The organism is Curtobacterium sp. NPDC090217, from assembly GCF_044746705.1.
GTDB lineage: Bacteria > Actinomycetota > Actinomycetes > Actinomycetales > Microbacteriaceae > Curtobacterium.
The window spans coordinates 1-114,102 of sequence record NZ_JBIVCR010000004.1 but is presented as its reverse complement, the minus strand read 5'-3'; the positions used below and the strand labels follow the sequence as shown (position 1 = coordinate 114,102).

At 70.7% G+C, this 114,102-nt stretch carries 99 protein-coding genes (1 of these 99 only partly in view); 54 read left to right on the top strand and 45 right to left on the bottom strand.

Annotated elements, in window-relative coordinates; translation table 11 throughout:
- A protein-coding gene (locus ACIPJ2_RS14695) for a magnesium and cobalt transport protein CorA (RefSeq protein ID WP_281265292.1) crosses the window boundary here: on the bottom strand, positions 1-971 show its 5' portion. It extends 13 nt beyond the left edge of the window; the window shows 971 of its 984 coding nt (coding positions 1-971); the start codon lies at positions 969-971; its stop codon lies off the left edge, out of view.
- A 106-nt stretch (positions 972-1,077) separates the two neighbouring features.
- Here ACIPJ2_RS14695 and ACIPJ2_RS14690 point away from each other — a divergent pair, with 106 nt between their 5' ends.
- A complete protein-coding gene (locus ACIPJ2_RS14690; RefSeq protein ID WP_402729435.1) occupies positions 1,078-1,872 on the top strand; it encodes a TspO/MBR family protein in 795 nt (264 codons plus the stop codon).
- A 158-nt stretch (positions 1,873-2,030) separates the two neighbouring features.
- On the opposite strand, the gene ald is transcribed toward ACIPJ2_RS14690, so the two are convergent.
- The 4 genes from ald to ACIPJ2_RS14670 form a co-directional block, all read right to left on the bottom strand.
- The gene (ald, locus tag ACIPJ2_RS14685) at positions 2,031-3,131 is read right to left on the bottom strand and encodes an alanine dehydrogenase (RefSeq protein WP_402729434.1); all 1,101 of its coding nucleotides are present in this window, start codon (positions 3,129-3,131) and stop codon (positions 2,031-2,033) included.
- A gap of 122 nt (positions 3,132-3,253) precedes the next feature.
- Positions 3,254-4,642 (bottom strand): FAD-binding oxidoreductase, encoded by a 1,389-nt coding sequence (locus ACIPJ2_RS14680; RefSeq protein ID WP_402729433.1) that lies wholly within the window; start codon positions 4,640-4,642, stop codon positions 3,254-3,256.
- A gap of 34 nt (positions 4,643-4,676) precedes the next feature.
- Positions 4,677-5,630 carry a helix-turn-helix transcriptional regulator gene (locus tag ACIPJ2_RS14675; protein ID WP_402729432.1) on the bottom strand — a complete coding sequence of 318 codons (954 nt, stop codon included), beginning with the start codon at positions 5,628-5,630 and terminating at the stop codon, positions 4,677-4,679.
- 40 nt (positions 5,631-5,670) lie between these two features.
- Entirely contained in the window at positions 5,671-6,633 is a 963-nt protein-coding gene (locus ACIPJ2_RS14670) for a sugar-binding transcriptional regulator (RefSeq protein WP_281265297.1), read from the bottom strand.
- A gap of 182 nt (positions 6,634-6,815) precedes the next feature.
- Between ACIPJ2_RS14670 and ACIPJ2_RS14665 the strand changes: the two genes are divergently transcribed.
- Positions 6,816-8,558 carry an FAD-dependent oxidoreductase gene (locus ACIPJ2_RS14665; protein ID WP_402729431.1) on the top strand — a complete coding sequence of 581 codons (1,743 nt, stop codon included), beginning with the start codon at positions 6,816-6,818 and terminating at the stop codon, positions 8,556-8,558.
- 70 nt (positions 8,559-8,628) lie between these two features.
- On the opposite strand, the gene ACIPJ2_RS14660 is transcribed toward ACIPJ2_RS14665, so the two are convergent.
- Both ACIPJ2_RS14660 and ykgO read right to left on the bottom strand, forming a co-directional pair.
- Positions 8,629-9,285, bottom strand: coding sequence for a histidine phosphatase family protein (locus ACIPJ2_RS14660; RefSeq protein ID WP_402729430.1), 657 nt, complete (start codon positions 9,283-9,285; stop codon positions 8,629-8,631).
- 26 nt (positions 9,286-9,311) lie between these two features.
- On the bottom strand, positions 9,312-9,434 hold the full coding sequence (ykgO, locus tag ACIPJ2_RS14655) for a type B 50S ribosomal protein L36 (RefSeq protein ID WP_022905672.1): 123 nt from the start codon (positions 9,432-9,434) through the stop codon (positions 9,312-9,314).
- Positions 9,435-9,478: 44 nt separating this feature from the next.
- Between ykgO and ACIPJ2_RS14650 the strand changes: the two genes are divergently transcribed.
- Positions 9,479-10,528, top strand: coding sequence for a GTP-binding protein (locus tag ACIPJ2_RS14650; RefSeq protein WP_402729429.1), 1,050 nt, complete (start codon positions 9,479-9,481; stop codon positions 10,526-10,528).
- Positions 10,529-11,221: 693 nt separating this feature from the next.
- On the opposite strand, the gene ACIPJ2_RS14645 is transcribed toward ACIPJ2_RS14650, so the two are convergent.
- A complete protein-coding gene (locus ACIPJ2_RS14645) occupies positions 11,222-12,733 on the bottom strand; it encodes an MFS transporter (RefSeq protein ID WP_402729428.1) in 1,512 nt (503 codons plus the stop codon).
- Positions 12,734-12,944: 211 nt separating this feature from the next.
- On the opposite strand from ACIPJ2_RS14645, the gene ACIPJ2_RS14640 reads away from it, so the two are divergent.
- Positions 12,945-13,472, top strand: a complete 528-nt coding sequence (locus tag ACIPJ2_RS14640) for a DinB family protein (RefSeq protein ID WP_402729427.1) — start codon at positions 12,945-12,947, stop codon at positions 13,470-13,472.
- Positions 13,473-13,621: 149 nt separating this feature from the next.
- Here the strand turns inward: ACIPJ2_RS14640 and ACIPJ2_RS14635 are convergent, their stop codons facing one another.
- Positions 13,622-14,584 (bottom strand): sugar-binding transcriptional regulator, encoded by a 963-nt coding sequence (locus tag ACIPJ2_RS14635; protein ID WP_402729426.1) that lies wholly within the window; start codon positions 14,582-14,584, stop codon positions 13,622-13,624.
- Positions 14,585-14,667: 83 nt separating this feature from the next.
- On the bottom strand, positions 14,668-15,465 hold the full coding sequence (locus tag ACIPJ2_RS14630) for a GolD/DthD family dehydrogenase (protein ID WP_402729425.1): 798 nt from the start codon (positions 15,463-15,465) through the stop codon (positions 14,668-14,670).
- Positions 15,466-15,594: 129 nt separating this feature from the next.
- Here ACIPJ2_RS14630 and ACIPJ2_RS14625 point away from each other — a divergent pair, with 129 nt between their 5' ends.
- The 4 genes from ACIPJ2_RS14625 (at position 15,595) to ACIPJ2_RS14610 (ending at position 20,400) form a co-directional block, all read left to right on the top strand.
- The gene (locus ACIPJ2_RS14625; protein ID WP_402729424.1) at positions 15,595-16,728 is read left to right on the top strand and encodes a zinc-binding dehydrogenase; all 1,134 of its coding nucleotides are present in this window, start codon (positions 15,595-15,597) and stop codon (positions 16,726-16,728) included.
- Positions 16,729-16,757: 29 nt separating this feature from the next.
- Positions 16,758-18,107: an MFS transporter gene (locus tag ACIPJ2_RS14620; protein WP_281265306.1), complete on the top strand. Its 1,350-nt coding sequence runs from the start codon at positions 16,758-16,760 to the stop codon at positions 18,105-18,107.
- A 71-nt stretch (positions 18,108-18,178) separates the two neighbouring features.
- Positions 18,179-19,921: a dihydroxyacetone kinase family protein gene (locus ACIPJ2_RS14615; RefSeq protein ID WP_402729423.1), complete on the top strand. Its 1,743-nt coding sequence runs from the start codon at positions 18,179-18,181 to the stop codon at positions 19,919-19,921.
- On the top strand, positions 19,918-20,400 hold the full coding sequence (locus ACIPJ2_RS14610) for a ribose-5-phosphate isomerase (protein WP_402729422.1): 483 nt from the start codon (positions 19,918-19,920) through the stop codon (positions 20,398-20,400). The genes ACIPJ2_RS14615 and ACIPJ2_RS14610 overlap by 4 nt, the downstream gene beginning before the upstream one ends.
- 98 nt (positions 20,401-20,498) lie before the next feature.
- On the opposite strand, the gene ACIPJ2_RS14605 is transcribed toward ACIPJ2_RS14610, so the two are convergent.
- A complete protein-coding gene (locus ACIPJ2_RS14605; RefSeq protein ID WP_402729421.1) occupies positions 20,499-21,968 on the bottom strand; it encodes an FGGY-family carbohydrate kinase in 1,470 nt (489 codons plus the stop codon).
- Between the two features lie 148 nt (positions 21,969-22,116).
- On the opposite strand from ACIPJ2_RS14605, the gene ACIPJ2_RS14600 reads away from it, so the two are divergent.
- Genes ACIPJ2_RS14600 through ACIPJ2_RS14590 form a run of 3 tightly spaced genes read left to right on the top strand, consistent with a single transcriptional unit; the run spans position 22,117 to position 25,011 of the window.
- The gene (locus tag ACIPJ2_RS14600; RefSeq protein ID WP_402729420.1) at positions 22,117-23,187 is read left to right on the top strand and encodes an outer membrane lipoprotein carrier protein LolA; all 1,071 of its coding nucleotides are present in this window, start codon (positions 22,117-22,119) and stop codon (positions 23,185-23,187) included.
- Positions 23,184-24,170: an ABC transporter ATP-binding protein gene (locus ACIPJ2_RS14595; RefSeq protein ID WP_402729419.1), complete on the top strand. Its 987-nt coding sequence runs from the start codon at positions 23,184-23,186 to the stop codon at positions 24,168-24,170. The genes ACIPJ2_RS14600 and ACIPJ2_RS14595 overlap by 4 nt, the downstream gene beginning before the upstream one ends.
- Positions 24,157-25,011 (top strand): ABC transporter permease, encoded by an 855-nt coding sequence (locus tag ACIPJ2_RS14590; RefSeq protein WP_402729418.1) that lies wholly within the window; start codon positions 24,157-24,159, stop codon positions 25,009-25,011. The genes ACIPJ2_RS14595 and ACIPJ2_RS14590 overlap by 14 nt, the downstream gene beginning before the upstream one ends.
- On the opposite strand, the gene ACIPJ2_RS14585 is transcribed toward ACIPJ2_RS14590, so the two are convergent.
- The 5 genes from ACIPJ2_RS14585 to ACIPJ2_RS14565 all read right to left on the bottom strand — a co-directional run bounded on the left by ACIPJ2_RS14585 (position 25,012) and on the right by ACIPJ2_RS14565 (position 31,013).
- Positions 25,012-26,031 (bottom strand): NADP-dependent oxidoreductase, encoded by a 1,020-nt coding sequence (locus ACIPJ2_RS14585; RefSeq protein ID WP_402729417.1) that lies wholly within the window; start codon positions 26,029-26,031, stop codon positions 25,012-25,014.
- Positions 26,032-26,130: 99 nt separating this feature from the next.
- Positions 26,131-27,048 carry a metallophosphoesterase gene (locus ACIPJ2_RS14580; RefSeq protein ID WP_402729416.1) on the bottom strand — a complete coding sequence of 306 codons (918 nt, stop codon included), beginning with the start codon at positions 27,046-27,048 and terminating at the stop codon, positions 26,131-26,133.
- Positions 27,049-27,078: 30 nt separating this feature from the next.
- Complete coding sequence (locus ACIPJ2_RS14575; RefSeq protein WP_402729415.1) at positions 27,079-27,483, bottom strand: hypothetical protein; 405 nt, start codon at positions 27,481-27,483, stop codon at positions 27,079-27,081.
- A 97-nt stretch (positions 27,484-27,580) separates the two neighbouring features.
- Positions 27,581-30,091 (bottom strand): family 78 glycoside hydrolase catalytic domain, encoded by a 2,511-nt coding sequence (locus ACIPJ2_RS14570; RefSeq protein WP_402729414.1) that lies wholly within the window; start codon positions 30,089-30,091, stop codon positions 27,581-27,583.
- 76 nt (positions 30,092-30,167) lie between these two features.
- A complete protein-coding gene (locus tag ACIPJ2_RS14565) occupies positions 30,168-31,013 on the bottom strand; it encodes a helix-turn-helix transcriptional regulator (RefSeq protein ID WP_402729413.1) in 846 nt (281 codons plus the stop codon).
- Between the two features lie 135 nt (positions 31,014-31,148).
- On the opposite strand from ACIPJ2_RS14565, the gene ACIPJ2_RS14560 reads away from it, so the two are divergent.
- From ACIPJ2_RS14560 to ACIPJ2_RS14530, 7 genes are all read left to right on the top strand, one after another.
- The gene (locus ACIPJ2_RS14560; RefSeq protein ID WP_402729412.1) at positions 31,149-31,340 is read left to right on the top strand and encodes a ferredoxin; all 192 of its coding nucleotides are present in this window, start codon (positions 31,149-31,151) and stop codon (positions 31,338-31,340) included.
- Positions 31,337-32,476: an NAD(P)/FAD-dependent oxidoreductase gene (locus ACIPJ2_RS14555; protein WP_402729411.1), complete on the top strand. Its 1,140-nt coding sequence runs from the start codon at positions 31,337-31,339 to the stop codon at positions 32,474-32,476. The genes ACIPJ2_RS14560 and ACIPJ2_RS14555 overlap by 4 nt, the downstream gene beginning before the upstream one ends.
- A 15-nt stretch (positions 32,477-32,491) precedes the next feature.
- Positions 32,492-33,757: a cytochrome P450 gene (locus tag ACIPJ2_RS14550; RefSeq protein ID WP_402729410.1), complete on the top strand. Its 1,266-nt coding sequence runs from the start codon at positions 32,492-32,494 to the stop codon at positions 33,755-33,757.
- Positions 33,758-33,873: 116 nt separating this feature from the next.
- On the top strand, positions 33,874-35,289 hold the full coding sequence (locus tag ACIPJ2_RS14545; protein ID WP_402729409.1) for an ABC transporter substrate-binding protein: 1,416 nt from the start codon (positions 33,874-33,876) through the stop codon (positions 35,287-35,289).
- The gene (locus ACIPJ2_RS14540; protein WP_402729408.1) at positions 35,286-36,257 is read left to right on the top strand and encodes a carbohydrate ABC transporter permease; all 972 of its coding nucleotides are present in this window, start codon (positions 35,286-35,288) and stop codon (positions 36,255-36,257) included. Before ACIPJ2_RS14545 ends, ACIPJ2_RS14540 begins: the two co-directional genes overlap by 4 nt.
- A complete protein-coding gene (locus tag ACIPJ2_RS14535; protein ID WP_402729407.1) occupies positions 36,254-37,183 on the top strand; it encodes a carbohydrate ABC transporter permease in 930 nt (309 codons plus the stop codon). Before ACIPJ2_RS14540 ends, ACIPJ2_RS14535 begins: the two co-directional genes overlap by 4 nt.
- Before the next feature lie 16 nt (positions 37,184-37,199).
- The gene (locus ACIPJ2_RS14530) at positions 37,200-39,926 is read left to right on the top strand and encodes a family 78 glycoside hydrolase catalytic domain (protein ID WP_402729406.1); all 2,727 of its coding nucleotides are present in this window, start codon (positions 37,200-37,202) and stop codon (positions 39,924-39,926) included.
- A 196-nt stretch (positions 39,927-40,122) separates the two neighbouring features.
- Here the strand turns inward: ACIPJ2_RS14530 and ACIPJ2_RS14525 are convergent, their stop codons facing one another.
- Positions 40,123-40,554: a hypothetical protein gene (locus ACIPJ2_RS14525; RefSeq protein WP_402729405.1), complete on the bottom strand. Its 432-nt coding sequence runs from the start codon at positions 40,552-40,554 to the stop codon at positions 40,123-40,125.
- Positions 40,555-40,671: 117 nt separating this feature from the next.
- Here ACIPJ2_RS14525 and ACIPJ2_RS14520 point away from each other — a divergent pair, with 117 nt between their 5' ends.
- The gene (locus tag ACIPJ2_RS14520; protein WP_402729404.1) at positions 40,672-41,160 is read left to right on the top strand and encodes a hypothetical protein; all 489 of its coding nucleotides are present in this window, start codon (positions 40,672-40,674) and stop codon (positions 41,158-41,160) included.
- Positions 41,161-41,166: 6 nt separating this feature from the next.
- Here ACIPJ2_RS14520 and ACIPJ2_RS14515 read toward each other — a convergent pair whose 3' ends face one another.
- The gene (locus ACIPJ2_RS14515) at positions 41,167-41,580 is read right to left on the bottom strand and encodes an L-rhamnose mutarotase (RefSeq protein WP_402729403.1); all 414 of its coding nucleotides are present in this window, start codon (positions 41,578-41,580) and stop codon (positions 41,167-41,169) included.
- A complete protein-coding gene (locus ACIPJ2_RS14510) occupies positions 41,577-42,950 on the bottom strand; it encodes an MFS transporter (RefSeq protein WP_402729402.1) in 1,374 nt (457 codons plus the stop codon). The genes ACIPJ2_RS14515 and ACIPJ2_RS14510 overlap by 4 nt, the downstream gene beginning before the upstream one ends.
- Before the next feature lie 315 nt (positions 42,951-43,265).
- Between ACIPJ2_RS14510 and ACIPJ2_RS14505 the strand changes: the two genes are divergently transcribed.
- The 13 genes from ACIPJ2_RS14505 to ACIPJ2_RS14445 all read left to right on the top strand — a co-directional run bounded on the left by ACIPJ2_RS14505 (position 43,266) and on the right by ACIPJ2_RS14445 (position 60,229).
- Entirely contained in the window at positions 43,266-44,276 is a 1,011-nt protein-coding gene (locus ACIPJ2_RS14505; RefSeq protein WP_402729401.1) for a LacI family DNA-binding transcriptional regulator, read from the top strand.
- A 25-nt stretch (positions 44,277-44,301) separates the two neighbouring features.
- Positions 44,302-45,393 (top strand): LacI family DNA-binding transcriptional regulator, encoded by a 1,092-nt coding sequence (locus ACIPJ2_RS14500; protein WP_402729400.1) that lies wholly within the window; start codon positions 44,302-44,304, stop codon positions 45,391-45,393.
- A gap of 350 nt (positions 45,394-45,743) precedes the next feature.
- The gene (locus tag ACIPJ2_RS14495) at positions 45,744-47,069 is read left to right on the top strand and encodes an ABC transporter substrate-binding protein (protein WP_402729399.1); all 1,326 of its coding nucleotides are present in this window, start codon (positions 45,744-45,746) and stop codon (positions 47,067-47,069) included.
- 79 nt (positions 47,070-47,148) lie between these two features.
- Positions 47,149-48,003 (top strand): carbohydrate ABC transporter permease, encoded by an 855-nt coding sequence (locus ACIPJ2_RS14490; RefSeq protein ID WP_402729714.1) that lies wholly within the window; start codon positions 47,149-47,151, stop codon positions 48,001-48,003.
- Positions 48,000-48,863: a carbohydrate ABC transporter permease gene (locus ACIPJ2_RS14485; RefSeq protein WP_402729398.1), complete on the top strand. Its 864-nt coding sequence runs from the start codon at positions 48,000-48,002 to the stop codon at positions 48,861-48,863. Before ACIPJ2_RS14490 ends, ACIPJ2_RS14485 begins: the two co-directional genes overlap by 4 nt.
- A 111-nt stretch (positions 48,864-48,974) precedes the next feature.
- Positions 48,975-51,284, top strand: coding sequence for a family 78 glycoside hydrolase catalytic domain (locus tag ACIPJ2_RS14480; RefSeq protein WP_402729397.1), 2,310 nt, complete (start codon positions 48,975-48,977; stop codon positions 51,282-51,284).
- A gap of 189 nt (positions 51,285-51,473) precedes the next feature.
- The gene (gene rhaI, locus ACIPJ2_RS14475) at positions 51,474-52,643 is read left to right on the top strand and encodes an L-rhamnose isomerase (protein ID WP_402729396.1); all 1,170 of its coding nucleotides are present in this window, start codon (positions 51,474-51,476) and stop codon (positions 52,641-52,643) included.
- 4 nt (positions 52,644-52,647) lie between these two features.
- A complete protein-coding gene (locus tag ACIPJ2_RS14470) occupies positions 52,648-54,732 on the top strand; it encodes a bifunctional aldolase/short-chain dehydrogenase (protein ID WP_402729395.1) in 2,085 nt (694 codons plus the stop codon).
- A 16-nt stretch (positions 54,733-54,748) separates the two neighbouring features.
- Positions 54,749-56,224, top strand: coding sequence for a rhamnulokinase family protein (locus ACIPJ2_RS14465; protein WP_402729394.1), 1,476 nt, complete (start codon positions 54,749-54,751; stop codon positions 56,222-56,224).
- An 86-nt stretch (positions 56,225-56,310) separates the two neighbouring features.
- The gene (locus ACIPJ2_RS14460; protein WP_402729713.1) at positions 56,311-57,543 is read left to right on the top strand and encodes an alpha-hydroxy-acid oxidizing protein; all 1,233 of its coding nucleotides are present in this window, start codon (positions 56,311-56,313) and stop codon (positions 57,541-57,543) included.
- A 55-nt stretch (positions 57,544-57,598) separates the two neighbouring features.
- Positions 57,599-58,534: an ABC transporter ATP-binding protein gene (locus tag ACIPJ2_RS14455; RefSeq protein ID WP_402729393.1), complete on the top strand. Its 936-nt coding sequence runs from the start codon at positions 57,599-57,601 to the stop codon at positions 58,532-58,534.
- The gene (locus ACIPJ2_RS14450; protein ID WP_402729392.1) at positions 58,531-59,745 is read left to right on the top strand and encodes an ABC transporter permease; all 1,215 of its coding nucleotides are present in this window, start codon (positions 58,531-58,533) and stop codon (positions 59,743-59,745) included. Before ACIPJ2_RS14455 ends, ACIPJ2_RS14450 begins: the two co-directional genes overlap by 4 nt.
- 52 nt (positions 59,746-59,797) lie before the next feature.
- Complete coding sequence (locus ACIPJ2_RS14445) at positions 59,798-60,229, top strand: hypothetical protein (protein WP_402729391.1); 432 nt, start codon at positions 59,798-59,800, stop codon at positions 60,227-60,229.
- Here the strand turns inward: ACIPJ2_RS14445 and ACIPJ2_RS14440 are convergent.
- The gene (locus ACIPJ2_RS14440) at positions 60,216-61,427 is read right to left on the bottom strand and encodes an ROK family protein (protein ID WP_402729712.1); all 1,212 of its coding nucleotides are present in this window, start codon (positions 61,425-61,427) and stop codon (positions 60,216-60,218) included. The two genes, ACIPJ2_RS14445 and ACIPJ2_RS14440, sit on opposite strands and share 14 nt — an antisense overlap.
- 137 nt (positions 61,428-61,564) lie before the next feature.
- On the opposite strand from ACIPJ2_RS14440, the gene ACIPJ2_RS14435 reads away from it, so the two are divergent.
- Genes ACIPJ2_RS14435 through ACIPJ2_RS14420 form a run of 4 tightly spaced genes read left to right on the top strand, consistent with a single transcriptional unit; the run spans position 61,565 to position 66,472 of the window.
- The gene (locus ACIPJ2_RS14435; protein WP_402729390.1) at positions 61,565-62,860 is read left to right on the top strand and encodes an extracellular solute-binding protein; all 1,296 of its coding nucleotides are present in this window, start codon (positions 61,565-61,567) and stop codon (positions 62,858-62,860) included.
- 29 nt (positions 62,861-62,889) lie between these two features.
- The gene (locus ACIPJ2_RS14430) at positions 62,890-63,873 is read left to right on the top strand and encodes a carbohydrate ABC transporter permease (RefSeq protein ID WP_402729389.1); all 984 of its coding nucleotides are present in this window, start codon (positions 62,890-62,892) and stop codon (positions 63,871-63,873) included.
- Positions 63,874-63,917: 44 nt separating this feature from the next.
- Positions 63,918-64,778, top strand: a complete 861-nt coding sequence (locus ACIPJ2_RS14425; protein ID WP_402729711.1) for a carbohydrate ABC transporter permease — start codon at positions 63,918-63,920, stop codon at positions 64,776-64,778.
- Positions 64,779-64,813: 35 nt separating this feature from the next.
- Positions 64,814-66,472 carry a glycoside hydrolase family 13 protein gene (locus ACIPJ2_RS14420; protein ID WP_402729388.1) on the top strand — a complete coding sequence of 553 codons (1,659 nt, stop codon included), beginning with the start codon at positions 64,814-64,816 and terminating at the stop codon, positions 66,470-66,472.
- A 144-nt stretch (positions 66,473-66,616) separates the two neighbouring features.
- Here ACIPJ2_RS14420 and ACIPJ2_RS14415 read toward each other — a convergent pair whose 3' ends face one another.
- From ACIPJ2_RS14415 to pnuC, 3 genes are read right to left on the bottom strand one after another with little or no spacing between them, the layout of a single operon-like run.
- Positions 66,617-67,264 (bottom strand): TetR/AcrR family transcriptional regulator, encoded by a 648-nt coding sequence (locus ACIPJ2_RS14415; RefSeq protein ID WP_402729387.1) that lies wholly within the window; start codon positions 67,262-67,264, stop codon positions 66,617-66,619.
- 58 nt (positions 67,265-67,322) lie between these two features.
- A complete protein-coding gene (locus tag ACIPJ2_RS14410; protein ID WP_402729386.1) occupies positions 67,323-68,012 on the bottom strand; it encodes a hypothetical protein in 690 nt (229 codons plus the stop codon).
- Between the two features lie 33 nt (positions 68,013-68,045).
- Positions 68,046-68,711 carry a nicotinamide riboside transporter PnuC gene (gene pnuC, locus ACIPJ2_RS14405; protein ID WP_402729385.1) on the bottom strand — a complete coding sequence of 222 codons (666 nt, stop codon included), beginning with the start codon at positions 68,709-68,711 and terminating at the stop codon, positions 68,046-68,048.
- 373 nt (positions 68,712-69,084) lie between these two features.
- Here pnuC and ACIPJ2_RS14400 point away from each other — a divergent pair, with 373 nt between their 5' ends.
- The 6 genes from ACIPJ2_RS14400 to ACIPJ2_RS14375 all read left to right on the top strand — a co-directional run bounded on the left by ACIPJ2_RS14400 (position 69,085) and on the right by ACIPJ2_RS14375 (position 73,666).
- Positions 69,085-69,639, top strand: coding sequence for an alternate-type signal peptide domain-containing protein (locus ACIPJ2_RS14400; protein ID WP_281265346.1), 555 nt, complete (start codon positions 69,085-69,087; stop codon positions 69,637-69,639).
- Between the two features lie 67 nt (positions 69,640-69,706).
- Positions 69,707-70,306, top strand: a complete 600-nt coding sequence (locus tag ACIPJ2_RS14395; protein ID WP_402729384.1) for a TasA family protein — start codon at positions 69,707-69,709, stop codon at positions 70,304-70,306.
- Positions 70,303-71,196 carry a hypothetical protein gene (locus ACIPJ2_RS14390; RefSeq protein WP_402729383.1) on the top strand — a complete coding sequence of 298 codons (894 nt, stop codon included), beginning with the start codon at positions 70,303-70,305 and terminating at the stop codon, positions 71,194-71,196. Before ACIPJ2_RS14395 ends, ACIPJ2_RS14390 begins: the two co-directional genes overlap by 4 nt.
- A 5-nt stretch (positions 71,197-71,201) precedes the next feature.
- Positions 71,202-71,774: a signal peptidase I gene (locus ACIPJ2_RS14385; protein ID WP_402729382.1), complete on the top strand. Its 573-nt coding sequence runs from the start codon at positions 71,202-71,204 to the stop codon at positions 71,772-71,774.
- Between the two features lie 11 nt (positions 71,775-71,785).
- Entirely contained in the window at positions 71,786-72,313 is a 528-nt protein-coding gene (locus ACIPJ2_RS14380) for a hypothetical protein (protein ID WP_281265350.1), read from the top strand.
- A 36-nt stretch (positions 72,314-72,349) separates the two neighbouring features.
- A complete protein-coding gene (locus ACIPJ2_RS14375; protein WP_402729381.1) occupies positions 72,350-73,666 on the top strand; it encodes a GNAT family N-acetyltransferase in 1,317 nt (438 codons plus the stop codon).
- A 202-nt stretch (positions 73,667-73,868) separates the two neighbouring features.
- Here ACIPJ2_RS14375 and ACIPJ2_RS14370 read toward each other — a convergent pair whose 3' ends face one another.
- The 5 genes from ACIPJ2_RS14370 to ACIPJ2_RS14350 all read right to left on the bottom strand — a co-directional run bounded on the left by ACIPJ2_RS14370 (position 73,869) and on the right by ACIPJ2_RS14350 (position 80,659).
- On the bottom strand, positions 73,869-74,867 hold the full coding sequence (locus ACIPJ2_RS14370) for an ABC transporter permease (protein ID WP_281265353.1): 999 nt from the start codon (positions 74,865-74,867) through the stop codon (positions 73,869-73,871).
- Positions 74,864-75,802 carry an ABC transporter permease gene (locus ACIPJ2_RS14365; RefSeq protein ID WP_281265354.1) on the bottom strand — a complete coding sequence of 313 codons (939 nt, stop codon included), beginning with the start codon at positions 75,800-75,802 and terminating at the stop codon, positions 74,864-74,866. Before ACIPJ2_RS14365 ends, ACIPJ2_RS14370 begins: the two co-directional genes overlap by 4 nt.
- Positions 75,799-77,460 carry a dipeptide ABC transporter ATP-binding protein gene (locus ACIPJ2_RS14360; RefSeq protein WP_402729380.1) on the bottom strand — a complete coding sequence of 554 codons (1,662 nt, stop codon included), beginning with the start codon at positions 77,458-77,460 and terminating at the stop codon, positions 75,799-75,801. Before ACIPJ2_RS14360 ends, ACIPJ2_RS14365 begins: the two co-directional genes overlap by 4 nt.
- Positions 77,457-79,124, bottom strand: a complete 1,668-nt coding sequence (locus ACIPJ2_RS14355) for an ABC transporter substrate-binding protein (protein ID WP_402729379.1) — start codon at positions 79,122-79,124, stop codon at positions 77,457-77,459. Before ACIPJ2_RS14355 ends, ACIPJ2_RS14360 begins: the two co-directional genes overlap by 4 nt.
- Positions 79,125-79,378: 254 nt before the next feature.
- Complete coding sequence (locus ACIPJ2_RS14350; protein WP_402729378.1) at positions 79,379-80,659, bottom strand: MFS transporter; 1,281 nt, start codon at positions 80,657-80,659, stop codon at positions 79,379-79,381.
- A gap of 55 nt (positions 80,660-80,714) precedes the next feature.
- Here ACIPJ2_RS14350 and ACIPJ2_RS14345 point away from each other — a divergent pair, with 55 nt between their 5' ends.
- The gene (locus ACIPJ2_RS14345; RefSeq protein ID WP_402729377.1) at positions 80,715-81,671 is read left to right on the top strand and encodes a helix-turn-helix domain-containing protein; all 957 of its coding nucleotides are present in this window, start codon (positions 80,715-80,717) and stop codon (positions 81,669-81,671) included.
- A 21-nt stretch (positions 81,672-81,692) separates the two neighbouring features.
- On the opposite strand, the gene ACIPJ2_RS14340 is transcribed toward ACIPJ2_RS14345, so the two are convergent.
- From ACIPJ2_RS14340 to ACIPJ2_RS14305, 8 genes are all read right to left on the bottom strand, one after another.
- Positions 81,693-82,169: a DUF2510 domain-containing protein gene (locus ACIPJ2_RS14340; protein WP_402729376.1), complete on the bottom strand. Its 477-nt coding sequence runs from the start codon at positions 82,167-82,169 to the stop codon at positions 81,693-81,695.
- 145 nt (positions 82,170-82,314) lie between these two features.
- Positions 82,315-83,010 (bottom strand): SDR family oxidoreductase, encoded by a 696-nt coding sequence (locus tag ACIPJ2_RS14335; RefSeq protein WP_402729375.1) that lies wholly within the window; start codon positions 83,008-83,010, stop codon positions 82,315-82,317.
- Positions 83,007-84,215 (bottom strand): N-methyl-L-tryptophan oxidase, encoded by a 1,209-nt coding sequence (gene solA / locus ACIPJ2_RS14330; protein WP_402729374.1) that lies wholly within the window; start codon positions 84,213-84,215, stop codon positions 83,007-83,009. The genes ACIPJ2_RS14335 and solA (ACIPJ2_RS14330) overlap by 4 nt, the downstream gene beginning before the upstream one ends.
- 26 nt (positions 84,216-84,241) lie before the next feature.
- Positions 84,242-85,426, bottom strand: coding sequence for an N-methyl-L-tryptophan oxidase (gene solA, locus ACIPJ2_RS14325; protein WP_402729373.1), 1,185 nt, complete (start codon positions 85,424-85,426; stop codon positions 84,242-84,244).
- The gene (gene solA, locus ACIPJ2_RS14320) at positions 85,423-86,568 is read right to left on the bottom strand and encodes an N-methyl-L-tryptophan oxidase (protein ID WP_402729372.1); all 1,146 of its coding nucleotides are present in this window, start codon (positions 86,566-86,568) and stop codon (positions 85,423-85,425) included. The genes solA (ACIPJ2_RS14325) and solA (ACIPJ2_RS14320) overlap by 4 nt, the downstream gene beginning before the upstream one ends.
- Positions 86,568-87,371 carry an amino acid ABC transporter ATP-binding protein gene (locus ACIPJ2_RS14315; protein ID WP_402729371.1) on the bottom strand — a complete coding sequence of 268 codons (804 nt, stop codon included), beginning with the start codon at positions 87,369-87,371 and terminating at the stop codon, positions 86,568-86,570. The genes solA (ACIPJ2_RS14320) and ACIPJ2_RS14315 overlap by 1 nt, the downstream gene beginning before the upstream one ends.
- On the bottom strand, positions 87,368-88,168 hold the full coding sequence (locus ACIPJ2_RS14310; RefSeq protein ID WP_281265365.1) for an amino acid ABC transporter permease: 801 nt from the start codon (positions 88,166-88,168) through the stop codon (positions 87,368-87,370). The genes ACIPJ2_RS14315 and ACIPJ2_RS14310 overlap by 4 nt, the downstream gene beginning before the upstream one ends.
- Before the next feature lie 9 nt (positions 88,169-88,177).
- Complete coding sequence (locus ACIPJ2_RS14305) at positions 88,178-89,008, bottom strand: ABC transporter substrate-binding protein (RefSeq protein ID WP_402729370.1); 831 nt, start codon at positions 89,006-89,008, stop codon at positions 88,178-88,180.
- Between the two features lie 150 nt (positions 89,009-89,158).
- On the opposite strand from ACIPJ2_RS14305, the gene ACIPJ2_RS14300 reads away from it, so the two are divergent.
- A complete protein-coding gene (locus ACIPJ2_RS14300) occupies positions 89,159-90,091 on the top strand; it encodes a LysR family transcriptional regulator (protein WP_402729369.1) in 933 nt (310 codons plus the stop codon).
- Positions 90,092-90,134: 43 nt separating this feature from the next.
- Here ACIPJ2_RS14300 and ACIPJ2_RS14295 read toward each other — a convergent pair whose 3' ends face one another.
- The 5 genes from ACIPJ2_RS14295 to ACIPJ2_RS14275 all read right to left on the bottom strand — a co-directional run bounded on the left by ACIPJ2_RS14295 (position 90,135) and on the right by ACIPJ2_RS14275 (position 96,922).
- On the bottom strand, positions 90,135-91,394 hold the full coding sequence (locus ACIPJ2_RS14295) for a D-arabinono-1,4-lactone oxidase (protein ID WP_402729368.1): 1,260 nt from the start codon (positions 91,392-91,394) through the stop codon (positions 90,135-90,137).
- A gap of 17 nt (positions 91,395-91,411) precedes the next feature.
- On the bottom strand, positions 91,412-92,929 hold the full coding sequence (gene araA / locus ACIPJ2_RS14290; protein WP_402729367.1) for an L-arabinose isomerase: 1,518 nt from the start codon (positions 92,927-92,929) through the stop codon (positions 91,412-91,414).
- A complete protein-coding gene (locus ACIPJ2_RS14285; protein WP_402729366.1) occupies positions 92,926-93,642 on the bottom strand; it encodes an L-ribulose-5-phosphate 4-epimerase in 717 nt (238 codons plus the stop codon). The genes araA and ACIPJ2_RS14285 overlap by 4 nt, the downstream gene beginning before the upstream one ends.
- The gene (locus tag ACIPJ2_RS14280) at positions 93,639-95,441 is read right to left on the bottom strand and encodes an FGGY-family carbohydrate kinase (RefSeq protein ID WP_402729365.1); all 1,803 of its coding nucleotides are present in this window, start codon (positions 95,439-95,441) and stop codon (positions 93,639-93,641) included. The genes ACIPJ2_RS14285 and ACIPJ2_RS14280 overlap by 4 nt, the downstream gene beginning before the upstream one ends.
- 491 nt (positions 95,442-95,932) lie before the next feature.
- Complete coding sequence (locus tag ACIPJ2_RS14275; protein WP_402729364.1) at positions 95,933-96,922, bottom strand: LacI family DNA-binding transcriptional regulator; 990 nt, start codon at positions 96,920-96,922, stop codon at positions 95,933-95,935.
- Positions 96,923-97,069: 147 nt separating this feature from the next.
- Between ACIPJ2_RS14275 and ACIPJ2_RS14270 the strand changes: the two genes are divergently transcribed.
- The 4 genes from ACIPJ2_RS14270 to ACIPJ2_RS14255 all read left to right on the top strand — a co-directional run bounded on the left by ACIPJ2_RS14270 (position 97,070) and on the right by ACIPJ2_RS14255 (position 102,356).
- Complete coding sequence (locus ACIPJ2_RS14270) at positions 97,070-99,085, top strand: glycoside hydrolase family 127 protein (RefSeq protein ID WP_402729363.1); 2,016 nt, start codon at positions 97,070-97,072, stop codon at positions 99,083-99,085.
- A 4-nt stretch (positions 99,086-99,089) separates the two neighbouring features.
- Positions 99,090-100,397: an ABC transporter substrate-binding protein gene (locus ACIPJ2_RS14265; RefSeq protein ID WP_402729362.1), complete on the top strand. Its 1,308-nt coding sequence runs from the start codon at positions 99,090-99,092 to the stop codon at positions 100,395-100,397.
- A gap of 62 nt (positions 100,398-100,459) precedes the next feature.
- Positions 100,460-101,401, top strand: coding sequence for a carbohydrate ABC transporter permease (locus tag ACIPJ2_RS14260; protein ID WP_402729361.1), 942 nt, complete (start codon positions 100,460-100,462; stop codon positions 101,399-101,401).
- 4 nt (positions 101,402-101,405) lie between these two features.
- A complete protein-coding gene (locus ACIPJ2_RS14255) occupies positions 101,406-102,356 on the top strand; it encodes a carbohydrate ABC transporter permease (RefSeq protein WP_402729360.1) in 951 nt (316 codons plus the stop codon).
- Between the two features lie 44 nt (positions 102,357-102,400).
- Here ACIPJ2_RS14255 and ACIPJ2_RS14250 read toward each other — a convergent pair whose 3' ends face one another.
- Positions 102,401-103,444 (bottom strand): substrate-binding domain-containing protein, encoded by a 1,044-nt coding sequence (locus ACIPJ2_RS14250; protein ID WP_402729359.1) that lies wholly within the window; start codon positions 103,442-103,444, stop codon positions 102,401-102,403.
- A gap of 181 nt (positions 103,445-103,625) precedes the next feature.
- Here ACIPJ2_RS14250 and chvE point away from each other — a divergent pair, with 181 nt between their 5' ends.
- From chvE to mmsB, 3 genes are all read left to right on the top strand, one after another.
- Positions 103,626-104,756, top strand: a complete 1,131-nt coding sequence (gene chvE, locus ACIPJ2_RS14245; RefSeq protein ID WP_281265378.1) for a multiple monosaccharide ABC transporter substrate-binding protein — start codon at positions 103,626-103,628, stop codon at positions 104,754-104,756.
- Between the two features lie 123 nt (positions 104,757-104,879).
- Positions 104,880-106,409: a multiple monosaccharide ABC transporter ATP-binding protein gene (mmsA, locus tag ACIPJ2_RS14240; protein WP_402729710.1), complete on the top strand. Its 1,530-nt coding sequence runs from the start codon at positions 104,880-104,882 to the stop codon at positions 106,407-106,409.
- Positions 106,396-107,577, top strand: a complete 1,182-nt coding sequence (mmsB, locus tag ACIPJ2_RS14235) for a multiple monosaccharide ABC transporter permease (RefSeq protein WP_402729358.1) — start codon at positions 106,396-106,398, stop codon at positions 107,575-107,577. The genes mmsA and mmsB overlap by 14 nt, the downstream gene beginning before the upstream one ends.
- Positions 107,578-107,661: 84 nt before the next feature.
- On the opposite strand, the gene ACIPJ2_RS14230 is transcribed toward mmsB, so the two are convergent.
- Positions 107,662-109,002: an alpha-amylase family glycosyl hydrolase gene (locus ACIPJ2_RS14230; protein ID WP_402729357.1), complete on the bottom strand. Its 1,341-nt coding sequence runs from the start codon at positions 109,000-109,002 to the stop codon at positions 107,662-107,664.
- A gap of 67 nt (positions 109,003-109,069) precedes the next feature.
- On the opposite strand from ACIPJ2_RS14230, the gene ACIPJ2_RS14225 reads away from it, so the two are divergent.
- Both ACIPJ2_RS14225 and ACIPJ2_RS14220 read left to right on the top strand, forming a co-directional pair.
- Complete coding sequence (locus tag ACIPJ2_RS14225; protein WP_402729356.1) at positions 109,070-109,468, top strand: DUF3253 domain-containing protein; 399 nt, start codon at positions 109,070-109,072, stop codon at positions 109,466-109,468.
- A gap of 37 nt (positions 109,469-109,505) precedes the next feature.
- Entirely contained in the window at positions 109,506-110,603 is a 1,098-nt protein-coding gene (locus tag ACIPJ2_RS14220) for an SDR family oxidoreductase (RefSeq protein ID WP_402729355.1), read from the top strand.
- Between the two features lie 25 nt (positions 110,604-110,628).
- On the opposite strand, the gene ACIPJ2_RS14215 is transcribed toward ACIPJ2_RS14220, so the two are convergent.
- Complete coding sequence (locus ACIPJ2_RS14215) at positions 110,629-111,702, bottom strand: spore photoproduct lyase family protein (protein ID WP_402729354.1); 1,074 nt, start codon at positions 111,700-111,702, stop codon at positions 110,629-110,631.
- Between the two features lie 44 nt (positions 111,703-111,746).
- Here ACIPJ2_RS14215 and ACIPJ2_RS14210 point away from each other — a divergent pair, with 44 nt between their 5' ends.
- Positions 111,747-112,046: a biopolymer transporter Tol gene (locus ACIPJ2_RS14210; protein ID WP_402729353.1), complete on the top strand. Its 300-nt coding sequence runs from the start codon at positions 111,747-111,749 to the stop codon at positions 112,044-112,046.
- Positions 112,047-112,153: 107 nt separating this feature from the next.
- Here ACIPJ2_RS14210 and ACIPJ2_RS14205 read toward each other — a convergent pair whose 3' ends face one another.
- On the bottom strand, positions 112,154-113,953 hold the full coding sequence (locus tag ACIPJ2_RS14205; protein ID WP_402729352.1) for a beta-galactosidase family protein: 1,800 nt from the start codon (positions 113,951-113,953) through the stop codon (positions 112,154-112,156).
- Positions 113,954-114,102 lie beyond the last annotated feature (149 nt).

The window sequence follows — 114,102 nt, the reverse complement described above, 5'->3', positions numbered from 1 at the left end:
TTCACCTTGAAGACGACGAAGAGGATCGCGGCGAAGGCCACCATCGCGATGATCGACAGCGGGTACCCCCACGTCCACGAGAGCTCGGGCATGTGCGTGAAGTTCATGCCGTAGATGGCTGCGATGAGGGTCGGCGCGAAGAGGATGGCCGCCCAGCCGGAGATCTTCTTCGTGTCGTCGTTCTGCTTCTGCGCCGCCAGGGTCGCGTCGACCGTCAGCGCGTTCTGCAGGAGCTGCCGGAAGGTGTCGATGCGCTCGATGGTCCGGATGGCGTGGTCGAGGACGTCGCGGAAGCGCCGCTGCATCTCGACCGGCAGGTGGTACTTCTCGGCGCCGCGGTGGATGTTCTCGATCATGTGGACCAGCGGACGCGCTGCCCGCTGGAAGTCGACCACCTCGCCGAAGAGCTCGTAGATGCGTCGGGAGACCCCGGGGACACCGGCGAACAGCTGGTCCTCGATCTGGTTGATGTCCTCCTCGAGCCCTTCGATCACCGGGATGTAGTCGTCCACGATCGAGTCCATCAGCGCCCAGAGCTGTGCCTGCGGTCCCGCCGTGACGAGTCCGGGCTTGCCGCTCATCCGCTGCAGCGCCCGCGGCACGACGTTCCGGCCACGCGGATCGGCCTTCACGACGGCCAGGAAGAACTGCTCGCCGACGAACGCGTGCACCTCGCCGAACTCGACCTCCTCCAGCTGGTCGTTGTAGAGCGCTGGCTTCAGCACCGCGAACAGGGTCGAGCCGTACCGCTCGAGCTTCGGCCGCTGGTGCCCCTCGGCGGAGTCCTCAACCGCGAGCTCGTGCAGACCGAGCGCCACCGCGACGTCCCCGAGCTCCTCGGCGTCGGGTTGGTACAGGACGATGCAGGCGCTGGCGTCCTGGTCCTCCATCATGCGGAAGGAGTCGTCGAGCGTCGGACTCGCGATCGGTGCGATGCGGTCGATGTAGGCGGTGTTGAGCTCGACGGTCACGTGCCCAACCTACGCACGTCCCCCATCCGCTGAACGGCGCCTGCGCACCGCGGCGTGGCGACCGCCTACCGTGAAGGTCATCAGCATGCTGACGAAGGGATGAGTCATGCGGTGGTTCCGGAAGATCGTGATCGCGGCGAGCGCCGTCGTCGCCGTGGTCGGCTCGTTCATCGGGTCGGGCGCGGCAGGCGGCACGCCGATCCAGGACGCCGCGGGCGGGGCGTTGTCGGCCTCGTCGACGGCCATCGCGCCGGCCGGGCCCGCGTTCGGTATCTGGAGCGTCATCTACGTGGGGCTCATCGCCTTCGCGGTCTGGCAGTTCCTGCCCCGCCGTGGCGACGAGGTCCGGCACGACCGGCTCGCCGTGCCCGCGACGCTGTCCCTGCTGCTCAACGCCGCCTGGATCCTGTCCGTGCAGTTCGGGCTGCTCTGGCTGAGCGAGCCGATCATCGTCGCCCTGCTCGCGGTGCTCGCGTGGACGTTCGTGATCCTGCGGCGCACGCGGCCGTCCGGCACGGTCGAGGCGATCGTCACCGACGGCACGTTCGGGCTCTATCTCGGCTGGGTGTGCGTCGCGACCGCGGCGAACACGGCAGCGGTGCTGACGGCCGCCGGCTTCCAGGGCTTCGGGCTGTCGCAGGACGTCTGGGGTGTCGTCGTGGCACTCGTCGCCGGGGCGGTCGGGGTCCTGCTGGCCGTGAGCGGCCACGGGCGCCTCGCTCCGTCGGTCTCGCTGGGGTGGGGCCTGGCGTGGGTCGCGGTCGCACGACTCGACGGCCCGCTGGTGTCGGTGCCCACGGCGGTCGCTGCGCTCGTCGCCGTCGTCGTCGCCGTGGTGGTCACCCTCGCGGTGCGGACCCGCGCGGGCTGGTCCGCCGCCCGGTCCGCGCGCGCCGCGTAGCCCGCGACATCGTGCCGCTGGCGACATCGTGCCGTCAGGCCGCACGCTCCCTACCACGAAAGCGACAGTTCCCCGTCGGAGTTCGGCGGGGAACTGTCGCTTTCGCGGAAGGGGCGGAGAGCGCCCGCGCACCCGACACCGGGCGCGCCGCAGTCGCGTCAGGCGGCGGACGCGACCAGGCCGTGGGCAGCGGCCACGGCCTCGTTCGTGACGCGGCCGGCGTGCACGTTGAGGCCCTTCGCCAGGGCGGCGTCGGACTCGAGCGCCGCTTCCCAGCCCTGGTTCGCGATCGCCAGGGCGTAGGGCAGCGTCGCGTTCGTCAGCGCGATCGTCGACGTGCGCGGGACGGCACCCGGCATGTTCGCCACGCAGTAGTAGACCGCGTCGTGCACGCGGAACGTCGGGTCGTCGTGCGTCGTCGGGAGCGAGCCCTCAAAGCAGCCGCCCTGGTCGATCGCGATGTCGACGAGCACCGATCCCGGGCGCATGTCCGCGACCATGGCGTCGGTCACGAGCTTCGGCGCCGAGGCCCCGGGGATGAGCACCGACCCGATGACGAGGTCCGCGTCCTGCAGCGCCGTCGCGATCGCGTGGGTCGACGAGCGGAGCGTCGTGATGCGTCCGTCGAACCGGGCGTCGAGCGCACGGAGTCGCGGCAGGCTGATGTCGAACACGGTGACGTCTGCACCCATCCCGAGGGCGATCGTCGCCGCGTGCTCACCTGCGACACCGCCGCCGATCACCACGACGCGGCCCTTCGGTGTGCCGGGGACGCCGCCGAGGAGCAGCCCACGGCCGCCGTTCGCCGCCATCAGGTGGTTCGCGCCGACCTGGGCGGACAGGCGTCCGGCGATCTCCGACATCGGGGACAGCAGCGGCAGCGACCGGTCGGGCAGCTGCACGGTCTCGTACGCGATGGCCGTCGCACCGGAAGCCACGAGGGCATCGGTGAGCGGCCGGTCAGCGGCGAGGTGCAGGTAGGTGAAGAGCACCTGGCCGGGTCGGATCGACGGGTACTCGGACGCGACGGGCTCCTTGACCTTCAGCACCAGCTCGGCCCGCGCCCACACGTCGTCGGCGGTGGGGACGATCGTCGCACCGGCGGCGGCGTACTCGTCGTCCGGGAACGACGACCCGGTTCCGGCTCCGGCCTGCACGAGGACCTCGTGCCCGTGCATCGTGAGTTCGGCGACGCCGGCCGGGGTGGCGGCGACACGGAACTCGTTGTTCTTGATCTCGGTGGGGACGCCGATCAGCATGGCGGACTCCTTCGTGGGCGACGTGGCTCGGTCACCCACCATCCAGCCACTCGCGCGTGTCCGTCGTGTTACAGCCGAACATCCGAAAGGTCAGCACCGGATCCGTGTCACGGAATTCGGCGTCAGAGCACCTTGCCCGGGTTGAGGATCCCGTTCGGATCGAACACGCGTCGGATCCCCCGCTGCAGCGTCACCATGTCGTCGCCGAGCTCGTCCCCGATCCACCGTCGCTTCAGGACGCCGACCCCGTGTTCGCCGGTCAACGTGCCGCCGAGCTCGATCGCCGCTCGGAACAGCGCATCGGCAGCGTCCCAGACGTGCTGCGGGACCTCGTCCCCGTCGAACACGAAGTTCGGGTGCAGGTTGCCGTCCCCGGCGTGGGCGACGGTCGGGATCGCGACGCCGTGCTCGTGGCCGATCACCGCCACCCGGTCGAACATGTCCGCGAGTCGGCTGCGCGGGACCGCGACGTCCTCGATGAGCACCTGGCCGCGCGCCTCCATGGCCGGGTGGAACGACCGGCGGATGGTCAGCAGGCGCTCGCGTTCGTCGCCGTCGACCGCCCGGCGGACGGTTCCGCCGGCGGCCTGGAGGACCGGCTCGGCTCCGCGCGCCGCTTCCGCTCCGCCCACGCCGTCGAACTCGACGAGCAGGAACGCCCCGCCGGCGGGAACCGCTCCCACAGACTCGGCGATCACGTCCGGTCCCAGGTAGGCCGCGATCCCGGCGAGCGCTGCGGCGTCGAGCAGTTCGACGGTCGACGGCCGTTCCGGCCCGTGCACGACGTCGGCTGCTGCGGCGGCCGCTGCTCGGACGTCCGGGAAGACCGCACCGAGCGTCGCGGGCTCCCCCGACGGCACCGGGACGAGCCGGACGGTTGCCCCGACGATCACCCCGAGGGTGCCCTCGGAGCCGACCATGAGCGCGGTGAGGTCGAGGCCGGTGACGCCCTTCACGGTGCGGTGTCCGGTGGAGACCAGGCGCCCGTCCGCGAGCACGACATCGAGGCCGAGGACGGCCTCGCGCGTCACCCCGTACTTCACGCATCGGAGGCCCCCGGCGTTCGTGGCGATGTTCCCGCCGACGCTCGAGATCGCCGCGCTTGCGGGGTCGGGCGCGAACCGGAGCCCGAGCGGCAGGACCGCGGCGTTCAGGGCACCGTTCAGCACGCCCGGTTCCACGACCGCGAGCTCGTCCTCTTCCGAGACCTCGACGATGCGGTCCATCAGCGCGGTGCTCAGCACCACCGACCCGTCCGTGCCGTTCGCCCCACCGGCGAGCCCGGTGCCCGCGCCACGAGGAACGACGCCCACCCCGAGGTCGTTGCACGTGCGGAGCGTCGCCTGCACGTGGGCGACGGTGCGCGCCTCGACGAGTGCTGCCGGGCGTCCGGTCGCGACCCAGCCGGACTTGTCGGTCCGCGTGGCGTCGAGTGCGTCGGCGTCGTCCCGCACGATCAGCCCGTCCGGGTCGTCGAGGGCGGAACGGAGTCGGGCGACGACGGTGTCCATGCGGGCAACGCTACCGAGTCGAGCCGCGGCGCCGTCAGCCGCGACTGCGGAGCGACTCGCTCGGGAGCTCCCCGAAGCGCGCCCGGTACGCGGCGGAGAACCGGCCGAGGTGGCCGAAGCCCCACGACCTGGCGATCTCGGCGACCGAGAGCTCGTCGCGGTCGGCGCGACGCAGGTCGTTGTGCGCGCCTTCGAGTCGGACTTCCCGGAGGAGCTCCCCCGGGGTCTGGTCGAGGTGACGACGGAGGGACTGCTGCAGCCCGCGCGGGCTGAGCCCGGCCGCGTCGGCGATCTCCGAGGTACCGATCGGTTCGTTGGCGTGCGCGTGCACGTACTCGAGCGCACGACGGAGTCGCTCGTGCTCCGGACCGTTGCCGGCGACCGTCGCCCGCCAGCTCGCCCGCTGTGGGAACGCCCGCAGCGCCGCGACCGAGAACGCCTCGGCGATGTCCCGCCGGGCGACGTCGTCGAGGTCCTGCTCCATGTCGAGCCAGGTCGACGAGTGCTGTTGCACGGTCGACCGCCACAGCCGCATGCCCTCTGCGGTCGGCGCACGGAGCGGCTCGAACGTGAACGCCGGGTCGCCGGTCAGTGCGGTCACGAAGGCACGGTCGAGGTGCACCATGCTCAGTGCGATGTCCCGCTGGTGGAGTTCGTACGCGGTCTCCACGGGCAGGACCACCGGGACCCCAGGTTCGAGGTCGAGGCTCTCGCCGCCGGTCGTCATCGTGCTCGTGCCCCCGCGGACCCACGCGACGATGAACTCGTCCGCGACGAAGCTCTCGCACCGCAGGTCGACGCCGAACCGTGTCGTCCGCAGGGACATCCGGTCGTCCCCCACGCCGGCGAAGTCCCACTTGGTCTTCGGCGACGTGCGACGGACCGTCGGCGTGCGGAGGTCGTAGTCGACCGAGAAGAACGCGATCGCGTCGTCGACGTCGGTGCCGGCGAGCCGCCGGAACCACCGAGAATCCTGGCGATCATCCATGGCGGCGACGATACGCACGACCACCGACACTCGTGGATCGTCAGGGCTGCAGGATGGCCTGTCCGATGCTCTCGTCGAGGATCAGGTCCGTGATGAGCCCCGCCGCGAGCGCACCCTTGAGCGACGCCGCCTTGCCGCGCCCCGCCACCACGCAGATGCGTCGGGGAGCCCGTTTGATGGTGTCGAGGTCCGGGCCGCCGGCGCGGGCGTTCACCCCGATGTCCCGCCACGACCCGTCCGCGCGGTAGAACACGGTGGAGACGTCCCCGACGACCTTCGCCTTCGCCAGTTCCTCGCGGTCGGCCGGGTCGAGGTACCCGCCGGAGTACACGTGCGAGGGAACCGGGGCCTGCGGAGCACCGACACCGAACACGACGACGTCCATCCGCTCGTGCAGGTCGAGCACGCGCCGGATCGAGCGCTCGCGGAACAGGGCCTCCTTCGTCGCCGGGTCGTCGAAGAACGCCGGGACGGGGAACTGCTGCACGAGCGCACCGTAGGCCTCGCCGAAGCGCCGGAGGATCTCGGACGCGTAGACGATGCCGGTGGTGCGGGTGTTCGCCGCGCCGTTCACCTGCACGACGGTGGAGCCGTGCGTGGTCTTCGGCACGAGGTACCGGCTGACGGCGCTCACCGTCGAGCCCCACGACAGCCCGATCACCATGTTCGACTCGATGTACTGCGTCAGGATCCGCGCGGCGGACAGCGCCACCCGCTCGAGCCGGTCCACGTCGCTCGTGTGGTCGGGCACCGGGACCACGTGCGCGTGCACCCCGAACCGCGCACGGATGTTCCGGCTGAGCGCGGCGGCCTGGTCGAGCGGCGACCGGATCTGGATGTCGACGAGCCCGGTGTCCCTGGCGTGCTTCAGCAACCGGGACACCGACGAGCGGGACGTGCCGAGCTCGTCGGCGATGGCGTCCATCGTCAGGTCCTGCAGGTAGTACAGGTGTGCGGCGCGCAGCGCCTGCTGGGTGCGCATCGGTTGGGCGGCATCGCTCATGGAGCCAACCATGCACGGACGTGCACGGCGTCTGCAAGCCCGGTCGAGCCTCCCGTCCCCCGTTCCGGGCCGGACCACAGGTGTTCTGCACGTTCGTGCACGTAAGTTGCCCGACCGTTCACGAAGGCGCACGATCGATCTCGAACCCAGCGAACCGACCCCAGAAAGCGACGCGTACGCACATGTCGAAGACGACGCAGCCCCGACGCACGGTGACATCGCTCACCGAGCGCCCGAACGCACAGGTCCTCATCGTCGGTGGCGGCATCAACGGCATCGCCACCTTCCGCGACCTCGCCCTGCAGGGCGTCGACGTCGCGCTCGTCGAGCGCGGCGACTACGCCTCCGGCGCCTCAGCGGCGTCGAGCCACATGATCCACGGTGGCATCCGCTACCTCGAGAACGGCGAGTTCCGCCTGGTGCGCGAGAGCGTGCAGGAGCGAAACGGCCTGATCCGCATCGCCCCGCACTACGTCAAGCCGCTCCAGACGACGATGCCGATCTTCTCGACGTTCTCCGGCATCATGAACGCCCCGCTGCGCATGCTGACGCACAAGCAGCGCTCCACCAGGGAGCGCGGCGCGATGCTCATCAAGATCGGCATGACGATCTACGACTCCTTCTCGCGTGACGGCGGCTCGGTCCCGAAGCACGTCTTCCGCACCAAGAAGGCGGCACTCGAGGACATGCCGGCCCTCAACAAGGACCTGAAGTACACCGGGACGTACTACGACGCCTCCGTGCACGAGCCGGAGCGTCTGGCGCTCGACGTGCTCAAGGACGGCCTGGCCGCAGGCACCGGGACCGGGTCCGCCGCGACCGCCCGCGCGACCAACTACGTCGAGGCAGCCGGTACTCGCGACGGCGGCGTCCTGCTCCGCGACCGCGAGACCGGCGAGGAGTTCGTGTTCACGGCCGACGTCGTGATCAACGCGTCCGGCCCCTGGACCGACCTGACGAACGGCGCGTTCGGCGGCGAGACGAAGTTCATGGGCGGCACGAAGGGCTCCCACATCGTCGTGCACAACGACGAGCTGCTCGAGGCCACGAAGGGTCGTGAGCTGTTCTTCGAGAACGACGACGGCCGCATCGTCCTGATCTACCCACTCAAGGGCCGGGTGCTCATCGGCACGACGGACATCGACGCCGACCCCTCGAAGCCGGTCACGACGACGGACGAGGAGATCGACTACTTCTTCGGGCTCGTCAAGCACGTGTTCCCGCAGATCGAGGTCACGCGCGACCACATCGTCTACAGCTACTCCGGCATCCGCCCGCTCCCCCGCCACGAGGACACCGCCCCCGGCTTCGTCTCCCGTGACTACCGGATCGTGGACACCCCGATCGCCGGACTCCCGAAGAGCACCGTGCTGTCGCTCGTCGGCGGCAAGTGGACGACCTTCCGCGCCCTCGCAGCGCACCTGTCGACCGAGGCCACCACGAAGCTCGGTGTCGCCCGCAAGGTCGACACGACCGGCATGGCGATCGGCGGCGGCAAGGAGTTCCCGACCACCGACGCCCAGCGTGCGCTGTGGATCAAGTCGCACCGCGACGGGCTCGACGCCGGGCTGGTCGAAGGACTGCTCGAGCGCTACGGCACCCGCGCGGCCGAGGTCGTCGACGTCCTCACCGACGGGCCGGTCGAGCCGCTCGAGTCCGACCCGGCGCTCACCCGGGCAGAGGTCGCGTACTTCGCCGAGCACGAGCACGCCGTGCACCTGGTCGACGTGGTGCTCCGCCGCACGAACCTCGCGTTCGTCGGTGGCGTCACGATCGACCTGCTCGACGAGCTCGCCGACGTGCTCGCCGGGGTGCTCGGCTGGACGACGGAGGAGCGTGCGGACGAGGTCCAGCGCACCCTCGACGTGCTGCGTGAGTCGCACGGTGTGATCGTGCCGCTGACGGCGGCGGCGGCGCGCGCGTAGACGCGCTGACAGACGGACGGGAGGCTCGGTGCCAGCTGGCACCGAGCCTCCCGTCTATCCGTGGCCGGGTTCAGAACCGCTCGCCGGTCGGGTCCTGCGCGGTCCGGTCGATGAGGTCGTCGCCGCCCATCGGCTCGCCCGCCCAGTCGACCAGGCGCCAGCCGTCGGCGGTGGACCCCTCGAGCTCGACGACCCCGGTGTTCTCCAGGTGTCGGCTCGCACCGAGGTCGTTCGGCGTGTTCTGTGCCGTCACGGCCGACCAGATCCGGATCGCCGCACCGTGGCTGAACGCCGCGGCGACGGCGACGCCGGTGTCCTCGATCTGCCGGATCGCGTCGTCGTAGCGGTCGAAGAAGTCCTCGCCGGTCTCGGCTCCCGGCATCCTGGCCTCGCGCTCCCCCGACGCCCACGCGTAGCAGGCGGCGAGGTATCGCTGCACGGAGGTCTCGTCGCGCGCACCCTGCAGGTCGCCGGCTTCGATCTCGCGGAGACCGGGGAGCACCACGGGGTCGATCCCGAGCGACGCGGCCAGGGGCGCGGCGGTGACGTGGGTCCGGATCATGCTCGACACGAAGAGCTTCTCGATACCACGGTCCGCCAGGGCCTCCGGCAGCGCGGCGGCCTGCTGCTGCCCGAGCTCCGTCAGCCCGGGCCCGGGGACCTCGGCGTCGAGGACGCCGTTCACGTTCGCGGGGGTCTGGCCGTGTCGGATGAGCAGCAATCGCATGCTGCCACCCTACGGAACCCGGACGATCAGCCCTGTCGCGTGTTCCACCGCGGGTTCTGCTTGTTGATGACGTAGACCCGGCCGCGACGTCGGACGACCTGCGAGCCGGGGATCTTCTTGAGCGCCTTGAGCGAGTTGCGGACCTTCACGGTCGCCTCCTTGTTGATAACGGTTTTCATGTACATTAGCCGACATGCGACCAGCCGTCATCACGCTCGTGTCCGCCCTCCACGAGGTCGACGCCGACCGCGTCGCCGCCCGACTGACGACACCGTCCGGTGCACCGGGCAGGCAGCGGGGGCACCGGATGCACGTCACCGGGAGCGCCTTCGCGGCGGCACGGGCGATCGCCGCGAGGACCGACCAGCTCGACCGGGTGTGCGGCCCCGATGCCGATCACGACCTCGTCGTGACCCTTGCTCCTGGAGCAGACACCCGCGCGGTGGGGATGCTCCTCGCGAACGCGGCCAGGAGCGAGCACGGCGACGACCGGGTCCTCCGGCACGCCGTGGCCGTGCTCCGCGCCGACGACGTCGCACACCTGCTCTGGTCCGACGTGGACGACGCGTTCGTGGCGGCCGACCGCGTCGCCGCACTCGTGGAGTACTCGACCGTGATCGCCCTGGACCGGTTCGCGGGACTGACCGGGCGTCGACGTCGTGCACTGGTGGCGCTGCTGCACCGGATGGCACCGCACGCCGTGATCGTGGCACTCGACCGGGTGCGTTCCGCCGCTGACCTGCCGGCGTCGAACGGGGGTGCTGCGCGGCTCCTCGCGACGGGGGCCGGGTGGATGCGGGCGCTGTCGAGCGGGGCGGACCTCGGTCGGGGCACGCGGGACGACCTCGTCACGCTGCGCTACCGGGAGCCCCTGCCGTTCCACCCCGGGCGGCTGGCGTCCGTGATCGAGGACGACCTCGCCGCCGGGGTGAACGGCCGGGTGCTGCGTTCCCGGGGGTTCTTCCGCCTGGCGTCTCGTCCCGATCACGTCGGGTCGTGGGCGAGCTTCGGCGCGATGCTCGCGCTCGACCCCACCGCGAACCCGTCGTGGGACGAGGACGCCCCGATCGGGCAGGCGATCTGGTTCGTCGGGGAGCGGCTCGACGTCCCGGGCATCGAGCGCGCACTCGACGGGGCGCTGCTCACGCCGGACGAGCTGCTCGCGGGGCCGGACCTCTGGCGGACGTGGGCGGACCCGTTCCCCGCGTGGCCGGCGCTCGACCACGAGCACGGGCGCGACTGACGGGGCGCCGCGCTTGCGCGTGCGCCCGCGCCGTGCTGCCCTCGTCGCCGCGCTCGTTCCCCGCCCCCGCCGGCTGGCACCGACTCGGAACGACAAGAGCGCTGTCGTACGACGACGACCCTGTCGCTCCCACACGCCCGCAACAGTCCGCGCACGCAAGGGACGACAGCACCGTTGTCTTACGACAACGGTTCTGTCGCTCCCACGCGAGTGCAACAGTCCGCGCACGCAAGCGACGACAAGGCCGCTGTCGTACGACCACCACCCTGTCGCTCACACGCGCCCGCAACAGTCCGCGCCCGCAACAGTCCGCGCACGCAAGCGACGACAACCTCGCTGTCGTACGACAGCGATTCTGTCGCTCCCCCGCGCCCGCAACAGTCCGCGCACGCAAGCGACGACAAGACCGCCGTCGTACGACAGCGGTGCTGTCGTTCCGAGTCGGGGCGCACGGCCCGGCCATGAACGACGCGCGCACCGACGGGAGGCGCGGTGCGAGTCGGACTCGCACCGCGCCTCCCGTTGGTGGTCGCGCTGGGATCGCGCCCCGCTTCGGACATCGCGCCCCGTCACCACGGGGCGCGATGTTCACCACGGGGCGCGGTCGGCCAAGCCGACGCGCACGGCGCGCACAGCGCGCCGACGCGCACAGCGCGCCGACGCGCACGGCGCGCCGGCGCGCACAGCGCGCCCTCAGCGCGCGGCGGCCAGCCTGCGCGCCTCGCGCGCGGCGTCCTCGGCCGCGAACGGCAGGTCGCCGAGGTCGAGGTTCGGGTTCGTGTCCTGGGTGAGCACGAGCTCGCGGGCTTCGTCGTCGGACTCCACCGCCGGCATCGACCCGGGCAGCGGGCGCCGCGAGGACTCCTTCATGCAGAACACCCCGACCGCTCCGATGACGCTCATCGCCATGAGGAAGTACGCCGGTGCCAGCTCGTCGCCGGTCCACGTCAGGAGCGCCTGCACGATGAGCGGCGTCGTCCCACCGAACACGGCGATCGCGATGTTGTACGCGAAGCCCATGCCGCCGTAGCGCGTGTTCGTCGGGAAGAGCGCCGGCAGCGACGCGGCCTGGTTCGACACCCACAGCGCGGTCATCAGCGCGAGCAGCCCGAGACCGAGCAGCGTCGACCACTGCGCACCGTGTCCGATGAGCATGAACGCCGGGATGACGAGCACGACGGTCGTCGCCGCACCGATCCACATCACGACGCGACGGCCGAGCTTGTCGGACAGCTTGCCGGTCAGCGGCAGCATCACGGCGAGGAGCACGAGCACGGGGATCGTGAGCAGCGTGCCGTCGAGCGCGGAGTACCCGAGCGAGTCGGTGAGGTAGGTCGGCATGTACGAGGTCAGCGCGTAGCCGACGGTGTTCGACGCCGCGACGAGCATCACGGCGATGACGATCGGACGCCAGTGCTCCTTGACCATCACGAAGACGTTGCGCGGGCGGCCCTGGGCCTCCGCGATCGCGTCGGTCGCAGCGGCCTGTGCGGCCTGGGTCGCCTGGAACACCGGCGACTCCTCGATGCGCAGGCGGAAGTAGATCGCGACGGTGCCGATCACGCCGGCGAGGAGGAACGGCAGACGCCACCCCCACGCGGTCATGGTCTCCTCGCCCAGCGAGACCTGGAGCACGGAGACGACCGCCGCACCGAGGGCGAAGCCCATGTAGCTCCCGAAGTCGAGGAAGCTCGCGAAGAACCCGCGACGACGATCGGGCGCGTACTCGGTGATGAAGGTCGTGGCACCGGCGTACTCACCACCGGTCGAGAAGCCCTGCAGCAGCTTGAGCACGACGAGCAGCACGGGCGCGGCGGCACCGATCAGCGCGTAGTCCGGCAGCGCTCCGATGAGGAACGTCGACGCCGCCATCATGATCAGCGTGGTCGCGAGGACCTTCTGGCGCCCGACCTTGTCGCCGAGGCGCCCGAAGACGATCCCCCCGAGCGGCCGGGCGATGTACGTCGCGGCGAAGACACCGAGACTGAACAGGATCTGGACCGCTGGTTCGGCGGTCGGCAGGAAGACCCGCCCCATCGTGACGGCGAGGTAGCCGTAGACGCCGACGTCGTACCACTCCATCGTGTTGCCGACGACCATGCCGCCGACGGCCTTGCGCATCATGCTCTTGTCGACCACCGTGACGTCGCTCTGGCGGAGCCGGCGACGCGGTCGGGTGGGGGTACTACTGGGGTCGGAACCCATGTACTTCTCCTCGGGTCATCGCCCGGCCGGTTCGCCGGGCTCGACCGGTTCGGGCAACCGGTCGTGAACGGCGTCGAACGTTACCGAGCAACCGAAATGTCATTGGCCGGTGATTCACAGGCACCGGCGTGTCACCCGGACGGGGGTCACCACGCTTCCCCGTGTCCATGGGAAACCACAGACCTGAGTAACGAGGTCATAACATCGCGTCATGGCGATCGAACCGGACACGAAGAACTGGACCTGGGTCATCGAGGCTGCGTGCCCGGAGTGCGGCTACGACGGCAGCACGGTGACGATCCGCGACGTGCCGGGGATCATCGAGGCGAACGCCACCGGCTGGCCAGCGGAACTCGCGCGGAACGGCGTCCGTGACCGCCCGGACGACCACACGTGGTCGCCCCTCGAGTACGGCGCCCACGTCCGCGACGTGCACCGGAAGATGACCGAACGGCTGGAGCTCATGCTCGCCGAGGACGCCCCGACCTTCCCGAACTGGGACCAGGACGCCACCGCCGAGGCCGATCGCTACGACGAGCAGGACCCGGCGGTCGTGGCACGGGAGCTCGGCGAGGCCGCACACCGTGCGGCACGGGCGTTCGACGAGGTCCGGGACGACCAGCTCTCCCGCACGGGGCTGCGGTCCGACGGCAGTGCGTTCACGGTCGCGAGCCTCGCGACGTACTACGCGCACGACCCGGTGCACCACCTCTGGGACGTGCGGCGCAATCGCGCGTAGGAGGTCGAATCGCGCGTCGGAGGTCGGTTTTTCTGACCGCCCACGCGCGTTTCCGCCTACCAGGGCGGGTGCGATGGGTGCGAACGTGCGTCCAGGGCGGACGGGAGGCTCGTGGCGGGGCCGCCACGAGCCTCCCGTCCGGTGGGTGCTCAGGCCAGCGCGTCGAGCAGGGCGCGCGCCGTCGCGGCGTCCGTCACCAGCTCGTTGACCAGGCCGCCGCGGACGGCTCCGATGATGCTCGGCACCTTCGACTCCCCGACCGCCATGCCCACGGCGTGCGGGACCGCAGCGAGCACCTCGCGCGAGGTCCGCACCATCCGGTCGCTGCCGGGGAACTCGATCGCCGACCCGTCCGGCGCGTAGAAGTTCAGGCAGACGTCACCGGCCGCCCGGTCGAAGGCCTGGTCCTCGACCGGGACGCCCCGCGCGAGTGCGTCGCGGGTCGGGGTCGGTGCGCCGATGCCGAGGATCGCGCCCTTCGCCCGGCTCCACAGCCCGATGACGTGCTGGAACGCCGGGTCCTCGTCGAGGGAGGCGCGCATCGCCTCGGACGGCAGCGCCTGCGCGAACAGGAACGCCGGGATCGCACCGGAGCGCTCGGCCGCGGTCCGGGTGATCTCGTTCGTCTGGAACCACGGCATCGGGTCCGCCTGACCGCCCACCGTCGGGACGAGCTGCACACCGGCGAGCGGGGGCATGCCGGCGTGGGCGACGTCGTAGACGGTGCGGCCGGACGACATCAGGACCGCGTCACCAGGGACGAGCGCCATGCCGTCGACGGCTGCCGCGAGCGGGGCGGCGAGGTCGGCACCGAGCGTCGCCGTGTGCGTCACCGCGGCGAGGTGGACGGCGCGGAGCCCGAGGACCACCTGGAGCCGTTCGGCGAGCGCGACGGTCTCGTCCTGGAACGGGTCGACGACCTCGATGCGGACGAGTCCCGCGCGCCTGGCCTCGGCGACCAGTCGGGAGACCGTCGGCCGGGAGACGCCGAGGCGCGAGGCGATCTCGACCTGCGTGGCGTCCTCGAGGTAGTACATCCGCGCGGCCTGGTACACCGTGTCGAGCGGGAAGCGGCTGCGCCCGGCGTCCGTGGGAGATGACTCGGCGGACATGGAGCGGGACCTTCCCTCGGGGTGGACGCGGACCACGTGTCCGGCGTCGCGGATGGACACCGTGATCGTAGTCCCGGCGCGGGTCACCGGATCGTGAACCCGCCGTCCACCCGGAGGTCCGCACCGTTCACCATCGCGCTCGACTCCCCGGCGAGGAACACCACGGCCGCGGCGATCTCGTCCGGGGTCGCGAAGCGTCCGGTCGGGATCTCGTCCTGGTGTCTGATGCCGTTCTCGTTCGCCCAGGCGGCCCTGCCGAGGTCCGTCAGCACGACGGTCGGCGACACGGTGTTCACGGTGACACCGCGTCCGCCCCACTCGAGGGCGAGGACTCGGGTCATGCCGATGACGCCGGCCTTCGACGCGCAGTACGCGGCGTGCCCGTCGATGCCGACGTGTGCCGCCTGCGACGCGATGTTCACGATGCGGCCGTACCCGGCGGCGAGCATGTGACGCCCAGCAGCCTGGGCGACGCGGTAGGTGCCGGTGAGGTTGACGTCGATGGTCTTCGCCCATGCGCCCGGCTCGAGGTCCTCGGCCGGGGCGAGCGCGACGATGCCGGCGCAGTTCACGAGCACGTCGATGCGCCCGAAGCCGTCGACGACGTCGGCGATCGTGCGTGCGACGGAGGTCTCGTCGGTGACGTCGCACCCGAATCCGGCGTGGTGGTCTCCGGTCAGTGCAGCGGCGGCATCCGATGCACCGTCGGACCGGACGTCGACGATCGCGACGCGGGCACCTCGTTCGGCGAGGGCCCTGGCGATGGCGTTGCCGATCCCCGATGCACCACCAGTGACGATCGCGGTGCGACCGGTGAAGTCGTTCGTCAGGTCGACGGTGTCCGGACCGGGACGGAGTGCCGCGGCGAAGTCGGTGGTCATGGTGCGCTCCCTTGCGATCACGATGCGGCTGCGGTGCCGCTGCGCCGAACCTAGCAGAAATTGTGTTCTGGACAAACGTTCCAAGGGGTGTACAGTCGACGCCGAAGCGACCCAACGAAGGAGCAGCTGATGTCGACGACGACGCAGACCACGGCCAGCACCACGGCCGACACGACCATCCCGACGACGATGCGTGCCGTCGTCGTCCACGGCCCTGGCGACTACCGCCTCGAGACCCGCCCCGTACCGACACCCGGCCCCGGAGAGCTCCTGCTCCGCACGGACGCAGTCGGCATCTGCGCGAGCGACCTGAAGTGCTACCACGGCGCCGCGAAGTTCTGGGGCGACGAGAACCGCCCGGCGTGGGCCGAGAAGGACCGCATCCCGGGGCACGAGTTCGTCGGCACGATCGTCGCCGGGGACGACGAGACGCTCGCGGGGCGCAAGGTCGCGATCGGCGACCGCATCGCCTGCGAGCAGATCGTGCCGTGCTGGGAGTGCAAGTACTGCCTCGAGGGCGCGTACTGGATGTGCAACGTCCACGACATGTTCGGTTTCAAGGGCTACGACGGCGCGATGGCCGAGTACGTCCTCGTCCCGGCCAAGGCACTGACGCACCCGGTGTCGCACACCCTGCCCGGCCAGGTCGCCGCCTTCGCCGAGCCCCTCTCGTGCGCCTTCCACGCCGTCGAGCGCGGCGACATCAAGTTCGGCGACACCGTCGTGATCGCCGGCGCCGGCCCGATCGGCCTGTCCGCCATCGCCGGTGCCCGTCAGAAGAACCCGCTGCGCATCATCGCGCTCGACGTCGTCGACGCCAAGCTGGAGCTCGCCCGCAAGGTCGGCGCCGACCTGACGATCAACATCGCGAACGAGGACGCCGTCGCCCGCGTCAAGGAACTCACCGACGGCTACGGCGCCGACGTCTACATCGAGGCCACCGGCCACCCGTCCGCGGTGCCGCAGGGTCTCAACCTGCTCCGCAAGCTCGGCACGTTCGTCGAGTACTCGGTCTTCAAGGACAACGTCTCCGTCGACTGGTCGATCATCTCCGACGACAAGGAGCTCGACATCCGCGGTGCCCACCTCGGCCCGCACACCTGGCCGGCGGCGATCAAGCTGCTCGAGACCGAGACGTTGCCGATGTCGGAGATCTGCACGCACCAGTTCCCGCTCGAGCGCTTCCAGGAGGCCCTCGACCTGGTCGGCGACTCCGCCGGCGCCAGCGTCAAGGTGTCGATCATCCCGTCCCTGCAGGCCTGAGCCCCGCGCGACCACAGGAGTCAACCCAGATGTCAACGACGACACAGCGTGCCACCGGCGCGCCCACCGCACCCCGGGTCGAGGGCCGCCTCGACAAGATGGGCATCCCGCGCCCGCTCGCCCTCGGCTTCCTCGCCGTCCTGGTCTTCATGACCGGGAACGGCGTCGAGTCGAACTTCATCACGCCGCACATGGTCGCGGTCCTCGGTTCCCCCGAGGCCACCGTCGCGACCATCGTGACGTTCTACAGCCTCGCCGCGCTGGTCGGCAGCTACATCTCCGGCGCCCTCGCCGACCTGATCGGGCCGCGCAAGGTGATGATCATCGGGTTCGCGGTCTGGGTGGTGTTCGAGGTCCTGTTCCTCATCGCGCTCGGCCTCGGCAGCGTGCCCTTCGCCGCGGTCACCTACGCGATCCGCGGCTTCGGGTACCCGCTCTTCGCCTTCGCCTTCCTGGTGTGGGTGAACATCACCACGCCGGTGGAGCGCAACGGCTCGGCCGTCGGCTGGTTCTACGTCGCCTTCACCGGCGGCCTGCCCACGCTCGGGTCGCTCTTCGCGATCGGCGCCATCCCGGTCTTCGGCGGCGGCACGGTCGGCGAGACCGGCGCGATGGTCGCCTCGATCGGCCTGGTCGTGATCGGGTTCCTGATCCTGCTGTTCGGCGTCCGGCTGCCGAACGGGTTCTCGCGGATCGCACCGGAGGGCGAGAGCGCCTGGCGCGTGCTGACGAGCGGCATCCGGCTGACCGCCACCCGCCCGAAGATCCTGATGGGCTTCCTCGTCCGCCTGATCAACACCGCGCCCGAGTTCGGCATGTTCGTCGTCCTGCCCGCCGTCATCGCGAACGAGCGCGGCTGGGGACAGAGCCGGTGGCTGCTCATGACGGTGTGCGTCTACGCGACGAACATCCTCGTGAACGCCCTGTTCGGCTGGGTCGGCGACAAGATCGGCTGGCAGCGCACCGTCAAGTGGTTCGGCATCATGGGCTCCGCGATCGGCCTCGTCGCCTGGTGGTACGTCCCGCAGCTCGTCCCCGCCGGGTCGACCTGGGGCTACGTGCTCTCCGTGATCGCCGGGTGCGTGTTCGGCTGCCTGCTCGCCGGCTTCGTCCCGATGGGCGCGATCATGCCGGCGCTCGCCCCGGAGCACAAGGGCGCAGCGATGGCGATGTACACCACGGCTGCCGGCGGCGCGGCGTTCCTCGGCACCGGTGTCGTGGCCGCGGTGCTCGCCCTCGGCGGTGGCGGCCAGGCCGTCACGTGGACGTTCGTCGGCCTCTACGCCTGCGCGTTCGTGATGATCCACTTCCTGAAGGTCCCGCAGGGCGAGACGGGCGCGCACGGTCGAACGTCGTCCCAGGCCACGAGCGCACACTGAGTTCCGGGCGACGGCGGCCGTCCCGTCGTCGCCCGGTGCACCATCCACCTCCACACGAAGGACAGCACCACATGACCACGATCCACGACGACCCGGACGAGTTCGCGGAGGACCAGCTCGCCGGCTGGCTCGCGCTGTACGCCGACCGGGTGCGCGGTGTCCACGGCGGCGTCGTCGCCCTGCCGACCGAGGGGGCGGATCCGCAGGTCGCGGTCGTCGTCGGCGGCGGATCCGGTCACTACCCCGCGTTCTGCGGCGTGGTCGGCCCCGGCTTCGCCACCGGCGCCGTCGTCGGCAACATCTTCACCTCGCCGTCGACCGCCCAGGTCTACGCGGTCGCCAAGGCCGCCGACCAGGGCAAGGGCGTCGTGCTGTCGTTCGGCAACTACGCCGGCGACACGATGAACTTCGGGCTCGCCGCCGAGCGGTTGAACGCCGAGGGCATCGACACGCGGATCGTGATCGTCACCGACGACATCGCGAGCGCCGACGAGGAGTCGAAGCGCCGCGGGATCGCCGGGGACTTCTCGGTGTTCAAGGCGATGGGCGCGGCCGCCGCCTCCGGCGCCACCCTCGACGAAGTCGAGCGCATCGGGAACGCGTCCAACGCGGCGACCCGCACGATCGGCGTCGCGTTCTCCGGCTGCACCATGCCCGGCGCGACCGAGCCGCTGTTCACCGTGCCGAACGGTCACCTCGGCCTCGGACTCGGCATCCACGGCGAACCCGGCATCGAGGACGTCCCGCTCCTCCGCGCGACCGAGCTCGCGTCCCTGCTGGTGTCGCGGCTGCTCGACGACCGCCCCGCCGGAGCCGGCACGCGCGTCGCGCCGATCCTGAACGGCCTCGGCGACACGAAGTACGAAGAACTGTTCCTGCTCTGGGGTCGCGTGCTCCCGCTGCTCCGGGACGCCGGAATCGAGGTCGTCGAACCCGAGGTCGGCGAACTCGTGACGAGCCTCGACATGGGCGGCTGCTCGCTCACGCTGCAGTGGCTCGACGACGAGCTCGAAGCGCTGTGGCGCGCCGACGCGTACACGCCCGCGTACCGCAAGGTGGCGGCGCCGGTCAGCGCGCTCGTGCCGGCCGAGGCGGTGGCCGACGCCGAGGAGGCGGCGACCGTCGTGCCGGAGGCGACCGATGCCTCCAGGCAGGCGGCGCAGACGGTCCGCAGCGCGGTCGAGGCGATCGACGCACTCCTCCGTGAGCACGAGGAGGAACTCGGCCGGATCGACGCGGTCGCCGGTGACGGCGACCACGGTCGCGGCATGGTCAAGGGGATCGGTGCCGCCCGCAAGGCGGTCGACCGGGTCGGACAGGAGGCAGGGGTCGCCTTCGTCCTCGGACGCGCCGGTGACGCGTGGGCCGAGTTCGCAGGCGGCACCTCCGGGGTCCTGTGGGGTGCGGCGCTCGAGGCCTTCGGCCGCTCGCTCGGCGACGACCGGGACGCGTACGAGGCGTCGGACGTCGTGGCCGCCGCGCAGGCCTTCGCGGACTCGATCGTGCACCTCGGCGGGGCGTCGCGAGGGGACAAGACGCTCCTCGACGCACTGTTGCCGTTCGTGGATGCGCTGCGGTCCTCGGTCGATGCCGGGGACTCGCTCACCGAGGCGTGGCAGGCTGCCGCCCAGGTCGCGGTGTCGGAAGCCGCGGCGACCGCCGACCTCACGCCGAAGGTCGGGCGTGCCCGACCGCTGGCGGAGAAGAGCCTGGGGACACCCGACGCGGGTGCCACCTCGATGGGGATGATCCTGACGCGTGTCGGCGAGGTCCTCGCTACGCGGAGTGCAGACAAGGAAGGAACGAACGCATGACGTACCGTCTCGTGATCGGCTCGGACGACGCCGGATTCGACTACAAGGAGATCATCAAGCAGGACCTGCTGGCCGACGACCGGGTCTCTGACGTCACCGACGTCGGAGTGGACGCGGACGGGCACACCGCCTACCCGCACGTCGCCGTGGACGCTGCCCGGATGGTGGCGAACGGTGAGGCCGACCGCGCCATCCTGATCTGCGGCACCGGGCTCGGCGTCGCGATCAGCGCGAACAAGGTCCCCGGGATCCGGGCCGTCACCGCGCACGACTCGTTCAGCGTCGAGCGTTCGGTCCTGTCGAACGACGCCCAGGTCCTCTGCATGGGGCAGCGGGTCATCGGCGTGGAGCTCGCGCGGCGTCTCGCTCGTGAGTGGCTCGGCTACGAGTTCGACACGTCGAGCGCCAGCGCCGCGAAGGTCCAGGCGATCTGCGAGTACGACGGCTCGGCGCCCGCGGGGGTCGACGCGACCGCGTAACCGCCCGATCGAGCCGATCGCGCCCCGTCGCGGACATCGCGCCCCGTCACACGCGGGCGCGGTGTTCGCAACGGGGCGCGATCATTGTGCGGGCCGCCTCAGCCGCGCGCGGCCAGGCGGTGCACGACCGACTTCGTCGCCTCGTAGAGCTCGCGGTAGTCCTCGTACCCGGGCCCGTACGCCGCGTGCGCGTCGGGGTTCGGCTCGATGACCGTCACCGGCGGGTTCCACCGCGGGATGTCGACGTCCGCCACGAGCGCCGCCGCCAGGAACGCCGACCCGTAGGACGCCCCCACGGTCACCGACGGGATCGTCTGCGGCAGGCCCGTCACGTCGCTGACGATCGTCGGCCAGAGCCGTCCGAGCAGTCCACCGCCCGCCCCGACCAGCTCGCGCACCGGCACTCCCGCCGCCCGCAGCACCTCGACGTTGTGCCGCACCGCGTACGCCGTCGCCTCGAGCGTCGCCCGGTACAGGTCGCCACGGGTGTGCCGCACGGTCAACCCCGCGATCACACCCCGCGCGTCCGGGTCCGCGATCGGCGTCCGCTCCCCCGCGAAGTACGGCAGCATGAGCAACCCGTTCGCGCCGATCCCGGCTGCGTCGGCCTCGCGCAGCATGGACGGCCAGTCGCCGTCCACGAGCTTGCGGAGCCACTCCGTGATCGCGCCGGAGGTCGCCATCCCCCCGGACACCGACGGCTGGCCGGGGTGCGTCCCGACCGTCGTCCACATCCCCGGCACCGACGTGGGCGCGTCGGTCGGCACGATCATGAACATCGTGGTGCCGTACTGCAGGAACATCCGTCCAGGGACGGACTCACCGACGCTCACGCCCTCGGCCCATGCGTCGATGGTCCCCGCGGTCACGGGGATCCCGGCCGGGAGGCCCGTGGCCGCGGCCGCCTCGTCGGTCACCGTCCCGGCGGCGTCACCGGACCAGAGCAGTCGGGGCATGGGCAGGTCGGGTGCGATCCGCGCGCACCACTCGGGGATCCACTCGTTCGTGTGGACGTCGTAGAGCGGGGTCGTCTGGCTCGCCGAGTGGTGGTCGAGGACGTACTCCCCCGTGAGCAGTTCGACGATCCGGGACGAGGGCATCGTGAAGCGCGCGGACCTCGCCCACACCTCGGGTTCGTTCCGTGCGACCCAGGCGAGCTTCGCGCCGGCCGCCTGGGTGCTGAGCGCCGATCCGCAGCGTGCACGGACGACGTCCTCGCCGCCGAGCTCCGCCGTCAGGTCGTCGAGCATGCCGGACGTCCGGGTGTCGACGCCGTAGAGGATCGCCGGCCGGAGCGGGTCGCCGGCGCCATCGGTGAGGAGCACGCACGGGCCGATGCCGCTGACCCCGACGGACTCGACGACTGCGTCGGGTGCCAGCGCGAGGAGCTCCCGCGTCAGGTCGCGGAACTCGTCCCACCAGACGGCGGGGTCCATCTCGACGATTCCCTGCTCGGGTCGGTCGACGTCGTGGTGGCGGCCGACCTCGGCGATCACGGTGCCGTCGACCCGCACGAGCAGTGCCTTCGTGCTCGACGTCCCGATGTCCAGACCGAGCACCGCCCGCATGCCGCCTCCTTCGCCGCCATCGACCGTCGCCCGGTCAGCTCCGAGTCTACGAACGATCCGAGGAGCGCCAGGTGCACAGCGGACTGTCGGTTGCCGGACCTAGTGTGCTGACGACTCGAACGCGCCATCCGAGGAGAGGGAACCACCGATGAAGAAGTCCGCCTGGCTGCCAGCCGTCATCGCTCCGGTGGTCGTCGCCGGCGCCATCGCCGCTCCCGCCCTCGCCAACGCCACGAGCACCCCGCTCGCCGGATCGAACCCGACCGCCGCCGAGGTGATCGCCAGCGTCGCGAAGTCGTCGGACGCGCAGTACTCCGGCAAGCTCTCGCAGACGAGCGACCTCGGACTCCCTGAACTCCCCACCGGCTCCGGCGGGTCGTCGCTCGAAGGCAACGCCTCCGACGCGATCAGCATGCTGACGTCATCGCACACCGCCCGCGTGTACGCCGACGGTGCGACGAAGCAGCGCGTGCAAGTCACCGAGCAGCTCGCCGAGCAGGACCTGATCCGCAACGGCAGCGACGTGTGGACCTGGGACTCGAAGCAGCGCGAAGCCACGCACGTGACCCTGCCGTCCGACGCGCAGAAGTCGTTCGAGGACGGCACGGCGACCCCGTCGGACATCGCGACGAAGGCCATCGACGCGATCAGCCCGAGCACGAAGGTCGCGAAGCCGACCTCGACGACGGTCGCCGGGCACGACGCCTGGCAGCTCGTCCTCTCCCCGAAGTCGTCCGACACCCTCGTCGGGAGCGTGCAGCTCGCCGTGGACAAGCAGACCGGCCTGCCGCTCCGCGCGACGGTGCAGGCGAAGGGGCAGTCCGACCCGGCGTTCCAGGTGCGCTTCACGAGCCTGCAGTACGGCGCCCCGGCCGCCCGGCTCTTCGACTTCACCCCGCCGTCGAACGCGAAGGTCACCACGAAGGACCTCTCCGACGTGCCGACGGACCACGCGGGGACGGGCGAGCACGCGTTCGACCGCGCGGACGCACCGACCTTCTCTGGTTCGGGCTGGGACACCATCGCCGAACTCCCGGCGGGCACTGCGGACACCTCGTCCGCCGGCGCTGACGCGACCGCGCTCCTCGACCAGCTGACCAAGGCGGTCGACGGTGGCCGGGCGATCCAGACCTCGCTCGTGTCGGTCTACCTCACGGATGACGGCCGCGTCCTCGCGGGCGCCGTGCCGGTGTCCTCCCTGGTCGCCGCCGCGAAGTGAGCACGACCGAGCCCACGGCGGTGGACCCGGTCGACCAGGCGACCGCAGCGGACCTCGCGATCCGCACCACGGGCCTCCAGAAGGTCTTCCGCAAGCAGCGTGCGGTCGACGGCATCGACCTCGCCGTCCCCCGTGGATCCGTGTTCGGGTTCCTCGGGCCGAACGGATCCGGCAAGACGACCACCATCCGGATGCTCCTCGGGCTGTCGTCCGCGACCGCGGGGAGCATCGAGGTGCTCGGCGAGCCGATGCCCCGGGCGTTGCACACGGTGCTGCCGCGCGTCGGCGCGCTCGTCGAGGGACCGGCGTTCTACCCGTACCTGTCCGGCCGGGCGAACCTCAGCCGCTTCGACGCCGCCGACCCGACGTCCGACCCGCGCACCCGCAAGGCCCGCGTCGCCGGCGCACTCGACCGCGTCGGGTTGTCGCACGCCGCGGACAAGAAGGCGCACGCGTACTCGCTCGGCATGAAGCAGCGGCTGGGGCTGGCGAACGCGCTGCTCTCGCCCCGTGAACTCCTGGTGCTCGACGAACCGACGAACGGCCTCGACCCGCAGGGCACGCGAGAGGTCCGGAACCTCATCCGTTCCCTGGCGGACGACGGCACGACGGTGTTCGTGTCGAGTCACCTGCTGGCCGAGATCGAGCAGGTCTGCACGCACGCCGGGGTGATGCGCACCGGCAAGCTCGTCGCGCAGGGCACCCTCGACGAGCTCCGCTCCGCCGGCGCCCGCACGGTGACCGTCCGCACGCCGGACCTGGGTCAGGCGGGGTCGGTGCTCACCCGGCTCGGGCTCACCCCGCGGCACGAGGGCGGAGCAGACGTCCTCGTCGCCGACCTGCCGCACGAGGTCCTGCCGGAGACGATCGCGGCCGAACTCGTCCGTGCCGACGTCCGGATCCGCGGCCTCGCGGTCGGTGGCGGCACGCTCGAGGACCTCTTCGTCGCGCTCACCGGGGAGGGCTTCGATGTCGCAGCCTGAGACCGTCGCGACCGCACCTGCCCGGACGTCTCGTCCGTTCGCGTTGCTCGGCTCCGAACTGGCACTCGTGTTCCGGCGCCGCCGCACCTGGGCGATGCTCGGCGCACTGGCGTTGGTCCCGATCCTCATCGCCGTCGCCGTGCGGCTGACGACCGGCGACGACTCCGGCGGTCCGGCGTTCCTCGGTGACATCACGAACAACGGCCTGTTCGTGTCGTTCACGGCGCTCACGGTGTCGATCCCGCTGTTCCTGCCGCTGACCGTGGGCGTCGTCGCCGGCGACACCGTCGCGGGCGAGGCGAGCCACGGCACGATCCGGTACCTGCTCGTCGCCCCCACCGGACGCCTGCGGTTCATCCTCGTGAAGTACGCCGGAGCGGTCGCGTTCTGCCTCGCGGCGACGCTGCTGATCGTCATCGTCGGCGCGGCGATCGGTGCCGTGCTGTTCCCGATCGGACCGGTGACGCTGCTGTCCGGCACGCAGGTCGACGGATGGTCGTACGCAGGTCGGGCGCTGCTGCTCGCGCTCTACGTCACCCTGTCGATGCTCGGGCTGTCGGCGATCGGGCTCTTCGCGTCCACGCTGACGAACGTCCCGGTCGGCGCGATGGCCTCGACCGTCGTCCTCGCCGGCGTCTCCCAGGTCCTCGACCAGCTCCCGCAGCTCGACTGGCTGCACCCGTACCTGTTCTCACATCAGTGGCTCGGGTTCGGCGATCTGCTCCGCGACCCGATCGCCTTCGACTCGTTCGGCAGCAACGCCCTGCTGCAGCTCGGCTACGTCGCGGTGTTCGGCACGCTGGCGTACGGCCGGTTCGCCACGAAGGACGTCCTCAGCTGATCAGCTGGCCTCCGACCGCGGGACGGGGTCCCGCAGGTCGCGGGACTTCTCGGACTTGTACCAGTGCAGCCGCGACCCGGTCTCCACGGGCTGCATGCCGACGACGACCTTGCCGCGGGAGTGCATCTCGGCGAGGTCCTCGTACGCGTCGACGATGTACTCGAACGGGTAGTACCCGGAGATGATGAACTGCACCTTGTGTCGTTCGACCAGGTCGCCGAGCGTCGTGAGCATCTCGGCCGCCTCGGAGTCGTCGCCCGGTGCACGGAGGAACCGGATCTCGAGGTCTCGCCGGTCCTCGCTGGACACGAACCGGTTCTCCGCGACACCGAGTCGCTCCGCGAGCCCGGCGTTGTCCCCTCCGTCGAGGTTGTCGATGAAGGCGGTGATCGGCCGCCCCTCGGCGATCTCGGTGATGCGGCCTTCCTCACCGTCGCCGTAGGCCACCGGCAGCACGCCGATCTGCCGCAGGGCGTCGTGGTTGCGCGGGCTGCCGAGCCCGATGACGGTCGCACCGGCGTCGCGCGCGAGCTGGCACTCGATGTGACCGACGCCACCGGCAGCCGCACTGATCACGACGGTGTCGTCGGGCCCGAGCCGCAGGCCCCGCACGACGGACAGCGCCGTACAGCCGGCGAGGTACAGGCTCCCGGCCACCTCGAACGTCATCGTCGCGGGCTTCTTGACCACCGCGCCGCGGGGCACGTTGACCCACGTCGCGTGCGCTCCGCCGTGCGGCGCGTGGCCCATCACCTCGTCGCCGACGTGCAGGTCGCGGACCTCGGCACCGCGGGCTCGGACCACGCCGGCGAAGTCGACGCCCTGGTGTGCCGGGAACTCGAGGTCGATGAACTCCTGCAGGCGGCCCTCACGGAGGAACCGCTCGATGTGGTTCAGGCCCGCGACCGAGACCTCGACGACCACGTCGCCGGGGCCCGGCTCCGGCCGTTCCTGGTCGACGAGCTCGACGACGTCGAAGCCGCCGTAACGGTCGTACTGCACTGCACTGCCGGTTCGCATGACGCGCTCCTTCGGACGTTGTCGCACCGGCATACTCCGGCTGACGCGGAGGTTCCCGAACGTCCGGGGTACTGCCGCAGTGCTGCGCCCGGTAGCGCGTCAGCGCTTGCCGGCAGCGGCCACGATGCGCGCGACCGCGTCGGCGTCGTGGTGCACCGCGACCTGGTCGGCCCCGGCGACGGGCACACGTACGGGCGTCGACCACAGCGACCCGTCCTCGGCGATGTCCACGACGAGCGCACCGGTGCCGACGTACGCCGACTCCTCGCCGTACGCCCCGATGACGTCGGTGTCGTTCGCGACACCCGGCGCGACGAGCACCGGCACGCCGCCGACGCTCCCCGCGAAGTGGTGGTGGTAGTGCCCGGCGAGCACGACGCGCACGTCGGTGCCGCGGATGACGTCCGCGAGCGCCTCGGGGTTCTGCAGCCGGAGTGCCTCGTGCAGCGCGGTCGGGGCCGGGAGCGGCGGGTGGTGCAGCACGACGACCGAGCCGTACGGCGCACCGGACTCCTCGGCGAGCGCCGACCGGAGTCGGGTGCGTGACTCCTCGCTGACCTCGCCGTACCCGGCACCGGGGACGCTCGTGTCCACCGTGACGATCCGCCGGCCGGCCACGAGCGACTGCCCGAACACCGGGACCGTCGGCGGGTGGTACTCCATCGTGTGCATGAGCGGGCGGCCGCCCTCGCCGAGGACGTGCCCGTTGGCGAGGACCTGCCGGAACCCCTCGCGCTGGTCGTGGTTGCCGGGCACCGTGACGAGCGCGGCACCGTGACGCTCCGCCCAGCCGCCCGCGCGTTCGAGCAGGGCCGCGTAGGACTCGGGGGTCCCATCCTCGGAGACGTCTCCGGAGACGACCACGAGGCCGACGCCCTCGACGACGTCGAGCCGTTCGAGCAGGGCGTCGAGCGCGGCCGTCGTGTCGACGGTGCCCTGGTGCAGCGCTCCGTCCCCGGTGAGGTGTGTGTCGGACAGGTGCAGGACGCGGAGCGTGCCGGGAACGGGTGTCTGCATGTACCCGACCCTATTCGCGCCGCCGGCGCATCACCCGTCGATCGTGGCGAGGATCGCCGGGCGCTCCTGGGTGTCACCCTGGTCGACCCACGAGAGCACCTGTGCGCTGATCATGTCGGTCGACGGCGTGGTGTCGATCGCGAACGAGAGCGCCGAGCTCCATCGCTCCCCTGCTCCCACGCGCTTCGACACCGTCTGTCCGTCGACGCGCTCGTGGTCGTCCGCGGACCCGTGCCATGCCGTCGCGTCGACGACGACGTCGCGCGGCTCGGAACACGTCAGGTCGAACACGACGAGGCCGTGCACGTGGTCGGCTGTGGCGTCGAGCACCGTGCAGCCCGGTGCGTCCGGATCCGCGTGCGCCGGGGCCGCGGTGAGCAGCGCACCCGCGAGCACGGTCAGCAGGGCACCGGCGGTCAGGGTCTTCGGAAACATCGTCGTCCTCCTCGGATCAGTGATGTTCCACATGTTGCACGCCGAAGCACGAGCCCGTCAACGCCTGCACGGGACGCGCACGCTCAGAGCGTGCTCGTCAGTGCTTGCTCGTCAGTGCGTGCGTCCCCACCCCGAGCACCTCGGTCCGACCATCAGGCAGCCGGACCTCGGCCTCCGTCCCAGGGGGCACCGTGACCGACAACGACACGAATCCACCGGCCACCGCCCACCGGACAGCAGCCCCGCCGTACGGCGTCCGCACCGAGCACGACGCCGACCCCACCGGCCCGCACACCGTCGGCGCGACGAGGAACCGCCGCCACCCCGGCTCGAGCGGCCGGATCCCGGCGACGTACCCGGTCAGCCAGTCGTCGACCGTCCCGAGGAAGTAGTGCCCGTGCGATCGTGCCGCCAGGTCCCAGTGCTCGAATGTCGACGTCGCACCCGCCTCCCGCCACGCACCCCACGACGGCACGGTCGTCTGTCGCGCCACGGCGAGCGCCAGGGACGCGTACCCGGCGTCGGTGAGCACGGGCAGCAGCCACTTCGTGCCGATCGCCCCGGTGTCGAGGTGGTCGCCGCGCGCGCGGACGTCAGCGGCGAGTGCCGCCGCGACCGCCGGACGAGCGGACGAGGGCACCAGGTCGAACGCCAGCGCCAGCACCTGGTGCGATTGCCGGAAGCCCTCGTCGCCCGAACCCCGGACGGCACCGTCGACCAGGAACCGGGCAACGAACGCGTCCCGCACACGCGCGGCAGCAGCACGCGCCCAGGACGCGTCCCGCCCGAGCACCTCGTCCACCCGCGTGACGGTGTCGAGGATCCGGACGAGGAACGCCGTCGCCGGTACCCGGGAGTCCTCCGGCGGGTTGCCGCCACCGGGGTCCGTGCCCGGGGCGACCCAGTCACCGAGGATCGTGTCCGCGATGCCGTCCGGCGACCGGTCGACCTCGAACCGCGCGTAGGACTCCATCGCCTCGACGTGGCGCTCGAGCACCGAGACGTCGCCGGTGTGCCGGTACACGTCCCACGGCACGGTCACCAGCGCCGAGTGCCACACCGGAGCCCGCTCGTCCACGCCGAACACCCCGGCGTTCGGGGCGATGAGCGCCGGCGGATGCCCGGGCGAGGTCGTCTCCGCGAGGTCGCCGACCCACTTCGTGAGCACGTCGGCGGCGTCGAGGTTCGTCAGGAACATGTCCGCGCCGACCGCGGCGTCGCCGGTCCAGCCGTTCTTCTCGTACTTGGGGGTGTCGGTCGGGTACCCGTGCAGGTTGTTCTCCATGGTCCGCAGGGTCGCGTCGTGGATCCACTGCAGCAGGCCGTCGTCGACGGAGAAGGTGCTCGTGACCTCGGCGTCGGTGCGGACCACCCGCGCGGTGACGTCCGCCACGGTCGGCCCGAGCGGCTCCGGCCATCCGGACAGCTGCACGTACCGGAACCCCTTGTAGGAGAACCGCGGCTCCCACGAGGCCGCGTCCTCGTCGAGCGTCACCTCGTCGGTCTGGAAGCCGTCGGCGAAGTAGTGCTTCTCGTCGTCGGCGTTCGGCAGGCCGTCCGGACGCAGCCGTTCGCCGTACCGGATCCGCACCGTTGCGCCAGCGGCTCCGGCGGGCAGCCGCAGCTGCACCCAGCCGGCGACGACCCGGGGGAACGTGACGACCCACTCCCCCGGAGCCGCCTGGGTGATCGCGGTCGGCCGGAGCTCCTGGACGACCCGGATCGGTTGCTCGGCTCGTGCCTCGAGCGCGCCGGCCGGACCGGTCACGACGACGGCGGGCAACGCCGGCGCGGCGAGCGGTCGGCCGGGGCGTCGGCGCAGGTCGTGCACCTCACCTCCGTACAGGTCGTCCAGGAGGATCGTCCCGCGCCGCGCGGTCCAGTCCGGACCGGTGCGGATCACGTCCACCGCCCCGTCCTCGCGTTCCAGCCGCAGGACCGCGCGGACGCGCGGCTCCGCATGCCACGGCGCGCGCTCCCACGCCCAGACGTTCGCGTTGGTCATCCCGTAGAACCCGCGGCCGAGTTCGAGGCCGAGCAGGTGTTCCGCCCCGTCGGCGAGCTCGGCGGTGACGTCGTGCACGACGACCTGCACGCGGCGGTCCCAGTGCGTCGTGGTGGGCGACAGGACCTCGTCCGAGGCCAGGCGTCCGTCGATCCGGACGTCGACGTGTCCGCCGGCAGCCACCGCCAGGAGCGCTCGGCGGACCGGGGCAGCCGCGTGCACCTGGGCCTCGAGCACCGGGGCGGCGAGAGCCCCGTCGTGGCATCGCTCGCGGGGCGCCGGGCCGGCGTCCTCGACGCCGGGCGCCGTGACCCACTCGGCACCCCGCCACGCGTCGTCGTCGACGGGAGTGGGGGTGAACCGGCCGTGCTCGGAGGTGACCGTCGCGCCCGACTCGATCCGAGCCTCCCAATCGTGTTCCCGCCACGGTGCGAACCGGAGACCGGTCGGCGACGTGCCCCACGGTTCGACGCTCCGGATGCGGCCGGAGTCCCAGACGACCGCGTCGCCGTCCCGGACCACGAGACGGAACGCCGTCTGCGGGCTGGTGACGGGCCAGGTGAACCGGACACGGCCGTCGACCTCGGTCGCCAGGGGCTCCATCGCTCCTCCATCCGCCGACACCGCCGTGCGCTCAGCGTCTGAAACGATTCACGGAAGGCGACTGCATTGTCAAGCGTCATGGACGGATCTGTTCGAGCCCGTACCGGCTGGGCGGTGTTCCGAAGGTGGCACGGAACACCCGTGAGAAGTAGAGCTGGTCCTCGAACCCGACGGCACGGGCGACCTCGCCGACCCGGAGTCCGCTCGACCGCAGCATCTCGGCCGCCTCCCGCATCCGCACCGAGCGGACCCAGGCGCTCGCGGATGTCCCGAGGTGCGCGGCGAACAGCCGACCGGCGGTGGACACGCTGCACCCGCCGGCCGCCGCGATCTCGGCGACGGGGAGCGGCCGGTCGAGGTTCCGACGGACGTGGGCGGTCATCAGCTCGAGCGCTGCCGGTACCGCCGCGTCCCCGGCTGCGTCGAGCCCGTCCTCGGCGACGAAGAGCGCGCCGAGTGCACGTGACACCCCCTCGTCGAAGGGACCGTCACCGAACCGCTCGACCGTGTACCCGCCGAGCGAGGCGATCCGTCGTGCCGTGGACGTGGTCGCCGCGGACTGCCGCGGTCGACCGGGGTCGCCGCGACGATCGCCGGCGTCGTGGAGCGGGTCACCCGGTTGGTGCGCGACCGCCGGCAGCACCGGGGTCGACCGGTCGTGCCGTGGGACGACGTGCACGGTCCCCAGGCGGAACGGCGCTCGGTCGTCGGCGAGGTACTCGACGTCGTGGCCCCACGGCAGCCGCAGGACGGACCCCGACGTCAGCGTGAACCGGTCACCGCAGGAGCGCACCGTGCCCGTCCCGGCGAGCGCCCAGAGGAAGCAGACGCTCAGGACGCGCTCGTGCCTGATCCGCTCACCCGCGCGGAAGCGGTACCAGTTGGCGGCGACCACCGCGGGACCCTCGGTCATTGTGTCCATACGGTGAGCGTATTGCGCGCCATCCCTGACCGAGATGTCCATGTTCTGCGGATCACGCCCATGCCGCGTACCACCCGGCGAGCCCTAGCGTCGGGTGCACCGGTCGACGCGGACCGGACGACGACAGGAGACACGATGCGCATCATCGCCGACACCAGTGCATGCGTCGGAGCGGGGCAGTGTGCCCTCGTCGCCGGCGAGCTCTTCGACCAGGACGACGACGGCATCGTCGAGCTCCTCGTCGACGTGCCGGACGCCGCGGACGAGCCGGCAGCACGTCGGGCAGCTGCGCTCTGCCCGGCGCGTGCCATCACGATCAAGGAATGAGGGTGCACGTCGTCGTGGTCGGTGCCGGTGTCGCCGGGGTGACCTGCGCCGAGGCACTCCGTGCGGCGGGACACGACGGCCCGATCACCCTCGTCGGCGCCGAACCGCACGCCCCGTACGCCCGGCCGCCGCTCTCGAAGCAGGTCCTCGACGGCTCGTGGGACCCCTCGCGCTCCGTGCTCCGGACGGTCGCGGAACTCGACGGCCTCGACGTCACGCTCCGCTCCGGCGCCACCGCGACCGCACTCGATCCGGAGGCGCACGTCGTGACCGTCGACGGAGCCCGACTGCACTACGACGCCCTCGTCATCGCGACCGGTGTCGAGCCCGTCCGGCCCGAGCTGCCGGGGATCGAGCACGCGTTCGTCCTGCGGACCCTCGACGACGCCGTCGCGCTGCGGTCCGCATGGGCGCGCGCCGAGCGTGTCGTCGTCATGGGGACGGGCGTGCTCGGATCCGAGATCGCGTCCGCAGCCCGACACCATGGCCACGAGGTCGCCCTCGTCGGTCGGAGCGGCCGGCTGTCGTTCGGCACCGTCGGCACGCTGCTGTCCGAACGGCTCGCCGAGCTGCACCGCGACAACGGTGTGGACTTGCGCGCCGACGCCGGTGCACGCAGGGTCGCGACCGACGGCCTGGTCCTCGGCGGCGGTTCCGTCCTCCGAGCGGATCTCGTCGTGGCGGCCACCGGCGGACACCCCAGGACATCGTGGCTCGCCGCATCGGGGCTCACCGTGCGGGACGGGGTGTGCTGCGACGACCACGGCAGGGCCGCACCCGACGTGTACGCGATCGGCGACGTCGCACGCTGGACGGACCCCGTGACCGGCCGATCGACGCGCATCGAGCACCAGACGAACGCCATCGAGCAAGCACTGTCGGTCGCCGCGACGATCACCGCGGCCGAACCGCTCCCCGCGCCGATCCCGTTCTTCTGGTCGGAGGTGCACGGCGTCCGCATCCAGGCCGTCGGCACGTTCGACCCCGCACGCCCACTGGACCCGTGGCAGGAGGACAGCGACGTGCTCGTCCAACGCGACGGGGCGGTCGCCACCGGCGTCGTCGGCTGGGGCGCACCCCGTGCCTTCCGCCGAGCCCGGGCCGAACTCGTCCGACCCGTCCCCGCCCACGCCTGACTCCTGGAGACCTCCATGTCCGGATGCCCCTTCCACGCCGTCACCCTCCCCGGCGACGGCACGCCGCTCACCCCGTCGCCCGACTTCGCCGAGTGGCGCGACCAGGCACCAGCCGTGCCACTCGCGTACGACGACGGGCACGTCGGGCTCATCGTCACCCGCTACGACGCCGCCCGGGCGATCCTGGCCGACCCGCGGTTCAGTCAGGTGCCGCACCGGATGCCGCGCGGACCGGCACGCCCGCACGACGCCGTCGACGGGGCCGCCGCCGACGCCGCCGGGGCCGCCGTCCCGGCCACACGGACCCCGGATCCGCTCGACGACGCCGCCCGCCGGTCGATCGACGCCGCGAACCTGCTCGCACTCGACGGCGCCGTGCACCAGCGCATGCGCCGCGGCGTCACCGCGCGCTTCTCGGTCAAGCAGGTGCGCCAGCGCGGCCCCGAGGTGCACGATCGCGTCGCGAGGCACCTGCACCGGCTGCTCGCCCACGACGGGCCCGTCGACCTCTTCTCGGAGTACGCGCAGCCGATCGCCGCCGAGACCCACTGCAGCGTGATCGGCGTGCACGAGGACCGCGTGCCCGAGTTCGTCGAGCACTTCGTCCGGGGTTCGAGCACGCAGGCCAGGTTCGAATTCATCCGCTCCGTGGTCGACGCCCGCGCGGCGGACCCGGGCGAGGACGTCATCACCGACCTGCTCGCCTCGGACTTCTCTCGCGTCGAGGTCGAGGGGCTCGTCTTCCAGCTGATGAGCGCCGGGCACGACTCCGTGGCGTACCTCATCGCCACCGCGACGGTGGCACTGCTGACGAACCCGGAGCAGCTCGCGCGGCTCCGAGCCGACCCGGAGCGGGTGGGTCCGGCGATCGAGGAGTTCATGCGGACCGGTGCGATGTTCCTCACGCTGTTCCCGCGCACCGCGACCGAGGACGTCGAGATCGAGGGGGTGGCCGTCGCCGCCGGGCAGACGGTCTCCGTGTCACCGGTCGGGGCGAACCGGGACCCTCGGCGATTCGAGGACCCCGAGCGCTTCGACGTCGAGCGGGACGCCTTCGGGCACCTCGGGTTCGGGCACGGGCCCCACGGCTGCATCGGCCAGCAGCTCGCGCGCGCCGAGATCCGGGAGGCGATCACGCAGCTGGTCACCGGCGCCCCCGACCTGCAGCTCGTCGACGCCGAACAGCTCCGGCCGATGCCGTTCGCAAACCCCGTAGCGACGTACGAGGCGGGCGCCGTGCTCGTGAAAACCAACCGCACTTCAATTTCTCCATCATTCTGATGTAACCCTGGCGCTCACGACGACGAATGGCGTACATTCATCGCCAACCACCTGTTCTGAAACGATTCAGTACTCGGTGGTTCCCGATCTTCAACGACGACGACCGGAGGTACTCGATGACGAGCCGACCACCACACCCGCCCACCAGGCCCGCGGCACGCGACGTGTCGAGACGGGCGTTCCTCGCAGCCATCGCGGCCGGCACCGCGACGATCGGCCTCGCCGGCTGCACCGTGATCTCCGGCGGCGCCGTCGCGGACGACCAGCAGGGCCTCAGGCTCAGCAAGGACCCGGCACCGGGCCGCGCGCACGTCGTCGAGATGTACAACATCTGGGGCGGCACGCTCGGCAACGCCTGGGTCGAGCTCGCCGACCTCTACGAGCAGTCGCAGTCGCACACCGGCGTCCGGGTCACCTACGCGCCGCTGTCCGGCAACACGCAGATCCGTCTGCAGACCGCCATCGCCGCGGGCACCCCGCCGGACCTGGCATTCTGCACCCCAGAGGAGTACCCGCAGTTCGCGGGCTACGGCGTCGTCGAGCCACTCGGTGCCCGGATCGCGGCCGCCGGCCTCGGTGCGGCCGACTTCGCACCGGCGGTGTGGAAGCAGATGACGGCCACGGACGACATCTACGCGATGCCGGTGCTCGTCGACGTGAACTTCCCGATGTTCTGGAACAAGAAGGTCTTCGCGTCGGCCGGCCTCGACCCCGAGACCCCGCCGAAGACCATCGACGAGCTCGAGGCGTTCTCGGACAAGATCCTGCAGAAGCGCGGCAACCAGGTCACCCGGATCGGGACCGTGCCGTGGGACTACTACGGCTTCAGCAACTCGATGTTCACGTTCGGCTTCGCGTTCGGCGGGAAGTTCATGAGCGACGACAACATGGAGGCCACCCCCGACGACCCGAACATCGTCCAGGCGCTCCAGTGGATGGTCGACTACGCGAAGAAGGTCGGCGGCGCGAGCCACCTGTCCGTCACCAGCCCGTCGCAGACCCTGCCGACGATCGCGAGCGGCAACGTCGGCATGGCGCCGATGACGACGACGGACGCGCAGAACGTCTACCGGAGCGGGGACAAGGCGAAGGTCGAACTCGGCGCGACGCTCTTCCCCTACGCGGAGGGGCTCGGCTCTCCTGGGAGCGCGACCTGGCTCGGCGGCTACGACCTCTTCATCCCGAAGGGCTCCAAGGAGCACGACTCCGCGTGGGACTTCCTGCAGTTCGCGACCATCTCGGACGCGGGTACGCAGTCGAACTTCGAGTACGGCACCCTGCTCCCCGGCTGGTCCGACTCCCCCGTCCTGGCGGAGTTCCAGAAGGACCCGAACATCGCCGTCTACCGCGAGGGCCTCCTCACCGCGAAGAACATCCGCCCGACGATCCCCGTCGCGAGCACCTACGCGACCGCGCTCGACATCCAGGTGAGCTCGGCCATCTACGGCCAGATCACCCCGGAGCGCGCCCTGGCCAAGGTCAAGGCCTCGGTCAACGCCGCGTTCGACGAATTCCGGAAGGAGAACTCGTGAGCGTCACACGGAGCATCACGACACGGGGTCCGAAGCCCCGCGGGACATCATGGCTCACCCACTGGATCCCCCGGACGAAGCGGCAGCGCGCCACCTTCGGGTGGGGGCTGTTCTTCACCGCACCGGCGATCATCGGCCTCGTCGTCTTCACCGGCGGTCCGATCATCACGAGCGCCGTCAACAGCTTCACGAACGCGAACCTGCTCGGCGGCACGAAGCAGTGGATCGGGTGGCAGAACTACACGCAGCTCTTCGCCGACGACCAGTGGTGGTTGTCCCTCGGGAACACCCTGTTCCTCACGGTGATCTCGGTGCCCCTCAGCATCGCGGTCGCCCTCGGCCTCGCGCTGCTGCTCAACCTCCGGGTGAAGGGCCTCGGCATCTACCGGGTGATCTTCTTCATCCCGTCCATCGTCCCGATCGTCGCCAGCGCGGTCATCTGGGCGTACGTCCTCAACCCGCAGTACGGCGTGATCAACAACGTCCTGAGCATCTTCGGCATCCAGGGGCCCGGCTGGCTCTCCGACCCCGCGTGGTCGAAGCCGGCGCTCATCCTGTTCGGCCTGTGGGGCGTCGGGAACCTCATGGTGATCCTGCTCGCCGGGCTGCAGGGCGTCCCGCAGGACCTCCTCGAACAGGCGTCCCTCGACGGTGCCGGGGCCTGGCAGAAGTTCCGGAACGTGACCGTGCCGTTCATCAGCCCGCAGCTGCTGTTCGCGACGATCACCGGCCTGATCGCCGGGTTCCAGTACTTCACCCAGGCGTTCGTGATGACCGGCGGCTACGGCGACCCGGCCGGCTCCACACTCGTGTCCGGCGTGTACCTGTACCAGTCGGCGTTCTACCACTACCAACTCGGCTACTCGAGCGCGGTCGGATGGGTGCTCTTCGTGATCATCGCCATCGTCTCGATCCTGGCGTACCGCATCATGGGCCGCCGCGTGTACTACGGAGGCGAAGCACGATGACCGCGATCGAGAACCCCACGGCGGCCGCCGCCGTCGCCGGCGAACCGCGCGGGTCGGTCAACCCGACCCGCCCCGTCCCGAAGCACCGCAAGCTCACGTGGCCCCGCATCGCCGAGGCCATCGCGAAGCACGCCGTCCTCATCGTCCTCAGCGTCGTGTTCCTGATGCCGCTGATCTGGATGGTCACCGGGTCGTTCAAGACCCAGGCGGACATCGGCGCGTTCCCGGTGAAGTGGTTCCCGGACACCATCACGACGGGCAACTACACGTACGGCCTGCAGGCGTTCCCGCTGCTGCAGTACTTCTGGAACACCCTCGTGATCTGCGTGCCGTCGATGATCGGCGCCGCGCTGTCGAGCGCGATGGTCGGCTACGGCGTCTCCCGCATCCGGTGGCCGTGGCGGAACGGGATCTTCACGATCCTCATCGCGACGATGATGGTGCCGTTCTACGTGACGATGGTCCCGCTGTTCGTGGCCTACCGCGACGTCGGCTGGACGGGCACGTACCTGCCGCTCATCGTCCCGACGTTCTTCGGCATCCCGTTCTTCATCTTCCTGATGCGACAGTTCTTCCTCGGCATCCCTGATGCCCTCACCGACGCCGCGAGGATCGACGGCGCCGGGGAGCTCCGCATCTTCGTCCAGGTGATCCTGCCGCTCTGCAAGCCGGCACTCGCCGCGGTGATGCTCTTCCAGTTCCTCGCCTCGTGGAGCGACCTGCTCGGGCCGCTGCTGTACCTCACGAAGTCGAGCCAGTACACGCTGTCGCTCGGCCTGACGTTCTTCCAGGGAGCGCAGGGCGACACCGCCACCGGCCCGCTGATGGCCGTCTCGACCATCATCCTCATCCCCATCGTGGTCCTGTTCTTCTTCGCCCAGAAGACGTTCATCCAGGGCATCACGATGTCCGGGATCAAGGACTGACCGAAAGGACCCCCGCATGACCGACACGACGACAGCATCCGCCCGACGCGTGGCTGGTTCCGAGACTGACGGGCGCGTCCCGCTCGACGGCGACGCGAAGCGTCGCGCGGGACGCGCCGACCGAGCCTGCGAGGGAGGCGGCTCGGCTCCCACGGGACCGCTCGCCCCGACCGGGCTCCGCGTCGAACACCTCCGCGACCCGCTCGGGATCGGCACGGCCGAGCCGCGGCTCTCGTGGTACCTCCCCGAGGCCGGACCCGGTTGGGAACCAGGGCTCGCCGAGGTCGAACTCGTCGAACGCTCGGCCGGCACCGACGCCGGCGCCGTCGCCGAGGTGGACGCCTCCGGGGTCCTCGTCCCGTGGCCGTTCGCCCCGCTCGCGTCCCGCGAACGCGCCGTGTGGCGGGTCCGCACCACGGCGGTGGACGGCTCCGTGACGGACTGGAGCGAGCCCCTGGAGGTCGAGGCGGGCCTCCTGTCCGACACCGACTGGACCGCCTCGTTCGTCGCCGCGCCGTGGCGGGAGAACACCCGCGTCGACCAGGCGCCGCCGATCCTGCGGCGCGAGGTGACGCTGCGCGGCGACGTCGTCCGCGCCCGGCTCGCGGTGGCGAGCCTCGGTCTCCACGAGGTCACCGTCGACGGCGTCCGCGTCGGTGACGCGGAGCTCGCACCTGGATGGACCTCCTTCGGACACCGGGTCCGCTACCTGGTGCACGACGCGACCGAGCACCTGGCCGGCGGTCCGCGGACGGTCGCACTCGGCGCTCGTCTCGCCGACGGCTGGTACCGCGGCCGGATCACCTGGGACGACCGTGTCCGCAACGTGTACGGCGACCGATTGGCGCTCATCGCCCAGCTCGAGGTCGAGTACGCCGACGGCTCCACGGAGACCTTCGGCACCGATGACTCCTGGCGCGCCGCGCGCGGCGGGATCCTGCTCTCCGGACTCTACGACGGAGAGAAGTGGGACGGCAGGGTCGAACCCGACGGTTGGCAGACCGTCGGGTTCGACGACGCCGCATGGGACGCGGTCGAGGTGCTCGACGCTCCCGCCGCGGCACTCGTCCCCTTCGACGGCCCCGTGGTGCGCGTGGTCGAGGAGATCGAACCGGTGTGGTCGCGCCGCTGGGACGCCGGGGCGATCCAGCTCGACTTCGGGCAGAACCTCCCCGGTCGGTTGAAGATCCGCAACCACCCCGTCGGGCCGTTCGGCGTCACGCTGCGGCACGCCGAGGTGATGCAGGACGACGAACTCGCGACCCGCCCACTGCGCACCGCGAAGGCCACCGACGTGTTCTACTCGGGGCCGGGAGACGACGGCGAGGGGTCGTGGGAGCCGCGCTTCACGGTGCACGGGTTCCGCTACGCCGAGGTCGAGGGCTGGCCCGTGTCCTCCTTCGAGCCCGGGGACGTCGTCGCGCAGGTGGTGCACACCGACATGCGGCGCACCGGGTGGTTCCGCTGCTCGGACCCGCGGCTCGAGCAGCTGCACGAGAACGTCGTCTGGTCGATGCGCGGCAACTTCGTCGACGTCCCGACCGACTGCCCGCAGCGTGACGAGCGACTCGGGTGGACCGGGGACCTGCAGGTGTTCACGCCGACGGCCGCGTTCCTCTACGACTGCGCCGGGGTGCTCCGGTCGTGGCTCAGGGACCTGGCGCTCGAGCAGCGCGAGGACGGCGGCGTGCCGTTCTTCGTGCCGACACTCCCCGACTCCGACCCGGCCGGGCACCACGCGGCGGTCTGGGGCGACGCGGCGACGCTCACTCCGTGGGGACTGTTCCAGGCGTTCGGCGACCGCGGGCTCCTCGAGGACCAGTGGGCTTCGGCGAAGGCCTGGGTCGACGGCGTGCTCGCTTCCGGGGACGAGGACCTCGTCCGGGTCGACGGCTTCGAGTTCGGCGACTGGCTCGACCCGCTCGCGCCGCCGGAGGACGCGGCAGCAGCCAAGGCCGACAAGTACTGCCTGGCGACGGCGTACTCGTACCGGTCGACGTCGGTGCTGGCGGCGTGGGCGGCCGAGCTCGGGAACACCTCCGATGCCGCGTCGTACGCGGAGACCGCGGCGCGGATCAAGGCGTCGTGGCAGGCGCGGTTCCTGACGCCCTCCGGCACCGTCATCGACGACTCGCAGGCGTCGTCGGCGATCGCGATCGTGTTCGGGCTGGTCGACGCGGACGGCCCGGTCGGGGCCCGGCTGTCGGAGCTCGTGCGGTCGAACGGGCACCGCATCGGCACCGGGTTCGCCGGGACGCCGGTGGTCTGCGACGCGCTGCTCCTCGCCGGGCACCTCGACGACGCGTACGCGATGCTCCTGCAGGACGAGTGCCCGTCGTGGCTCTACCCGCTCACGCAGGGCGCGACGACGATCTGGGAGCGCTGGGACTCGCTGCTGCCTGATGGCCGGGTGAACTCGGGCGGGATGACGTCGTTCAACCACTACGCGCTCGGGTCCGTCGCGGACTTCATGCACCGCGTCGTCGCCGGCATCGCCCCCGCTGCCCCCGGGTACGCGGCGATCCGCTTCGCGCCGAGACCAGGCGGCGGTCTGACGAGCGCAGGGGCGACGCTCGACACCCCACGGGGCCAGGCCGCGATCGACTGGTCGGTGTCCGACGGCACGCTGTCGGTCACCGTCACGGTGCCGGTCGGGGCGACGGCCGTGCTCGACCTCCCCGGTGCGGAGCCCGTCGAGCTCTCGCACGGCACGTGGGAGTCGACGGTGCCGTTCGACGCGTGACCCGGGCGGCGGGCTGGTCCAGCGGGCACGTCCCACGAGAGCGCCCGCGAGAGCGCCCGCGAGAGCGCCCGCGAAAGCGACAGTTCACCGCGAGGTCCCCGCGGGAAACTGTCGCTTTCGCGGTGCGGTCCGCGTGATGAGCCGCGGACGTGTCGCTCTCGCGTATCAGTCGGGCGCGCGACGGCCGCGACGCGCCTCAGTCGGGCAGGACCGCGTCGGGGACGTCCCGCAGGAAGATCTCGATCGTCTTCGGGCCGACGCCGTGCAGCGCTCCGAGCCGGTCACGCAGCTCCTGCCGAGACGACGCGGTCTTCACGAGGTGCGACACCGAGCCCTCGTCGGCGTCGAGCGTGTGCATCGTCTCGTGCAGCGCGTCGGTCATCTGGTAGTCGAACCGTCCGTAGCCGCCCTCGTCGAGGACCTTGCGGAGCTGCTCCCGTCCGGCCCCGGCGAACTTGCCCGGGCTCGTGAACCCGTGGTCGATCAGCACGCGGTACGTCTCGGCCGCCTGCTCCTGCCGGATCGGCCGACCGAACAGCATGCTCGCGAGGAACCACCGGTACAGCTGCTGGGGTCCGCCGTCCGACAGGTCGATGCCGAGGTCGGAGGCGTGGGTCACGTCGGCCATGCCGGGCACCGTACCCGCACCGGCACCACGCCCGGTCCAGGTCCGGGGGTTACCCCCACCCCGGATCCGGAGGACCGCCGGATCGTCCCGCCGACCGCGCGGAACGACGATGGATCCATGAACACGTCACGCTCCGAACGATCCGCCGTCACCTCCGCCTTCGCCGTCGTCGGCATGGGTCTCGTCGTCGCCACCTTGACCGGCTGCAGCATGATCGAGCAGTCGCTCCCGCAGCAGCACCGCCACTACGACACCTACCGCGATGCCCCGTCGTCGGCGAACTCGGAGGACGTGGCCTGGTTCATGCCGAAGTGGGTGCCGGAGGACGCGAAGGACATCGACGTGCGCCTGGACACGAGCAACCCCGGGTACGTCATCGCCTTCGACTCCGCGACCGGAGTCGACACGGCGGCGTGCGAGCCCGTCGACGGCACCCACGGCGGCCCGGCGATGACGGCCGACTTCCTGCCGAAGTCGCTGCCCACGAGCGACCTGGTCACGTGCGGCGACGGACGGATCACGGCCGAGATCGACGGCCGTTGGTACGGCTGGACGTCGAAGGAGCCGGTGTCGTCCGACTCGGACGACACCCTGCGCAGTTCCTGACCGGACCTACTCCCCCGCCGCGGCGAGCTGGTCCTCGAGGTTGAACACCTCCGGCAGGATCCGCGCCGTCTGGTCTGCCCGACCGGTGGTCCCGTCGAAGAGATCCTGCATGTGGGCCTCCCACGCGGACGCGACCTCGCTGGCCGCGAGGGCCGCGTCCGCATCGGCGACCGACTCGGTCTCGTAGTAGCCGATCAGCAGGCCGTCGTCGTCGAGGAAGAGGGAGTAGTTCCGTCGACCGGCCCCCGCGATGGCCCGGAGCATCGCCGGCCAGACCGCGGCGTGCCGCTCGCGGTACGCGTCCATGTGCTCCGCAGCCACCTGCAGTCGGAAGCAGACGCGCGTGACGCGATCTGAGCCTCCAGTCCGGTGCGGCTGGGCGGACGGGAGGCCCGGTGCCGGTCCGGTGGGCCCGCTCACCTGGGTGTCCGCTCGTCTCGCGAGCGGCGCGCCGGTTCGCGCGCCGCTCGCGCTCGCTCCTCGTGCTCGTCGACCGTTCGGACGGTGCCGGTGACGCTCGTCACCGTGCCGTACCGCTCGGCCTCGATCTCCTCGAGGGACTTCCCACGGGTCTCCGGCGCCCAGATCGTGCCGACCAGGAACGAGACGGCGAGGAGCCCGATGATGAGCCCGCCGAGGGGGCGGAGGCCGATGTCGGTGAGGAGCACGGGGAACCACATGCTGAGGAGTCCGACCGTGACGCGGGCGGCGAGGAACAGCACGCCCTGCGCGCTCGCACGGTACCTGGTCGCGAAGAGCTCGCTCGTCCAGAGGCCGTAGAACGCCTGCGCGCCGATGCCGGACGAGATGCCCCAGCCGATCGCGAAGAACAGCAGTGTGCCGGTGTTCGCCGGGCCGTAGATGAGCACGGCCCAGACGACGATCGCCAGCGCGGCACCGATCGCGAAGAGCACCCGTCTGCTGATCCGGTCCCCGTACCGCATGAACACGAAGTACGTCGTGAGCACGGTGCAGAACCAGACGAGGACCTGCAGGGCGTCCTGCTCGATGACGCTCGTCACCCCGGTCGCGGCGTAGATGCGCGGTTGGAAGATGCCGGCCTGGCCGGCGACGGTGTTCCACATCGCGTAGACGCCGAACAGGAAGAGCATCGCGACGAGGTTGATCTTCTTCGAGAACAGCTGGCCGACGCCGTGGAAGAAGCTGACCGTGCCGGTGGCCGCTCGCTCGTCCTTCCAGATGTTCGACTCCGGCAGCCCACGGCGGAGCCACCACACCACCGCGGCGACGACGAAGAGGTGCGCGAAGATGAGCCGGCTGCCGAGGAGTCCGAGCGGGGCAGCGGCGATCGCCAGCGCGAAGCCGACCATCGGGCCGATCGACCATGCGAGCTGCGCGGTGCCGACGTGTGCCGCACGCCTGCCAGCCGGCGCCTGTTCGGCGATGTAGGTCCAGCTGGCGGGGACACCGGCACCGACCGCGATGCCGCACAGGATGAAGCCCGTCAGGAGCATGCCGTAGTTGCCGGCGAACACCGCGAGGACGACCCCGAGCATGTACAGCAGCAGGTCGTACGTGTAGATGAACTTCCGGCCGTAGCGGTCGCACAGGGGGCCACCGATCGCGGCGCCGATCGCAGCGCCGAACGCGTTCGAGGAGAGGCTCGCGAGCAGGCCGACGCCGAGGTCGCCGATGTGGAACTGGGCCTGCCAGAACGCCAGGCTCGTCGCGATCGCGATGATCGAGCCCGACTCGATGTAGTTCGACATGGCCACCGAGATGGTGGCCTTCCAGCCGGTCGTGTTGCTGGCTCCGATACGGACCGCCATTGGTCCTCCGTTCGTGCGTGTTCGTCGGTGAATCGTTTCAACGGTGCAGCGAAGAAGATACGCCCGGTGGTCGGGTCCTGCAAGTGGGGCGTTTCACGCGTGGGGGGCCGTTTCGCGCGTTCGGTGTCGTTTCGCGCGTAGGGGGTCGAATCGCGCGTAGGAGGTCGAATCGCGCGTAGGAGGCCGTTCGTTCCAGCCTCCAACGCGCGAACCCGCTTCCCATCGCGGGCGTTCTGGGTGCTTTCATGCGGCGCGCGACCGCGACACCACGCCCCACACGACAGCGAACGACGATCGGGATGCCAGGATGACCGCATGACGGTGAGCGTTCGGGAGGTCGCGGCTCTCGCGGGCGTGTCCCTCGGCACGGTCTCGAACGTGTTGAACCGACCCGAGAAGGTGGCCCCCTCGACGGTCGAGCGCGTGCAGAGCGCCATCGCCGAGCTCGGGTTCGTGCGGAACGACTCGGCACGCCAGCTCCGTGCCGGTCGCAGCTCCACCGTCGGGCTCGTCGTGCTGGACGGCGGCAACCCGTTCTTCACCGACGTCGCCCGAGGTGCGGAGGACGCCGCGATGTCGAAGGGCCTTGCGGTCCTCATCGGCAACTCGGACGAGTCGACCGAGCGCGAGCGCACCTACATCGACCTGTTCGAGGAGCGCCGCGTCGCCGGCCTGCTCATCTCCCCCGCCGGCGACGACCTCGAACGGCTGGTCAGACTGCGCGACCAGGGCACCGCCGTCGTGCTCGTGGACCGTCGCGCGGACGACGAGCACTTCGCATCCGTGTCCGTCGACGACGTGGCAGGCGGCCGGATCGCCGTCGAACACCTCGTGGACATCGGCCGACGGCGCATCGCCTTCGTCGGCGGCCCGTTCGGCATCCGGCAGGTCGCCGATCGACACGCGGGAGCACTCGGTGCCGTCACGGCCGCCGGCGCCTCGCTCGAGGTCCTGCAGACGTCGTCGCTGTCCGTGCTCGAGGGCCGGCGCATCGGCGAGGAGATCCAGCGTCGCCCGGCGTCGGAGCGGCCGGACGCGGTGTTCGCGGCGAACGACCTCATCGCCGTCGGGCTCGAGCAGGCGTTCATCATGCGCGGCTCGGTGTCCGTCCCCGACGAGATCGCGATCGTGGGCTACGACGACATCGCGTTCGCCGAGGCCGCCGTCGTGCCGCTCACGAGTGTCCGGCAGCCGGCGCAGGACCTCGGGCGGCAGGCGATCGAGCTCCTGGTGCACCAGGTCGAGCACGGCCAGGACATCGAGCTCGAACGGGTCGAGTTCACCCCGGAGCTGGTCGTCCGCCAGTCCACCGTCCGCGATCGGTGACGCATCGCCGGTCTACGATCGAGGGATGGTGCAGCCCCCTCGACGCGACGGGCCGCCGAGCGTGCACCACGTCGCCGCGCGGGCGGGTGTGTCACTCGCGACGGTGTCGAACGTCCTGAACCACCCGGAGCGCGTCCGAGCGGCAACAGCGGCCCGAGTCCACGCCGCCATCGCGGATCTCGGGTACACGCCGAACCGGAACGCCCGTGCACTCGCGTCCGGCAGGAGCCGGTCGATCGGGCTCGTCGTGTCGTCGCTGCAGAACTCCCTGTTCAGCGACATGCTCAACGGCGCCCAGCTCGCCGCCCGGGAACGGGAGTTCGCCCTGCTCATCGCCAGCAGCGAGAACGACCCGCGCGCGCAGGCCGACCACCTGGCCTTCCTCGAGAGCACCCGGGTGTCCGGCATCCTCCTCGCGACGATGGAGGAGTCCCGTGACCAGGTCGAGCTCACCCGCCGGCACGGTCACCCGGTCGTCTACGTGAACTACGAGCCGACCGAGGTCGACGCCTGCTCGGTCGTGGTGGACAACGAGCGGGCCGGGTACATCGCGACGACGCACCTCATCGAACGGGGGTGCCGACGCATCGGCTTCGTGAGTGCACGACAGGAACTCCAGCCCGTGCACCGCCGTCGTGCCGGCGTGCTCCGCGCGATCGCCGAACATCCAGGGGTGCGCCTCGTCGACGTGGACGCCGGCGACATCGACCCGCCAGGGGGCACCGACGCCGGGGTCCGCATCGCCGGCATGCCTGTGTCCGAGCGACCAGACGGGGTCCTTGGCGTGACGGACTTGCTCGCGATGGCCGTCGTCACCGAGCTGCGCGCCGCCGGGATCCGCGTGCCGGAGGACATCCCCGTCTCGGGCTGCGACCACAACTCGGTCGCGTGGGGCGGTGCGGTCCCCCTGACCTCGGTGACCATGCACGGCGCTGAGATGGGTGCGCGGGCGGTCGACCTGCTGCTCGCGGAGCTGCTGGACCCGCCGGACGAGCACGTGCACCGGACGGTCATGCTCGACACCGAGCTCGTGCCGCGCGAGAGCACGCTCGGCCGCGAGGGTGCGGCCGCCGCGCGACGTGGCACCCCCGAGGACCCCCGCCGCACCGAGGCCTGACCCGGCGCACGGCGGTCGCAACCCGCCGAAGCACCCCCAGAAGCCCGAGACACCGCCGGAATCCGGGGCGTTTCGACGACATCGTGGTGCCTCGACGAGTCGCAGGCGCGGCGCACGCGCGGCGCACGCGCGGCACAGGCACGGCACGTGCGCACCACCGAACCGCACCCGCCGGAACTTGGAGCGCGCCAGCACGTAACGAATCAGAATCGGTGATTGACACGCTTCAATCCGCATGGTTCCATTCCGATTGAAACGTTCTAAACAGCACGACCGGCCACCACGACGACGCGGTGTCCGGGTCCGTTTCACCCGGGTCTCCCCAACCCGGGCCTTACGAGGAGGTAAGGATGTCAGCACGTTCCCTGACCACCCGGCTGCTCGCCATCGGCGGCGCCACGGTCCTCATCGGCGGCCTCGCCGCCTGTTCGTCCGGCGGCTCCGCCGACACGGGCAGCGGCGGCGGCAAGGTCCAGATCAGCTACCTGGTCGACAACTCCACGGCGACCGCCGTCACGACGAAGGCACTCGTCGCGGCGTTCGAGAAGGCCAACCCCGACATCACGGTGAAGGTCGACACGAAGCCGCAGGGCACCGACGGCGACAACCTGGTCAAGACGCGGTTGTCCACCGGTGAGATGGACGACGTCTTCAACTACAACTCCGGGTCGCTCATGCAGGCGCTCAACCCGGACAACACGCTCGTCGACCTGTCCGACCAGAGCTGGGCGAAGGACGTCGACAAGCAGTTCACGAAGGTCGTCAGCACCGACAAGGGCATGTACGGCGCACCCTTCGGCACGAGCTTCGGCGGCGGCGTCATGTACAACAAGAAGGTCTACGCCGACCTCGGCCTGAAGGTCCCCACCACCTGGGACGAGTTCATCAGCAACAGCGAGAAGATCAAGGACGCCGGCAAGGTCGCGCCGATCATCCAGACGTACGGCGACACCTGGACCAGCCAGCTCTTCGTGCTCGGCGACTTCGCCAACATCACGGCGCAGCAGGCCGACTGGGCGACGAAGTACACCGCGCACAAGGAGTCCTACGCGAAGGACCCGGCGTTCGCCGGCTTCGAGCACCTCGCCGAGGTCAAGGACAAGGGCCTCCTGAACGAGGACTTCGCATCGGCGACGCAGGCGAACGGCCTGAAGATGCTCGCCGACGGCACCGGAGCCCAGTACCCGATGCTCACGAACGCGATCTCGACCCTGCAGCAGGACAGCCCGGACGCGGTGAACGACATCGGTGCCTTCGCCCTGCCGGCACAGAACGCGGACGACACGAACCTGACGATCTGGGAGCCGAACGGCCTCTACATCCCGAAGACGACCACGGGCGACAAGCTCGCGGCGGCGAAGAAGTTCATCGCGTTCGCCAACTCGTCCGACGGCTGCAAGGTGCAGAACGACACCGGGACACCCGGCGGCCCGTACGTCATCTCGACGTGCAAGCTCCCGGACTCCGTGCCGACGATGCTCGGCGACCTGCAGAAGTACATCGACGACGGCAAGGCGACGCCGGCGCTCGAGTTCCTCTCCCCCATCAAGGGCCCGAACCTCGAGAAGATCTGCGTGCAGGTCGGCTCCGGGATCTCCACCGCAGCGGTCGGCGCCAAGCAGTACGACCAGGACGTCGTGCAGCAGGCGCAGCAGCTCGGCCTGAAGGGCTGGTGAGTCGGTGACCGCGACGCTCACGACGGCGGTCGCCCCGCCGCAGACCACGAAGGCCGGACCGGGTCCTGCCCGCAAGCGGATGCGTTCGTTCTACCCCGCGTGGTTCTTCATCCCCGCGATCGCACTCTACGTCGTGTTCTTCGCGGTCCCGACCTTCGCCGGGTTCTACTTCTCGCTCACCCGCTGGACGCTGTTCGACCAGACCTTCATCGGCTTCGACAACTTCGTCCGGTTCTTCCAGGACCCGCAGCTCGTCTCGGGCTTCATCCACACGTTCGAGTACGGGTTCGTGACGAGCGCGGCGAAGGTGGTCCTCGGACTCGCCCTCGCCCTGCTCCTCACGTCCCCCGTGCTCGGACGCGGGTACCTCCGGGCGGTCGTGTTCTTCCCGGTGCTCGTGTCGACGATCGGCATCGGCATCACGTTCAAGGCGCTGATGGACCCCTTCCACGGGATCATCAACTCCGTGTTGGGAGGACTCGGCCTCCCGACACCGGGGTGGCTGACCGACCCGGCCCTCGCGCTCTGGAGCGTGGCGGCTGTGGACATCTGGAAGGGCGTCGGCATCGCGACGCTCATCTTCATCGCCGGCATCGTGGCGATCCCGCAGGAGTACTTCGAGGCCGCCCGCGTCGACGGCGCAAGCGCCTGGACGATCTTCCGGAACATCACGCTGCCGTTGTCCCGCCCCGCGATGGGCACGGTCATCATCCTGTCGCTCATCGGCGGTCTGCGGTCGTTCGACCTCATCTGGGCGATGACCGGCGGTGGACCGGGGTTCACCAGCGACGTCATCGCGAGCGTGATCTACAAGCAGTACCAGGCGGGCTTCTACGGCCTGTCGACAGCCGGCAACGTCGTGTTGTTCGTCGTCGTCACGGCGATCATGGTGCCGGTCTCCTGGCTCATCAACCGGAAGGAGCCGGAACTGTGACCGCCATCAGCACCACCCCGCGCCGCCGCCGCCCGGGCACCACCCGTAGGTGGATCATCGGCATCGTCGCCATCGTGGTGTCGTTCGTGGTCTTCCTCGTGCCGTTCGTGTTCGTCCTGCTCCAGGCAGCGAAGTCGCCGGCCGAGGCGAACCAGCTCGGCTTCACCCTGCCGACCCAGTGGCAGCTGTGGCAGAACCTGCAGGCGGTGTTCCAGACCGGCGAGTCCGGCATCGTCCGGGCGTTCGTCAACAGCGCCGTGCTGACGGTGGGCAGCGTGGTCATCATGGTCGTGTTCTCCGCCATGGTCGGCTACGTCCTGCAGCGTCGACCCGGCCGGTGGAACGGGGTCATCAACTTCTTCGTCCTCGCCGGCCTGATCGTCCCGCCGGCGATCGTCCCGACGATCTGGGTGCTGCAGGGCCTCAACCTGTTCAAGACCATGGGCGGGATGATCCTCATCGAGGCCACCTTCGGCCTGTCGTTCTGCATCCTGCTGTTCCGGGCGTTCGTCGCGACGATCCCCAAGGAGCTGGACGAAGCCGCCGTGCTCGACGGTGCCGGGCCGATCCGCCTGTTCTTCGGGGTCGTCCTGCCGCTGCTGAAGCCGGTCATCATCACCGTCGTGCTCGTCCAGTCGGTCGCCGTGTTCAACGACTTCGCGAACCCGCTGTACTTCCTCCCGGGGTCCGAGAACGCCACCGTGCAGCAGACGCTGTACGCGTTCCAGAGCCAGTCGGTCAGCCAGCTGAACCTGCTGTTCACGGACGTCCTGCTCATCACGATCCCCCCGCTCATCCTCTACATCTTCTTCAACCGTCAGATCGTCGCCGGCATGACCAGCGGCGCCGTCAAGGGCTGACGCCCGACCCGGACTGGAGGCCCGACCCGCCACCGGCAGGTCGGCCTCCGTCCGGCAGTCCCACCGACCAACGACGCGGCCGTCGACGACGACGGCCGCCGGAAGGACACCATGACCACCTGGACCGCATCGTTCATCGCGAGCGACACCGACCTCGGCAGCGCGCCGATCCTGCGCCGGGAGTTCACCATCGACGACGGCCACGGTGCCGTCCGCCGAGCCACCCTCGACGTCAGCGCCCTCGGGGTGGTCGAGGCGTGGCTCGGAGGCTCTCGTGTCTCGGACAGCCTGCTCGAACCGGGGTGGACGAGCTACGAGTGGCGCATCCGCGTCGCGTCGCACGACGTCCTGTCGCACCTGAGCTCGACCGCTCCCGGGGACGCCGCCGTGCTCGCCCTGGTCATCGGCAACGGCTGGGCAGCCGGACGCCTGGCGTGGGGCGGAGGCGGCGGCTGGTACACGGACGAACGTGCCGGGTTCGCCGAGCTCCGCATCGAGTTCGAGGACGGGCACGTCCAGACCGTCGCCACCGACACCGACTGGCAGGCGTTGTCCAGTGCGATCACCGCCGACCAGCTCTACGACGGCGAGGACATCGACGCCCGACTCCGCGACGGGTCGTTCCTGCAGCCGGGCACGCCGACGATCCCGAGTACCGACGGACACCCCGGTCGGTCGGTCGGCGTCCACACCGTCGACGTCGGCGACCGCGAGCTCGTCGCCGACACCGTCCCGCCGGTCCGGCCCCTCGCCGAGATCGCGCCGGTCGACGTCTGGACGAGCCCGTCCGGCGCAACACTGGTCGACTTCGGCGTGAACCTGGTCGGCTGGCTCCGCGTCGTCGCCTCCGGCCCGGCCGGCACGGTCCTGACGATCCGGCACGCCGAGGTCCTCGAGCACGACGAGCTCGGCACCCGTCCACTCCGGACCGCGAAGGCGACGGACCACTTCACCCTGAGCGGCGACGGCGCGGACACGTTCGAGCCGCGCTTCACCTTCCACGGCTTCCGGTACGCGGCCGTCGAGGGGTGGCCCGGCACGCTGGACGAACTCCGGGCGGCGCTCACCGCGGTGCAGGTCGGCAGCGACCTGACCCGCACGGGCACGTTCGAGTCGAGCCACGAGCTGCTCAACACCTTCCACGACAACGTGGTCCGGGGCATGCAGGGCAACTTCCTCAGCGTCCCGACGGACTGCCCGCAGCGCGACGAGCGGCTCGGGTGGACGGGCGACATCGCGGCGTTCGCCCCGACGGCCTCGTACCTGTTCGACACCAGGGCGTTCCTCGGCGACTGGCTCCGCGACGTGTGGCTCGAGCAGCAGCACGCCGACGGGGTGATCCCGTTCGTGGTGCCCGACGTGCTGAAGTACTCCCCCGCCGAGGACTTCGGGAAGCCCGACGCCACCGCGATCTGGTCGGACGCCGGGGTCTGGGTACCGTGGACGCTGTACCAGGCCTACGGCGACACCGCGGTGCTCGAGGAACAACTGCCGTCGATGGTCGCGCACCTCCGTCGGATCCGCGACCACCTGTCGCCCCAGGGCCTCTGGGACACGGTGTTCCAGTTCGGCGACTGGCTCGACCCCGATGCCCCGCCGGAGGACGCCGCGAAGGCGAAGGCCGACCCGGGCGTCGTCGCCACGGCGTGCGCGTACCGGTCGGCGACGCTCGTCGCCGAGGCGGCGCGCTTGACCGGCCACGAGGCGGAGGCGAGCGAGGCCGAGGAACTGGCCACGAGCCTCCAGGCCGCGTTCCGGGAGCACTACGTGACGGACGGACGGATCCTCAGCGACTGCACCACCGTCTACGCGCTCGCCATCGTGTTCGGGATCCTGTCCGACGAGGACTCCGCGAAGGCCGGCGACCGGCTCGCCGAGCTCGCTGCTGCGTCCGGGTACCGGATCTCGACGGGCTTCGCCGGCACGCCCTTCATCACGGACGCGCTGACGCAGACGGGGCACCTCGACGACGCGTACCGGCTGCTGCTGCAGACGGAGTGCCCGTCGTGGCTGTACCCGGTGACGATGGGGGCGACGACGGTCTGGGAGCGCTGGGACTCGATGCTGCCGGACGGCACCATCAACCCGGGCGAGATGACCTCGTTCAACCACTACGCGCTCGGTGCCGTGGCGGACTGGATGCACCGGGTCGTGGGTGGTCTCGCGCCGCTGACGCCCGGGTACGAGTCCGTGCTCATCGCGCCGCAGCCCGGCGGAGGCCTGACGTGGGCGTCCACCTCGCTCGACACCGTGCACGGGCACGTCGCCGTGCGGTGGGAGCTCGTCGACGGGGAGCTGCTCGTCCGGGCGACCGTGCCGGACGGGGTCAGCGCGGTGGTGCGCTTGCCGGGCCTCCCGGAGCAGCGCGTCGGCGCCGGCACGCACGAGCTGCGCGCGCCGGCCGCGGTGCCCGCGGCGTAGCCGCCCGGCGGCTGTCGTGGCCGGGGCTGGCGTCGGATTCGCGCCCCCGAACGGACATCGCGCCCCGACGCACCGGGGCGCGATGTCCACAACGGGGCGCGAACCAATCGGCGGTGCGCACCGGTTGCGCGACGCGCCGCCGCCGAGTAGCGTATGAAACGATTCAATCGACCACGAGGAAGTGACACGATGACATCAGCAAGCTTCAGTTCGATCGGCGACCAGCTGGCACGGCAGGCGATCGAGCTCCCGTCCTGGGCGTTCGGCAACTCCGGCACGCGTTTCAAGGTGTTCAGCACCCCGGGAACGCCCCGAGACCCGTACGAGAAGATCGCCGACGCGGCCCAGGTCAACAAGTACACGGGGCTGGCTCCCACGGTGGCGCTCCACATCCCGTGGGACCTCGTCGACGACTTCGCCGACCTCCGCCGCCACGCCGAGGAGCACGGCGTCCGCCTGGGCACCGTGAACTCGAACACGTTCCAGGACGACGACTACAAGTTCGGCGCCCTGACCCACGTCGACGAGACGATCCGGCAGAAGGCGATCGACCACCACCTGCGCTGCATCGACGTGATGGATGCCACCGGCAGCCGCGACCTGAAGATCTGGCTCGCCGAGGGCTCGAACTACCCGGGGCAGGAGGACATGCGCTCCCGCCAGGACCGCCTCCACGACAGCCTGACGACGATCTACGACCGGCTCGGGGACGACCAGCGCCTGGTCCTGGAGTACAAGTTCTTCGAGCCGTCGTTCTACCACACGGACGTCCCCGACTGGGGCACCAGCTACGTGCAGACGAGCGCCCTCGGCGACAAGGCGATGGTCTGCCTCGACACCGGCCACCACGCACCGGGCACGAACATCGAGTTCATCGTCATGCAGCTGCTGCGCCTCGGCAAACTGGGGAGCTTCGACTTCAACTCGCGCTTCTACGCCGACGACGACCTCATCGTGGGCGCGGCCGACCCGTTCCAGCTGTTCCGCATCCTGGTCGAGGTCATCCGCGGCGGCGGCTACGACAACCCCGACGTCGCGTTCATGCTCGACCAGTGCCACAACATCGAGGACAAGATCCCCGGGCAGATCCGCTCGGTGCTGAACGTGCAGGAGATGACGGCCCGCGCGCTGCTCCTCGACCGCGTGGCGCTGACGGCGGCGCAGGAAGCGCACGATGTCCTGGGCGCGAACGAGATCTTCATGGACGCGTACCAGACCGACGTCAGGAAGGACCTCGCCGCCTGGCGCGAATCGCGCGGCCTCCCGGCCGACCCGATGCGCGCGTACCTGGACTCCGGGTACCAGCGCTCGATCGCCGAGGACCGCGTCGGCGGCGTCCAGGCCGGCTGGGGCGCGTAGACAGATGACGATCAACGACCTGGAGGCCCGGGTGGACCCCGCAACGCAGACGACCGCCGGACAGGTGGTCGCCGACCTCATCGCACGTTCCAACGCGCTCGGCTCGGACCCGCGGATCACGAACTACGCCGGGGGGAACACCTCGGCGAAGGGCGCCGCGACCGATCCGGTGACCGGCGAACCCGTGGAACTGCTCTGGGTGAAGGGATCCGGGGGCGACCTCGGCACCCTGACACCGGCCGGGCTCGCCGTGCTGCGGGTCGACCGGGTCCGGGCGTTGGAGCAGGTCTACCCGGGCGTCGATCGCGAGGACGAGATGGTCGCCGCGTTCGACTACTGCCTGCACGGCAAGGGCGGAGCAGCTCCGAGTATCGACACGGCCATGCACGCACTCGTCGACGCCCCGCACGTGGACCACCTGCACCCGGACGCCGGCATCGCCATCGCGACGGCGACGGACGGCCCGGCCCTGACGGAGCGGGTCTTCGGCGGGAAGGTCGTGTGGGTGCCGTGGCGCCGACCCGGGTTCCAGCTCGGCCTCGACATCGCCGCGATCAAGCGGGAGCACCCCGAGGCGATCGGCACGATCCTCGGCGGGCACGGCATCACCGCGTGGGGGACCACCAGCGACGAGGCCGAGGCGAACTCCCGCTGGATCATCGGCACCGCCGAGCAGTACATCGCTGCGAACGGCAAGCCCGACCCGTTCGGCCCCGTCCGCGCGGGCTTCGAGGCGCTCCCCACCGACGAACGACGAGCCCGCGCCGCCGCCCTCGCCCCGACGATCCGTGGGATCGCGGGGCACGACAAGCCGGTCGTGGGGCACGTCACCGACAGCGACGTGGTGCTCGACTTCCTCGCGAGCGAGAAGGCGCCGGGACTCGCGGCGCTCGGCACCAGCTGCCCGGACCACTTCCTCCGCACCAAGGTGAAGCCACTCCTGCTCGACCTGCCCGCCACGGCGAGCGTCGAAGAGCAGCGAGCGCGCCTGCACGAGCTGCACACGTCCTACCGCGAGGACTACCAGGCGTACTACGACCGGCACGCGACGCCCGAGTCCCCCGCGATCCGCGGCGCCGACCCGCTCATCGTGCTCGTCCCCGGTGTCGGCATGTTCTCGTACGGCAAGGACGCCCAGACCGCCCGCGTCGCTGGCGAGTTCTACGTCAACGCGATCAACGTCATGCGCGGCGCCGAAGCACTCTCCACCTACGCCCCGATCGACGAGGCCGAGAAGTTCCGCATCGAGTACTGGGCCCTCGAAGAAGCCAAGCTCCAGCGGATGCCGGCGCCGAAGAAGCTCGCGACCCGCATCGCCCTCGTCACCGGGGCCGCATCCGGCATCGGCAAGGCGATCGCGAAGCGCCTGGCGTCGGAGGGTGCCGCGGTCGTCATCGCCGACCTCGACGAGACGAAGGCGCAGGAGGCCGCCGCCGAGATCGGGGACACCGACCGGGCGATCGGCGTCGCGGCGAACGTGACCTCCGCCGAGGACATCGCGCGCGCCGTCCAGGAGACCCTGCTGCACTTCGGCGGGCTCGACCTCGTCGTCAACAACGCGGGGCTGAGCCTGAGCAAGTCGCTGCTCGAGACCACCGAGCAGGACTGGGACCTGCAGCACGACGTCATGGCGAAGGGCTCGTTCCTGGTGTCGAAGGCCGCGGCGAAGGTCCTCATCGAGCAGGGCCTCGGCGGCGACATCGTGTACATCTCGAGCAAGAACTCGGTGTTCGCCGGCCCGAACAACATCGCCTACTCCGCCACGAAGGCCGACCAGGCCCACCAGGTGCGACTGCTGGCGGCCGAGCTCGGCGAACACGGCGTCCGGGTGAACGGCATCAACCCGGACGGCGTCGTCCGCGGCTCGGGCATCTTCGCGTCCGGCTGGGGTGCCAACCGCGCGAAGACGTACGGGATCGACGAGCAAGACCTCGGCGCGTTCTACGCCCAGCGCACGATCCTCAAGCGCGAGGTCGTCCCGGAGAACGTCGCCAACGCCGTCTACGCCATCTGCACGGACGACTTCTCGCACACCACCGGACTGCACGTGCCGGTCGACGCCGGCGTCGCCGCGGCGTTCCTGCGCTGAGACGAGAGGCAGCAGCATGCACACCAGCGGCAGCGTCGCCGCGGTCGACCTCGGCGCCACGAGTGGCCGGGTCGTCGTCGGGCACGTCGACACGGACGGCGTGCGGATGGAGCACGTCTCCCGGTTCCCGAACGGCCCGGTCGCGCTCCACGAGCACGATCGGGAGGCCCTGCACTGGGACATCGTCGAGCTGTACCGGAACGTGACGGACGGACTCCGGGACGCGTTCGGGCGGCATCCCGACCTCGCCAGCATCGGGATCGACTCGTGGGCGGTCGACTACGGACTCCTCCGCGACGGACGCCTGCTCGGCCTGCCGTCCCACTACCGGGACGACCGGCACGAGCACGGCGTCGCCCCGGTGCACGCAGCGGTCGACGCCGCCGAGCTGTACAGCCGCAACGGGCTGCAGCACCTCCCCTTCAACACGCTGTTCCAGTGGGCGGCGGACCCGACGCTGCACCTCGCCGACCGTGCCCTGCTCGTCCCCGACCTGCTCGGGTACTGGCTCACCGGCGTCGAGGCGGCCGAGCGGACCAACGCCTCGACGACCGGGGCACTCAACGCGACCACCCGTGGGTGGGACCCGGCGTTGCGGGCTGCTGCGGGCCTCCCGTCCGGACTCCTGCCAACGCTCCGCGACCCGGGAGACCGACTCGGTCCCCTGCTGCCGGCCGTCGCCGACCTCGTCGGCGGCAGCGCGCCGGTCACGCTGGTCGGGTCGCACGACACGGCCTCGGCCGTCGTCGCGGTCCCCGCGACGACCGGCGACTTCGGCTACATCTCGAGCGGCACGTGGTCGCTCGTCGGCGTCGAGCTCGAGGCCCCCGTCCTGTCGGACGCGGCCCGCGACGCGAACTGCACCAACGAGGGCGGTGTGGACGGCCGGGTCCGGTTCCTCAAGAACGTGTCAGGACTGTGGTTGCTCTCGGAGAGCGTCCGGACCTGGGAACGTGGCGGCGAGCGCATCGATCTGGAGGCTCTGCTCGCCTCCGCCGCGGCCGTCACCGCCCCGGTCCCCGTCTTCGACGTCGCGGACGAGTCGTTCACGCCCCCCGGCGACATGCCTGCCCGGATCGCCTCCTGGTGCTCCGAGCACGGCCTCTCGGCACCCGCGACGCGGGCGGAGTTCGTCCGGTCGATCCTGGAGTCGTTGGCCGTCGCCTACGCCGCGACGCTGGCGACGATCGCCACGATCACCGGCAAGGACATCCGACAGGTCCACATCGTCGGCGGCGGTTCCCAGAACCGGCTGCTGTGCCAGCTGACGGCCGATCGCACCGGGCTGCCGGTCCTGGCGGGTCCGGTCGAGGCGACCGCACTCGGCAACATCCTGGTGCAGGCGCGGGCTGCTGGGCTTGCCAGCCTCGGCGGCGCGTCCCTCGAGGCGCTGCGCACCGTGGTCGCGCGCACGGTCGAACCCGTCCGGTACACCCCGACGACGGAACGAACCACCACCTCATCCACCCCGAGACATAGGATGTCTGTATGACTTCGACCGATGACCAGCGACGTGTCGACCCGGCGACGGGCGCACCGGCACCGACCGCGGGAGCCGTGTCGACGGCGCGGACCAGGATGCGGCGGCAGCTGCCGACCGTGCACGACCTGGCGCCCCTGATGCAGTTCAAGAAGCCCGACCTCAACGCGCGGCGGCGTCGGCTGGAGCAGGCGCTGACGATCTGGGACCTCCGGGACATCGCCGCCCGCCGGACCCCTCGTGCCGCGTTCGACTACACCGAGGGTGCCGCCGAAGCCGAGATCTCGCTGGCGCGGGCACGGCAGGCCTTCGAGGACATCGAGTTCACGCCGTCGATCCTCCGGGACGTCTCCACCGTGTCGACGTCGTGCGAGGTACTGGGCGCCCCGGTGTCGTACCCGTTCGGCATCGCACCGACGGGGTTCACCAGGATGATGCAGACCGAGGGCGAGCGCGCGGGGGCCAGGGCCGCCGGACGCGCCGGGATCCCGTTCTCGCTGTCCACGATGGGCACCACCGCGATCGAGGACGTCCGCGACGCCAACCCCCACGGGCGCAACTGGTTCCAGCTGTACATGTGGAAGGACCGCGAGAAGTCGATGGCGCTGGTGTCCCGCGCCGAGAAGGCCGGGTTCGACACGCTGCTCGTCACCGTGGACGTCCCCGTCGCGGGTGCGCGGCTCCGGGACAAGCGCAACGGGTTCTCGATCCCGCCGCAGCTGAGCGCTCGCACGGTGGTCAACGCGATCCCGCGGCCGTGGTGGTGGTTCGACTTCCTCACGACCGAACCCCTGGCGTTCGCGTCCCTCGACCGCTGGTCCGGCACCGTCGGGGAGCTCCTCGACCACATGTTCGACCCGACCGTCACCTACGAGGACCTGGCGTGGATCCGCGACCAGTGGAAGGGCAAGGTCGTCGTCAAGGGCGTGCAGTCCCTGGCGGACGCGAAGCGCCTGGCGTCCATGGGCGTCGACGGGATCACCCTGTCGAACCACGGCGGACGCCAGCTCGACCGTGCCCCGATCCCGTTCCACCTGCTGCCCTCGGTGGTCAAGGAGGTCGGGAACGACACCGAGGTGCACCTCGACACGGGCATCATGTCCGGCGCGGACATCGTCGCGGCCGTCGCGCTCGGGGCGAAGTTCACGATGGTCGGTCGGGCGTACCTCTACGGGCTGATGGCCGGGGGCGAGGCCGGGGTCGATCGGATGATCCAGATCCTGTCGGAGCAGATCGAGCGCACCATGCGGCTGCTCGGGGTCACGTCGCTCGACGAGCTCGAACCAGGTCACGTCACGCAGCTCGCCCGCCTGGTGCCCCTCGGCCGCTGACGCATCATCGGTCCATGCGCGCCCGGTAGGGTCGGCGGCACGAGAAGGGGGCTGCATGGCCGGGGCGAGCATCAGCGTGCAGGACTTCGTCATGCGCTTCGGGGACCGTACCGTCGTGGACGGGTTGTCGTTCGACGTCGCGCCCGGGGAGACGTTCGGGCTCCTCGGCAGCAACGGGTCCGGCAAGACGACGACGATCCGGGCACTGCTCGGCATCACGTCGCCGTCGGCGGGCACCCTGACGATCGACGGACGGCAGTACCGGCCGGCGACCGGCGGCATCGGGTATCTGCCCGAGGAGCGCGGGCTGTACCGGAAGGAGTCCGTCATCGACGTGATGACGTACTTCGCGGCACTCCGTGGCATGGCACGCTCGGCGTCCACCGCGTGGTCGATGGAGTACCTGGCGCGGGTGGGGCTCGCGGACAAGGCGAAGCTCCGGATCGACAAGCTCTCGGGCGGCCAGCAGCAGAAGGTCCAGCTCGGGATCACGATCATGGACCGGCCGCGGCTGCTCATCCTCGACGAGCCGACCAAGGGCCTCGACCCGGTGAACCGCAGGCTCCTGCTCGACCTGGTCGACGAGCGGAAGGCCGACGGCGCCACCGTGATCCTGGTCACGCACCACATGGACGAGGTCGAACGGCTCTGCGACCGGATCCTGCTCCTGAAGGACGGCACCGCGGCCGCGTACGGCACGATCCCCGAGGTGCAGGACGCCTTCGGGGGTGCCGTCGCGAAGGTGTCACTGGACGGAGCGGTGCCGACGTCGCCGCTCTACAAGCTCGCACGGCACGAGGGCCACGTCGCGTACCTGGTGCCGTCGTCCTCGGCAGCCACGGACGGGTCGGACATCCTGTCGTCGCTCGTCGGAGCCGGCGTGCACGTCACGGGCTTCGAGATGCGGAGGATCCCGCTCGACGAGATCTTCGTGCAGGTGTACGGCCACGACGCCGGCGCGGACGAACGCGCCGCAGGGGGAACGCGATGAGCCGTCTGGGAACTGTCATCCGGTTCGAGTTCGTCCGCGCGGTGAAGAAGCCCGCGTTTTGGATCGGCACCCTCGCGCTGCCCTTCGTCATCGTGGTGGTGTCCCTGCTCGTCGGGGTCGGGCAGGCGGCGGGGACGAACTCGGTCGTGTCGAGCTCGTCCGCCGAGAAGACGCCGTTCCACTACGTCGACCGCTCCGGGCTCGTCTCCGAGTCCGTGGCGGCGCGCTGGGGCGGGACGCCGTCCACGGACGCGGCCGCCGACCGTGCCGACGTCGTCGCCGGACGGCTCGACGCGCTCGTCGTGTTCCCGGAGTCCCCGTCCGAGGACCCGATCGAGGTCACCGCGAAGGACAAGGGGCTCTTCGAGAACGGCGGGTACTCGTCGCTCGCCGAGCGGGTGCTCGAGCAGAGCGTCGCCGCGAAGGTGGACGACGCGGAGGCGGTCCACATCCTGCGGTCCCCACCTTCCGCCGACGTCACGGCCTACGCCGACGGGAAAGTCGCGCCGGGGTGGCTGTCGATCCTGCCCCCGATGGTCTACCTGGCGGCGTTCTTCGGGCTCGTGCTGCTGCTGGCCGCGCGCATGGTCACCGTGGTCGTCGAGGAGAAGGAGAACCGGATCTCCGAGATGATCCTGACGACGGTGACGGCCGGGGACCTCATCCGCGGCAAGGTCATCGCGATGCTGCTCGTCGGCCTCGTGCAGATCGGGGTGTTCCTGGTGCCGGGGCTCCTGTCGCTCGTCGTCGTCATCCCGCTGGTGGCCAGCCGGGTCGGGCACGTGGTCGTCGATCCGTGGCGGATGGTGGTCGGCGCACTCCTGCTCGTCGGCGGGGTCCTGCTCGCGTCGGCGTTGTTCGTCGCCGTCGGCGCCGCCGTCCCGACGATCAAGGACGCCTCGGCGCTGCAGTCCGCGGCGATCTTCTCGCTGATCATCCCGATCTACGCGGCGTTCTTCGTGATGACGAGCCCCTCGTCGCCCGTCGTCGCGGTCTTCACGTACTTCCCGACGTTCACCCCGATCACCGCGATGGTCCGGAACGCCGTCGGGTCGCTGTCGCCGCTCGAGTCGGTGGTCTGCATCGTCGAGGTGTTCGTCGTCGCGGGGCTGCTGCTGTGGTTCGCGCAGTACCTCTTCCGGCACTCGGTCGCGCAGTACGGGTCGAAGGTGACGGTCCGGCAGATCCTCTCCTGGCGCCGGTCGCGGTGATCTCACGGCACTCGCGATTCCCACACCGTCCGCCGCGCGCTACCGTGCGGTCATGAGCGACACGGGCATCCGAGAACGGCAGGACGTCGGCGCGGGCACCCTCATCGCACTCGCCGTCGCCCGGACCGTCACGGTGTTGTTCGCGGTGCTCGTGATCGGGTTCGGCATCCTTCGGGCAACTGTCGACGACATCGCGTTCTCCGAGTCCCCCGGGCCGATCAGCTCGCTCATGATCGTGGCGATCGCCCTGAGCTCGCGGGACACGCGGTGGGCGATCGGACACCCCGCTCGCGGCTGGGCGGCGCTCACGTGGATCGCTGTCATGGCCGTGACCCCACTCGTGTTCCACGGTGCGTTCGTCTTGTGGGCGAGCTCGATGGCGGCGCTGAGCCTGCCGTTGCTCGCCGTCACCCTGCTCGCCCGTCGGGCTGGGGAACGGATCTTCCCGGGGTGGCCGACGGCCGCCGAGGTCAGGACGCGCTGACCGACCGCCCCGTCAGGGACAACGCCAGCGGGTTCGCCCGGACGAGGTCGAGCCCACGCTGCGCCGCACCGATCAGGACGACGTCGGGCCCGAGCGCGGACGCGACGACCTCCGGCACCGGACGGAACGCACCGCTGCCGAGGACGGCGTTCGCGCGCGCGATGACCGCGGCCGCCGGCTGCGCGATCGCCCCGGCGACGTACACGCGCTCGATGTCGAGCAGGCTCGCGAGCACGATGGTCGCCTTCGCCAGCCGTTCACCGAGCTGGTCGACGATCTGCAGGGCGACCCGGTCCCCGTCGCGAGCAGCCGCGAACACCGCCTGGGCGTCGAGCGCACTCCGTGCCGCGATCTCGGCGAGCACCGAACCCGGCGCGATCCGCCCGGCGGCGAGCGCCTCGGCCGCGAGCGTCCGGCACGCAGCGCCGATGCCCTCCGGTGTCCCGACGCCCTCGACGAGGGCGAGGACGCGCATCTCGCCGGCACCGCCGTGTGCGCCGCGGAGCAGGACCCCGTCGACGATGAGGCCGGTGCCGAAGCGCTCCCCGGACAGCAGTGCGGCGAACGAGTCACCAGCACCCCTGGCACGCTCCGCGATCGCGGCGAGGTTCGCGTCGTTCTCGACGACGATCGCCCCGTGACCGGCGAGGACCTCCTCGAAGCCGGGGTTCATGCGGTGCCAGAACCCGTCGTCCTCGTTCGGGGACCGCCCGTGCGCGTCGACCGGCGCCGCGACGCCGATCGTCGTGACGAGCACGTCCGAGGCGGCGTGCCCGGCGTCGGCGAGTGCGCGCGTGACGCACCGGAGGACCGCGGCGCGACGATCACGCGCGTCACGGTCGGCGTCGTCGAAGTCGGGTCGGACGGGCTCCTCCGCGTGGGCGAGGACGGCTCCGCGCAGGTCAGCGACGACCGCCTCGACGCGTGACTGCCCGACGTCGGCCCCGACGACCACGCCGGCGGTCCTCCGGAGTTCGTAGCGCTTCGCCGGGCGACCCATCCGGTACTCCCCCGCGGCCCTGGCGTCGTCGAGCTCCGCGATCCACCCGAGCCGGACGAGCTCGTCGCACGCCGTCAGCACGGTCGACCGCGTGTGCCCGGTCCGTGCCATCACCGTGCTCGCGGTGAACGCCTGCTCGGCGAACGCCACGTCGAGCACCGTCTCGAGGCTCGAGCGTCGCAGCAGGTCGGGGAGCATGGTCACTGGCTGAAGATACCGCGTCACGAGTTCCTTGCTTTCCTAAATATTCTCGCTAGATTATGTGCACCGACCGCATCGGAGCAGTCGGGGGGACGGGACGGCAAGGGCGCCGAGACCCGTCGGACGGAGTTCACGTGCACGCACGAACCGCTTCACCGCTGAGCCGATCGGCGCTCAGTCGTCGGTCCTTCCTCCTCGGCACCGGCGCAGTCGGCGCGAGCCTGGCCCTCGCCGGGTGCGCGCCCGCCTCGTCGGGTTCCGGTCGGGAGACGATCACGTTCTACGTCTCGAAGCCCGAGGTCATCGGCTACTTCGACGACGTCATCGCGAAGTTCCACGACAGCCAGTCGAAGATCCGGGTCATCCGTGACTCGACGTCGTCGCTGCCGGCCGACTTCGTGCGGAGCTCGCCGCCGGACCTCGGCTGCCTGAACTACAACTACGCGATGGTGTCGTTCGTCGAGCACGGCGCCTTGACCGACCTGTCCGACATGGACGAGGCCAAGGCCATCAACCCGGACCTCTGGACACTCATGGAACAGACGGCGTCCTACCCGGGCGAGCGGAACGCGCTGCCGTACTCGGTCACCGCCGCGTCGGTGATCTACAACAAGGAGATCTTCGCCCAGCAGGGCATCGAGATCCCGACCACCTGGTCCGAGCTGGAGGCGGTCTGCGAGAAGCTCCTCGCCGCCGACGTCACGCCGTTCTACAACACCTACAAGGACACGTGGACGCTCGCCCAGGGGATGTTCGACTACTCGATCGGCGGCATGCTCGACGTCAGGAAGACCTTCTCGGCGCTCGAGAAGGAAGGCACGTCGCTCACGCCGTCGTCCCCCGTGTCGTTCTCGAAGGACTTCGCACCGCCGATGGACCGGATGGCGCAGCTCGCGAAGTGGTCGAACAAGAACGCCGCGAGCCGTGCGTACGGCGACGGCAACCTCGCGTTCGCGAAGGGCGAGTCGGCGATGTACCTGCAGGGTCCGTGGGCGCTCATCGAGATCGCGAAGACGAACCCGGACATGGACCTCGGCACGTTCCCGATGCCCGCGACCGACGACCCCGCCGACCTGAAGGTCCGGGTCAACGTCGACCTGGCGCTCTGGATCCCGAAGGCGTCGAAGAAGCAGGAGGCAGCGCGCGAGTTCCTCCGCTTCCTGATGTCCCCCGACGTCGCGGACAAGTACAACGCGGACAACAACGGGTTCGGCACCCGCAAGGACTCGCCCCCGGTCGCCAACCCGACGCTCAAGGGCATGCAGCAGTACTACGACGACGCCGCCTTCTACCTCGGCCCGTCGCAGCTCGTGCCGGCCGAGATCCCCGTGGCCAACTACGCGCAGTCCATCGCCCTCGGTGGCGACCCGGCTCCGCAGCTCCGCACACTCGATGCCGACTGGGCGCGCGTGGCGCGCCGGAAGGCCTGACCCGGTCTCGGACCGAGGAGACGATCACCATGGCAATCGCCACGACGTCCTCCGGCGGCAGCCGCCGGAACAGCCCCACCGACAGCCCCGATCCCGACCGGGGCGGCTCCCCCACCGCGAGTGGTCGCGCACCACGAAGCGCACGGTCCCGGGTGCACCGCATCCAGCCGGTCTTCCTCGCCTTCCTCCTGCCGACGCTCGTCGTCTTCACACTGGCGATCACCGTCCCAGCCGTGATGGGCATCGTCCTGAGCTTCACCGACTCGGTCGGGTTCGGGGAGTTCGGGTTCACCGGCCTGACGAACTACCTCGCGATCTTCTCCGACCCGGCGATCCTGCACGCCTACCTGTTCACGATGGGCTTCTCGCTGGTCACCGTGCTCGTCGTGAACGCGCTGGCGCTCCTGCTGGCGATCGCCCTGACGAGCCGCATCCGTGCCAAGGTCGCCCTCCGCGCGGTGTTCGTGCTGCCGATGGTCATCTCGGGCATCGTCATCGCGTACGTGTTCTCGTTCCTCTTCTCGAACAGCCTGCCCGAGCTCGCGACGACGCTCGGGATCGCGCCGCTCGAGACGAGCATCCTCGCGAACCCCGACCTCGCCTGGATCGCGATCGTGGTGGTCACGACGTGGCAGGCGATCCCCGGCACGCTGCTCATCTACATCGCGGGGGTCCTCGCGATCCCCGGCGAGGTGTACGAGGCCGCGGCCATCGACGGCGCGTCGTCGTGGCGGCAGCTCGTCTCGATCACGATGCCGCTCACCGCCGGCTACATCGTCATCAACCTGATCCTCGGCTTCAAGAACTTCCTCAACGCCTACGACGTGATCGTCGGTCTCACCGCCGGAGGCCCGGGGACCGCGACCACGAGTGTCGCGATGTCGATCTTCAACGGGTTCAACAGCGGCGACTACTCCTACCAGATGGCGAACGCGACGATCTTCTTCGTCATCACCGTCATCCTCGCGCTCGTCCAGCTGCGGCTCAGCCGCGGGAAGGCCCTCTTCTCATGACGCTCCCTGCACCGCTCCAGCCGTCCACCACCCGCACCGGCAGCATGCGGTCGATCGACGCGGACGCCGCCCGCGGCCGTCGCTCGAAGAGCGGCTGGAACTGGCCGCTGACGATCATCCTGGCGATCTGCTCGCTGACGGTCTTCGTCCCGCTGTACGTCACGGTCGTGATGGCGTTCAAGACCACGAGCCAGGCGCTCGACGGCAACGCGTTCTCGCTGCCGGCACCGTTCAGCATGGACGGGTTCGTCCGGGCCTGGGAGCTGACCGACTTCCCGCGGGCGTTCGGCGTCTCCGTGCTCGTCGCCGCGATCTCCGTCACCGGGACGATCCTCCTTGCGTCGTTCGCCGCCTACGCGATCTCGCACAACTGGCAGCACCGGCTGTTCCGCTGGTCGTTCTTCTACCTGCTGGCCGCGATGTTCCTGCCGTTCCCGGTCCTGGCGCTGTCGCAGGTCAAGCTCACCGGCATGGTCGGTCTCGACAACCCGATCGGCGTCGCGATCCTGCACATCATGTTCCAGCTGTCCTTCAGCGTGCTGCTCTTCACCGCGTTCCTGCGCTCGATCCCCGGTGAGCTCGAGGAGAGCGCCCGCATCGACGGCGCGAGCGTGGGCCAGGTGTTCTGGCGGCTGCTGTTCCCGCTCCTGGCACCGATGAGCGCGACCGTCGGGATCTTCGCGTTCCTGGCGTCGTGGAACGACTACATGATGCCGGCGCTCATCACGGCCGACCCGGCGCTGCAGACGCTCCCCGTGCTGCAGCAGATCTTCCAGAGCCAGTTCAGCAACAACTACAACGTCTCGTTCGCCTCGTACCTCATGGCGATGGCGCCGTCCATCATCGTGTACGTCCTCACCCAGCGATGGGTGATGTCCGGTGTGACGCAGGGCGCCATCAAGTGACCGACACGAGCACCACCGAAAGGACACCACCCCTCATGACCGATGTGCTGACCGCACAGGACCCGACGGCCACCGACGAGACCTGGTGGCGCCAGGCGAGCGTCTACCAGATCTACCCGCGGTCCTTCGCGGACGCGAACGGCGACGGGATCGGCGACCTCGCCGGCATCACCGAGCGCGTGCCCTACCTGGCGTCGCTCGGCGTCGAGGCCGTCTGGCTCAGCCCCTTCTACCCGTCGGCACTCGCCGACGGCGGCTACGACGTGGACGACTACCGCGACGTCGACCCGAAGCTCGGCACGCTCGAGGACTTCGACGCGATGGTGGCCGCCCTGCACGGCGCCGGGATCCGGGTGATCGTCGACATCGTCCCGAACCACACGAGCGACCGGCACGAGTGGTTCCGCGAAGCCCTCGCCGCGCCCGTCGGCAGCTCGGCCCGCGACCGCTACGTGTTCCGCGACGGCACCGGTCCCGCCGCCGAGAACCCACCGGCCGACTGGGTCTCGATCTTCGGCGGTCCGGCCTGGACCGCAGCGGGCGACGGCCAGTGGTACCTGCACAGCTTCGCGAAGGAGCAGCCCGACCTGAACTGGGCGAACCGGGAGGTCCGGGACGACTTCCTGCACACCCTGCGCTTCTGGTCCGACCGCGGGGTCGACGGCTTCCGCATCGACGTGGCACACGGGCTCTCGAAGGACCTCGGCGAGGTCCTGCCGACCTGGGCCGAACTCTCCGCCATGCCGAAGGACGGCACGCACCCGCTCTGGGACCGTGACGACGTCCACGAGATCTACGCGGAGTGGCGGAAGGTCTTCGACGAGTACACCCCGGCCCGCACCGCGGTCGCCGAGGCGTGGGTCGCCGCCGACCGCCGTGCCCGCTACGCGAGCGCCGACGGGCTCGGGCAGGCGTTCAACTTCGACCTGCTCGAAGCCGACTTCGACGCGCCGTCGTTCCGGTCGATCATCGAGTTCAACCTCGGTCTCGCGGAGCAGTCCGGCTCCTCGACCACGTGGGTCTTCTCGAACCACGACGTCGTCCGGCACGCCACCCGCTACGCACTGCCGCCGAGGAACGGTGCGTCCGAGAAGCAGGGCGGCGCGTGGCTGCTCGCCGGCGGCTCGCCGGACGCACTCGACCAGGAGCTCGGGCTCCGGCGCGCGCAGGCGGCGACGCTGCTGGAGCTCGCGCTGCCGGGCTCGGCGTACATGTACCAGGGTGAGGAGCTCGGCCTGCAGGAGGTCGGCGACATCGCCGCCGCCGACCGTCAGGACCCGGCGTTCTTCCGGAACCCGGGCGTCGACGTCGGCCGTGACGGCTGCCGTGTCCCGATCCCGTGGACCAGGGACGGGTCGTCGTTCGGCTTCGGCTCAGGTGGCTCGCACCTGCCGCAGCCGGCGTGGTTCGGCGGGTTCTCGGTCGAGGCGGAGGACGACGACCCCGACTCCACGCTGAACCTCTACCGGAAGGCGCTCGGCCTCCGTGGGCAGCTGCAGTCCGAGGAGCGCCTCGAGTGGCTCGACACCGGTCGCGACGACGTGCTCGCGTTCCGCCGGCCGAACGGCTGGACCAACGTCACGGTGTTCGGAGACGAGCCGTACGAACTCCCCGCGGGTGCGCTGCTGCTCGCCTCGGCGCCGGTGGCAGACGGCGCCCTGACGGGCGTGGGGACCGCCTGGTTGCGCGCATAGCAGGATCCAGGCAACCGACCTCGCAGGCTCGGTCGGCGCTGGCGCCGCGCGCCGCTGGCGCGTCGCAACATGCGGGGCGCGCGCGGGAGGCACGGTGCGGGCAGGCACCGTGCCTCCCGTCCGTCACGGGGTGCGTCCAGGACGTCAGCCGGCAGGAAGGACGGGTGACGTCGGGACACCGTCGAGGTCCCACGCCGGGACGTGACGGTGCCGCCAGCCCGCGCGGAGCGCGCGGACCGCGTGGTCGTACTCGGCGAGCGCGTCGAGGCCCGGTCGCACGAGGAGCTGGATCTGGAGTCCCTGGTACAGGGCGAGCAGCTGTGTGGCCGCGTGCTCGGCGGAGACCACCGCGTCCTCGGCGCCCGCGTCGAAGTCGCGCTGGAACCCCGCCGTCAGCGCACCGACGTACTCGGCGTACCGCTTCCGGAACAGCTCCGCGAAGGTGGTGTCAGCGCCCGCGATGTTGATCACGCCGGCGAGGACCCGGACGAGACCCGGGTCGGCGACGTCCTCGGCGAGGGTCATCCGGACGTAGTCGATCGTCGTCGCCGGCTTCTGGCGTCTGGTCGATCCGCGGAGGTCGGTCCACGCGTCGTAGGTGACCAGCAGCAGGGCGTCCCACGTCGGGAACGCCCGGGCGACGGCGTCGAGCGGCACACCGGCGATGTCCGCGACGACCGCCGCGTCGACCTCGGTGAACGGGTGCAGGCGGTAGGCGCGGATGGCCGCCCGGATGAGGCGCTCCGCGATCGTCTGTTCGTCGACGATCGTGTCGTCAGTCAGTGTCTCCACCCGGACATCCCATCGCATCGACGAGGACCTGTCGCGTCCCAGACCGGGGGCCGTGCGCTCAGTCGCCTGGCAACCCGAGCTTCGACCCGCGAGGGTCGGGGTTGCGCGCCGCTGGTCCCACCGGTGGCGTCCAGGGCGGGGTCGCCTCGACCCGCCGCCGGGTCAGCTCCGCCCGCCCGAGCCACACGACCGTCGCGACGACGCTCCCACCCTGCAGGAACAGGAACACCGGTGGCATGAGCAGGACGACGAGACTCTCCGTGGACGCCAGCCCGCTGGCGAGCGCGCCGATCCATGTCGCGAGCCACCCGAACGGGATCCAGCGCAACCGATCCGCGCTCGCGATCGCGGGCTCGACCGTGTCGGTCGCCCGGGCGAGGACCTCGTCGCGGTCCTCGGGGAGGAGCTCCGGCGGTCGGGCCGCGAACTGCTGCCCGATGCGCTCGTGCCGTCGCCATCCGCCGGGGTACGGCTGCCACCGCTGGGGTTGGAGCTTCCGTGCGGTCCGGAAGAACAGCGCGGCGAAGCACCCGATCGCCACCGCGAAGGCGACCGCCGAGACGATCGTCTGCGGAAGGGGCGTCCCCAGCCATCCGGTCATCGCGTCCGACACGATCGTCGCCGCACCGACGATGACGGCGACGGAACCGCAGACGATCGTCCGACGTCGGGTGCGCCTCGGCTCGAGGAACTCGTGCCGCCTGGCACGGAACACCCGCAGGCCGGTCAGGAACGCGCCATCGCTCATGCTCCCAGCATGCCGTCCGCTCCCCGGTGGCGCTCAGCCGACGGTGACGGGAGCCGCAGGTGGCTTCGTGCGCTGCCGCATCCAGACGAAGAATCCGGTCAGGGTGAAGACGCCGTAGAAGACGTACATCAGCCCGGACGCGTAGTACCCGGCGGAGAACAGCAGCGGGACGCCCACCAGGTCCACGGCGACCCAGATGAGCCAGAACTCGACCCAGCCCTTCGCCATGCCGTAGGTCGCGAGCAGGGACCCGACGAAGATCCAGGCGTCACTCCACACCGGCTCGTACGACCCCAGGGCGCGGAAGACCGGCGTCAGCACGAGCGTCCCGCCGACCATGCCGACGACGAGCAGTCCACGGGTCCGCCACGACGCCCACTTCGGGTCGATGACGGTCGTCGACTCGGCGGGGCGATGGGTCCAGCGGTACCAGCCGTACACGCTGACGATGATGAACATCACCTGGCGTCCGGCCTGGCCGAGCAGGTTGACCGGGTTCGGGGTGTCGAAGAGCGCACCCATGAAGACCGTGAAGAGCAGGACGTTGCCGACGATGCCGACGGGCCACGCCCACACCTTGCGGCGCATGCCGCCGAGGGCGCTGAGCAGCCCGAAGACGTTGCCGATCACCTCGCGCCAGAGCACGGTCTGGTCGCCGATGACGATCTGCGCGTCGAACAGCCAGCGCACGATGCCCATGGGCCCTCCTCGTTTCCGGTCCGTGCAACCGTATTGGGGCTGTGCGCATTCCTGTACTTGTCGTCCGTGATCGGGGTACAAACAGTGTCCGCTGTCTCGGGGACAAAAATGGCCCCCGGATTGGGTGCATTCAGACGCATGATTCCTCTTGTCCGCACTTTGGGGGACGGGTAGTTTCGATACCGGAACGAATCCTGCCCGCCCGGGTCGTCAGCAGTCGCTCACGACCCCGGAGCCCGGCGATCCGCTCTCGGCACAGGTCAGCCGCGGCCCCCGACCCCCGGGGCCGATGACACCGTCCTGCCGGCGCGCCAACCCGAACCCGCGTGCCGGTGGCCTTCCGCGCCCCTGTGTGCGCAGAAACGGACTCCTCATGCACAAGATCGTCACCGGTGCCATCGCCGGCGCCGCCGGCGTCGCGCTCCTCCTCGGCGGAGCGGGCACCTTCGCCCTCTGGAACGCCAGCGCCTCCACCGCCGCCAGCGCTGTCAGCTCGGGCACGCTCACGCTCAGCGCGGCGAACGACGGCGTCTGGACCGACATCACCAACGGTCGCTCGACGACCATCAACCCGGCGAACGTCCTCATGGTGCCCGGCAACAAGTACCAGTTCACGCAGACGCTGAACATCGGCGCGACCGGTCAGGACCTCAAGGCCAACCTGACCTACGCGAGCCAGAGCATCACGGGCGACTCGGCCCTGGTCGCTGCGACCACGAAGACGCTCGCCGTGACCTCGACGAGCGCGTCGGTCGTGCAGTCGACCTCGAACGCGAACACCTTCGTTGTGTCGCCGTCGAGCACCACCTCCCCCGTCAAGGTCGTCTTCACGATCGAGCTGCCGTCCTCGGCGACGACGGGCCAGAACGGCACCGTGAACGTCGGTGCGCTCGCCTTCACGCTGACGCAGACCGCGATCGGCTCCTGATCCGCGGCGTGGTCGGCCCCTGATCCGCCGACCACGCCGCTCCTCCACGACCAGCGGGGAGACGCGCATGACGAACGCACCGACGGGGCGCCACCGTGCCCCGCGCGCTCGCCTGCGCTTCCACGCCTGGGCATGGCTCGCCGCCCTCGTCCTGGCGGTCGCCGTGGTGACGACGCTGCTCGGCACCGGCGGCACCTACGCCCTCTGGAACGCCTCGGCGAGCACGAACGCATCGAGCGTCAAGTCCGGCACCGCCACCGTCACGGTCGGTGCGCTCAGCCCGATGAACACCTCGGTGCTCGCGCCTGGTCGCAGCACGACCGGGACGTTCACCGTGAAGAACACCGGATCGGTGCCGCTCTCGATCCGCGTCGCGACGACCGCCACCAAGGTCTCGTACGCGAGCGCGTCCGACGCCACGGTGCTCGGCGCGCAGACGCTCCGGCTGGCCTCGGTGAACACCGCAGCCGACTGCCGCGCCGGCCTGTCCGGCGCGAGCGGCCCGATCGCCACCTTCGACACCGGGAGCGGCTACTACACCCTCCCCGTCGGAGCGACCGGCATCGCCTGCATCCAGGTCGGCCTCGGCTCCGACGCACCGCAGTCCGTCGCCGGAGCGGTGACGGACTTCACGCTCACCGTCACGGGAACGCAGGTGGCACCGTGAGCCGCCGGTTCCGCGTGGTGCTCGCCGCGCTGCTCGCCGTCGTGTTCGTCGTCAGTGGCTCGACCGCCGCCTGGGCACTCTGGACCACCAGCGGGACCACGTCGTCGAGCACGACGATCGGCAAGATGTCCGCGTCGATCAGCGGCACGAGCGACATGACCACGACGTTCTCGTCGACGGTCACCTCGGTGACCAAGCCGGTCACGCTCACGAACTCGGGATCGATCGCCGGGACGACCTCCACGACGGTGTCCGTCGTCGCCGGGAGCTCGACCGCGCTGGCCCAGGCGATCTCCGTCGTCGCGTGGCCGGTCGCGTCGACGACGGCGTGCACCGCGTCCACCGCGGTGGGCACGGGATCGGTGAGCGGCACGTGGGCGTCCCTGCCGAGCATGACCTCGGACCTCGCCGCCGGCGCCGCAGCCGTGTGGTGCGTCCGGAGCACACCGACGTCGTCCGCTCCCGCATCGACCACGACGAACGTGAACATCGCGCTGACGGTCGTCGCGGGGACGTGGACGTCCGCCCCGGTCCAGGGCGGCCTCTACATGAACACCTCGGCCGCTTCGACGGCCTCCCCCGCCCTCACCTGCACGGACCACAGCGGGAACTACGTCGACGTCCGGTGGCCGGCGTCGTCGCGTCCGACGGACACCTCCTACGCAGCCTTCGTGAAGGACACCCAGGTCGGACAGAAGGCACAGGACTACTCGGGGTTCATCACGATCGCGCCGTCGGACGTCCCGTCGAGCGTCGCCACGAGCGGCACGCAGACCGTCGACGTCAAGGTGCTCGACAGCGCGGGGAAGCCGACGAGCACCGTCGCCGGGAGCGGCTCCGTGACGCTGTTCACCCAGAACGACGGGCCGGCGATCCGATGCGGCGCCTGAACAGGATGCGGGAGCGCACCGGATGGCGAGCGGTCCTGCACGCCGTCGCGCTCGGCCTCAGCACCGGGATGCTCGTCATCGTGGCGGGACTCGCCGTCGTCCTCATCGTCATCCCGAAGGCGACGGGCTCGACCCCGCTCACGGTCCTGACCCAGTCGATGGAACCGACGCTGCCGCCCGGGACGCTCCTCGTCGTGAAGCCCACCCCGCTCGAGGACATCCGGATCGGCGACGTCGTCACGTACCAGATCGTCTCCGGGCAGCCGGCCGTGATCAGCCACCGCGTGGTCGCCGTCGAGTCGTCCTCCGACGGCGCCCGCACGTTCGTGCTCAAGGGCGACAACAACGCCGAGCCGGACCCCTCGCCGGTGACGGCCGCCCAGGTCCGCGGTGTCGTCTGGTACAGCATCCCCGAGGTCGGGTACGTCAACCAGCTGGTCAACGGGTCCCGTGGCTGGCTGATCCCCGTCGTCGCTGGCATCCTGCTGGCCTACAGCGCGGCCATGATCACCATCGGGGTGACGTCATCGGTCCGCCGCCGACGTCGATCGCGCGGAGGTCGTGGGCGCCACGTCTAGGCTCGGGTGACGTGACGGACGGAGTGATGCGCGCACGCGAACTGCTCGACGAGGCCGCACGACGCCTCCGCGACGCGGACGTGCCGGACGAGGCGCTCGGCGAGTACGTCGAGCCGAAGGCGGTGCTCGGGATCCGCCGTGAACCGACGATGCGTCCGCTCGGACGGGTCTGGCGGGTGGGGGCGCTGCTCATCGGGTCGTCGCTCGAGACCGGTGGCCGGGTGTGGGCGACGGGGACGATCACCCGGGTCACCGAGCCCGGCCGGTCCCAGTTCCAGTCGGTGTCGGCCGAGGTCCGCCGGGCGTACCGGGCTGCGGCCGCGCGCGGGCACTTCCACGCGGGCGACACCGTCAACCACGGCGCGGAGCCGATCCCGCTCGACGAGCACCTGATCGGTGCCGACGGCGCGTTGTTCGTGCAGGACGACGAGCCCCTCGTCCGCTGGTCGCCGGCAGCCGACACGGCCGTGCCCCTCGCCGAGTACCTCGCCGACCGGGTCGGGCTGCTCGTCGATCCGCCAGCAGGCGCGACGGACTGACCCCGGGCGGTCACCGGGCACCGATAGGGTCGGCTCGTGCCGATCAACGACGAATTCGACGCCCGCTTCGACCTGCGGGAGTTCACCCCTGCCACCGACGACTCCGGTGCGCCCGACGAGCGCACCGCGGACTGGATGCGGTCCGTGGGGATGGGCTTCCACGAGGCGGACCCGTCGCCGGAGACCGCCGCGCGCATGGCGTCCCACTTCATCGCCGACCAGGAGACGTTCCTCGGCGTCTACGTCCGGGAGCCCTTCCCCGGGTCCGTGGACGAGACCTGGCCGGCCGGCACCTTCACGTGGTTCCGGAAGGCACTCTCGTGGGGCGACGGCAGCTCCGTCGACACGCAGGCGATCTCCGCGGTGACCGTACGGTCCACCGAGCGCCGACGGGGCATCCTCCGCGCGATGATGACCCACGCCCTCCGCCGCGGGGTCGAGGAGGGCTACGCGATGGCGTCGCTCACCGCCTCTGAGGGGACGATCTACCGCCGCTTCGGGTTCGGATGCGCCATCCGTGAGCGCGCCGTCAGCGTCCGACGCAACCGGGCGCTCCCGTTCCTCGTGCCGACCACGGGGACCGTGTCCGTCGTGCCGCTCTCGTGGCTCGCGGACGGTGTCGGTCAGGACGTCTTCGCGCGCTTCGACGCCCGGACGCCCGGCTCGATGGTGCGCAACACGGGGACCTGGCCGGTCGTCTTCGGCGAGCTGACCGGGGACGGCGAGAAGGCGAAGGACGTCAGGGCTGCCGTGCACCGGGCGGACGGTTCCGACGACGTCGACGGGTACGTCACCTGGCGCGTGAAGGAATCCGGCAAGGACACCGCGGTCGAGATCGTCGACCTGGTGTACGCGACCGACGAGGCCTACCTGTCGCTCTGGGAGTTCCTGCTCTCGATCGACCTCAACGACGTCGTGAAGTACAACCGGTCGCGGCTCGACGACCCGATCGTCGCAGCACTCGGGGACAACCGGGCGTACGACGTCGACCACGAGGAAGACCACGTCTGGCTCCGTGTCCTCGACGTCGCCGCGTCCCTGACGTCCCGGCCGTACGCTGCCGACGGCTCGGTCACGCTCGCGGTCACCGACTCGCTCGGGTTCGCGGCCGGGACGTACCGGCTCGACGTGTCCGGTGGGGTCGGGACCGTGACGCGGCTCTCCGCCGCCGCTGGGTCCGACGTCGACGTCGCGCTCGACGTGGCCGACCTCGGTGCGCTGCTCATCGGGTCGGTGAACCCGGTGACGCTCGCCGCCGCCGGGCTCCTGCGCGCGTCGGACCCGGTCGTGCCGGTGCTCCTCCGTGCGATGCTCCTGCCGCCGCGCACCCCCCACGGCATCACGTACTTCTGACGGGGGCGCCGCGGCCGCCCGGTCTGTCCGTCGTCCGTTGGGCCCGGTCGGTCCGTCGTCCGTTACGCGAAAGCGACAGTCTGCCGCCAAACATCGGCGGCAGACTGTCGCTCTGTCGATACAGTCCCAGCGCCTCGGCGTGACGCTGTCGCTTCGGCGGACGAATTGCAGCAGCAGGACGACGGACCCGCGGCGCGCGCCCCTACGCCCGGCGCCGCACCCGCGGGTCCACGAACGCGTAGACCACGTCGACGATGACGTTCGCCGTCACGACGAGGAACGCCGAGAACAGCGTGAACCCGACGACCACCTGCAGGTCGAGCGTGTGCACCGCGTCGATGAGCAGCGCACCGAGCCCCTGCATCGAGAAGACCTTCTCGGTGATGACCGCACCGCCGAGCAGCGAGCCGAGGTCGAGACCGAACAGTGTCACCACGGGCAGGATCGCGGTCCGGAGTCCGTGCCGCACGACGACCTGACGTTCGCGGATGCCCTTCGCGCGGGCGGTCCGGACGAAGTCCTGCGACATCGACTCGAGCATCTCGCCCCGCGTGAGCCTGGCGTAGATCGCCGCGCTGATGAAGGCGAGCACGCACCACGGCAGTACCAGGTGCGTGAACCATCCCACCGGATCGTCGGTGAACGCCACGTAGCCGCTCGTCGGCAGGACCCCGAGGACGAACCCGAACAACAGGATCGCCAGCAGGCCGACCAGGTACGACGGTGCGGACACCCCCGCGACGGCGATCCCCATGACCGTGCGGTCCAGGGCGGATCCGCGGCGGAGCGCCGAGACCGCTCCCCCGGCGACGCCCGCGACGAGCCACAGCACCGCGGCACCGACGGCGATCGACGCGGTGACGGGCAGGCGCGTCACGATGAGCGACGTCACGCTGTCGTGGAGCTGGAACGAGTACCCGAAGCAGGGTGCGGCACAGTGGATCACCGAGGCACCGGTGCCGAACGTGCGCCCGGTGAAGATGCCGCCGAGGTACGCCAGGAACTGTGCGATCCACGGCTTGTCGGTCCCGAGGAACGCCTGCACCTCGCGCAGACGGTCGGGCGTGCAGGGCTTGTCGCAGATCGCGCGTGCCGGGTTCGTCGGCAGCAGCATGAAGAGCGCGTATGTCACCGCGGCGACGACGAGCAGCACCACGACGGCGCCGAGCACCCGGAAGAGGACGAAGCGGAAGGTGGTCATCGCGTGCCTCCCCGCGGGTCGAGGGCGTCACGGAGCGCGTCGCCGAGGACGTTGAACGCCAGGGTGATGAGGAACAGTGCGGCACCGGGGAACACGAGGTACATCGGGTCGGTCTGCACCCACCCGATCGCGTCGCCGATGCTGCGCCCCCACGACGGCGTCGGCGGGGTGACCCCGACGGCGAGGAAGGACAGCGCTGCCTCCGCACCGATCATCGAGGGGATCGAGATCGTCGCGTAGACGGTGATCGTCGCGGCGAGGTTCGGCAGGAGCTGCGTCCGGATCACGTGCCAGCGGCCGGCGCCGAGCGCGGTGGACGCGACGACGTAGTTGCGGGTGCGGAGCGACATCGTCTGACCGCGGATCACACGCGCGACGGACGGCCAGCCGAAGAACCCGATGACGAGCACGACGAGCACGGGTTTCGGGAACGAGGTCGGCACGATCGCGGTGAGGGCGATCATGAAGACCAGGGACGGGAACCCGAACATGACGTCGACCACGCGGGAGAGCACCCGGTCGTACCAGCCGCCGAAGAACCCGGTCGTGACCCCGACGAGCACCCCGATGACCAGCGACATGGCCGTCGCTGCGAGCCCGATCCCGAGCGAGGTCCGCGCACCGTACGTCACGATCGCGAACAGGTCCCGCCCGGTCAGCGGCTCGACGCCGAACCAGTGCGTGCCGCTCACGCCGCCGAGCGCCCCGCGGGGCGCACCGAACGAGTTGAGCGCGTTGATGTCGTACGAGTACGGGTCCTGCCCGCTGATCGCGGCGATCACGGGAGCGAACACGGCGACGAGGAGGAACACCACGATGACGATCGCCGATGCGACGGCCCAGCGGTCCCGGCGGACACGACGGACCACCGCACGGAACCCGGTCGAGCGGGCGCCGGACGCGGCGACGGGCCGGTCGACGACGTTCGCGCTCATGCGACACCTCCGGTCAGCGCACGCCACGCATCGCGCCGGGTGGCCTGACGTGCGGGGTCGGCCACGGGCGCGGCGGCGAGCAGCATGCGGGTGTAGTCCTCCTGTGGGTCGTCCAGCACGGTCGACGTGTCGCCGCGTTCGACGATGCGGCCGTCGTGGAGCACGACGACCTCGTCCGCGAGCTGCCGCACCACCGCGAGGTCGTGGCTGACGAGCAGCATCCCGAAGCCGAACTCGTCTTGCAGCGACGAGAGCAGCTCGAGCACGGCGGCCTGCACGGTCACGTCGAGCGCCGAGGTCGGCTCGTCGGCGATCACGAGCGCCGGACGCAGCGCGAGTGCTCGGGCGACGGCGACACGCTGCCGCTGACCCCCGGAGAGTTCGTGCGGGAAGCGCTCCGCCCACGACGGGTCGAGCTGCACCGCGACGAGGAGGTCGTGGACGCGGTTCGTCCGGTCCGCCGCGGAGACGCCGTGCACGAGCAGCGGCTCGGCGATGCTCCAGCCGATGGTCTGCCGCGGATTGAGCGACGATGCCGGGTCCTGGAACACGATCCCGACACGGCTCCGGATCTCGCGCAGCCGACGGCCACGTGCCGTGCGGAGGTCGCTGCCGTCCACCTCGACGGCGCCGGCGACGACGGGCACGAGCCCGGCGAGGGCTCGTCCGATGGTCGACTTGCCGGAACCCGACTCCCCGACGAGGCCCAGCGTCCCGCCCGCGCGCAGTTCGAGGTCGATCCCGCTGACCGTCGGCGCGCCGCGCCGGTCGTACCGGACCGCCACGTCGCGCATCCGCGCGACCACCGGACGGGAGGCTCGGCTCGCCTCCGCCCCGTCGGTCCCGTCCGCAGGCGGCGGGGCGGAAGCGGGACGAGCCTCCAGAGAGGGTACGGCTGCCAAGAGGGCGCGCGTGTACGCGGCCTGCGGCGCGCGGAACAGCGCGTCCACCGCGCCGTGCTCGACGGGCTCGCCGCGTCGCATCACGAGGACCTCGTCGGCGACGTCCGCGACCACGCCCATGTCGTGCGTGATCAGCAGCACGGCCAGCTCGCGCTCGCGGCAGAGCGTCCGGAGCAGGTCGAGGATGCCCGCCTGCACCGTGACGTCGAGCGCCGTCGTCGGTTCGTCCGCGATGAGCGCCACCGGGTCACCCGCGAGCGCCATCGCGATCATCGCGCGCTGCAGCTGCCCACCGGAGAGCTCGTGCGGGTACGCCCTCCTGATCCGCTCCGGGTCGGCGAGCCCGGCGGACCGGAGCAGCTCGTCGATGCGTCCCGAGACCGCGGCGCGGTCGAGCCCACGTGGGTGCGCCCTGACCGCTTCGGCGATCTGCGTGCCGATCGACAGGACCGGGGTGAAGGAGTTCATCGGCTCCTGGAACACCACGCCGATGCCGGCGCCGCGAACGGCGCGGAGCTCGTCGACGGATGCGCCGACGAGCTCGGCACCGCGGAAGCGGATGCTGCCGGACACCCGTGCCTGCGGCGGCAGGAGGCCGAGCACGCTCATGGCGCTGACGGACTTGCCCGAACCGGACTCGCCCACGAGGGCGAGCACACGACCGGGTGTCAGGTCGAAGGAGACGTCACGGACGACGGGCTCCGCGTCGCCGAACGCGACGTGGAGCCCCTCGACCTGCAGGATCGGATCGGTCACTTGCCGAGCGAGACCTTGAGGTAGTTCGGGTACGCCGGGAAGTCCGCGATCTGGAAGTTCTGCACGTTCGATCCGGCGAGGAACGACTGCTTCGCGTAGGTCAGCGGGACGATCGGGGCGTCGGCCATGATCTTCCGGTCCGCCTCGGCCCAGAGCTTCTGCGCCGCCTTCTGGTCGATCGTGCCAGTGGCCTTCTCGATGAGCGCGTCGACCTCGGGGTTGCTGTACTTCGACACGTTGTAGCCGCCGTCGCCGATCTCCGACGATGCGTAGAGCGGCTGGATGTTGGCGTTCGCGCTCGGGAAGTCGGGCTGCCAGCTGAACAGCGCGAGGTCAAAGTCGCTGCCGTCGGTCGTCGCCGTGTAGAACGAGTCGATGTCGAGCGGCTTGAGCGTCACGGTGATGCCTGCCCGCTTGAGGCCAGCCTGCAGCGCCTGCGCCTCGGCGAGGTTCGACGAGTCGTTCTGCGTCACGAGCGTGAGCTTCAGGTCCGTGACACCGGCGTCGGCGAGGAGCTTCTTCGCCTTGGCGACGTCACCGGTCGGACCCGGCTTGTACAGGTCGTAGTCCTGCCGCCCGGCGATACCAGGCGTGATGAGGGTCGACGCGTAGGTACCGGCGAGCGCGCCACCCGCCGCGATCCGGTACGACTTCTTGTCCACCGCGTACTGCAGCGCCTTGCGCACCTGGAGGTCCTTGAGGGAGTCCTTCTGCGTGTTGATCGCCATGTAGTTGATCGGGCCGGCCCTCGACGTCGCCAGGCGGTCCTGTGCAGCAGGGTTCGACCGGACCTGGTTCAGCTCGGCCGCACCGAGGTAGGTCGCACCGAAGGAGTCCTTCGCGTCGCCGTTGTCGGCGATGAGCGTCTGGGTGACCGTCGACGGGTCCTGGCTCTCCTTGAACACGACCTTCGACGGACCCGCGGTGCGGACGTCGTCGGTCTTCGCGCTCCAGGACTTGTTCCGGACCAGCGTGATCTGCGAGCCCTGCTGGTTCGACTCGACCTGGTACGGGCCGGACGCGACCGGCTTGGCGTCGTACGCTCCGGTGTCGGTGCCGTCACCCTCGGGGACCGGGGCGAACGCGGGCATCGACACGAGCCACGGCCAGTCGCCGTACGCCGCGTTCAGCTTGAACACGATCGTGGAGTCGTCGGGGGTCTCGATGCTGTCGAGGCTCTTGCCGTCGAACGGGCCCTTGTAGTCGGCCCCGCCGACCAGCAGCGACTTGTGGTAGCTCAGACCTCCGGTGAGCGTCGGCGCGAAGGAACGCTCGATGCCCCACTTGATGTCCTTCGTGGTGATCGGCGTCCCGTCCTGGAACTCCAGCCCCTTCTTGAGGTGGTAGGTCCAGGTCTTGCCGCCGTCGCTCGAGTCGCCGGTGTTCGTCGCGAGGTCCGGGACCACCTTGGCGGTCTTGCCGGGCTGGACGTCCCACGCCGTCAGGCGACGGAGCACCAGGCCGAGCGTGGTGATGTTGAGGTTCTGGCTCGTCGCGGGGTCGAGGTGCACCGCGGTCGCCGTCGTGAGGATGTTGAGCGTGCCGCCCTTGCTGGTGCCGGCCGTCGCGTCGTCCGAGGCACCCCCGCCCGAGCAGCCGGTGAGGACCAGGGCTGCGGTTGCGGCCACGGCCGCGGTGATGGTCAGGCGCTTCGGGCGTCTCATGACGGTGGTGCTCCTCGTGGGGGTTGGTGCTGCGGTGCTGGTGTGGCGGCGTCCATCCTGGCACCGGGCCGGGGCACCGGCACGCGAGCACGACGCGCGACGAAACAATCCAAGTCGCCTGTTACGGCCAGTCATTCCCGATCCACCGCAGCCGTGCTGATACTCCAGTTTCGGTAGGCTGCTCGATGGGCCCGTGCCACCGCCGGATCGTGGGCCCAGGGCGAATGCGTGAAGCCCGGGCCGCTCCTCGTCGATCAGGCCGGTGCACGGACGGCACGCCGGGCGATCGCGGCGGTCCCGAGCGCCGAGGCCAGGAACATCGCCGCGAGCACCGCCCACCCGACGGTACCGAGGTCGATGGCAGTCAGGGTCACCACGGCAGGAGCGACCATCGCACCCACCGCGTACCCGGTTCCGTACACACCCTGGTACGCGCCGACCCGATCCGCGGGCGCCATCTCGAAGCTCAGGCTCCACCCCGCCGCACTCGAGGTGATCTCCGCCAGCGAGTGCACGAGCGCCGCGACGACGAGCACCGCGCCGGCGATCGCCGCTGGCAGCCAGTCATCACCGGTGACCCACCCGGCTGCCGCCCACAGTCCGCACGCCACCGCCATCAGCCATCCGGCGTGCACCATCGACCGGCCGGCGCCCGCGATCGTGCCCGTCCCCCGGCTCATGCGGACCTGCAGGGCGATGACGACCGCGGTGTTCACGAGCAGCAGCGGCGAGACCAGGACGTCCGGCGCGACGGTGTGCCCGACGACCCAGAGCGGCACGGCGACCTCGAACAGTCCGAACTGGATGCCGAACACCCCGGTCAGCGCGGTCACGCCGAGGAACCGGACGTCACGGTACGGCGAGCGCCCGTCGCGGACCGGTTGCACGATCGACCCGGTCTCGGTCCGCTCGGCCGCCGGCACGTCGACCCGGGCTCGCGACAACCCGAGCAGCATGAAGGCCGACGCCACGAACAGCACACCGGCCGCGACCATCGTCACCCGGTACGCGGCACCGGTGCCGACCGCGAGCGGGATGGCCGCGAGGGCCGTCCCCGCAGCGATGCCGATGTTCGTGACGGTGCGCATGGTCGCGCGGACGCGGACACGCTCGCCGCCGGGGAAAGCGCGACCGATCGCAGCCGAGCGCACGGACGAGCCACCCTGCTGGGCCAGCGTGACGATCGAGGCCGTGACGACGAGGGACGCCAGGTCGTGCACGAAGACGTACCCGATGAGCGCGAGCCCCTGGACCACGTGCAGCCAGACGAGCATCCGCCGCGCGCTCCTCCGGTCCGCGAGGTGTCCGAACCCGAGCGAGCTGAGGACCCCGACCGCACCCGCGACGGTGAGCCCCAGGCCGACCGCGACCGCGGGGATCCCGACGATCGTTGTGAGGTAGAGCGAGGTCAGGGTGAAGAACGCCCCGCGGCCGACGGTGTCGACGAGGGTCACGGTGAGCAGACGTCGGAGGGTCGCGTCCTGCCGGACGAGGGTGCGGATCGGGACCTCGGGGACTGCCGTGCTGGTGCTCACGGATCCTTTTTGGCCGATCCGGACAGCCGAACAAATCGATGTAGCGTGGGGCTTCATGATCCGGTACCAGCTCGAGGCGAGCGACGTGTCGACGATCCGATTCGGGATCTCCCCGCTGTCAGAGGTCGGACTCGGGTTGCGCGCGTTCCGGGCGCCCGAGCGCTACCCGCTGCAGCGGCCGTGGCTCGACGGCATCGCCGCCGTCCGACCGCTCCTCGACGACGAGGTCCTGCTCGGCCTCGTCGACGAGCGGCGGTGGGTGGCCGACTTCGTGAACCCGCGCCCGGAGTCGCCCCTGACGTCGTTCGACGACGAGCTCGTCGCGCTCGGTCGGCTCAGCCGGAATCGCATGTACGACGACCTGGAGCGGGTGCACGGGACGGTCCCGACGGTGTTCACCGGCCGGCACGACGCCGTCGTCGCACGCCTCCAGCACGCCCTGTCCGACGCCTGGCGGCTCTGCTTCGCGCCGTACTGGCTCCGCATGCGCGCGGTCATGCAGTCCGACATCACGCACCGCGGACGCATCGCGGCGCACGAGGGTGTCGGCGCCGTCCTCCGCGGGCTCTCCGACTCGGTGCGCTTCGACGGCCGGAACCTCGACGTGCGGCTCTCGAGCCCGATCGCCCGCGACCGCCCGGTGCACGGCGAGGGCGTCACCCTGGTTCCGTCGATCTTCGTCGTCCGGGCGTCCACACCGATCGATGACGACCTGCCCCCGACGATCATGTACCCGGCCAGGGGCCAGGGTGCGATGTGGTCAACCACCTCGCACCCTGACCAGAGCGCCGTCCGCGACCTGCTCGGCTCGACGCGCGCCGGGCTCCTGCAGGCCCTCGGCGAACCGGCCTCGTCGACCGATCTCGCCATGCGGTTCGGTGTCTCGACCTCCGCCGTCAACCAGCACCTCCGCGTGCTCGAGCGCAGCGGCCTGCTCAACCGGACGCGGTACGGTCGCGCCGTCCTGTACTACCGGAGCGACCTCGGTCAGGCACTCACCCGGGTGACGTAGCCCCGCCCGGCCGTGGCCGGCTCAGCCGAGCAGTTGCGCCGCCCGAGCCAGGAACGCTCCGGAGGCGGCGAGTCCGAGGATGATCGCTGCCAGCGAGACGCCGAAGCCCGTGATGCGCGATCCCGTGAGCTGTCCGGCGCGCGCGAGACCGATCGCGCCGAAGACGATGCCGAGGATGCCGGGGATCGCGAACACGTTGAAGAGGAACGCGATCAGCGCCAGGACGAGGCCGGCGTACCCGAAGGGGTTCGCCGCCCGCGTCGCCCGGTCCTTCGCGATCCGGGCCTTCCGACCCCGCAGCACGGGTTCGTCGTTCCAGGCGGACTGCTGCCGGTACTCGGACGGTGCGGGTGGGCGTAGCGGGGCCTCGTAGACGGGCGCGGCGGCCGTCGCGAGCTGCGGCGCTGGGGCGAGCTGCCCCCACCTGGCGCCGTCCCACCACCTGGTCCGACTCGGGTCCTGCGGGTCCGGGTACCACCCGGCGATCGGCAGCGTCACTGTGCTCCCCTCATTGCCTGCTCGGCAGCGTACGGCCGCAGCAGGTGGGCGCACAGGCCCCAGTGCTGGTCACGCTGAGAGCGTCCACAGGACGGGAGGCACGGCTCGCCTCCCGTCCGCGCGGTCGCCTCCCGCGGGCACCCGCTCAGGCGCGCAGCGTCGGACGGATCGAGATGGTCTCGAACTGCGCCTCGTGCGGAGCGTCGACCGCGACCCGCACCCCGGCGGCGATCGTCGACGGCTGCACGTACGACTCGTCGGATCCCTCCCGCCCCGACTCGCGCCGGATCGTCCGCGCCATGTCGGTGTCGACGAACCCCGGGTGCACGGACACCACCCGCACGCCGTGCGACCGTTCCTCCTCCCGGAGGCAGTCGGCCATCGTGCGGAGCGCGAACTTCGTCCCCGAGTACACGGCGCCGTCCGGGTAGGAGAACATCCCCGACCCGGAGTTGAGGAACACGACGGTGCCGTGCGCCGCGCGGAGCGCCGGGAGCAGCCGCGCGGTCAGGTCAGCGACGCCGAACACGTTGACCTCGAACGACCGGCGCCAGTCGTCGCGCGTGAAGGTGTCGAACCGTCGTTCGTCGGCGATGCCCGCCGAGTGAACGAGGACGTCGAGCCGGTCGACCCCGAGCGTGGTGACCGCGGCGGCCAGCGAGTCCGCGTCGCCCACGTCGCCGACGAACGGGACGACGTCCGGCAGCTCGTCGACGAGTGCGGCGAGCGCTCCCGCCGACCGGGCACCGACGATGACGGTGTGGGTCCGCGCCAGGTCGCGGGCGATCGCGAGGCCGATGCCCCGCGACGCACCCGTGACGAGCGCGACCGGACGCGTCACGCCCCGACCGCGGCGACAGAGCCGGCGTGGACGGTGCCGGCGTCGACCGGAGCCCCGTTCGCGAAGCGGTCCGGGTCGAGGAAGTCGATCACCGTGTACGGGGTCTCCCCCACGGTGATCTGGGCGAGGAGCTCCCCCACCCCGGCGGCGTGCTTGAAGCCGTGCCCGTGGTCGCCGCCCGCGATGACGAGGCGCTGGTCCCCGTTCGGCCGTCCGACCAGGAACTGTCCGTCCGGCGAGTTCGTCACCATGCACGGGATGGCCTTGACCGGCACCGGGTCGAGCTCCGGGAACGCGTCGGCGACCCACGACGACAGCTGCTCGATGTCGTCGCGGGGGTGGATGTACCGGTCGACGGTGTCGGCGTCGGTGTCGGCGAAGTTCGCGCCGGAGTCCTCCATGCCGATCTTCACCAGGTAGCCCTCGTCCGAGCCGTGCCCCCACAGGTGTCGACCGTCGGGCAGTTCGTGGATGAAGGCCGGGAACGCGTCGAGCGAGAACGACACCGACGCGTCGTCCTTCGGCTTGAACCAGTACAGCGGGGTGCGACGTGGGCGGAGGGGCAGACCGGGGACGAGCTTGCCGTTCCACGCCCCGGCCGCGACCACCGCCTGCGCCGCCTCGATCACGACGGTCGGGGTCGTGACCCGCACGCCGCCGTCGACCAGCTCGACCGACGTGACGCGGGTGTCGGTGAACACCCGGGCGCCGAGTGCGATCGCCGCCTCCCCCTGCGCCCGCACGTTCTTCTCGGGGTAGCAGATGCCGGCTCCGGGGTCGAGGACGCCGACGGTGTCGTCCGCGGTGCCGCCGTACTGCGGGTACGCGCTGAGCAGCTCGTCGTGGTCCAGGTGCTCGACGTCGAGACCGGCCCGCGCGGCGGCGGCCGTGACCCCGGACACCGGGCGGGACGAGGGTGACCCGGTGGAGAGGCACCCGGTCTGCCGGACGTAGGTCTCGCCGTTCGCTTCGCCGAGGGCGGTCCAGAGCTCGAGGGACTTCTGCGCGATCGGGGTCAGGCCGGGGTGCTCCTGGCAGGCGATGCGGAACAGCCGGGTGGCGCCGTGCGAGGAGCCCATGTGGTGTCCGAGTCCGTACCGGTCGACGCCGACGACGTCCACGCCACGTGCGGCGAGACGCCACAGGGCCGCTGATCCGAATGCGCCGAGTCCGACGACGACGACGTCGGTGGTGATGGTCTCCATGGGGTTCCTTTCGAGGGGGTGCTGGATCAGCGACTGACGCGGCGGCCGAACCGCAGGCGGTCGGCCGCGGTGACGTTGACGGAGAAGCGGGAGGGGTCGAGGAAGGCGGCGGGCAGGTCGGTGGCCCCCGTCGTCGCGAGGTCGGCGGCGACGATGCCCATCGCGGGGGCGAGCTTGAAGCCGTGCCCGGAGAACCCGCCGAGGACGGTCACGCGGTCGTCCCACCCGAGCGGTCCGACGAACGCGTCGTGGTCCGCGGTGTAGCCGTCCATGTACACGCCGGCACGGACCACCTCGGGGACGACCCCGGGGACGAGCGTGCGGATCGCGTCCCGGACCTCGTCGAACAGTGCATCGGGGGGTGTGCGGTCGAGGAGGTCGGGGTCCGCGACCCGGTCCCACCCGTTGTTCAGGCCGATCTTCACGGTGGCGCCGTCGATGGACGGCCAGCCGGAGATGTCGAAGCCGTCGGACTGGCGGACGAAGATCGGGAACACGTCCTCGGTGAACCGCTCGGGCGTCGCCGTCGGGAACCAGGTCATCACGATGCGGATGACCTCGTGCAGCGGCGTGATCCCCGGCAGGAGCTGGGACGTCCAGACGCCGGCCGAGACGACGAGACGCGGGAAGCGGAACACCCGTTCGTCGGTGTGCACCTCGACGGCGGCGTCGGTCATCCGGATCTCCGTCACGCGGGCCCGTCGGTGGACGACGCCGCCGAGTCGCTCGGCCTCGGACGCGGCGAGCGCGACGGCGACCTCGGGGCGCAGGTACCCCGACTCGTGGTCGAGGTACGCGACGTCCCCGGCACGGACCGCGTGCTGCGGGTACCGGCTCCGGAGGGCGTCCGTGTCGAGGAACTCGTGGTCGATGCCGTGCTCGGCGATCGAGCGGCCGACCGACTCCAGGAACGTGGAGCCGTCCGTCCCGATCATCAGCCCGCCGGTCATGTGCAGCAGTCGCACGCCGGTGTCGGCACCGAGTCGCTCCCACTCGGCGCGGGAGCGGCGCAGGAGTGGCACGTAGTGACTGCCCTCGAGGTACGCGGTCCGGAACAGCCGGGACTCGCCACCGGCACCGGACCGGTCGTGTCCGGGGGCGAACTGCTCGAACCCGATCGCGGAGACGCCGCGTCGTGCGAGCTGCCACATCGTCTGGGCACCCATGGTGCCGACGCCGACGACGCCGACCTCCGCATCGAAGCGGGTCATCGGAGCGTCGGGTTCCGTGCGAAGCGGTCTGCGCGGAACCGGCCGACCGGCAGCGCGGTCTCCCCGGTGAGCGCGAGGTCGGCGGCGGCGCGGCCGATCACCGGCGACATCTTGAAGCCGTGCCCCGAGAACCCGGCCAGCACGACGATGCGGTCGTCACCGGCGGTGTCCACGATGAAGTCGTGGTCGGCGGTCCACGCGTCGACCTGCACGGCGTGCCGGACCGCTGCGGGGACGGCGTCGGGCACGTAGCGACGGACGTACTCGTCGACGACGGGGACCAGCTCGTCCGGCATGCGTTGGTCGAGGTCGTCGGCGTTCCCGAGGTGGTCGAGCCCCGCCGCGAGCCCGACCTTGACGGTCGCCCCGTCGGTGGTCGGCCAGATGCAGAAGTCGACGCCGGCGTCACGGCACACGAACGGGAACCGCTCGGCCGCGAACCGGTCGGGGTGGCGGACCGGGTACCAGTGCACGGCGATCGACTGGACGTCGAGCCGCGGCAGCTCGATGCCGCGGATCCGGTTCGACCAGGCACCGGCGGCGACCACCACACGGTCGAACGGGAGGCGCGCCCCGCCCTCCGTCACGACGGTCACCTCGGTGGGCCCCGATTCCACGGCCACGACCGCGTCCCCGACGCTGACCGCGGCCCCGCGGTCGGTCGCGGCGCGCGCCGCGGCGGAGACGGACACCTCCGCTCGGATCACGCCGGACCGCTCGTCGAGGACGGCGATCTCGTCGTCGTCCATGACGGTCTCGGGGAACCGGCCACGAGCCTCCAGGGCGGTCAGCACCTCGTGTGGCAGGACGTTCTCGGTGACGGAGGCGACCACGCCACGCATGAAGGCGGACTCGGGCCGGCCGATCATCAGGCCGCGCGTGAGGGTGAGCAGGTCGAGGCCGGTCTCCGCTTCGAGCGCGCGCCACTCGAGGAGTGACTCGGCGAGGAGCGGGACGTACTCCGGCCCCTCCGCGTACGCGCTGCGGAAGAGCCGGGTCTCGCCGCCGGCCGCGCCGAAGGCGTGCCCTGGTGCCCAGCGGTCGAAGCCGACGGCGTCGACCCCGCGCCTGGCGAGCTGCCAGAGCGTCATCGCGCCCATGGTGCCCGTCCCGACGACGGCGACGCGGGGTCCGCCCGGCATCAGAGGACCTTCGACAGGAACCCGGCGAGCCGCTCGGACTCGGGGCGTTCGAACATCGTCGCGGCCTCGCCCTGTTCGATGATCCGCCCCTGGTCCATGAAGACGACGTGGTCGGCAGCCCGGCGCGCGAACCCCATCTCGTGCGTGACGACGAGCATCGTCATGCCGGCCGTCGCGAGGCCCGTCATCAGGTCGAGGACCTCCTTGACGAGCTCGGGGTCGAGAGCGCTCGTGGCCTCGTCGAAGAGCATCACCTCGGGTCGCATCGCCAGCGCCCTCGCGATCGCGACGCGCTGCTGCTGCCCGCCGGACAGGCTCGCCGGGCGGAAGTCCCGCTTGTGGGCGAGTCCCACGTCCGCCAGCGAGCGCACCGCCCGGTCCCTGGCTTCCTCGACGCCGAGTCCGCGCACCTTCCGGAGCGGCAGCACGATGTTGTCGAGGACGGTCTTGTGCGGGAACAGGTTGAAGTGCTGGAACACCATGCCGACACGGCTCCGGAGACGATCCGGGTCCCCCGTCGTCATGTCGTCGCCGTCGAGCAGGATCGTGCCGGCGGTGGGTTCCTCGAGCCGGTTGACACAGCGCAGCAGCGTCGACTTGCCGGAGCCCGACGGCCCGATGATGCAGACGGTGTGGCCTGGCCGGACGGCGAGGTCGACGCCGTGCAGCACCTCGTTGGCGCCGAACCGCTTCGTGATCCCCCGGAGTTCGAGTCCGGCGCCACGGATGTCGCCGACGAGGTCGGTCACCCCGGTGTCGACGCCCGGCGTGGTGGTGCCGTCGGTGGGCGTGGTCATGGTCATCCGTCCTGTCCGATCGTGACTGCCCCGGCGGGGGCGGTTGCTGGTGCGGCCGTCGACTGGCCGGGGCCGCCGGCGTCACCGGCGTCGACCGCCGCGCGGCCGGTGCGGAGCCGGCGGTCGATGACGTTCACCAGGTGGGTGAGCGGCACCGTGATGAGGAGGTAGAAGATCCCGGCGGTGACGAGTGGCGAGAGGTTCGCGTACGTCACGGCGGCGTCCTGACCGACCCGGAAGAGTTCACGCTGCGAGGTCACCAGGCCGAGGAAGTACACCAGCGACGAGTCCTTGACGATCGCGATGAACTGGTTCACGAGCGCTGGCAGCACCCGCCTGATGCCCTGCGGGATGACGATCAGCCGCATGGCGGGGCCGTAGCCCATGCCGAGCGCCCTGGCCGCTTCGAGCTGCCCCTTGTCGATCGACTGGATGCCGGACCGGAAGATCTCCCCGATGTAGGCGCCGGCGATCAGGCCGAGGGCGAGGATGCCGAGCGGGTACGGGTTGCCCTTGGTGATCGGGTTGAACAGCGGCGCGAGCCCCTGCCCGAGCACCAGGATCGTGAGGATCGCCGGCAGGCCGCGGAACACGTCCGTGTAGATGCCAGACAGCACCCGGAGCGTCCGGCTCCGGGACACGGCGAGTGCCGCGAGGCCCAGGCCGATGACGATGCCCACGACGGTCGCGGCCGCAGCGAGCAGCAGCGTGTTCCAGAGGCCGTACCCGAGGATGTCGGGCAGGACGACGAGCATGTCCGGGACGTTGAAGAACGACTGCAGGAGCGTCTGGAGCTGGTCCATGGTCGCGGCCTACTTGTCGGTCGGCTGGAATTGGTCCGGCACCGGAGCGTCCGGGTAGTACTTCTTCTCGATCTCCAGCCACTCGCCCGAGGCGATGATCTCCTTGATCGCCGTGTTGATGCCCTTCTTCAGCGCGGGCTTGTCCTTGTGCATGCTCATCGCCACGGGGTACTCGGGGAGCTCGATGTTGATCGGCATCTTGATGCTGTCGTCCTTGTCGACGAAGTCCTGCCCGATCGGGTAGTCCAGGAACACGGCGTCGATGCTGCCGGCCTGCATCGCGGCCTTCGCGGCGTTGTTGTCCGGGTACCGGACGATCTGGACGCCGGGGAAGTGGTCCTGCGCGTACTGGTCCTCGAGCGTTCCCTGCATCAGCCCGAGGCGCTTGCCCTTGAGCGATGACGCCTTCTTGGTGATCGTCGACCCCGAGGGCGTGATGATCGAGATGTACCCGATGAAGTAGGTGTTCGAGAAGTCGACTGACTTCTTGCGCTCGGGGGTGACCGACGTGCTCGCGGCGGCGACGTCGAGCGACCCCGCGGCGACGGCCGGCAGCAGCGTCGAGAACTCCTGCTGCACGAACACCGGCTTGAGGTCCAAGTGCTTCGCGATCGCGGTGGCCATGTCGACCTCGAAGCCCGTGAGCTTCCCGTTCTCGGTGTAGGCGTAGGGCTTGGCGTCGCTCAGGGTGCCGATCTTCAGCGTGCCGGCGGTCAGGGTGCCGTAGTCCTTCGACGAGGTGGACGTCGAGGCGGAGGAAGTCGTGGAGCAGGCCGTGAGCCCGACGGCGAGGGCCGCGATGACGGCGACCGCGGCGGCCTTGGAGTGGGTGCGTCGCATGGTGACTCCTGTGCTGGGGAGGGTGGGTGGTGCGGGCAAAATCACCGTAAGCGATGCAAGCGCTCGAAAAACGTTCGGAAATAATTTAGTAACACGACCTTTACGGCGACGTATCGCAAGTCCGTGGAAGTACCGTGCGACGATCAGGACATGGAACTGCGCGATCTCCGAGCGTTCACGGCGGTCGCCGAGGACCTCTCCTTCAAGGACGCCGCCGCCCGGCTCGGCATGAGCCAGTCAGCGCTCAGCCAGTCGGTCTCACGGTTCGAGCGCGAGCTCGGGGTGTCGCTGTTCGACCGTGGCCAGCGGCGGGCACCGGAGCTCACCCCGCAGGGCCGGGTCCTCGCCGCTCAGGCGAAGGCGCTGCTCGACCACGCCGAGCAGGTCGAGGCGTCGGTCGTGGACGAACCGACGGCCACCGTGCCGCTCAAGGTCTCCTCGATCTCATCGACGTTCGCCGGACTGGTCCCCCGCGTCGTGCCGCGACTCCGCGCAGCCCTGCCCGACGTCCGTGTCTCGCTGATGAGCGTGTTCGACACCCACGTGACCCGTGCGGTCCTTGAGCACCGCGTGGACTTCGCGTTCGGACGACTCTCCGAGGCACCGGAGGGTGTCGACTTCTCGTTCGTCGCGCACGAGCCGCTCGTCGCCGCCGTGCCCGCGACGCACCCGCTCGCCACCCGCGATCGCATCGACCTCGTGGAACTCCGGGACGACCCGTTCGTGCTGTTCCACCGCGACGAGGGGATCCCGGGCTACGACGCCATCGTCAGCGCCTGCGTGCGGGCAGGGTTCTCACCGCAGATCCGGACGTACTCGCTCGACGACGTCGCGATGCTCTCCTCGATCGCGTGCGGCCTCGGGGTGTCGCTCATGCCGTACGTGTCGACACTGCACGCGTTCGACGGGGTCAGCTACGTCCCGGTGACGGACGAGCACGCCACCACGCCGCTCTCGGTGCTCCGTCGGCAGCAGGACGGACTCGTCGCGGCCGATCGGCTCCTGGAACTGGTGCACGACGAGATGCGGACACTCGCAGCGCGCGAGATCGCGCGCGGCAACCGGCCTCCCCTGCTGCCGTAGTCCGCCCCGCGCGGGACCGGACGGGAGGCCCGGCTCGGCTCCGTCAGGCCAGCACGCGCTCCAGGAACGGGTTGCGGAAGCGGCCCGCCGGGTCGAGTTCGCGGGCGAGCGCGGCGAACCGCGCCAGGTGGGGGTACGCCTCGTGCAGGCGCTCCGGCGTGGCGGCCGAGACCTTCCCCCAGTGCGGGCGCGGGTCGAACGGGGCGAGGACGTCCTCGATCCGCTCGACCGCGGCGGCGACGGCCTCGACGTCCCGACGGAACGTGAAGTGCACGCCGACCGACTGCCGCTCGGACGACGGTGCGAGCCACGCGGTGTCCGGTGCGATCGTCCTGACCTCGGCTGCGATGAGGATCGGTGCGAACAGGCCGGCGAGCGGACGCAGTGCCCGGAGCGCGGGGAGCGCCGACGCGGCGGGCAGCAGGTACTCCGCCTGGATCTCGGCCCCGGTGGACGGCGTGAACGACGACCGGAAGTGCGGCAGCCGCTCGGACCACGGGCCGGGGACGCCGCCCTGCTCCGTGACGCCGGCCGGGTCGTTCTCCCCGGGGTGGACGGGGCCGGTCGCGGTCCTGGCGCCGAGGGCGACGAGGTCGATCGTCGGTGCCGGCTCGTCGACGCGGTGCTTCGTCCAGACCTGTCGTGCGCCACGGTCGTCGAACGACGTGAACATCGACACCGAGTACGCGTCCGACATCACCGTGTCGAACTGCGACTCGACGGCGTCCCACGGCAGGTCGAGGTGCACCGTCGTGGCCACCTGGAACGTGGGCTCGATCGCGAGCTCGACGGCGGTCACGATCCCGAGCGCCCCGAGCGCGACCCGGTGTGCGTCGAGCTCGGCGTCGGGCAGGTCCCCTGCCACATGGACCACGTCGCCGGACGCACGGACCACGTCCAGCCCGACCACCGCCTGCGCCAGCGAGGGGTTCCGCACACCGGAGCCGTGCGTGCCGGTGGCGACGGCCCCGGCCGTGGAGATGTGCGGCAGGGACGCGAGGTTCGCGAGTGCCCAGCCACGAGCCTCCAGGCCGGATGCGACCTGCGCGTGCGTCATGCCGGCTGCGACCAGGACCACGCGTCGGGCGGTGTCGATCTCCAGCACTGGCGGCAGGCCGGCGAGCGTGACCTGGACGGCGTCGGTGTCCGCGATCTCGTTGAAGGAGTGCGTCGAGCCGAGCGCCGTCAGGCGCGGCGTCGACGCGACGAGCTCACGGACCTCGGACACGGACGACGGTCGCGCCAACGACGCCGCACGGTAGGTCACGTTGCCGGCCCAGTTGGTGCGCTCCGTCGCGATCACGTCGCCCATCGTAGCCATCAGAACCCGCGGTCGAGACGGTGCCAGGTCTGCTGCCCGCGCACCTCGTCGCGGAACCCGCGGGAGGTCGTGTGCTCGTCGATGACCAGGAACTCGGTACCGAGGATCGTGGCGAGGTCCTCGACCACCTGCAGCCCAACGGCCGTCGTCATGACGGTGTGGTGGGCGGCGCCGGCGGTGAGCCAGGCCTCGGCGGCGACGGGGAACGAGGGACGGGGCTCCCAGACGGCACGGCCGACGGGGAGCTTCGGCAGCGCCTCGGTCGGCGGGACCACGTCGACGACGTTCGCGGTGAGGCGGAACCCGTCGCGGGTGTCCGACAGCGCGACCACCACGGCCTCGCCGGAGTCGGCCGTGAAGACCAGACGCACCGGGTCGTCCTTGCCGCCGATGCCGAGCGGGTGGATCTCGAGCGTCGGACGCGACGACGTGAGCGTCGGCGAGACCTCGAGCATGTGCGCGCCGAGGATCTTCTCCGCACCGGGGGTGAGGTCGTACGTGTAGTCCTCCATGAGCGATGCGCCACCGGGGAGCCCCGCGCCCGCGACGTTCATCGCGCGGACCAGCACGGCCGTCTTCCAGTCCCCCTCGGCACCGAAGCCGTAGCCGTCGGCCATCAGGCGCTGCACGGCGAGACCGGGGAGCTGCTTGAGGGTGCCGAGGTCCTCGAAGTTCGTGGTGAACGCGGCGCTGTCGTTCTGCTCGAGCAGGGCGCGCAGGCCGAGCTCGATCGCGGCGCCGTCCCGGAGTGCGGCGCGGCGTGCGCCACCGTCGCGGAGCTCGTCGACCACGTCGTAGTGCTCGTCGTACACGGTGACGAGCGCGTCGACGTCCTGCTCGCTGACGGCCTCCACGGCTGCGGCCAGCTCGTTCACCGCCCAGGTGTTGACCTGCACGCCGAGCTCGATCTCCGCCTCGGTCTTGTCGCCCTCGGTGACGGCGACGTAGCGCATGTTGTCGCCGAACCGCGTCAGCTTGAGCGTGCGGATCGCGGCCGCGCCGGCTGCCGCGCGGCTCCAGTCGGCGACCCGCCGCTGCACGCGCTCGTCGGACACGTGGCCGATCGCGGTCGCGTGGCGGACGCCCATGCGGGCCAGGGCGTACCCGAACTCGCGGTCGCCGTGCGCGGCCTGGTTCAGGTTCATGAAGTCGAAGTCGATGTCCGCCCACGGCAGTGCGACGTTCGCCTGGGTGTGCAGGTGCAGCAGGGGCTTCGTCAGCGCGTTGAGCCCGCCGATCCACATCTTCGCGGGGCTGAAGGTGTGCATCCACGCGGTGACGCCGATGACCCGGTCGTCGGCGCTGGCCTCGATGAGGGCGCGGCGGATGCCGTCGGCGTCCTTGAGGACGGGTTTCCAGACGAGCGTCACCGGCACGTGCGGTGCCAGTTCCGCGTGCACGGCGCGGCTCTGCTCCTCGACCTGGCGGAGGGTCTCCTCGCCGTACAGGCCCTGCGAACCCGTGAGGAACCAGACCTCGTAGCTGTTGAGCGTTTCTTGCGGGTCCACCTGCGTCATCGCATGGCTCCTTCTGGGTTCTGTCCGTAGACGTTTTGGTATCGGTCGAAGAGTCGATCGATGTCGTCCGGGGCGATCGGCACGACCTCGCCGCCCTGCTTCGCGATGTGCACGGTCCGGGCGACGTCCTCGCACATGACCGCGGCCTTCACGGCGTCCTTCGCGTCCTTGCCGATCGTGAACACGCCGTGGTTCTGCATGAGGACCGCACGGCTCCGGTGACCGCTGAGCGTGTCGACGATGCCGCGGCCGATGGAGTCGTCGCCGATGATCGCGAACGGGCCGACCGGGATCGGTCCGCCGAACTCGTCCGCCATCGCGGTGATGACGCAGGGGATCTCCTCGGCCCTGGCAGCCCACGCGGTCGCGTAGGTGGAGTGGGTGTGCACGACGCCGCCGACCTCCGGCATGTTCCGGTACACGAACGCGTGGGCCGCGGTGTCCGAGCTCGGCCCGTGCGCGTTCCCCCAGCCGTCCGCCGGCACGCCGTCGAGGGTGCAGACGACCTGGTTCTCGGGCGTCAGGTCGTCGCTCGACACCCCGCTCGGCTTGATCACGAAGAGGTCGGTGCCCGGCACGCGTTCGGAGACGTTGCCGCCGGTCCAGATCACGAGTCCGTAGCGGACCAACTCGCCGTGCAGGGAGGCGACGCGCGCACGCGTCGCGGCCACGGCCTCCTGGACCGCGCTGTCGTGGACGCTTGCTTCCGTCATCGGGTCGGCTCCTTCTCGGTCTGGAGGCTCGGTTCGGCTCCGGCCGCGGGGTCGCTGTGGGCGGGTGGCTCGGTTCCGGCTGCGGGGTCGCTGTGGGCGGGTGGCTCGGTTCCGGCTGCGGGGTCGCGCCCCGGTGCGGACGTCGCGCCCGCGTGCGCCGGGGCGCGGTGTTCGTCCGCGGGCGCGATCTCGACCGGACTCCCCGGGGGCCGGGTCGCGGCGACCGCTGCGGACTGCAGGGGCAGACCCGCCCGGAACCGCTCGAGGTAGGCACGGAAGCCCTCGACGTCCCGCTCATCGGGGTCCGCCACGTGCACGGCGTCCCCGGCGAAGACCCGCTTCTGCAGGTACTCGGTCAGGTCGGTGTCCGAGGCGTGCTCCAGGTAGGCCGCGAGGACCGCGATCCCCCACGCGCCGCCCTCGCCAGCGGTCTCCTCGAGCGCGACCGGCACGCGGAGTGCGGCGGCGAGCAGTCGCTGCGGGGCACCAGGGGTCCGGAAGAGGCCGCCGTGTGCGGTCATCCGGTCGACGTGGACGTCCTCGCCCGCGAGCACGTCCATGCCGATCGCGAGGGTGGCGAACGCGCCCTGCACCTCGGCGCGGACGAGGTTGCCGAGCGTGAACGCACTGCCGGCACCACGGACCAGGAGCGGACGACCGTCCTCGACGTGTGTGACGGGTTCACCCGCCAGGTAGTTGTAGGACAGCAGCCCGCCGGCGTCCGGGTCGGCCCGCTCGGCCTCGGCGAGCAGCGTCGCGTAGACCTGGTCCATGTCGAGCGGGCTGCCCGCGGCCTCGGCGAACCGGCCGAAGACCCTGGCCCACGCGGCGATCTCGCTCGCACCGTTGTTGCAGTGCACCATCGCGACGGCGTCACCCGCGGGGGTCGTGACGACGTCGATCTCCTCGTGCGGGGTCGTCATCGCGTGCTCGAGGACCACCATCGAGAAGATGCTCGTGCCGACGCTGACGTTGCCGGTCCGGGGTGCGACGGCGTTCGTCGCGACCATGCCGGTGCCGGCGTCGCCCTCCGGCGGGCAGAGCGGGACGCCGGGCCCGAGTGTGCCGGTCGGGTCGAGCCACGCGGCGCCCTCCGGGGTGAGCGTGCCGGCGTCCTGCCCGGCGACGAGGACCTCGGGGAGGAGCGCCCGGACGTCCCGGCCGATGAGTCCGTCGGCGATGCGGAGCATGGCGGCGTCGTAGTCCCTGGTCGCCGGGTCGATCGGGGCAGTGTCGATCGGGAACATTCCGGACGCGTCACCGACGCCGAGCACGTTCCGTCCGGTCAGCCGGCGGTGGACGTACCCGGCGAGGGTGGTGATGCCGGCGACCTCGGCGACGTGGGGCTCCTCGTCGAGGACCGCCTCGTACAGGTGCGCGACCGACCAGCGGAGCGGGATGGTGAACGACAGGGCTTCGCTGAGTGCCGCGGCCGCCGGGCCGGTCGAGGTGTTGCGCCACGTGCGGAACGGCACGAGGAGCTCCCCGGACGCGTCGAACGCCAGGTGGCCGTGCATCATCGCGGACACCCCGAGGGCACGGAAGGTGGTGGGCCGGACCCCGAACCGTTCCTCGACGTCGGAGACCAGGGCGGCGTAGGCGGCGCGGAGTCCGGTCTCGACGTCGTCGAGGGAGTAGGTCCAGCGGCCGTCGACGAAGGCGTTCTCCCACTCGTGGTCGCCGCTGGCGATGGGGACGAGGTCCTCGTCGATCAGGCACGCCTTGATGCGGGTCGATCCGAGCTCGATCCCGAGCGTGGTGCGCCCGTCCTGGACCTGGTGTCTGCGGTCGTCGCTCATGGTTCCCTCCCGAGACCTCGTCGTCCGTTCGTGAGCGCTCACATCCTGGCACGTGAGCGCTCACTCTCGCAATCCCGTCGTGCCGTGCGTGCTCTCGCCGCCCTTCCCCGACGCCCCGGCACGCCCCTGCCGCCCCCTACCCCCCTGCCGCCCTTGCCCCACTGCCGCCCTTGCCCCCCCCTGCCGCCCCTGCCGCTCTTGCCGCCCCTACCCCCTGCCGCCCGACTGGTCACAACACCCCGCCCGTGGCACGCCGACTGGCGGAGATCTGTCGCTCGGCGGTGATCCATCCGACGTGTTGCGACCAGTCGGCAGAACTGAGCGTGGTGTCGTGGCCGGTCGCCAACGAGACGGGAGGCCGGGGCCGGGCGCGGCGGGGCGCGGGCGCGGCGGGGCGCGGGCGCGGCGGGGCGCGGGCGCGCGGGCGCGGGCGCGCGGGCGCGGGCGCGGGCGCGCGGGCGCGGGCGCGGGCGCAGCGGGGCGCGGGCGCGTCAGGCGCCGAGGGTGCTCTCGCGGAGGACGAGGGACGGGATCACGACGGCGGACTCCGGCGCGGCGCCGTCAATGAGGTCGAGCAGTGACCGCCCGGCGACCCGACCGAGCTCCTCGAGGCGCAGGTCCACCGTCGTCAGCGGCGGACGACTCGCGAGCGCCATCACGTCCCAGTCGTCGAACCCGGTGACGGCGACGTCGTCGGGCACGGACCGCCCGGCCTCGCGCAGCCGGTCGCACACGCCCCGCGCGATCTGGTCGCTGCCGCACACGATCGCGTCGACGTCGTCGTCCCCGCGGAGCAGGACGTCGGCGGCCTGGCGCCCCCAGCGCTCGGACCACTCGCCGTACATCGGCGGCACCACGAGCCGGGAGCCGAGCACTTCCGACGCCCCGGAGACACGACTCGACGCCGAGTGGTGTCGCGCCGGACCGGTGACGATCGCGACCCGCCGGCGGCCGATCGTCACGAGGTGGGACGCGACGAGTCCGGCACCGTGCGCGTCGTCGACCGTCACGGACACGTCAGCCGGGTCGGTCGACGGGGTGAACGCGTAGACGACGGGGATCGACACGTCGATCGGGGGCCGCGCGTCGGCCGAGCGCCCGGTGACGATGATGCCGTCGACGCCCCGCGCGACGAGCGAGCGGAGGTAGTGCGATTCCCGGACGTGGTCGTCACGGGTGTCGCAGAGCAGCACGGCCATCTGCCCGGCGGAGAGGACGTCCTCGGCACCGAGGAGCACCGGGATCGAGAACCGGCCGAACGAGTCCGTGGTGATCATCCCGACGGTGTAGGTCCGCCCGGAGGAGAGCGCCCGCGCCCGGGCGTCCCCGACGAACCCGAGCTTGTCGGCGGCTTCCTTCACCCGTTCGCGGGTGGATTCGCGGAGCTGCCCGGTCCCGTTGAGGGCCTTCGACGCGGTGCCGATCGACACCCCGGCGAGCGCCGCGACGTCGGTGATCCGCGCTGGACGTTCCAGTGTCACGGCAATCCCCTTTCCGGATCGGCAGCGAGATCACGATCATACGATCATCTCAGCAAGTCGGTCTTGCGCACCGCCGGGACCTGTCGTAGCGTCACGCTCCAGAAACCGTTTTCCGCACGATGTCGACGATGACCACCAGGAGACGACATGACCACAACGCTCGCGACCGAGCACCGCGCACGCACCGCGACCCCGGTCCTCCCGACCGCCGACGCGCATCTCGCCTTCCGCCCGCTGCCGTCCGGCGACGCCCGGATCACCGGGGGCTTCTGGGCGCTCCGGCAGGAGCGGAACGGCGCCGACGCGATCCGCGACGGGTACCGCCAGCTCGAGGCAGCCGGGAACTTCCGGAACCTCCGCATCGCCGCGGGGACGGAGTCCGGCGACGTCGTCGGCCCGATCTTCATGGACTCGGACGTCTACAAGTGGCTCGAGGCGGTGGCGTGGGAGCTCGGTCGAGCCCCCGCCGAAGACCTCAGAGCCCTGCAGCAGGAGGTCACCGCGCTCGTCGCAGCGGCCCAGGCGGACGACGGCTACATCGACTCCGTCCAGCAGGTCCGCTTCGACGGCGCCCGCTACACGGACCTCAAGTGGAGCCACGAGATGTACTGCGCCGGGCACCTCATGCAGGCAGCGGTCGCACAGTCCCGCGCGACGGGTGACACCGCGCTGCTCGACGTCGCGACGAAGAACGCCGACCACCTCGTGCGGACGTTCGGCGACGGGGACGGTCAGGCACGTGACATCGACGGCCACCCCGTCGTCGAGATGGGGCTCGTCGAGCTGTACCGCGAGACCGGCACCCGCGCCTACCTCGACCTGGCGCACTGGTTCGTCGACGCCCGCGGGCACGGCATCATCGAGCGAGCAGGCGGCGAGCCGACGTACTTCTCCGACCGGGTCCCGAGCCGGACGGCCACCACGGTGGAGGGGCACGCCGTCCGCGCCGTGTACCTGGCCGCCGGCGCCGTGGACGTCGCGATCGAGACCGGCGACGCCGAGCTCCTCGCCGCGAGCGAGCGCCAGTTCGCGGACATGATGGCGACGAAGGCGTTCATCACGGGCGGCCTCGGTGCCCGGTGGGACTGGGAGGCGTTCGGCGACCCGTACGAGCTGCCCACCGACCGCGGCTACGCCGAGACCTGCGCGGCGATCGGCGGGATCCAGTGGGCATGGCGGTTGCTCCTCGCGACCGGCAAGCCCGAGTACGCGGACGCCGTCGAGCGCCTGCTGTACAACGCGTTCCTGCCCGGTGTGAGCCTCGCGGGTACCGAGTACTTCTACGTCAACCCGCTCCAGCACCGGGACCACGCGCACGCGGACGAGAACCGCTCCCCCGCGCACGGCCGCCGTGGCTGGTTCGACTGCGCGTGCTGCCCGCCGAACATCATGCGGACGTTCGCGAGCCTCGACGGGTACCTGGCGACGGCGACCGAGGGCGGCCTGCAGGTACACCAGTACGCGACCGCCGACCTCGGCCCCGTCACGATCGAGACCGGGTACCCGCACGACGGAGCCGTCCGCGTCACCGTGACCGAGGACGGCCCGCTCGCCCTCGGTCTGCGGATTCCGGCGTGGTCCGACACGACGACGGTCGCCGTCGACGGCGAGACGCACCACCCGGAGCCCGGGACCCTGCACACGATCGAGCGCGCGTGGCATGCCGGCGACACCGTCGAGATCGCCTTCGACACGACCCCGCACCGCTTCGTCGCCGACGAGCGCATCGACGCGGCACGCGGACAGGTCGCCATCGAGCGGGGCCCGCTCGTCTACGCGGTCGAGCAGCCCGACCAGGACGGCTTCACCGTCGACGACCTGACGATCGACGCCGACGCCGCGATCACCGAGGACCCGCGCGACGACCTCCTCGACGGGATCGTCACGCTCCGCGTCCCGGCGCACGCGCCGGCGGAGCACGCGCAGGCAGCCTGGCCCTACCGCCGTCTCGACACCGCGACCCGCTCCGGAGGCACGGGTGCGGCCCGCACCGCGACCAGCGTCGACGACGCGACGGCCGGCGGCGGGGCCGACCCCGGCCTCCCGTCCGACGCATCCGACACGTCGGTGACGGCCGTGACGGCCGTCGCCATCCCGTACTACGCCTGGGCCAACCGCGGCGCCGTCCCCATGCGGGTGTGGCTCCCGCTGAGCGCCCGGTGACGTCGTGGACCGCAGAGGGTTCCTCGTCGGCGGCCTCGCCGGCGGGGCCGCACTCGCCCTGGCTGGGTGCTCCGGCACCCTGCCCAAGGTCGACGCCCAGGTCGCCGGCTTCGGCCAGAAGGCGACGGGCACCGTCCACGTCTGGTGTCGAGCCGCGACCCAGGCCGGCCTGACCAGCGCGGTCGCCGGCTTCAACAAGAGCCACCCGGACCTGCAGGTCGAACTGACCCCGGTGCCGGACGGCCAGTACGTGACGAAGCTCGCGACCGCCATCCGCGGCGGCGAACCGCCGGACGTCGTCGACCTCGACGACATCAACTCGCAGCTGTTCATCTTCCGCGAGGCGTTCGCCGACCTGACCGACGTCGTCAAGGGCCTCGACTACTACGACGAGCTCTCGACCGGGCACCTCCGCCTGCTGGAGTACCGCGACCGGCTCTACGGACTGCCGTACCTGGCGGACAACTCGCAGCTGTTCGTGAACACCGAGCTGTTCGACCGCGCCGGGCTCGACGTCGAGGAGTCCACGAAGGACCTCGCCACCCTGCTCGATGCGGCGAAGCGCCTCCGGAAGCTCGGCGACGACGTCTACGGGTGGACGATCTCCGGCAACGCCGCCGGGATCATCGGGTTCGTCACGCAGCCGCACGTCTGGGCCACCGGCGTCGACATGATGTCCGGCGAGGTCGGGAAGCAGCAGGCGAACATCACGGGCAACACCGCCCTCGAGCAGATGCTCGAGTTCTACCGGCAGCTCTGGAAGGACGGCGTGCTCAGCCGCGCGACGTACTCCGACGCGGGCACGACGTGGGGCGCTGACTTCCGGGCGGGCAAGGTCGGGATCATGCCGACCTCGTACGGTGCGGCCGTGCCAGCGGCGACGAAGGCGATGCGCGCGAAGATGCAGACGGTGCTCATCCCGAGCGCCGACGGCCGGCGGTCGTTCTTCGACGGCGGCGACAACATGTGCATCCCGAACGGCGCCGCGAACCCGTCGGGCGGCTGGGCGTTCATGCAGTACGCGAACTCGCTCGAGCAGCAGCAGCTGCTGCCGAACGGCGGGTACTTCCCCACCAGGGCGGACGCCGCGACGCCCGCGTACCGGAAGCAGTTCCCGCTGGCGTACGGTCCGCTCGACGCCATCGACAAGGGCTACGCACCGCAGACCCTCGCCTACAACCTGCTCGTCAACCAGCCGTCGTCGCCGTACTTCGCGATGTTCCGCGAAGCCGTGTTCGGCGCCGGCGTCTCGGCTGCGATGCGGACCGCGCAGTCCGACTACCAGCGCATCCTCGACCAGGTCCAGGCCTGACCGCCCCTGCTCCGTCCTGTTCCGCTCCGTCCTGCTCCGCTCTGCACAGTGAGGTGCATGCCATGTCGACCATCTCCGCTCGGCGTTCGTCCGTCGGACGCCGCCCGATCGGCCGGGGCCGTGCCCCGTCCCGGAACTCGCTCACCCACCCGCCACGCACGGGCGCGCTGCTCGTCACGCCGGCGATCGCGTTCGTCGCCGTGTTCGTGCTGGCACCACTGCTCTTCGCGCTCTACATCTCGTTCACGAACTGGCCGCTGATCGGTCCGTACCGGTTCATCGGCCTGCAGAACTACGCGACGCTGTTCCAGGACCCGACGTTCGTGCACGCGATCGGCTACACGCTGCTGTACACGGCGATCGTCACCGTGCCGATCCTGGTGCTCGGGTACTTCCTCGCGGTGCTCGTCCGCGCACGGCGACGTGGCTCGACGGTGCTGCGGACGGTGTTCTTCCTGCCGTACGTGGTGGGGCTGACGACCCTGAGCTTCATGCTCGTGCTCGAGGCGCAGCCGACCTCCGGCGCCGTCAACATGGTCCTGCGCTGGCTGCACGTCACCGACGGCACGACCGCCTGGCTGGTGAACGGCCCGCTCGCGACGGTGCTCATCTGCGTGCTCGTCGTCTGGGCGGTCTCCGGCCTGACGATGGTGCTGCTGATGTCGGCGATGCAGGGCGTCCCGGACGAGGTCTACGAGTCGGCGCAGCTCGAGGGCGCGTCGTGGTGGCAGACCGAACGGATGATCACGTTCCCGATGATCCGGCCGACGGTCGCGCTGAGCGTGATCATCTCGGTCATCGGGTCGCTGCTCGCGTTCAACCAGTTCTACATCCTGACGCAGGGCGGCCCCGGCACCGAGACCACGACCATCGTCAACGCCATCTACAACCGCGGGTTCGTGAACCTGCAGCTCGGCGCCGCGACCGCGGAGTCGATCGCGCTGGTGGTCGTCATCGCGGCCGTCACGCTGTTCCAGTTCTGGGCACTCCGAGAGAAGGACTGACGCCATGAGCACCACAACCACCCGTGCGGCCGCTCCCGGTCCCGACCTGTCGACCCGCACGCTGACCACGACCCCCGGCGGACGCCGTCGACACCACCAGGGCAGCGTGCAGCACCCCCGCGACACCGCGGTGAAGCGCACGCTCTACGCCATCGCGGGCATCGGCTCCGCACTGGTGTTCGGTGTCCCGCTCATCTGGTCGATCCTCCGGGCGTTCCAGTCCGAGGCCGTGATCACCTCGGCCCCAGACCCCGCCACGTTCTTCCGGCTCGGTTGGGAGAACTTCGCGGCCGTGTTCGGGTCGTCGTCCCACCTGCTGACCGGCCTGCTGAACTCGGTGATCGTGTCGGTGTGCACGGCCGTGCTGACCGCGGTGCTCGCGACGATGGCAGGCTACGGGTTCGCACGCTTCCGGTTCCGCGGGTCCGGCCTGGTGTTCGGCCTGGTGCTCCTGACGATGATGGTGCCGTTCCAGGCCATCCTGACGCCGCTGTACCTCGAGATGAACGCGATGGGGCTGACCAACTCGCTGCTCGGGCTGGTGCTGTTCTACACGACGGTGAACCTGCCGTTCGGGGTCTTCGTGATGCGCAACGCGTTCGAGTCGATCCCGCCGGACCTCGAGGACTCCGCGTTCGTCGACGGGGCGTCCCGCTTCCGGGTCGTCGTGTCGGTGCTCCGTCCACTGCTCCTCCCCGGGGCGGCGACCGCGGCGCTGTACGCGTTCCTGGCGTCGTGGACGGAGTTCCTCGGTGCGCTGACGTTCCTCACCAAGGACTCGCTGTACACGCTGCCCGTCGCACTGCTCAACCTGCAGACGGGTGCCTACGGGCAGGTGTCGTACGGCAACCTCGTGGCGGGGTCGGTCGTGGCGATGATCCCGTGCATCGCGCTCTACGTCGGCCTGCAGCGGTTCTACGTCGCCGGCCTGTCGTCGGGAGCGCTCAAGGGCTGAGCACGCGCCGCAGCGCCGGGCCGCGCAGCGCTGTCCAGGGCCGCTCAGGCACTCCGGCGCACCACGAGCGACGGCTGGAGCAGGATCTCGTCGAGCGGCTCGCCCTCCACCAGGGACCTGACGGTCGCCAGCACCTGCTCCCCCATCGCCCGGAAGTCCTGCCGCACGGTGGTCAGCGGCGGCGTGAAGTGTGCCGCCTCCGGGATGTCGTCGAAGCCAACGACGGCGATGTCGTCCGGCACCCGGAGCCCGTCGTCGGCGAACGCGTGCAGGACCCCGAGCGCCATCTGGTCGTTGCCGCAGAACACCGCGTCGACGGCCGTTGTGTCGAGGGACCGCGCGGCCGCGAACCCGCTCGCCGGGGTCCAGTCGCCGTCGAGGACGACCGGGTCGAGACCGGCCGACTCCATCAGGCGCACGTAGGTCGCGCGGCGCACCTGGGCCTCTTGCGAGACGGTCGGTCCGGTGATGTGCACGATCCGTCGGTGTCCCCGGTCGAACAGGTGCTGCATCGCCATCGAGGCACCGGCGACCTGGTCGATCGCGACCGCGGCGACGGCAGCGGTCAGGGGGCCGACCGTCGGCGCGTCACGCTGGACGGCGTTGGACACGACGACCGGCACCGGGACCGGGACGGCCAGCGACGCGAGGGCGTCGAGCACCCGGTTGTCGGCGGCGACGAGCACGATCGCGGCGACGTCCTGCGCCAGGAGCGTCGCGAGCGCCCCCGACAGGTCGGACGGCCGTGGGTCCTCCGGCAGGGTCGAGAGCAGCACGTGGTACCCGGCGTGCCGGGCCGCCCGCTCGAAGCCGATCGCGGTGCTCGACGGTCCGTAGAGCGCGTCGCCGGCCGTCACCAGTCCGAGGGCCTTGCTGCGCCCGCCGGCGAGCGCGCGAGCCGCAGCACGCGGGCGGTACCCGAGCTCGGCGATGGCCGTGGTCACACGGGACCGGAAGCCGTCGCGGACGGTCGGATCGCCGTTGATCACCCGGGAGACGGTCTGGTGTGAGACCCCTGCGCGCTCGGCGACGTCGAAGATCGTCGGGGCCTTGCGCCCCTTGCCGCTCGCGGCCGTGGTGGTCGTCACCCGGACACCGTACCGCGCAGCGCGGCGATCACGACCACATCGCGAATCGGTCACGAGGAGTTGACAGGGCGGTACACAACGCCCAGTATGTGAGCGCTCACTCAGAGCAGACACCGGCAGTGCAGCCGTGTGGCACACCGAGCGCGTCGAGGACGACGCGAGAGGAACAAGAGGTACTTCGATGATGAAGCGCAGGATCGTCGCGGGCGTCGCAGCCCTCGGCATCGCCATCGCCCTGGCCGGTTGTTCGGCCGGCGGACGCGCCTCCACCGACGGCGGGGGCAGCAGCAGCGACAACAAGGGCGCCCTCGTCGGCGTCGCCATGCCGACCAAGGTTTCCGAGCGCTGGATCAAGGACGGGAACGCCGTCAAGGCCGACCTGGAGAAGGCCGGCTACAAGGTCGACCTCGAGTACGCGGACAACAAGATCCCGCAGCAGGTCCAGCAGGTCAGCAACATGATCACGAAGGGCGCGAAGGTCCTCATCGTCGCGTCCATCGACGGCGGGTCGCTCTCCGACCAGCTCGACGCCGCCGCGAAGGCCGGCATCAAGGTGATCTCCTACGACCGCCTGCTCACCGGCAACAAGAACGTCGACTACTACGTGTCGTTCGACAACGAGAAGGTCGGTGTCGACCAGGCGAACTCGCTGCTGACCGGCCTCGGTCTCCTCGACGCCGACGGCAAGAAGACCGGCGAGAAGGGTCCGTTCAACATCGAGGTCTTCGCCGGCTCGCCCGACGACAACAACGCCACGTTCTTCTTCAACGGCGCGATGAAGACCCTCAAGCCGTACCTCGACGACGGCACGCTGAAGATCGGCTCCGGCCAGGACGGGTTCACGCAGGCCGCCACGCTGCAGTGGGACCCGGCGACCGCCAAGGCCCGCATGCAGAACCTCATCGCGAAGTCGTACTCGGGCGGCACCACGCTGAACGGCGTGCTCTCCCCGTACGACGGCATGTCGATCGGCATCATCTCGGCGCTCCAGGGCGCCGGCTACGGCACGTCCGACCGTCCGCTCCCGACCATCACCGGGCAGGACGCCGAGCAGGCGTCGGTGAAGTCGATCATCGCCGGTCAGCAGTACTCGACGATCTACAAGGACACCCGCCAGCTCGCCGAGAAGTCGGCGTCGATGGCCGAGGACCTGCTCTCCGGCAAGAAGCCGAAGGTCAACGACACGACGACGTACGACAACAAGGTGAAGGTCGTCCCGACCTTCCTCTTCCAGCCGACCGTGGTGACCAAGGAGAACTACCAGAAGGTCCTCGTGGACTCGGGGTACTACTCCGAAGCCGACCTCAAGTAGGTAGCGACCATCTGACGGACAGGAGGCTCGGTGCCAGACCGCGCCGAGCCTCCTGTCCGTCTCCACTCGCGCGCACCGCGCGCACTACGGAAGGCGGTCGACGTGACGGACACCATCCTCGAGATGCGTGACATCACCAAGACGTTCCCCGGCGTCAAGGCCCTGCAGGGGGTCTCGATCGAGGTCGAGCGCGGCCAGGTCCACGCGATCTGCGGCGAGAACGGCGCCGGCAAGTCCACGCTCATGAAGGTCCTGTCCGGGGTCTACCCCGCAGGCACGTTCGAGGGCGAGATCCTGCTCGACGGGTCCCCCGTGTCGTTCTCGAGCATCAACGACTCCGAGGCATCGGGCGTCGTGATCATCCACCAGGAACTCGCGCTCAGCCCGTTCCTGTCGATCGCGGAGAACATCTTCCTCGGCAACGAGCGGTCGTCAGGCGGGTTCATCGACTGGAACAAGACGAACCTCGAGGCCGCCGCGCTCCTGGAGCGCGTCGGGCTGAAGGACAACCCGGTCACGAAGATCGTCGACATCGGCGTCGGCAAGCAGCAGCTCGTCGAGATCGCGAAGGCGCTCTCGAAGCGCGTGAAGCTGCTCATCCTCGACGAGCCGACCGCGGCGCTCAACGACGACGACTCGGCGCACCTGCTCGACCTCATCCGGTCGCTGCAGGCCGAGGGCATGACGGCGATCATCATCAGCCACAAGCTCAACGAGATCAAGGCGATCGCGGACAAGGTCACGATCATCCGCGACGGCCAGACGATCGAGACGCTCGACATGCACGGGGGCGAGGTCTCCGAGGACCGGATCATCCGGGGCATGGTCGGTCGCGACCTGTCGAACCGCTACCCGGAGCACGAGTCGCACGTCGGCGAGGAGCTCCTGCGGATCGAGGACTGGACCGTCCACCACCCGCTCGACGCGTCCCGCGAGATCATCCACCAGGCGAGCCTCAACGTCCGCGAGGGCGAGATCGTCGGCATCGCCGGACTCATGGGTGCCGGGCGGACCGAGCTCGCGATGAGCGTGTTCGGCCACTCGTACGGCACCGGCATCAGCGGCACCGTGTACAAGCGCGGCGAACCGATCAAAACCCACACGGTGTCGCAGGCGATCGACCACGGCATCGCCTACGCGACCGAGGACCGGAAGCGCTACGGCCTGAACCTGCTCGACGACATCAAGCGGAACATCTCCGGCTCCGCGCTCGGCAAGCTCGCCGAGTGGGGCTTCGTGAACGGCTCGCAGGAGACCACGGTCGCCCGGCAGTTCCTGAAGAACCTGAACATCAAGGCGCCGAACGTCAACGTCGTCACGGGCAAGCTCTCCGGCGGGAACCAGCAGAAGGTCGTCCTGTCGAAGTGGATGTACGCCGACCCCGACGTGCTCATCCTCGACGAGCCGACCCGAGGCATCGACGTCGGCGCGAAGTACGAGATCTACACGATCATCAACGCGCTCGCGGACCAGGGCAAGGGGATCATCGTCATCTCCTCCGAGCTCCCGGAACTGCTCGGCATCTGCGACCGCATCTACACGCTCTCCGAGGGCACCATCACGGCCGACGTCCCCCGCGCGGAGGCGACGCCAGAGGTCCTCATGCAGTACATGACCCAGGAACGGGAGACCCCTGTCAATGAACGCGCTTAAGTCCGCCGCCGGCTATCTCACCGGGCAGCTCCGACAGATCGGCCTGTTCATCGCGCTGATCGTCATCGTCATCTTCTTCCAGGTGACGACGGGCGGGATCACCCTCGCCCCGATCAACGTCTCGAACCTGATCGTCCAGAACAGCTACATCCTGATCCTCGCGATCGGCATGGTGATGGTCATCATCGCCGGCCACATCGACCTGTCCGTCGGGTCCGTCGTCGCCTTCACCGGGGCGATGGCCGGCGTCATGATCACGCAGTGGCACGTGCCGTGGCCCGTCGCGGTCGTGCTCTGCCTGGTCATCGGCGCCCTCGTCGGCGCGTGGCAGGGGTTCTGGATCGCGTACTTCGGGATCCCCGCGTTCATCGTCACGCTCGCCGGCATGCTCGCGTTCCGCGGTGCCGCCCAGATCGCCCTGCAGAACCAGCAGATCTCGCCGTTCCCCGAGGGCTTCCGCTCCCTCGGCTCCGGCTTCCTGCCGGCGTTCGGCAGCTCCGGCTACGAACCGCTCACGATGATCCTCGGCATCGTCGCCGCCGCGGTCCTCGTCCTCACGGCGTTCCGCGGTCGGGCGACCCGTCGCAAGTACCAGCTCGAGGACGAGCCGTTCGCCTGGTTCCTGACGAAGCTCGTGTTCACCGTCGCGCTCGTCATGTACGTCGCGCTGCTGCTCGCGAGCTACAACGGCACCCCGATCGTCCTCGTCATCCTCGGTGTGCTCGTCGTCGTGTACTCGCTCGTGATGCGGAGCGCGGTGTTCGGCCGGCACATCTACGCGATCGGCGGCAACGCCCTCGCCGCGCAGCTGTCCGGTGTGAAGACGAAGCGCGTGACCTTCCTGCTGTTCGTCAACATGGGCGTGATCTCGGCGCTCGCGGGCGTGGTGTTCACCGGGCAGCTCAACCTGGCGTCGCCGAGCGCCGGCAACGGCTTCGAGCTCGACGCCATCGCCGCGGTGTTCATCGGTGGCGCGGCGGTCACGGGCGGCATCGGCACCGTGCCCGGCGCCATCGTCGGTGGTCTCATCATCGGGATCCTGAACAACGGCATGTCGATCCTCGGCGTCGGGACGGAGTTCCAGTCGCTCATCAAGGGCCTGGTGCTGCTCGCCGCCGTCGCGTTCGACGTGTTCAACAAGCGCCGGGCCGCGTCCGCGCGCAAGTAGCGGCCCTCCCCCGCTTCCGCGAAAGCGACAGATTCCCGCTGGACATCAGCGGGAATCTGTCGCTTTCGCGGTGTGGCGTGCGGGTCAGGCGCGGGTCAGGACGGCCCAGCCAGCGGACGGGAGGCGCACGGTCCCGTCCGCCACGGCACCACCGCCCGCCTCCACCCGCGTCGCGTCGGCCGCGGGCAGCTCGACGGGGTCGTCCGACAGGTTCAGGGCGGTCACCACGACGGCGTCCGCCGTCGCCGTGCGGAGCACGAGAGCGGTGTTGGTCAGGTGCACGACGTCGGTGTGCGCCCGGTGCAGCCAGGGGTTCCGACGCCGGAGGGCGATGAGGGCCTCGTACGTGTGCGTCGTCGCGTCCGGTGCCGGCGGGGCCTCGGGGAACGCCGGGCGGACGGCATCGTCGCCGCCGACCCGTTCCTCCTTGACCCCGGTCCACCCGTACTCGTCGCCCGCCCAGACGATCGGCGTGCCCGCCACCGTGAACAGGACCGCAGCGGCGTGCCCGACGAACCGGTCCCCCACGGCGCTCGCGATGCGCGTGACGTCGTGGTTGCCGACGAAGGTGGTCGGGACGAAGGTCTCGAGGAGCGCGTCGTGTCGTTCGAGTGCGTGCGCCAGTTCGTGGCAGTTCCGGTCGGCGATGCCGTGCCAGATGCCCTGCCAGAGCTCGTACTGCGTGGTGGAGTCCATCGTCGACGCGCGGACGATCGCCGTCGCGTCGCCGTGGATCACCTCACCGCTGAACCACGCCTCCGGGAAGCGCTCCCGCACGCGCGGCAGGACCCGCGCCCAGAACTCCGGCGGCACGGCGTACGCCGCGTCGAGCCGCCACCCGTCGACCCCGCGGCCGAGCCAGTGCGTCATCACCTCGACGACGAGGTCCTCGGTCTCGCGGGTGCCGTGGTCGAGTGCGACGAGGATGTCGTGCCCCTCGAAGAGCCCCACCGGCACCGGGTCGCCGGGGTTCCACCCGGTCCAGTCGATCCCGAACAGCGATGCCGACTCCGCGGCGGGACCGTCCGCCTCGATCGCCCGGAAGGCGGGGTGGTCCCGTCCCACGTGGTTGAACACCCCGTCGAGCAGGACCCGGATCCCGCGCTCGTGCGCAGCGGACACCAGCCGGTCGAAGTCGTCGTCGTCGCCGAGTCTCGGGTCGATCCGGAAGTGGTCCACGGTGTCGTAGCCGTGCGTCGAGCTCTGGAACACCGGGCCGAGCAGCAGTCCGTTCATCCCGAGGCCGACCACGTGGTCGAGCCAGGCCGTGATCCGGTCGAGCCGGTGGTCAACGGGGCGGTCGGCCACGGGCGTCTCCGGGCGGACGTCCGCTCCGACGAAGCCGAGCGGGTAGACGTGCCACCACATGACGTGCGCGACCCAGGCCGGCTCGGGCGGGAGGGACGGGACGGTGTCGGTGCTCACCGCCACGATCGTGCCAGCCGGACCTGTGCTGTGTACGGGACCGGACACGGGGACGAGGATGGCTGGCATGGGACGAGCGATCAGGACCGCGGCGGACGCCGATCGGGTGGAGTCGGCACAGGCGGAGAAGACCTGCGCCGCATGCGGCCGCCGGATGCCCTCGTCAGCAGCACCCGAGGCGAAGTGGTGCTCGGCTGCCTGCCGGAAGCACGGCGTCGACGCCACCGACCGCGCGCTCGAGCAACGCATCGACGAGCTGCTCGCCGCGCGTGCCCGGACGTCGAGCATCTGCCCGTCAGAGGTGGCCCGCTCCCTCGACCCGGACGGCTGGCGCGACCTCATGGAGCCGGCGCGTCGGGCGGCCCGTCGCATGGTGGCGAGGGGCGAGGTCGAGATCACCCAGGGCGGGAACGTCGTGGATCCGTCGACGGCGAAGGGGCCGATCCGGATCCGTCGTCCGCGATGAGGGAACACCGGCAACCCGACAGCTGTTGGCGACGTTGATGACTTCCGTCGAGACCACACCGTCCACCGACCATCGCCGCGCACTCGTCGTGGGGGCGAGCGGCATCACCGGCTCCGCCCTCGTCGCGCAGCTCACCCGCGAAGGGTGGGACGTCGCCGCGCTCTCCCGACGTGCCGGCACGCGTGACGGGGTCCGCGGTGTCGCCGCCGACCTCCGTGACGCGGATACCCTGCGCGCGGCTCTCGCCGACGAACGTCCCACGCACGTGTTCTTCACCGCGTGGCAACGGCAGGCGACCGAGGCGGAGAACATCGCGGTGAACGGTGGCATGGTCCGCGACCTGCTCGCCGCGCTCGACCACGCCCCGCTCGAACACGTCGCCCTGGTCACCGGGCTGAAGCACTACCTCGGCCCGTTCGAGGCCTACGCCGCTGGTGCGATGCCCGACACGCCCTTCCACGAGGAGGAGCCACGGCTCGACACCCCGAACTTCTACTACGCGCAAGAGGACGAACTCTTCGCAGCGGCCGAGCGGCAGGGCTTCACCTGGTCCGTGCACCGGTCGCACACCGTCATCGGCCACGCGGTCGGCAACGCGATGAACATGGGGCTCACGCTGGCGGTCCAGGCGACCATCGCGAAGGAGCTCGATCTCGACTTCGTGTTCCCCGGCAGCGAGGCGCAGTGGAACGGCCTCACTGACATGACCGACGCTGGTGTCCTCGCCGAGCAGATGGTCTGGGCGTCGACGGATCCCGCTGGTGCCGATGAGGCGTTCAACATCGTCAACGGCGACGTCTTCCGGTGGCGGTGGATGTGGCCGCGGCTCGCGGAACACCTCGGGGTGGACCCGGCGCGGGTCGTCGGCTACGAGGACGCACCGCGACCGCTCGAACAGCAGATGGCGCCGTACGAGTCGTCGTGGGCGGGCATCGCCGAGCGGCACGGCCTCGTGGAACCCGACATCTCGCGACTCGCCTCGTGGTGGCACACCGACGCCGACCTCGGCCGCGCGATGGAGGTCGTCACCGACATGGGCAAGAGCCGCGAGGCCGGGTTCACCGCGTACCGCCGCACCGAGCGGGCGTTCGCGGACCTCTTCGCCCGCTACCGCGCCGACCGACTGATCCCCTGACCAGCCCGCGGGACCCCGACCCGCGTCAGAACGCGTACCGGATCCGGCACGACGGCAGGTGCTCGGCGACGAGTTCCCGGAAGCGCTCGACGAGCTGCGCCTTCGTGCCGGACCGGTAGCGGACGTTCACGGCACCGTTCTGCGACACCTTGGACTCCTGCAGGTCCGGGCGCCACAGGAGTTCCTCGCCCTTGGGGTGCCACCCGAGGTTGACCTCGTGGAGCTGCTCGTTGTGGGTCAGGAAGATCACCTCGGCCGCGAGCTGCTCCTTGGCCCGCGGGGACAAGACGTCGTCGACCTCGCGCAGGAGTGCCGCCCAGTCCTGCTCCCACGTCGGGGTGACGATGACCGGCGAGAAGTTGAGGTGGACCTCGTACCCGGCCTCGACGAAGTCGTCGACCGCGCGGATCCGTTCGGACACCGGCGACGTGCGGATGTCCACGAGCTTCGCGGTGTCGTGCGGCATGAGCGAGAACCGGATCCGGGTGCGCCCCATCGGGTCCCAGTCGAGCAGCTCGCGGTTCACGTACTTCGTCGCGAAGGACGCCTTCGCCGTCGGCGTCATCCGGAACAGGTCGCAGAGGTCCCGCACGTTGTCGCCGATCAGGGCGTCGACGGAACAGTCGCTGTTCTCACCGATGTCGTAGACCCACGCGTCGGCGTCGCACTGGTTCGGCTCGGACTTCGGCCCCTGCTTGTGGACGTGCCGCGCGACGTGCTTCGTGATCTGCTCGATGTTCGCGAAGACGGTGACCGGGTTGCTGTACCCCTTGCGCCGCGGGACGTAGCAGTACGAGCACGCCATCGCGCAGCCGTTCGCCGTCGACGGGGCGATGAAGTCCGCGGAGCGCCCGTTCGGACGGGTGACGAGCGACTTCTTCACGCCGAGCACGAGCGCCTCGGTCTTGATGCGCACCCAGCGCTGGACGTTGCGTTCGTCGCCGTGCACCTCGGGGATGTTCCAGTGCGAGGCAACCGGGACGATCTCGGCATCGGGCCAGCGGCCGACCACCTCGACGCCACGGGGCAGTTCGAGGGCAGCGGGCTCGGCGTAGATCCGTCGGACGTCGAGCAGCGGGCGTGCACGGGGAGCGGTCATCGCACCCTGTCTACCGGAGACCCCCGACGGTGCAGACTCGGGGTGTGAGCGAACCCGACGAGCACTTCTTCGTCGTCGACGGCCGACGCTGGCGCCGGACGGACCCGGCACTCCCCGAGGACGTCGCGGCGGCCCTCCGCTCCCATCTGGGTCGCGGACGGAACGCCGTCAAGCAGGCGAAGCGGTCCGGTGACGACGACGCGCTCGCAGCCGCGCGGCACCGGAACGGCATCGCCAAGCACGGCCTCGGTGAACGCGGGCCGGAGTGGTGGGAGCGCCAGGAGGCCGACCGGATCGCGGACGCCGAACGGGCACTCGCCGAACTCGACGCATTCGACCCCTGACGCGCGATCCGTCCCATCACACCCGCTCTGGAAAGCCAAAAGGCGCGTAGGGCGTCGGAAGAACCGACCTCCTACGCGCGATTCGACTCACCACGCGGGATTCGACCTCAGGCCTCGGTGTGGCCGAGCTCCGGCTCGACGCGCAGGCAGACCGAGCGCGACGCGGCCGCGTGCAACTCGAACACGACGACCTCGTTCCGCCCGGCACGCAGCACGGGCCCTGGTACGGCGAGCGTGTGCTGCGGGCCGCGGGACCAGTACCGGCCGAGGCAGAACCCGTTCACCCACGCCACGCCCTTCCGGAACCCGGGGAGCGACAGGTACCGGTCCCCCGCGCCGGCGAGGTCGAACGTCCCGTGCGCGAACACCGGCCCGGCGAGCACGTGCGGGTCGTCCGTCGGCGCGCTCTCACGCAGCGCCTCGAGCGCGGCGTCCGGGAGCGGGTCGAGCGCGAGCGGCGACGCCGTCCAGCGTTCCAGGAGGGCACCGTCGATGCGCACACCCCCGATCAGTCCCTTCGGCTCGCCGATGCGCGGCCCGTAGTCGACCCGGCCCTGGTCCTCGACGAGGAGCTCCAGCGTCCCGGTACCCGGCGGGAGCGCGATGGCGCGGTCGTGGTGCTCGCGTTCCAGGACACCGACCGGACGACCGGCGATGCTGACGAGGACGCGGTCGCGGACCTCCTCCCCGACGGTGAGCACACCGCCGGCTGGCAGGTCGACCTCGGCCCGGTACAGCACGAAGCCCGAGGCGGCACCGAGTGCGTCGAACGTGGGAGGGGTGTCGTGCGTCGTCCACGACGCGAGGTGCGGCAGCAGCGTCCCCATGGCGGTGGACCGATCGAGTCGGACGGCGACGTCCGTGGCGGGGGTGCGCCGAGCCTCCAGGCCGGATCCCCCCGGCTGCATCCACTCCGGCAGCTCCGGGACGGGCGCGTAGCGCTCGATGACCGCGCGGAAGGCGTGGAACTTCGACGTCGGGCGTCCGGCCTCGTCGAGCGGGGCGTCGTAGTCGTAGGACGTCGCGATCGGCCGGTACACGCCCTTGTCGTTCGCGCCGTTCGTGAAGCCGAAGTTCGTGCCGCCGTGGAACATGTAGATGTTCACCGAGCCGCCCGCGGCGAGGAGCACGTCGAGGTCCTCGGCGCTCGCGGCGGCGGAGGTCGTGTGGTGGTGCTCGCCCCAACTGTCGAACCAGCCGTCCCAGAACTCGGAGCACATCAGCGGCCCGGTCGGCTGGGCCTGCCGGAGCCGTTCCAGGCGCGACGCCGAGCGGGACCCGAACGAGCCGGTCTTGTGCAGGGACGGCAGCGACCCGTCCTCGAGCATGGTGCCCATCGGCTGGTCGACGCTCGTGAACGGGACGGTGAGCCCGATGTCGCGGTGCATCTGCTCGAGCTTCGTCAGGTAGACGGGGTCGGACCCGTACGCGCCGTACTCGTTCTCGACCTGCACGAGCACGATCGGCCCGCCGTGGTCGATCTGGCGGGGCACGAGCACCGGAGCGAGGGCCTCGAGGTAGTCCTGCACCGCCGCGAGGAACTGCGGCTCGTCACGGCGGACGCCGACGGTGCCGTCGGTGAACAGCCAGTACGGCAGGCCGCCGTTGGTCCACTCGGCGCAGATGTACGGGCCGGGGCGGACGATGGCGTGCATGCCCTCGGCGGCGACGAGGTCGAGGAACCGGCCGAGGTCGAGTCCGCCGGTGAAGTCGAAGGTGCCGGGTGTGGTCTCGTGGGCGTTCCACGCGACGTAGGTCTCGACCGTGTTGAGACCCATCAGCCGGGCCTTGTGGATGCGATCGGCCCACAGGTCGGGGTGCACGCGGAAGTAGTGGATCGCGCCGGAGAGGACCCGGTGCGGCTCGCCGTCGAGCAGGAAGTCGGTGTCGCCGATGGCGAAGCGCATGAGTGCAGTCTTTCAGACAGCGGGGTGGGGGGGGGGGGGGGGGGGCCCCCCCCCCCCGGGGGGGGGGGGGGGGGGGGGGGGGGGGGGGGGGGGGGGGGGGGGGGGCCCCGCGCCCGCGCCCCCCCCCCCCCCCGCCCCCGGCGGCGGGC

Excerpts from the sequence above, each read along its gene's own strand:
- ACIPJ2_RS14690 (WP_402729435.1), top strand. The coding sequence starts at position 1,078 with ATGCGGTGGTTCCGGAAGATCGTGATCGCGGCGAGCGCCGTCGTCGCC.
- ald (WP_402729434.1), bottom strand. The coding sequence starts at position 3,131 with ATGCTGATCGGCGTCCCCACCGAGATCAAGAACAACGAGTTCCGTGTC.
- ACIPJ2_RS14680 (WP_402729433.1), bottom strand. The coding sequence starts at position 4,642 with ATGGACACCGTCGTCGCCCGACTCCGTTCCGCCCTCGACGACCCGGAC.
- ACIPJ2_RS14675 (WP_402729432.1), bottom strand. The coding sequence starts at position 5,630 with ATGGATGATCGCCAGGATTCTCGGTGGTTCCGGCGGCTCGCCGGCACC.
- ACIPJ2_RS14670 (WP_281265297.1), bottom strand. The coding sequence starts at position 6,633 with ATGAGCGATGCCGCCCAACCGATGCGCACCCAGCAGGCGCTGCGCGCC.
- ACIPJ2_RS14665 (WP_402729431.1), top strand. The coding sequence starts at position 6,816 with ATGTCGAAGACGACGCAGCCCCGACGCACGGTGACATCGCTCACCGAG.
- ACIPJ2_RS14660 (WP_402729430.1), bottom strand. The coding sequence starts at position 9,285 with ATGCGATTGCTGCTCATCCGACACGGCCAGACCCCCGCGAACGTGAAC.
- ACIPJ2_RS14650 (WP_402729429.1), top strand. The coding sequence starts at position 9,479 with ATGCGACCAGCCGTCATCACGCTCGTGTCCGCCCTCCACGAGGTCGAC.
- ACIPJ2_RS14645 (WP_402729428.1), bottom strand. The coding sequence starts at position 12,733 with ATGGGTTCCGACCCCAGTAGTACCCCCACCCGACCGCGTCGCCGGCTC.
- ACIPJ2_RS14640 (WP_402729427.1), top strand. The coding sequence starts at position 12,945 with ATGGCGATCGAACCGGACACGAAGAACTGGACCTGGGTCATCGAGGCT.
- ACIPJ2_RS14635 (WP_402729426.1), bottom strand. The coding sequence starts at position 14,584 with ATGTCCGCCGAGTCATCTCCCACGGACGCCGGGCGCAGCCGCTTCCCG.
- ACIPJ2_RS14630 (WP_402729425.1), bottom strand. The coding sequence starts at position 15,465 with ATGACCACCGACTTCGCCGCGGCACTCCGTCCCGGTCCGGACACCGTC.
- ACIPJ2_RS14625 (WP_402729424.1), top strand. The coding sequence starts at position 15,595 with ATGTCGACGACGACGCAGACCACGGCCAGCACCACGGCCGACACGACC.
- ACIPJ2_RS14620 (WP_281265306.1), top strand. The coding sequence starts at position 16,758 with ATGTCAACGACGACACAGCGTGCCACCGGCGCGCCCACCGCACCCCGG.
- ACIPJ2_RS14615 (WP_402729423.1), top strand. The coding sequence starts at position 18,179 with ATGACCACGATCCACGACGACCCGGACGAGTTCGCGGAGGACCAGCTC.
- ACIPJ2_RS14610 (WP_402729422.1), top strand. The coding sequence starts at position 19,918 with ATGACGTACCGTCTCGTGATCGGCTCGGACGACGCCGGATTCGACTAC.
- ACIPJ2_RS14605 (WP_402729421.1), bottom strand. The coding sequence starts at position 21,968 with ATGCGGGCGGTGCTCGGTCTGGACATCGGGACGTCGAGCACGAAGGCA.
- ACIPJ2_RS14600 (WP_402729420.1), top strand. The coding sequence starts at position 22,117 with ATGAAGAAGTCCGCCTGGCTGCCAGCCGTCATCGCTCCGGTGGTCGTC.
- ACIPJ2_RS14590 (WP_402729418.1), top strand. The coding sequence starts at position 24,157 with ATGTCGCAGCCTGAGACCGTCGCGACCGCACCTGCCCGGACGTCTCGT.
- ACIPJ2_RS14585 (WP_402729417.1), bottom strand. The coding sequence starts at position 26,031 with ATGCGAACCGGCAGTGCAGTGCAGTACGACCGTTACGGCGGCTTCGAC.
- ACIPJ2_RS14580 (WP_402729416.1), bottom strand. The coding sequence starts at position 27,048 with ATGCAGACACCCGTTCCCGGCACGCTCCGCGTCCTGCACCTGTCCGAC.
- ACIPJ2_RS14575 (WP_402729415.1), bottom strand. The coding sequence starts at position 27,483 with ATGTTTCCGAAGACCCTGACCGCCGGTGCCCTGCTGACCGTGCTCGCG.
- ACIPJ2_RS14570 (WP_402729414.1), bottom strand. The coding sequence starts at position 30,091 with ATGGAGCCCCTGGCGACCGAGGTCGACGGCCGTGTCCGGTTCACCTGG.
- ACIPJ2_RS14565 (WP_402729413.1), bottom strand. The coding sequence starts at position 31,013 with ATGGACACAATGACCGAGGGTCCCGCGGTGGTCGCCGCCAACTGGTAC.
- ACIPJ2_RS14560 (WP_402729412.1), top strand. The coding sequence starts at position 31,149 with ATGCGCATCATCGCCGACACCAGTGCATGCGTCGGAGCGGGGCAGTGT.
- ACIPJ2_RS14555 (WP_402729411.1), top strand. The coding sequence starts at position 31,337 with ATGAGGGTGCACGTCGTCGTGGTCGGTGCCGGTGTCGCCGGGGTGACC.
- ACIPJ2_RS14550 (WP_402729410.1), top strand. The coding sequence starts at position 32,492 with ATGTCCGGATGCCCCTTCCACGCCGTCACCCTCCCCGGCGACGGCACG.
- ACIPJ2_RS14545 (WP_402729409.1), top strand. The coding sequence starts at position 33,874 with ATGACGAGCCGACCACCACACCCGCCCACCAGGCCCGCGGCACGCGAC.
- ACIPJ2_RS14535 (WP_402729407.1), top strand. The coding sequence starts at position 36,254 with ATGACCGCGATCGAGAACCCCACGGCGGCCGCCGCCGTCGCCGGCGAA.
- ACIPJ2_RS14530 (WP_402729406.1), top strand. The coding sequence starts at position 37,200 with ATGACCGACACGACGACAGCATCCGCCCGACGCGTGGCTGGTTCCGAG.
- ACIPJ2_RS14525 (WP_402729405.1), bottom strand. The coding sequence starts at position 40,554 with ATGGCCGACGTGACCCACGCCTCCGACCTCGGCATCGACCTGTCGGAC.
- ACIPJ2_RS14520 (WP_402729404.1), top strand. The coding sequence starts at position 40,672 with ATGAACACGTCACGCTCCGAACGATCCGCCGTCACCTCCGCCTTCGCC.
- ACIPJ2_RS14510 (WP_402729402.1), bottom strand. The coding sequence starts at position 42,950 with ATGGCGGTCCGTATCGGAGCCAGCAACACGACCGGCTGGAAGGCCACC.
- ACIPJ2_RS14505 (WP_402729401.1), top strand. The coding sequence starts at position 43,266 with ATGACGGTGAGCGTTCGGGAGGTCGCGGCTCTCGCGGGCGTGTCCCTC.
- ACIPJ2_RS14500 (WP_402729400.1), top strand. The coding sequence starts at position 44,302 with ATGGTGCAGCCCCCTCGACGCGACGGGCCGCCGAGCGTGCACCACGTC.
- ACIPJ2_RS14495 (WP_402729399.1), top strand. The coding sequence starts at position 45,744 with ATGTCAGCACGTTCCCTGACCACCCGGCTGCTCGCCATCGGCGGCGCC.
- ACIPJ2_RS14490 (WP_402729714.1), top strand. The coding sequence starts at position 47,149 with ATGCGTTCGTTCTACCCCGCGTGGTTCTTCATCCCCGCGATCGCACTC.
- ACIPJ2_RS14480 (WP_402729397.1), top strand. The coding sequence starts at position 48,975 with ATGACCACCTGGACCGCATCGTTCATCGCGAGCGACACCGACCTCGGC.
- rhaI (WP_402729396.1), top strand. The coding sequence starts at position 51,474 with ATGACATCAGCAAGCTTCAGTTCGATCGGCGACCAGCTGGCACGGCAG.
- ACIPJ2_RS14470 (WP_402729395.1), top strand. The coding sequence starts at position 52,648 with ATGACGATCAACGACCTGGAGGCCCGGGTGGACCCCGCAACGCAGACG.
- ACIPJ2_RS14465 (WP_402729394.1), top strand. The coding sequence starts at position 54,749 with ATGCACACCAGCGGCAGCGTCGCCGCGGTCGACCTCGGCGCCACGAGT.
- ACIPJ2_RS14460 (WP_402729713.1), top strand. The coding sequence starts at position 56,311 with ATGCGGCGGCAGCTGCCGACCGTGCACGACCTGGCGCCCCTGATGCAG.
- ACIPJ2_RS14455 (WP_402729393.1), top strand. The coding sequence starts at position 57,599 with ATGGCCGGGGCGAGCATCAGCGTGCAGGACTTCGTCATGCGCTTCGGG.
- ACIPJ2_RS14450 (WP_402729392.1), top strand. The coding sequence starts at position 58,531 with ATGAGCCGTCTGGGAACTGTCATCCGGTTCGAGTTCGTCCGCGCGGTG.
- ACIPJ2_RS14445 (WP_402729391.1), top strand. The coding sequence starts at position 59,798 with ATGAGCGACACGGGCATCCGAGAACGGCAGGACGTCGGCGCGGGCACC.
- ACIPJ2_RS14440 (WP_402729712.1), bottom strand. The coding sequence starts at position 61,427 with ATGCTCCCCGACCTGCTGCGACGCTCGAGCCTCGAGACGGTGCTCGAC.
- ACIPJ2_RS14430 (WP_402729389.1), top strand. The coding sequence starts at position 62,890 with ATGGCAATCGCCACGACGTCCTCCGGCGGCAGCCGCCGGAACAGCCCC.
- ACIPJ2_RS14425 (WP_402729711.1), top strand. The coding sequence starts at position 63,918 with ATGCGGTCGATCGACGCGGACGCCGCCCGCGGCCGTCGCTCGAAGAGC.
- ACIPJ2_RS14420 (WP_402729388.1), top strand. The coding sequence starts at position 64,814 with ATGACCGATGTGCTGACCGCACAGGACCCGACGGCCACCGACGAGACC.
- ACIPJ2_RS14410 (WP_402729386.1), bottom strand. The coding sequence starts at position 68,012 with ATGAGCGATGGCGCGTTCCTGACCGGCCTGCGGGTGTTCCGTGCCAGG.
- pnuC (WP_402729385.1), bottom strand. The coding sequence starts at position 68,711 with ATGGGCATCGTGCGCTGGCTGTTCGACGCGCAGATCGTCATCGGCGAC.
- ACIPJ2_RS14400 (WP_281265346.1), top strand. The coding sequence starts at position 69,085 with ATGCACAAGATCGTCACCGGTGCCATCGCCGGCGCCGCCGGCGTCGCG.
- ACIPJ2_RS14395 (WP_402729384.1), top strand. The coding sequence starts at position 69,707 with ATGACGAACGCACCGACGGGGCGCCACCGTGCCCCGCGCGCTCGCCTG.
- ACIPJ2_RS14385 (WP_402729382.1), top strand. The coding sequence starts at position 71,202 with ATGCGGGAGCGCACCGGATGGCGAGCGGTCCTGCACGCCGTCGCGCTC.
- ACIPJ2_RS14370 (WP_281265353.1), bottom strand. The coding sequence starts at position 74,867 with ATGACCACCTTCCGCTTCGTCCTCTTCCGGGTGCTCGGCGCCGTCGTG.
- ACIPJ2_RS14365 (WP_281265354.1), bottom strand. The coding sequence starts at position 75,802 with ATGAGCGCGAACGTCGTCGACCGGCCCGTCGCCGCGTCCGGCGCCCGC.
- ACIPJ2_RS14355 (WP_402729379.1), bottom strand. The coding sequence starts at position 79,124 with ATGAGACGCCCGAAGCGCCTGACCATCACCGCGGCCGTGGCCGCAACC.
- ACIPJ2_RS14345 (WP_402729377.1), top strand. The coding sequence starts at position 80,715 with ATGATCCGGTACCAGCTCGAGGCGAGCGACGTGTCGACGATCCGATTC.
- solA (WP_402729374.1), bottom strand. The coding sequence starts at position 84,215 with ATGGAGACCATCACCACCGACGTCGTCGTCGTCGGACTCGGCGCATTC.
- solA (WP_402729373.1), bottom strand. The coding sequence starts at position 85,426 with ATGACCCGCTTCGATGCGGAGGTCGGCGTCGTCGGCGTCGGCACCATG.
- solA (WP_402729372.1), bottom strand. The coding sequence starts at position 86,568 with ATGCCGGGCGGACCCCGCGTCGCCGTCGTCGGGACGGGCACCATGGGC.
- ACIPJ2_RS14315 (WP_402729371.1), bottom strand. The coding sequence starts at position 87,371 with ATGACCATGACCACGCCCACCGACGGCACCACCACGCCGGGCGTCGAC.
- ACIPJ2_RS14310 (WP_281265365.1), bottom strand. The coding sequence starts at position 88,168 with ATGGACCAGCTCCAGACGCTCCTGCAGTCGTTCTTCAACGTCCCGGAC.
- ACIPJ2_RS14305 (WP_402729370.1), bottom strand. The coding sequence starts at position 89,008 with ATGCGACGCACCCACTCCAAGGCCGCCGCGGTCGCCGTCATCGCGGCC.
- ACIPJ2_RS14300 (WP_402729369.1), top strand. The coding sequence starts at position 89,159 with ATGGAACTGCGCGATCTCCGAGCGTTCACGGCGGTCGCCGAGGACCTC.
- araA (WP_402729367.1), bottom strand. The coding sequence starts at position 92,929 with ATGACGCAGGTGGACCCGCAAGAAACGCTCAACAGCTACGAGGTCTGG.
- ACIPJ2_RS14285 (WP_402729366.1), bottom strand. The coding sequence starts at position 93,642 with ATGACGGAAGCAAGCGTCCACGACAGCGCGGTCCAGGAGGCCGTGGCC.
- ACIPJ2_RS14280 (WP_402729365.1), bottom strand. The coding sequence starts at position 95,441 with ATGAGCGACGACCGCAGACACCAGGTCCAGGACGGGCGCACCACGCTC.
- ACIPJ2_RS14270 (WP_402729363.1), top strand. The coding sequence starts at position 97,070 with ATGACCACAACGCTCGCGACCGAGCACCGCGCACGCACCGCGACCCCG.
- ACIPJ2_RS14260 (WP_402729361.1), top strand. The coding sequence starts at position 100,460 with ATGTCGACCATCTCCGCTCGGCGTTCGTCCGTCGGACGCCGCCCGATC.
- ACIPJ2_RS14255 (WP_402729360.1), top strand. The coding sequence starts at position 101,406 with ATGAGCACCACAACCACCCGTGCGGCCGCTCCCGGTCCCGACCTGTCG.
- chvE (WP_281265378.1), top strand. The coding sequence starts at position 103,626 with ATGATGAAGCGCAGGATCGTCGCGGGCGTCGCAGCCCTCGGCATCGCC.
- mmsA (WP_402729710.1), top strand. The coding sequence starts at position 104,880 with ATGCGTGACATCACCAAGACGTTCCCCGGCGTCAAGGCCCTGCAGGGG.
- mmsB (WP_402729358.1), top strand. The coding sequence starts at position 106,396 with ATGAACGCGCTTAAGTCCGCCGCCGGCTATCTCACCGGGCAGCTCCGA.
- ACIPJ2_RS14225 (WP_402729356.1), top strand. The coding sequence starts at position 109,070 with ATGGGACGAGCGATCAGGACCGCGGCGGACGCCGATCGGGTGGAGTCG.
- ACIPJ2_RS14220 (WP_402729355.1), top strand. The coding sequence starts at position 109,506 with ATGACTTCCGTCGAGACCACACCGTCCACCGACCATCGCCGCGCACTC.
- ACIPJ2_RS14215 (WP_402729354.1), bottom strand. The coding sequence starts at position 111,702 with ATGACCGCTCCCCGTGCACGCCCGCTGCTCGACGTCCGACGGATCTAC.
- ACIPJ2_RS14205 (WP_402729352.1), bottom strand. The coding sequence starts at position 113,953 with ATGCGCTTCGCCATCGGCGACACCGACTTCCTGCTCGACGGCGAGCCG.